Source organism: Streptomyces canus, from assembly GCF_041435015.1.
GTDB lineage: Bacteria > Actinomycetota > Actinomycetes > Streptomycetales > Streptomycetaceae > Streptomyces > Streptomyces canus_G.
Map to the genome: position 1 here is coordinate 5,420,164 of NZ_CP107989.1, position 115,343 is coordinate 5,535,506.

At 70.0% G+C, this 115,343-nt stretch carries 100 protein-coding genes, 3 rRNA genes and 1 pseudogene (2 of these 104 only partly in view); 54 read left to right on the forward strand and 50 right to left on the reverse strand.

Annotated elements, in window-relative coordinates; genetic code table 11:
• Nucleotides 1-841, forward strand: the 3' portion of a protein-coding gene (locus tag OG841_RS24745; RefSeq protein ID WP_328639485.1) for a M23 family metallopeptidase. 194 nt of this gene lie to the left of the window's left edge; the window shows 841 of its 1,035 coding nt (coding positions 195-1,035); its start codon lies off the left edge, out of view; its stop codon occupies nt 839-841.
• 64 nt (nt 842-905) lie between these two features.
• Nucleotides 906-1,859 (forward strand): aldo/keto reductase, encoded by a 954-nt coding sequence (locus tag OG841_RS24750; protein ID WP_328639484.1) that lies wholly within the window; start codon nt 906-908, stop codon nt 1,857-1,859.
• Nucleotides 1,860-1,971: 112 nt separating this feature from the next.
• Here OG841_RS24750 and OG841_RS24755 read toward each other — a convergent pair whose 3' ends face one another.
• The 4 genes from OG841_RS24755 to OG841_RS24770 all read right to left on the reverse strand — a co-directional run bounded on the left by OG841_RS24755 (nt 1,972) and on the right by OG841_RS24770 (nt 7,225).
• Nucleotides 1,972-3,315, reverse strand: coding sequence for a PrsW family intramembrane metalloprotease (locus OG841_RS24755; protein WP_328639483.1), 1,344 nt, complete (start codon nt 3,313-3,315; stop codon nt 1,972-1,974).
• Nucleotides 3,316-3,365: 50 nt separating this feature from the next.
• On the reverse strand, nt 3,366-4,247 hold the full coding sequence (gene trmB, locus OG841_RS24760; RefSeq protein WP_371566883.1) for a tRNA (guanosine(46)-N7)-methyltransferase TrmB: 882 nt from the start codon (nt 4,245-4,247) through the stop codon (nt 3,366-3,368).
• Between the two features lie 259 nt (nt 4,248-4,506).
• Entirely contained in the window at nt 4,507-5,727 is a 1,221-nt protein-coding gene (lhgO, locus tag OG841_RS24765) for an L-2-hydroxyglutarate oxidase (protein WP_328643581.1), read from the reverse strand.
• Nucleotides 5,728-5,800: 73 nt separating this feature from the next.
• Complete coding sequence (locus OG841_RS24770; RefSeq protein ID WP_371566884.1) at nt 5,801-7,225, reverse strand: MFS transporter; 1,425 nt, start codon at nt 7,223-7,225, stop codon at nt 5,801-5,803.
• A 683-nt stretch (nt 7,226-7,908) separates the two neighbouring features.
• Here OG841_RS24770 and OG841_RS24775 point away from each other — a divergent pair.
• Together OG841_RS24775 and OG841_RS24780 are read left to right on the forward strand one after the other, a co-directional pair.
• On the forward strand, nt 7,909-9,996 hold the full coding sequence (locus OG841_RS24775) for an asparagine synthase-related protein (RefSeq protein ID WP_328639480.1): 2,088 nt from the start codon (nt 7,909-7,911) through the stop codon (nt 9,994-9,996).
• 711 nt (nt 9,997-10,707) lie between these two features.
• Nucleotides 10,708-13,983, forward strand: coding sequence for a BTAD domain-containing putative transcriptional regulator (locus tag OG841_RS24780; RefSeq protein ID WP_328639479.1), 3,276 nt, complete (start codon nt 10,708-10,710; stop codon nt 13,981-13,983).
• On the opposite strand, the gene OG841_RS24785 is transcribed toward OG841_RS24780, so the two are convergent.
• Together OG841_RS24785 and OG841_RS24790 are read right to left on the reverse strand one after the other, a co-directional pair.
• Nucleotides 13,970-15,889, reverse strand: coding sequence for a sigma-70 family RNA polymerase sigma factor (locus tag OG841_RS24785; protein WP_328639478.1), 1,920 nt, complete (start codon nt 15,887-15,889; stop codon nt 13,970-13,972). The genes OG841_RS24780 and OG841_RS24785 overlap by 14 nt on opposite strands.
• Nucleotides 15,890-16,148: 259 nt before the next feature.
• Nucleotides 16,149-16,931 (reverse strand): TetR/AcrR family transcriptional regulator, encoded by a 783-nt coding sequence (locus OG841_RS24790; protein WP_328639477.1) that lies wholly within the window; start codon nt 16,929-16,931, stop codon nt 16,149-16,151.
• 374 nt (nt 16,932-17,305) lie between these two features.
• Between OG841_RS24790 and OG841_RS24795 the strand changes: the two genes are divergently transcribed.
• Nucleotides 17,306-18,685: an NAD(P)/FAD-dependent oxidoreductase gene (locus OG841_RS24795; RefSeq protein ID WP_328639476.1), complete on the forward strand. Its 1,380-nt coding sequence runs from the start codon at nt 17,306-17,308 to the stop codon at nt 18,683-18,685.
• 218 nt (nt 18,686-18,903) lie between these two features.
• Nucleotides 18,904-20,541: an ATP-binding SpoIIE family protein phosphatase gene (locus tag OG841_RS24800; protein WP_328639475.1), complete on the forward strand. Its 1,638-nt coding sequence runs from the start codon at nt 18,904-18,906 to the stop codon at nt 20,539-20,541.
• Nucleotides 20,542-20,546: 5 nt separating this feature from the next.
• Here the strand turns inward: OG841_RS24800 and OG841_RS24805 are convergent, their stop codons facing one another.
• Complete coding sequence (locus OG841_RS24805; RefSeq protein ID WP_328643580.1) at nt 20,547-21,815, reverse strand: MDR family MFS transporter; 1,269 nt, start codon at nt 21,813-21,815, stop codon at nt 20,547-20,549.
• Between the two features lie 122 nt (nt 21,816-21,937).
• Here OG841_RS24805 and OG841_RS24810 point away from each other — a divergent pair, with 122 nt between their 5' ends.
• The 6 genes from OG841_RS24810 (at nt 21,938) to OG841_RS24835 (ending at nt 29,752) form a co-directional block, all read left to right on the forward strand.
• Nucleotides 21,938-22,486, forward strand: coding sequence for a MarR family winged helix-turn-helix transcriptional regulator (locus OG841_RS24810; protein ID WP_328639474.1), 549 nt, complete (start codon nt 21,938-21,940; stop codon nt 22,484-22,486).
• Nucleotides 22,487-23,116: 630 nt separating this feature from the next.
• A 16S ribosomal RNA gene (locus OG841_RS24815) occupies nt 23,117-24,642 on the forward strand.
• A gap of 305 nt (nt 24,643-24,947) precedes the next feature.
• A 23S ribosomal RNA gene (locus OG841_RS24820) occupies nt 24,948-28,068 on the forward strand.
• A 71-nt stretch (nt 28,069-28,139) separates the two neighbouring features.
• Nucleotides 28,140-28,256, forward strand: a 5S ribosomal RNA gene (rrf, locus tag OG841_RS24825).
• The 16S, 23S and 5S rRNA genes sit together here, the layout of an rRNA operon.
• Before the next feature lie 71 nt (nt 28,257-28,327).
• A complete protein-coding gene (locus OG841_RS24830) occupies nt 28,328-28,873 on the forward strand; it encodes a GNAT family N-acetyltransferase (protein WP_328639473.1) in 546 nt (181 codons plus the stop codon).
• A 21-nt stretch (nt 28,874-28,894) separates the two neighbouring features.
• A complete protein-coding gene (locus OG841_RS24835; protein ID WP_328639472.1) occupies nt 28,895-29,752 on the forward strand; it encodes a GNAT family N-acetyltransferase in 858 nt (285 codons plus the stop codon).
• Nucleotides 29,753-29,755: 3 nt separating this feature from the next.
• Here the strand turns inward: OG841_RS24835 and OG841_RS24840 are convergent, their stop codons facing one another.
• The 9 genes from OG841_RS24840 to OG841_RS24880 all read right to left on the reverse strand — a co-directional run bounded on the left by OG841_RS24840 (nt 29,756) and on the right by OG841_RS24880 (nt 41,092).
• On the reverse strand, nt 29,756-31,282 hold the full coding sequence (locus OG841_RS24840; protein WP_371570813.1) for a type IV secretory system conjugative DNA transfer family protein: 1,527 nt from the start codon (nt 31,280-31,282) through the stop codon (nt 29,756-29,758).
• Between the two features lie 16 nt (nt 31,283-31,298).
• Complete coding sequence (locus OG841_RS24845) at nt 31,299-32,708, reverse strand: ATP-binding protein (RefSeq protein WP_328639471.1); 1,410 nt, start codon at nt 32,706-32,708, stop codon at nt 31,299-31,301.
• Between the two features lie 10 nt (nt 32,709-32,718).
• Entirely contained in the window at nt 32,719-34,278 is a 1,560-nt protein-coding gene (locus OG841_RS24850) for an SCO6880 family protein (RefSeq protein ID WP_328639470.1), read from the reverse strand.
• Nucleotides 34,275-35,606, reverse strand: coding sequence for a hypothetical protein (locus OG841_RS24855; RefSeq protein WP_365121893.1), 1,332 nt, complete (start codon nt 35,604-35,606; stop codon nt 34,275-34,277). Before OG841_RS24855 ends, OG841_RS24850 begins: the two co-directional genes overlap by 4 nt.
• Complete coding sequence (locus tag OG841_RS24860) at nt 35,596-36,429, reverse strand: hypothetical protein (RefSeq protein WP_328639468.1); 834 nt, start codon at nt 36,427-36,429, stop codon at nt 35,596-35,598. The genes OG841_RS24855 and OG841_RS24860 overlap by 11 nt, the downstream gene beginning before the upstream one ends.
• Nucleotides 36,430-36,595: 166 nt before the next feature.
• Nucleotides 36,596-36,904 (reverse strand): hypothetical protein, encoded by a 309-nt coding sequence (locus OG841_RS24865; RefSeq protein WP_007383036.1) that lies wholly within the window; start codon nt 36,902-36,904, stop codon nt 36,596-36,598.
• Nucleotides 36,905-37,241: 337 nt separating this feature from the next.
• Nucleotides 37,242-38,516, reverse strand: a complete 1,275-nt coding sequence (locus tag OG841_RS24870; protein WP_328639467.1) for a S53 family peptidase — start codon at nt 38,514-38,516, stop codon at nt 37,242-37,244.
• 350 nt (nt 38,517-38,866) lie between these two features.
• Entirely contained in the window at nt 38,867-40,210 is a 1,344-nt protein-coding gene (locus tag OG841_RS24875; RefSeq protein ID WP_328639466.1) for a S53 family peptidase, read from the reverse strand.
• 267 nt (nt 40,211-40,477) lie between these two features.
• Nucleotides 40,478-41,092: a TetR/AcrR family transcriptional regulator gene (locus tag OG841_RS24880; protein WP_328639465.1), complete on the reverse strand. Its 615-nt coding sequence runs from the start codon at nt 41,090-41,092 to the stop codon at nt 40,478-40,480.
• A 72-nt stretch (nt 41,093-41,164) separates the two neighbouring features.
• Here OG841_RS24880 and OG841_RS24885 point away from each other — a divergent pair, with 72 nt between their 5' ends.
• Nucleotides 41,165-42,079: an oxidoreductase gene (locus OG841_RS24885; RefSeq protein WP_328639464.1), complete on the forward strand. Its 915-nt coding sequence runs from the start codon at nt 41,165-41,167 to the stop codon at nt 42,077-42,079.
• Between the two features lie 27 nt (nt 42,080-42,106).
• On the opposite strand, the gene OG841_RS24890 is transcribed toward OG841_RS24885, so the two are convergent.
• Complete coding sequence (locus OG841_RS24890; protein ID WP_328639463.1) at nt 42,107-43,000, reverse strand: alpha/beta fold hydrolase; 894 nt, start codon at nt 42,998-43,000, stop codon at nt 42,107-42,109.
• An 88-nt stretch (nt 43,001-43,088) separates the two neighbouring features.
• Here OG841_RS24890 and OG841_RS24895 point away from each other — a divergent pair, with 88 nt between their 5' ends.
• The 3 genes from OG841_RS24895 (at nt 43,089) to OG841_RS24905 (ending at nt 45,802) form a co-directional block, all read left to right on the forward strand.
• Nucleotides 43,089-43,838 carry a trypsin-like serine peptidase gene (locus OG841_RS24895; RefSeq protein ID WP_371566885.1) on the forward strand — a complete coding sequence of 250 codons (750 nt, stop codon included), beginning with the start codon at nt 43,089-43,091 and terminating at the stop codon, nt 43,836-43,838.
• Nucleotides 43,839-43,926: 88 nt separating this feature from the next.
• Entirely contained in the window at nt 43,927-44,934 is a 1,008-nt protein-coding gene (locus OG841_RS24900; RefSeq protein WP_328639461.1) for a C40 family peptidase, read from the forward strand.
• Nucleotides 44,935-45,103: 169 nt separating this feature from the next.
• The gene (locus tag OG841_RS24905; protein WP_328639460.1) at nt 45,104-45,802 is read left to right on the forward strand and encodes a phosphatase PAP2 family protein; all 699 of its coding nucleotides are present in this window, start codon (nt 45,104-45,106) and stop codon (nt 45,800-45,802) included.
• 10 nt (nt 45,803-45,812) lie between these two features.
• Here the strand turns inward: OG841_RS24905 and OG841_RS24910 are convergent, their stop codons facing one another.
• The gene (locus OG841_RS24910) at nt 45,813-47,354 is read right to left on the reverse strand and encodes an FAD-binding oxidoreductase (protein ID WP_371566886.1); all 1,542 of its coding nucleotides are present in this window, start codon (nt 47,352-47,354) and stop codon (nt 45,813-45,815) included.
• Between the two features lie 297 nt (nt 47,355-47,651).
• On the opposite strand from OG841_RS24910, the gene pstS reads away from it, so the two are divergent.
• From pstS to pstB, 4 genes are all read left to right on the forward strand, one after another.
• Nucleotides 47,652-48,776 carry a phosphate ABC transporter substrate-binding protein PstS gene (gene pstS / locus OG841_RS24915; protein WP_328639458.1) on the forward strand — a complete coding sequence of 375 codons (1,125 nt, stop codon included), beginning with the start codon at nt 47,652-47,654 and terminating at the stop codon, nt 48,774-48,776.
• Nucleotides 48,777-48,892: 116 nt separating this feature from the next.
• The gene (pstC, locus tag OG841_RS24920) at nt 48,893-49,897 is read left to right on the forward strand and encodes a phosphate ABC transporter permease subunit PstC (protein ID WP_328639457.1); all 1,005 of its coding nucleotides are present in this window, start codon (nt 48,893-48,895) and stop codon (nt 49,895-49,897) included.
• Nucleotides 49,894-50,955 (forward strand): phosphate ABC transporter permease PstA, encoded by a 1,062-nt coding sequence (gene pstA, locus OG841_RS24925; protein WP_328639456.1) that lies wholly within the window; start codon nt 49,894-49,896, stop codon nt 50,953-50,955. Before pstC ends, pstA begins: the two co-directional genes overlap by 4 nt.
• A 38-nt stretch (nt 50,956-50,993) precedes the next feature.
• A complete protein-coding gene (gene pstB, locus OG841_RS24930) occupies nt 50,994-51,770 on the forward strand; it encodes a phosphate ABC transporter ATP-binding protein PstB (RefSeq protein ID WP_328639455.1) in 777 nt (258 codons plus the stop codon).
• Between the two features lie 110 nt (nt 51,771-51,880).
• Here pstB and OG841_RS24935 read toward each other — a convergent pair whose 3' ends face one another.
• A complete protein-coding gene (locus tag OG841_RS24935; protein ID WP_328639454.1) occupies nt 51,881-52,879 on the reverse strand; it encodes an inorganic phosphate transporter in 999 nt (332 codons plus the stop codon).
• An 8-nt stretch (nt 52,880-52,887) separates the two neighbouring features.
• Entirely contained in the window at nt 52,888-53,508 is a 621-nt protein-coding gene (locus tag OG841_RS24940; RefSeq protein ID WP_030043659.1) for a DUF47 domain-containing protein, read from the reverse strand.
• Nucleotides 53,509-53,708: 200 nt separating this feature from the next.
• Between OG841_RS24940 and OG841_RS24945 the strand changes: the two genes are divergently transcribed.
• The gene (locus OG841_RS24945; RefSeq protein ID WP_328639453.1) at nt 53,709-54,047 is read left to right on the forward strand and encodes a metal-sensitive transcriptional regulator; all 339 of its coding nucleotides are present in this window, start codon (nt 53,709-53,711) and stop codon (nt 54,045-54,047) included.
• 36 nt (nt 54,048-54,083) lie between these two features.
• Here OG841_RS24945 and OG841_RS24950 read toward each other — a convergent pair whose 3' ends face one another.
• The 9 genes from OG841_RS24950 to OG841_RS24990 form a co-directional block, all read right to left on the reverse strand.
• Nucleotides 54,084-54,260 (reverse strand): hypothetical protein, encoded by a 177-nt coding sequence (locus tag OG841_RS24950; protein ID WP_371566887.1) that lies wholly within the window; start codon nt 54,258-54,260, stop codon nt 54,084-54,086.
• Nucleotides 54,261-54,358: 98 nt separating this feature from the next.
• Nucleotides 54,359-55,195: a hypothetical protein gene (locus tag OG841_RS24955; protein ID WP_371566888.1), complete on the reverse strand. Its 837-nt coding sequence runs from the start codon at nt 55,193-55,195 to the stop codon at nt 54,359-54,361.
• 312 nt (nt 55,196-55,507) lie between these two features.
• Entirely contained in the window at nt 55,508-55,933 is a 426-nt protein-coding gene (locus tag OG841_RS24960; protein ID WP_328639450.1) for an NUDIX hydrolase, read from the reverse strand.
• A 17-nt stretch (nt 55,934-55,950) separates the two neighbouring features.
• On the reverse strand, nt 55,951-57,015 hold the full coding sequence (locus OG841_RS24965) for a CHAD domain-containing protein (protein ID WP_328639449.1): 1,065 nt from the start codon (nt 57,013-57,015) through the stop codon (nt 55,951-55,953).
• Nucleotides 56,996-59,230, reverse strand: coding sequence for an RNA degradosome polyphosphate kinase (locus tag OG841_RS24970; protein WP_328639448.1), 2,235 nt, complete (start codon nt 59,228-59,230; stop codon nt 56,996-56,998). Before OG841_RS24970 ends, OG841_RS24965 begins: the two co-directional genes overlap by 20 nt.
• Before the next feature lie 276 nt (nt 59,231-59,506).
• Nucleotides 59,507-60,334, reverse strand: a complete 828-nt coding sequence (locus OG841_RS24975; RefSeq protein WP_365121916.1) for a hypothetical protein — start codon at nt 60,332-60,334, stop codon at nt 59,507-59,509.
• Nucleotides 60,331-61,263 carry a hypothetical protein gene (locus tag OG841_RS24980; RefSeq protein WP_328639446.1) on the reverse strand — a complete coding sequence of 311 codons (933 nt, stop codon included), beginning with the start codon at nt 61,261-61,263 and terminating at the stop codon, nt 60,331-60,333. Before OG841_RS24980 ends, OG841_RS24975 begins: the two co-directional genes overlap by 4 nt.
• Nucleotides 61,260-62,174 (reverse strand): ABC transporter ATP-binding protein, encoded by a 915-nt coding sequence (locus OG841_RS24985; RefSeq protein ID WP_365121919.1) that lies wholly within the window; start codon nt 62,172-62,174, stop codon nt 61,260-61,262. Before OG841_RS24985 ends, OG841_RS24980 begins: the two co-directional genes overlap by 4 nt.
• A complete protein-coding gene (locus tag OG841_RS24990) occupies nt 62,171-62,557 on the reverse strand; it encodes a GntR family transcriptional regulator (protein WP_266562917.1) in 387 nt (128 codons plus the stop codon). The genes OG841_RS24985 and OG841_RS24990 overlap by 4 nt, the downstream gene beginning before the upstream one ends.
• A gap of 111 nt (nt 62,558-62,668) precedes the next feature.
• Here OG841_RS24990 and OG841_RS24995 point away from each other — a divergent pair, with 111 nt between their 5' ends.
• The 10 genes from OG841_RS24995 (at nt 62,669) to OG841_RS25040 (ending at nt 73,929) form a co-directional block, all read left to right on the forward strand.
• Complete coding sequence (locus OG841_RS24995) at nt 62,669-63,211, forward strand: RNA polymerase sigma factor (protein WP_266385236.1); 543 nt, start codon at nt 62,669-62,671, stop codon at nt 63,209-63,211.
• Nucleotides 63,212-63,710: 499 nt separating this feature from the next.
• On the forward strand, nt 63,711-64,538 hold the full coding sequence (locus tag OG841_RS25000; RefSeq protein WP_365121923.1) for a zf-HC2 domain-containing protein: 828 nt from the start codon (nt 63,711-63,713) through the stop codon (nt 64,536-64,538).
• Nucleotides 64,535-65,404, forward strand: a complete 870-nt coding sequence (locus OG841_RS25005; protein WP_328639443.1) for an ABC transporter ATP-binding protein — start codon at nt 64,535-64,537, stop codon at nt 65,402-65,404. Before OG841_RS25000 ends, OG841_RS25005 begins: the two co-directional genes overlap by 4 nt.
• Entirely contained in the window at nt 65,401-66,945 is a 1,545-nt protein-coding gene (locus OG841_RS25010) for an ABC transporter permease (protein WP_328639442.1), read from the forward strand. Before OG841_RS25005 ends, OG841_RS25010 begins: the two co-directional genes overlap by 4 nt.
• A 37-nt stretch (nt 66,946-66,982) precedes the next feature.
• Nucleotides 66,983-67,621 carry an ABC transporter gene (locus OG841_RS25015; protein ID WP_365121926.1) on the forward strand — a complete coding sequence of 213 codons (639 nt, stop codon included), beginning with the start codon at nt 66,983-66,985 and terminating at the stop codon, nt 67,619-67,621.
• Nucleotides 67,622-68,074: 453 nt separating this feature from the next.
• Nucleotides 68,075-68,638 carry a hypothetical protein gene (locus OG841_RS25020; RefSeq protein WP_328639440.1) on the forward strand — a complete coding sequence of 188 codons (564 nt, stop codon included), beginning with the start codon at nt 68,075-68,077 and terminating at the stop codon, nt 68,636-68,638.
• Nucleotides 68,635-69,243 (forward strand): hypothetical protein, encoded by a 609-nt coding sequence (locus OG841_RS25025; protein ID WP_328639439.1) that lies wholly within the window; start codon nt 68,635-68,637, stop codon nt 69,241-69,243. Before OG841_RS25020 ends, OG841_RS25025 begins: the two co-directional genes overlap by 4 nt.
• Entirely contained in the window at nt 69,243-71,009 is a 1,767-nt protein-coding gene (locus tag OG841_RS25030; RefSeq protein WP_328639438.1) for a putative T7SS-secreted protein, read from the forward strand. The genes OG841_RS25025 and OG841_RS25030 overlap by 1 nt, the downstream gene beginning before the upstream one ends.
• Entirely contained in the window at nt 71,006-71,419 is a 414-nt protein-coding gene (locus tag OG841_RS25035) for a hypothetical protein (RefSeq protein WP_328639437.1), read from the forward strand. Before OG841_RS25030 ends, OG841_RS25035 begins: the two co-directional genes overlap by 4 nt.
• On the forward strand, nt 71,416-73,929 hold the full coding sequence (locus tag OG841_RS25040; RefSeq protein WP_371566889.1) for a type VII secretion system-associated protein: 2,514 nt from the start codon (nt 71,416-71,418) through the stop codon (nt 73,927-73,929). Before OG841_RS25035 ends, OG841_RS25040 begins: the two co-directional genes overlap by 4 nt.
• 32 nt (nt 73,930-73,961) lie before the next feature.
• On the opposite strand, the gene mshD is transcribed toward OG841_RS25040, so the two are convergent.
• Nucleotides 73,962-74,888 carry a mycothiol synthase gene (gene mshD, locus OG841_RS25045; RefSeq protein WP_328639435.1) on the reverse strand — a complete coding sequence of 309 codons (927 nt, stop codon included), beginning with the start codon at nt 74,886-74,888 and terminating at the stop codon, nt 73,962-73,964.
• Nucleotides 74,889-75,062: 174 nt separating this feature from the next.
• On the opposite strand from mshD, the gene OG841_RS25050 reads away from it, so the two are divergent.
• The 3 genes from OG841_RS25050 (at nt 75,063) to OG841_RS25060 (ending at nt 80,465) form a co-directional block, all read left to right on the forward strand.
• Entirely contained in the window at nt 75,063-76,877 is a 1,815-nt protein-coding gene (locus OG841_RS25050) for a bifunctional metallophosphatase/5'-nucleotidase (RefSeq protein ID WP_371566890.1), read from the forward strand.
• A gap of 70 nt (nt 76,878-76,947) precedes the next feature.
• Complete coding sequence (locus OG841_RS25055) at nt 76,948-78,084, forward strand: LmeA family phospholipid-binding protein (RefSeq protein WP_328639433.1); 1,137 nt, start codon at nt 76,948-76,950, stop codon at nt 78,082-78,084.
• 596 nt (nt 78,085-78,680) lie between these two features.
• Complete coding sequence (locus OG841_RS25060) at nt 78,681-80,465, forward strand: ABC transporter ATP-binding protein (protein WP_328639432.1); 1,785 nt, start codon at nt 78,681-78,683, stop codon at nt 80,463-80,465.
• Between the two features lie 17 nt (nt 80,466-80,482).
• On the opposite strand, the gene OG841_RS25065 is transcribed toward OG841_RS25060, so the two are convergent.
• From OG841_RS25065 to OG841_RS25105, 9 genes are all read right to left on the reverse strand, one after another.
• Entirely contained in the window at nt 80,483-82,198 is a 1,716-nt protein-coding gene (locus tag OG841_RS25065; RefSeq protein WP_328639431.1) for an immunity 49 family protein, read from the reverse strand.
• Between the two features lie 137 nt (nt 82,199-82,335).
• The gene (locus OG841_RS25070; protein ID WP_371566891.1) at nt 82,336-84,396 is read right to left on the reverse strand and encodes a pectinesterase family protein; all 2,061 of its coding nucleotides are present in this window, start codon (nt 84,394-84,396) and stop codon (nt 82,336-82,338) included.
• Nucleotides 84,397-84,474: 78 nt separating this feature from the next.
• Nucleotides 84,475-85,332 (reverse strand): hypothetical protein, encoded by an 858-nt coding sequence (locus OG841_RS25075; RefSeq protein WP_328639429.1) that lies wholly within the window; start codon nt 85,330-85,332, stop codon nt 84,475-84,477.
• Nucleotides 85,333-85,465: 133 nt separating this feature from the next.
• Nucleotides 85,466-86,929, reverse strand: a complete 1,464-nt coding sequence (locus OG841_RS25080) for a sensor histidine kinase (RefSeq protein WP_328639428.1) — start codon at nt 86,927-86,929, stop codon at nt 85,466-85,468.
• Nucleotides 86,926-87,663 (reverse strand): response regulator transcription factor, encoded by a 738-nt coding sequence (locus OG841_RS25085; RefSeq protein WP_328639427.1) that lies wholly within the window; start codon nt 87,661-87,663, stop codon nt 86,926-86,928. The genes OG841_RS25080 and OG841_RS25085 overlap by 4 nt, the downstream gene beginning before the upstream one ends.
• A gap of 100 nt (nt 87,664-87,763) precedes the next feature.
• Nucleotides 87,764-87,946 carry a hypothetical protein gene (locus tag OG841_RS25090; RefSeq protein WP_328639426.1) on the reverse strand — a complete coding sequence of 61 codons (183 nt, stop codon included), beginning with the start codon at nt 87,944-87,946 and terminating at the stop codon, nt 87,764-87,766.
• A 29-nt stretch (nt 87,947-87,975) separates the two neighbouring features.
• Nucleotides 87,976-89,178, reverse strand: coding sequence for a S1C family serine protease (locus OG841_RS25095; protein WP_328639425.1), 1,203 nt, complete (start codon nt 89,176-89,178; stop codon nt 87,976-87,978).
• 143 nt (nt 89,179-89,321) lie between these two features.
• Nucleotides 89,322-90,344: a LacI family DNA-binding transcriptional regulator gene (locus tag OG841_RS25100; RefSeq protein ID WP_328639424.1), complete on the reverse strand. Its 1,023-nt coding sequence runs from the start codon at nt 90,342-90,344 to the stop codon at nt 89,322-89,324.
• A 117-nt stretch (nt 90,345-90,461) separates the two neighbouring features.
• Complete coding sequence (locus OG841_RS25105) at nt 90,462-91,262, reverse strand: response regulator transcription factor (RefSeq protein WP_266385180.1); 801 nt, start codon at nt 91,260-91,262, stop codon at nt 90,462-90,464.
• Nucleotides 91,263-91,380: 118 nt separating this feature from the next.
• Here OG841_RS25105 and OG841_RS25110 point away from each other — a divergent pair, with 118 nt between their 5' ends.
• From OG841_RS25110 to OG841_RS25120, 3 genes are read left to right on the forward strand one after another with little or no spacing between them, the layout of a single operon-like run.
• A complete protein-coding gene (locus OG841_RS25110; RefSeq protein WP_328639423.1) occupies nt 91,381-92,280 on the forward strand; it encodes an alpha/beta hydrolase in 900 nt (299 codons plus the stop codon).
• A 38-nt stretch (nt 92,281-92,318) separates the two neighbouring features.
• Nucleotides 92,319-92,573: a MoaD/ThiS family protein gene (locus OG841_RS25115; protein ID WP_007382997.1), complete on the forward strand. Its 255-nt coding sequence runs from the start codon at nt 92,319-92,321 to the stop codon at nt 92,571-92,573.
• A gap of 2 nt (nt 92,574-92,575) precedes the next feature.
• On the forward strand, nt 92,576-93,970 hold the full coding sequence (locus OG841_RS25120) for a hypothetical protein (protein WP_328639422.1): 1,395 nt from the start codon (nt 92,576-92,578) through the stop codon (nt 93,968-93,970).
• Here the strand turns inward: OG841_RS25120 and OG841_RS25125 are convergent.
• The 7 genes from OG841_RS25125 to OG841_RS25155 form a co-directional block, all read right to left on the reverse strand.
• Nucleotides 93,967-94,374 (reverse strand): VOC family protein, encoded by a 408-nt coding sequence (locus tag OG841_RS25125; protein WP_328639421.1) that lies wholly within the window; start codon nt 94,372-94,374, stop codon nt 93,967-93,969. The genes OG841_RS25120 and OG841_RS25125 overlap by 4 nt on opposite strands.
• A gap of 10 nt (nt 94,375-94,384) precedes the next feature.
• Entirely contained in the window at nt 94,385-94,645 is a 261-nt protein-coding gene (locus tag OG841_RS25130) for a DUF3099 domain-containing protein (protein ID WP_328639420.1), read from the reverse strand.
• A 74-nt stretch (nt 94,646-94,719) separates the two neighbouring features.
• Nucleotides 94,720-95,007, reverse strand: a complete 288-nt coding sequence (locus OG841_RS25135; protein ID WP_020122955.1) for a DUF1416 domain-containing protein — start codon at nt 95,005-95,007, stop codon at nt 94,720-94,722.
• 59 nt (nt 95,008-95,066) lie between these two features.
• Nucleotides 95,067-95,906 (reverse strand): sulfurtransferase, encoded by an 840-nt coding sequence (locus OG841_RS25140; protein ID WP_328639419.1) that lies wholly within the window; start codon nt 95,904-95,906, stop codon nt 95,067-95,069.
• 109 nt (nt 95,907-96,015) lie between these two features.
• Complete coding sequence (locus tag OG841_RS25145; RefSeq protein ID WP_365121950.1) at nt 96,016-96,120, reverse strand: Ms5788A family Cys-rich leader peptide; 105 nt, start codon at nt 96,118-96,120, stop codon at nt 96,016-96,018.
• 197 nt (nt 96,121-96,317) lie between these two features.
• Nucleotides 96,318-97,046 (reverse strand): LmeA family phospholipid-binding protein, encoded by a 729-nt coding sequence (locus OG841_RS25150; protein ID WP_328643578.1) that lies wholly within the window; start codon nt 97,044-97,046, stop codon nt 96,318-96,320.
• A gap of 135 nt (nt 97,047-97,181) precedes the next feature.
• The gene (locus tag OG841_RS25155) at nt 97,182-97,544 is read right to left on the reverse strand and encodes a DsrE family protein (RefSeq protein WP_328639418.1); all 363 of its coding nucleotides are present in this window, start codon (nt 97,542-97,544) and stop codon (nt 97,182-97,184) included.
• A gap of 267 nt (nt 97,545-97,811) precedes the next feature.
• Between OG841_RS25155 and OG841_RS25160 the strand changes: the two genes are divergently transcribed.
• The 6 genes from OG841_RS25160 (at nt 97,812) to ygfZ (ending at nt 102,392) form a co-directional block, all read left to right on the forward strand.
• On the forward strand, nt 97,812-98,471 hold the full coding sequence (locus OG841_RS25160; protein WP_371566892.1) for a hypothetical protein: 660 nt from the start codon (nt 97,812-97,814) through the stop codon (nt 98,469-98,471).
• Nucleotides 98,468-99,319, forward strand: coding sequence for a hypothetical protein (locus tag OG841_RS25165; RefSeq protein WP_328639416.1), 852 nt, complete (start codon nt 98,468-98,470; stop codon nt 99,317-99,319). The genes OG841_RS25160 and OG841_RS25165 overlap by 4 nt, the downstream gene beginning before the upstream one ends.
• Nucleotides 99,316-100,155 (forward strand): hypothetical protein, encoded by an 840-nt coding sequence (locus OG841_RS25170; protein ID WP_371566893.1) that lies wholly within the window; start codon nt 99,316-99,318, stop codon nt 100,153-100,155. The genes OG841_RS25165 and OG841_RS25170 overlap by 4 nt, the downstream gene beginning before the upstream one ends.
• A 214-nt stretch (nt 100,156-100,369) precedes the next feature.
• The gene (locus OG841_RS25175) at nt 100,370-100,945 is read left to right on the forward strand and encodes an FABP family protein (RefSeq protein ID WP_328639414.1); all 576 of its coding nucleotides are present in this window, start codon (nt 100,370-100,372) and stop codon (nt 100,943-100,945) included.
• 33 nt (nt 100,946-100,978) lie between these two features.
• Nucleotides 100,979-101,416 (forward strand): Fur family transcriptional regulator, encoded by a 438-nt coding sequence (locus tag OG841_RS25180; protein WP_057608747.1) that lies wholly within the window; start codon nt 100,979-100,981, stop codon nt 101,414-101,416.
• A 10-nt stretch (nt 101,417-101,426) separates the two neighbouring features.
• Entirely contained in the window at nt 101,427-102,392 is a 966-nt protein-coding gene (gene ygfZ, locus OG841_RS25185) for a CAF17-like 4Fe-4S cluster assembly/insertion protein YgfZ (protein WP_365121960.1), read from the forward strand.
• A gap of 15 nt (nt 102,393-102,407) precedes the next feature.
• On the opposite strand, the gene dtd is transcribed toward ygfZ, so the two are convergent.
• Nucleotides 102,408-102,833 (reverse strand): D-aminoacyl-tRNA deacylase, encoded by a 426-nt coding sequence (dtd, locus tag OG841_RS25190; RefSeq protein WP_266517358.1) that lies wholly within the window; start codon nt 102,831-102,833, stop codon nt 102,408-102,410.
• Between the two features lie 158 nt (nt 102,834-102,991).
• On the opposite strand from dtd, the gene OG841_RS25195 reads away from it, so the two are divergent.
• Together OG841_RS25195 and OG841_RS25200 are read left to right on the forward strand one after the other, a co-directional pair.
• Entirely contained in the window at nt 102,992-103,618 is a 627-nt protein-coding gene (locus OG841_RS25195) for an RsiG family protein (protein WP_328639412.1), read from the forward strand.
• A 66-nt stretch (nt 103,619-103,684) separates the two neighbouring features.
• Nucleotides 103,685-104,932, forward strand: coding sequence for a GNAT family N-acetyltransferase (locus OG841_RS25200; RefSeq protein ID WP_328639411.1), 1,248 nt, complete (start codon nt 103,685-103,687; stop codon nt 104,930-104,932).
• A gap of 212 nt (nt 104,933-105,144) precedes the next feature.
• On the opposite strand, the gene OG841_RS25205 is transcribed toward OG841_RS25200, so the two are convergent.
• The gene (locus OG841_RS25205; RefSeq protein ID WP_057608742.1) at nt 105,145-105,330 is read right to left on the reverse strand and encodes a hypothetical protein; all 186 of its coding nucleotides are present in this window, start codon (nt 105,328-105,330) and stop codon (nt 105,145-105,147) included.
• Nucleotides 105,331-105,515: 185 nt separating this feature from the next.
• Here OG841_RS25205 and OG841_RS25210 point away from each other — a divergent pair, with 185 nt between their 5' ends.
• Complete coding sequence (locus OG841_RS25210; RefSeq protein WP_328639410.1) at nt 105,516-106,433, forward strand: winged helix-turn-helix domain-containing protein; 918 nt, start codon at nt 105,516-105,518, stop codon at nt 106,431-106,433.
• Between the two features lie 35 nt (nt 106,434-106,468).
• Here OG841_RS25210 and OG841_RS25215 read toward each other — a convergent pair whose 3' ends face one another.
• The gene (locus OG841_RS25215; protein ID WP_053851924.1) at nt 106,469-106,657 is read right to left on the reverse strand and encodes a hypothetical protein; all 189 of its coding nucleotides are present in this window, start codon (nt 106,655-106,657) and stop codon (nt 106,469-106,471) included.
• A gap of 166 nt (nt 106,658-106,823) precedes the next feature.
• Here OG841_RS25215 and OG841_RS25220 point away from each other — a divergent pair, with 166 nt between their 5' ends.
• The 7 genes and pseudogenes from OG841_RS25220 (at nt 106,824) to OG841_RS25250 (ending at nt 114,100) form a co-directional block, all read left to right on the forward strand.
• Nucleotides 106,824-107,705, forward strand: a complete 882-nt coding sequence (locus OG841_RS25220) for a winged helix-turn-helix domain-containing protein (RefSeq protein WP_328639409.1) — start codon at nt 106,824-106,826, stop codon at nt 107,703-107,705.
• A gap of 29 nt (nt 107,706-107,734) precedes the next feature.
• On the forward strand, nt 107,735-108,439 hold the full coding sequence (locus tag OG841_RS25225) for an HAD family hydrolase (RefSeq protein WP_328639408.1): 705 nt from the start codon (nt 107,735-107,737) through the stop codon (nt 108,437-108,439).
• Nucleotides 108,440-108,561: 122 nt separating this feature from the next.
• Nucleotides 108,562-108,606: pseudogene (locus OG841_RS25230) on the forward strand (hypothetical protein); the annotation flags it as partial.
• A gap of 157 nt (nt 108,607-108,763) precedes the next feature.
• Nucleotides 108,764-109,231 (forward strand): hypothetical protein, encoded by a 468-nt coding sequence (locus OG841_RS25235; RefSeq protein WP_328643782.1) that lies wholly within the window; start codon nt 108,764-108,766, stop codon nt 109,229-109,231.
• Between the two features lie 244 nt (nt 109,232-109,475).
• Nucleotides 109,476-111,344: an aminoglycoside phosphotransferase family protein gene (locus OG841_RS25240; protein ID WP_328639407.1), complete on the forward strand. Its 1,869-nt coding sequence runs from the start codon at nt 109,476-109,478 to the stop codon at nt 111,342-111,344.
• A gap of 30 nt (nt 111,345-111,374) precedes the next feature.
• Nucleotides 111,375-111,983, forward strand: coding sequence for a TetR family transcriptional regulator (locus tag OG841_RS25245; protein WP_328639406.1), 609 nt, complete (start codon nt 111,375-111,377; stop codon nt 111,981-111,983).
• Between the two features lie 56 nt (nt 111,984-112,039).
• Nucleotides 112,040-114,100 (forward strand): HelD family protein, encoded by a 2,061-nt coding sequence (locus tag OG841_RS25250; RefSeq protein WP_328639405.1) that lies wholly within the window; start codon nt 112,040-112,042, stop codon nt 114,098-114,100.
• 126 nt (nt 114,101-114,226) lie between these two features.
• On the opposite strand, the gene OG841_RS25255 is transcribed toward OG841_RS25250, so the two are convergent.
• On the reverse strand, nt 114,227-115,069 hold the full coding sequence (locus OG841_RS25255) for a nitroreductase/quinone reductase family protein (RefSeq protein WP_328639404.1): 843 nt from the start codon (nt 115,067-115,069) through the stop codon (nt 114,227-114,229).
• Between the two features lie 157 nt (nt 115,070-115,226).
• Here OG841_RS25255 and OG841_RS25260 point away from each other — a divergent pair, with 157 nt between their 5' ends.
• Nucleotides 115,227-115,343 carry the beginning of an RraA family protein gene (locus OG841_RS25260; RefSeq protein ID WP_328639403.1) on the forward strand. Its footprint extends 507 nt past the window's final position, so 117 of the gene's 624 nt are visible here — the first part of the coding sequence; its start codon is at nt 115,227-115,229; the stop codon falls past the right edge of the window.

The window sequence follows — 115,343 nt, forward strand, 5'->3', positions numbered from 1 at the left end:
CACCGTTCTGGGTGTCGGTGTCATAGCCGCCGTCAGCGCGGGCGGGATGGCCAGCGCCAACACCGGCAAGCCGCCGGTCTCCATCTCCATCCCCGACCTGCCCTCCGTGGGTTCGCTCATCTCGGACGACTCCGGCTCCGCCGCGGACGACACGAGCGCCTTCAGCAGCGTCGGCGCCACCACCGCCGACACCGCCAAGGGCACCTCGGACGCCGGTGAGGCGTTGCGCTCGCGCATCCTGGCCCAGGCCGAGCGGCAGCAGGACCAGATCGACACCAAGGCCGCCCAGGCCGTCGCCGCCGCCGCCGAGAAGGAAGCCGACGCGGCCGCCGCCAAGGCGGAGAAGGACGCTCAGGAGAAGGCCGCCGCCGCGAAGAAGAAGGCGGAGGAGGAGGCCGCGAAGAAGGCCGAGGCCGCGCGCCTCGCCGAGCTCGCCAAGCAGTACACGCTGCCGACCTCGTCGTACACCATCACCGGCACCTTCGGTCAGGCCGGCTCCCTGTGGTCCTCCGGCTACCACACGGGCCTCGACTTCGCCGCGCCCACGGGCACGCTCATCAAGGCCATCCACAGCGGCACCATCACCGAGGCCGGCTGGGCCGGTTCCTACGGTTACCGCACGATCCTGACCCTCGACGACGGCACCGAGCTGTGGTTCTGCCACCAGTCCTCGATCAGCGTCAGCGTCGGCCAGAAGGTCGGCACCGGTGACGTCATCGGCCGCGTGGGCGCCACGGGCAACGTGACCGGCGCGCACCTGCACCTGGAGGTCCACCCGGGCGGCTCGGCCGACGGGATCGACCCGATGACGTGGCTGCGCGGCAAGGGTCTCAACCCCTGAGGTTTACGGTGATTTTGCGGCCGTTGCGGAAGGTCGGCCTCCGGTGCTTGCGTTGACGTAGGACATGACTACTTCTTCGCTTCGCAAGCTCGGCTCCTCCGACCTCGAGGTCTTCCCGCTCTCCCTCGGCGGCAACGTGTTCGGCTGGACGGCCGACGAGTCCCAGTCCTTCGCCGTCCTCGACGCGTACGCCGCCGCGGGCGGCAACTTCGTCGACACGGCCGACTCGTACTCGCACTGGGTCGACGGCAATTCCGGTGGCGAGTCCGAGACGGTCATCGGCAACTGGCTGGCGGCGCGGGGCAACCGCGACGACTTCGTCATCGCCACGAAGGTCAGCCAGCACCCCGACTTCCCCGGCCTGACCGCCACCAACATCAAGGCCGCCGCCGACGCCTCGCTGCAGCGCCTGGGCACCGACCACATCGACCTCTACTACACCCACTTCGACAAGACCGAAGTGCCGGTCGAGGAGATCATCGGCGCGCTGGACGAACTGGTGAAGGCGGGCAAGGTGCGGGCGATCGGCGCCTCCAACATCTCCGCCGCGCGTCTCGCGGAGTCCCTTGCCTTCTCGGACCGCGAGGGCCTGGCGCGCTATGTCGCCCTGCAGCCCCAGTACAACCTGGTCTCCCGTGACACGTACGAGGGCGAGCTACAGGCCGTGGCCGCGCGCGAGGGCCTCGCCGCCGTCCCGTACTACGCCCTCGCCTCCGGGTTCCTCACCGGCAAGTACCGTCCCGGCGCGACCGTCGACAGCCCGCGGGCCGCGGCGGGCGCCGGCAAGCACCTGGAGACCGAACGCGGCCGGAAGGTCCTCGCGGCCCTGGACGACATCGCCGAGTCCCACCGCGTCCCGGTCGCCACGGTCGCCCTCGCCTGGCTCGCGTCCCGGCCGACGGTAGCGGCCCCGATCGCTTCCGCGCGTACGGTGGCACAGCTCCCGGCGCTGCTGGGGGTGGCGGAGTTGGTACTGACGGAGGAGGAGGCGGCTCGCCTGACGGAGGCGTCGGCCTGACGCGGGCGCAGGCGCCGACCGGCGGTGCCGGGCGCTGAGCATCCGGCGTCGCGGTCCGCCCGGCGGAGTGGCCGGGGCGAGCAGGGCGCCCACGGTTCCTGCTGTGGTCGAGCTACGTCCGGTACGGGTTGTAGGCGGGGTAGGGCGCCGTCGGGTGAGCCGGCTGGACCGGGTGCGGCGGATGGCCGTACACCCCGTACACCGGCCAGGGCGGCGCGGACACCGGGACCGGCGGCGCCGTCATCCGGGCCGCATGGTCCAGCGCGGGCCGCGCGACGTCCCGCCGCCGCCACAGCTCGTGCAGCAACTCCCGCTCCCGTACGACGAAGTCGGCGTTCGCCCGCCCGAGCCGCCCTCGGTGCCGTAGGAACGCCAAGGACGTCGCGTACGCCTCGTACTGCGAGACGGCCCGTGCCGCGGCCCGCCCGCCGAACTGCCGCCGGGCGTACTCCCGCGCCACCCGTCGCGCCCGCATCGAGCCCAGTACATACGGCTCGGTCGGCGCCAGCCACCCGGCGACGGCGTACGCGGGCAGCTCCTCGCGCACGGTCTTCAGCTCCCGCTGCCGCGTCCAGATGACCAGCCAGGTCAGCAGCGCGAACGCCGGCACCATGAACATCGCGTACACCGCGAAGAACCCGTACTCCCCGAGCGTCGAGGAGCCGTTCCACATCGCGTGCATGCCCATCGCGAGCAGCAGCCCGGACAGCGGGACGAGCACGCGCCGTACGTGCTGGCGTTCCGCCGAGAGCGCGGAGACGCCGAAGCCGATACCGGTGAGGACGGTGAACAGGGGGTGCGCGAACGGCGACATCACGACGCGCACGAAGAAGGTCGCGGCGGTGACGGAGGCGATGCCGCCGTGGCCGTTGAGCTGGTCGGTGCCGAAGGCGGTGCCGAGGTAGAGGATGTTCTCGGTGAAGGCGAAGCCGGTGGCGGTGACCCCCGCTATCACCACTCCGTCGACGATCCCGGTGAAGTCCCGTCTGCGGAACAGGAAGACCAGCAGAACGGCGGCGGCCTTGGCGGACTCCTCGACGATCGGCGCTATCACGGTCGCGCCGAGGGTGTCGGCGCCGGTCGGGTCGGCGGTCGCCGTCGCTATCCATTTCGTCGCGAAGCTGTTGGCGATGATCGCTATCAGCGCCGCCGCGCAGGCACCCCAGGCGAAGGCGAACAGCAGATTGCGCCAGGGGCCCGGCTCGACCCGGTCGAGCCAGCGGAACGCGGCCATGAGCAGCGGTACGGGCAGGACGGCGAGGCCCAGTCCGACCAGGAATCCCTCGGTACCGGTCTGTTGGCGGACCAGGGCGAGGATGACGAGCCCGGACAGCGCGAGGAGCGTGATCAGGGCGCCGTAGCGCACCCACTTCCGCTGCCACCAGTGCGCATGCCGCAGCGCGGCGCCACCGGTGGGGTCACCGGGGTGCGTCGGATACGGGGGACAGGTGGCCACAGCATCGACCTTAACGAGACAGAGGCGTCGCCCGCAGGTGGGGCAGGTGATCAGGCGCCGGTGGGGGACTGGTCGGGTCGGTCGGGTCGGTCGCCGTGCTGTACGCGGCGGAACAGCAGGTCGTTCACGACATGTCCTTTCTCCAGTCCCTGCCCCTCGAAACGGGTCAGCGGCCGGAAGTCGGGACGCGACGCAAAACCGCCGTCTGCCTGTGTGTTCTCGAAGGCGGGGTGCGCGGTGAGCACGTCGAGCATCTGTTCGGCGTACGGTTCCCAGTCGGTCGCGCAGTGCACCAGCGCCCCCGGCCGCAGTCGCGTCGCGGCCAGGTCCAGGAACTCCGGCTGGATCAGCCGCCGCTTGTGGTGCCGCTTCTTGGGCCAGGGGTCCGGGAAGTAGACGCGCAGCCCGTCGAGCGAGTCCTCGGTGAGCATCTCGCGCAGCAGGATGATGGCGTCGCCGTTGCCGACCCGGACGTTGGACAGCTTCTGCTGCTCGGCGAGATGGAGGAGGTTCCCCTGACCAGGGGTGTGCACATCGACGGCGAGGATGTTGATCCCGGGCTCCGCGGCGGCCATCTGCGCGGTGGCCTCACCCATCCCGAAGCCGATCTCCAGCACGACCGGGTGGTCGGTGCCGAACATCTCACCGAGGTCGATCGTGCGCTGCCCGTCGATGTCGAGGCCCCATGTGGGCCACAGCCGCTGCAACGCGTCCGCCTGCCCTGCCGTCACCCGACTGCGGCGCGGCTGAAAACTCCGGATCCGCCGCTCGAAGTGCGATCCCGCGGGATCGGCTCGGGGCCCGTCGGGAAACCGCGGCTCCCCTTTGGCCCGGGTGCGCCGAACGGGGACACCGGGGGCGTGCAGAGCGGACTCGCCGGCGGCGGTGGGCCGGGACCGGGGGGCTTCGGAGGCGTTGAGGGAGTCAGACACAGTGAGGTCGATTTTACGGTGACCTCGGAGACGAACGCCGCACAGGGATGTTCCGGCCGTCACGTCCGGGCGGGGCGTCTGGGCCGTCACATCCGGGGCGGGGCGTCTGGGCCGTCACATCCGGGGCGGGGCGTCTGAGTCGTCACATCCGGGGCGGGGCGTCTGAGTCGTCGCGTCGGGGGTGTCAGGGACGGGTGGCGGCGTCCGGGTCCGTTGCGTCCGGGTTGTCAGGGACGGGTGGCGGCACCCCCGCAGCCCCTCACGCCGAGCGCAGCGTCTCCAGGGCCCGTCGGGCCACCTCCCGCCCGATCGGCAGGGAAGCCGTCGCCGCGGGCGAGGGTGCGTTCAGCACATGGACCGCCCGAGCTCCCTCGCGGATCAGGAAGTCGTCCACCAGCGTGCCGTCCCGCAGCACCGCCTGGGCCCGCACCCCCGCCGCCGAAGGCACCAGATCATCCGCCGTGACGGCAGGCAGCAGCCTGCGCACAGCCGCAGTGAACGCCCTCCGCGACACCGACCGCCGCAGCTCCCCCGTGCCGTATCGCCAGTGCCGCCGGGCTATCTGCCACGACCCCGGCCAGGCCAGCGTCGCCGCCAGCTCCCGAGGCCGTACGGTCCCCCAGTCGTACCCCTCCCGGGCCAGCGCCGGGACCGCGTTGGGCCCGATGTGCACGCCCCCGTCGATCCCGCGCGTGAGATGCACCCCGAGGAACGGGAACGCCGGATCCGGCACCGGATACACCAGTCCCCGCACCAGCTCGGGCCGCGCCAGCGAGTAGTACTCCCCCCGGAACGGCACGATCCGCATCCCCGGCTCGTCCCCGGTCAGCCGGGCCACCTCGTCGCAGTGCAGCCCGGCGCAGTTCACCAGCACCCGCGCCCGTACGACGTCGCCGGCGCCCGTCAGCACGGCGACCCCGAGCTCCGGCCGCCGGTCGATCCGCCGCACCTCGGCGCCGTACCGGATCTCCGCGCCCGACGCCTCGGCCAGCTGCCGCGCGACCCCGACGAAGTCGCACACACCGGTCGTCCCGACGTGTATGGCGGCGAGCCCCTCGACCTCGGGCTCGTACTCCGCGATCTGGGTGGCGCCCAGCTCACGCACCGGAATGCCGTTCTCCCGGCCGCGCTGCACCAGTCCGTGCAGCCGGGGCAGCTCGCTGCGCTCGGTGGCGACGATCAGCTTGCCGGTGACGGCGTGAGCGATGCCGTACTCCGCGCAGAACTTGACCATCTCGGCGGCGCCTCGCGCCGCGTACCGCGCCTTGAGCGAGCCGGGCCGGTAGTAGATCCCGCTGTGGATCACCCCGCTGTTGCGCCCGGTCTGATGCCGAGCGGGCCCCGCCTCCTTCTCCAGCACGACGACCCGGGTACCGGGCGCGCTGCGCGTGATCGCATACGCCGTGGACAACCCGACAATGCCCCCACCGACCACGAGCACGTCACAGTCGTAAGCGATCCCCGTCGACACCTGCACCACCTCCCACCCCCGATAGTGCACTGCACCACTGACAGTCACTTCAAACGCGGGGGGCGGTGACGGCCTCCGGGGCTCAAGCCGGAGCCATCAGCAGCGGCCGGGCCCGCTCCCGAAGCTCCACCACCTGCGGCTCATCACCGTACGGCTCCAGCCGATGGAGCAGATCCTTCACGTACTCGGTGGTACGGGCCGAGGAGATCCGCCCCGCGACCTCCACCGCCCGCACGCCCTGCTCGCACGCCGCGTCGAGATTGCCCGACTCGAGCTCGGCGACCGCCGAGACGACGAGGCGGAGCCCGTGCGACCGTACGAACTCCTCCGTCGGCTTCGACAGCGCCTGCTCCGTGAACCGTCGCACCTGACGCGGTGCCTTCAGATCCCGGTAGCACTCGGCCGCGTCGGCGGCGAACCGGTCGTAGGAGTAGAACCCGAGCCACGACGGATCGTTGTCCCCGTCCCGGGACCGCTCCAGCCACCCCTCGGCCGCCTTGAGCGCCGCTCCGGCCGCGGCGGCGTCACTCGCACGCGCGTGTGCCCGCGCCTCGACGAGCCGGAAGAAACTCATGGTGCGGGCCGTCGCCAGTCCCCGGTTGCGCTCCAGCGCGGCCTGCGCGAGATCGACGCCCTCGTCGCCGAAGCCCCGGTAGGTCGCCTGCAACGACATCGACGCCAGCACATACCCGCCGAGCGGTACGTCGGCGGCGGCCCGGGCCAGCCGCAGTGCCTGGATGTAGTACCGCTGCGCCGCCTCCTGCTGACCCGTGTCGAAGGCCATCCAGCCCGCGAGACGGGTGAGTTCGGCGGAGGCCCCGAACAGTGCCCGGCCCACCTCGTCGGAGTACGAGCCGAGCAGCAGCGGTGCCGCCTCCACCCTTAAACACTCCGGCACCATGGACGAACGCCAGTCGCCGCCTCCGTACTTGGAGTCCCAGCGCCTGGCGTCCTCGGCCGCCTCCCGCAGCTTCTGCACGTCGCTGTGGCCGACTTTGAGCGGTGCGCCGGAGTCCTCGGAGTGGTTCACCTCGCGCGCGACCGAGCTGTCGGCCGGGGTTATCAGCCACCGTGAGGCGGGCGTTGCGTATGCGCTCACTGCGAACGAACCGGCGAGGGACTGCCAGATGCCGCCCGCGCCCGACCGGCGACCGGCGAGGTCGAGACGGTAGAGCTCCGTGGCCGACCTGACGGCCTGTCCGACGTCCCTGGGGAAGGCGAGGCCCACCTCCGGTGCGGGATCCGCGTCCGCCAGGCCGATCTCGTGGAGCGGCACCGGGCGGCCGAGCTTCTGGCCGATGGCGGCGGCGATGAGGTGCGGTGCCGCACCTTGCGGCACCATTCCCTTCGACACCCAGCGCGCCACCGACGTCTTGTCGTAGCGAAGAGTCAACCCGCGTTGAGCGCCAAGATCGTTGACGCGACGCGCGAGTCCTGCGTTGCTGATTCCCGCGAGGGCGAGAACGGTGCCGAGTTTTTCGTTCGGCCCGCGTTGCTCCCTGGACATGCGCCACCCCTCGACACAGACGGCTGCCGCGCTGGCATAACCACGCGGCATTCGTAAACCCAGCGTAGTTCGCCGCATCCCAAGCGTTAAGGGGCATTGTTCCGGATGGCGGGATTGTGGTCCGTACTGAAGTACGGGTCCGATACGCGCAGTTGTGTCGTGCTCCCGTTGTGTGGCCGTGCGCCTGCCCGTGCGCTCTTCTCCGGCCAACGGGGGAGCGCTTCCATGGATGATGCGTGGGTCGGCCCGCTGTACTGGATCCAGTGGGCTGGGGGACACCGCCGCCTACATCCCCGCGGGCGGCGGACGGGCCCGGGGGGCGAAGTGGCGTCTCCCGGGCTGCGCGCCTGTCGTGCGGCGCGCGGACTGTGTACGGAGCGTGCGCGAGCCTGTCCTCGGCGCGCCGATTTGGCTGAAAATAGACCCTCGTCCCTGCGGGCGATCAGCCCTCCTACCATGGTAGTTGAGGGCGCGTTAGGCGTTTTGGGGGAGCGTATCGGGGGCGCATTCGCGTCGCACGCCCCTTGCCTCGCGGGGGTGTTCGCAGGCGTACGCGGGTGTTCACAGGGGCGCGTTCCTCGCATCTCCAGCGGCTCCACCGGCCCTCCGGCACGCTTCCTTCATGGCAGCATGGTGACCGGTTCGTACGGTGCACTGGTTGTCCACAGCCTGTGGAGGCGTCGATGCGGTGGTTGGTGGGATGGAGCAGCACCGCCGCGGGCGTTTCCGGGATCGGGGCGGCGGGGGCGACCGGAAGCGACGGTGAGACCGTGCATCCGGTGGGTTCCCACCTGTTGTGGGGTGACCCGGATCCGCTGTGGGCGGTCGGCGACTGGCGCCCCGACGAGGTGCGCGTGGTCACGGTCGACGCGCAGACCCGGATCGCGGTCCTCGGCACCTGCGGGGCCTCCGACGAACAGCTGCGGGTCGGACTGCTCGCCGCGCGCGGAGGGGCACTTCGGCATCTGACGGCCTGGTCGGGGGCGTACACGGCGGTGGTCCAGGTGGGCCGCCGGATCACCGTGGGCGGCGATCTGGCGGGCGCGCGGCCGGTGTTCTACACGCCCTGGGCCGGCGGTACGGCCTACGCGACCGCGGCCCTGCCCCTGGCCGACCTCATCGAGGCCAACCTCGACTTCGGGCACCTGGCCGCGCTGCTCGCCGCCCCCGACGTACCGGCCGCGCTCCACGACTCCACGCCCTATGAGGGTGTGCGGCGCATTCCGCCGGGTCACGCGCTGATCCTGCGCAACGGCGCGCGCGAGATCGCCGGCTACGAACCGGTCGCCTCCCTCGCGGTCGCCGCGCCCTCCGCCGACCCGGACAGCGCGGTCGACGGTGTGCGGGACGCTCTGATCGAGGCGGTGCGTGCCCGGCTCTCCGCGCCCCGGCACGTGCCCGACATCGACCCTGGTCCCGTGCCCGGCATGGGGCCCGCCGAACGCCGTGCCGCGCGCGGGATGCCGGTACCGGGGATCGGGGCCGACCTGTCCGGGGGGCCCGCGTCGGGGACGCTCGCCCTGCTGGCCGCCGGGCTGCCCGGGATGCCGGGGACGGTCCTGGGGCACGGCACCGGGGCCGGCGAGCGGCTGCTCGCGGTCACCTTCAACGACCTCGCGGTGGGCGGTCGTGAGGCCGAGCTGGAACGGGCGGGCACGCTCGCGGCGAATCCTCGGCTGCACCATGTGGTGGTGACCGGCGGCGAGGAAACGCTTCCCTACGCCGAACTGGACGGGCCGCTGACGGACGAACCCGGGCCGTGCCTGGTGACGGCCGCGCGGCACCGTGCTCGGCTGGCCGCGGGCAGCGCCGACCACTTCACGGGCTACGGGGCCCGGCAGGTGCTGGACGCACATCCGGCGCGCCTCGCGGACCTGCTGATGGACCGCAAGCGGCGCCATCTGGTCAGGCCGGTGGCCGCCCTGGCCAAGGCGGACGGTTCCGTGCTCGTCCCCGCGCGCGTGTACGGCGCCGCGCGGCGGCTGGCCCGCACGCCGTACCGGGTCGGGCTGGAGATGTTGGCCGACCGGCTCATGCACCGGCGCTTCGACGAACCCGGGGGCGCGGTGGGGGCGTCTCTCGCCGCGCTCACCTGGGCCAGACCGGGGCCTGCGGCGCGCTGGCTGACGGGCGAGGCGCTGGCTGAAGTATCGGTTCGCCTGCAGGGGGCCACGCATCGATCCGGGGTGGGTCCCGGGCAGCATCCCGGCGATTTCCGCGCGCGTGCGGCACTCGCTCGTCACGCGTCGGACCTTCGCGTCCTGGAGCAGGCCGCGGAGATCCGCTCCCAGCGGCTGCACGCGCCGTTCCTGGACAACCAGGTGGTGCGTGCCTGCCGCGCCCTTCCGGAGGCGCTGCGGGTCCGGCCGGGGGCCCGCGCGGAAATCCTCCGTACGGTCCTTGAGGGCGCCGGAGTCACCGACCTCCCGCCCGGCTGGGGCGCCCCGTCCCACGCGTCCTCGGCCGCGGCGACCCGTACGGGGCTGCGGGTGGCGGCGGACTCCCTGATGTCTCTGTTCGGCACACCGTTGCTGGCACAGGCGGGCCTGGTGGAGGCCCGGGTGGTCCGCAAGGCGCTCCGGGCGGCGGCGGAGGGCGAACCCCTGCCTCTGGACGGCCTGGCGGACCTGGTCTCGCTGGAGCTGTGGCTGGGCCGGCTGCTGGCCCGCCGAGGCACCTGCTGGACCGGAACCCCGGCACGCGCACGTGCGGTACCGGCGGGGATCCGGCCGCAGCGGGGGGCGCTGGGGGCGGGGGCCTCCGGCGGTTGAGCGGGGGTGCCTGCGGCGGCCTGCTTCGGTTGGGTGGGGGTGGGCGTTGTGCGCAGTTCCCCGCGCCCCTGGGTGCCTGCGGCGGCCCGTTTCGGCTTCGGTGGGGGCGGGTGTAGCGCGTGCGGGTGGTGTGTGGGTCGGGGCCGGGGTGGGGGGTGTCCGTCCTCGGTCCGGCGGTTGCTGTGTTTTGGGTGGTGCCGGGTATCGGACGCCGGCCGCTGCGGGCGGACACCCCCCACCCCGTCCCCTTGGCGCCGTACGCGGCGAACGGTCCGTCGTGGCGCGCGGTACGGCTACCGGTTCGCCGGGGCCGTGAGGTGGTGAACGGTCCGTTGCGGCGAGCGGTCCGTCGTGGTGGGCGGTGCGGCGAGCGGTCCGTCGTGGCGCAGGGGACTGCACCTCCCCAGGGGCGGCGCGGGGAACTGCGCGATCAGCCACAACGCGCCGGTAGCCGCCCAAGGACGGAAGCGGCACCCCCGTAGGCATCCGGCCCAAGCCCGGCGCAGCTGCCCGCGGGGAACTGCGCGATCAGCCCCCACCGGCCCCCATCGGCCCGCACCCGCCCGGCAACCCGACCCGGCACCCCCGTAGGCGCCCGGCCCAAGCACAGCGCAGCTGCCGCCCTCGCCCGACAATACGACCCGGCGCGTCCTGAGGCGGCACCCGGTGAAAAGGCGCAGCCGATGCCAGGAACCCGGTGACAATGAACCGGTGCGGTACAGAATCCTGGGCGTGACCGAGGCGGCGGACGATCACGGCACCGGCATACCCCTCGGCGGCCCGCGCGTGCGCACCCTGCTCGCCGCCCTCGCCCTCCGCCCCGGTCGTACCGCGAGCCCCGAGACCCTGATCGACGAGGTCTGGGGTCAGGAGCCGCCCCAGGACGCCCCGGGCGCCCTCCAGGCACTGGTCGGCCGGCTCCGCCGTACCGTCGGCAAGGACGCGATCGTCTCCGAACCCGGCGGGTACCGGCTGGCCGCCACCGAGGACGACGTGGACCTGTACGTCTTCGAGCGCCTCGTACGGCAGGGAACCGTCGCCCTGGCCCACAGGGACGCACGGACAGCCGCGCGGAACCTCACCGCGGCCCTCGCCCTGTGGCGCGGTGACGCCCTCGCCGACCTCCCCGACCGCACCGCCGCGACCCGCCCCGAGACACTGCGTCTGGAGGCCACCCGGGCCCGGATCGAAGCGGATCTGCTGCTCGGCCGTGCCCAGGACGTCGTACCCGAGCTGAAGGAGCTGACCGGCGCGCAGCCGTACGACGAGCCGCTGCATGTTCTGCTCATCCGCGCCCTGCGCGACACCGGCCGCGGCGCCGACGCCCTCGCCGCCTACGAGACCGCCCGCCGCGCTCTCGCCGACGGACTCGGCACCGACCCGGGCCCGGAGTTGCGAGACCTGCACGCCGAGCTGCTCACGGCCCCTCTCAGCCGCCCCCGTGCCGAACGCACCGGCAACATCCGTCCGCGCCTTACCTCTTTCGTGGGCCGGGAACCCGAACTCGACGCCATCCGTTCCGAATTGCACAGGGCCCGCCTGGTCACCCTCACCGGACCGGGCGGATCCGGAAAGACCCGCCTCGCCGAGGAAGCCGCCGCCGGGCTCCCGCATGCGTGGCTGGTCGAGCTCGCCCCGCTCGACCGGCCGGAGGCGGTGCCCGGCGCGGTGGTCAGTGCGCTCGGTCTGCGCGAGACCGTGCTCATGACCACCGAGCTGACGGCCCCGCAGGACGACCCGATCGCCCTGCTCGTCGAGTACTGCGCCCAGCGCAGCGAGCTCCTGATCCTTGACAACTGCGAACATGTCATCGAGGCGGCGGCCCGCCTCGCGGAGACCCTGCTCACCCGCTGCCCGGGGCTCACCGTCCTCGCCACCAGCCGGGAACCCCTGGGCGTGCCGGGCGAGTCGGTGCGCCCGGTCGAACCCCTCCTCCCCGACCAGGCCCACCGCCTGTTCGCCGAGCGCGCCGCCGCCGTCCGCCCCGACGCGGCCGCCGTGCTCGCCGACCAGGAGGCCGTCGCCGAGATCTGCCGGCGTCTCGACGGGCTGCCGCTCGCCATCGAACTGGCGGCGGCCCGCCTGCGCCTGCTCACCCCCCGTCAGATCGCCGACCGCCTCGACGACCGTTTCCGCCTGCTGACCTCCGGCAGCCGTACCGTCCTGCCCCGCCAGCAGACCCTGCGGGCCGTCGTCGACTGGTCCTGGGAGCTGCTCGACGAGCGGGAACGGACACTGCTGTGCGAGGCGTCCGTGTTCGCGGGCGGCTGGGACCTGGAAGCGGCGGAGGCCGTGTGCACCGGGCCGGCCGCGGAGCTTCTCGGCGCGCTCGTGGACAAGTCCCTGATCGTGGCCACCCCACACGAGCGGGACGGCTCCGACGGCATGCGCTACCGCCTGCTGGAGACCATCCACGAGTACGCAGTCGAGCGCGCCGCCGAGCGCCCCGAGCTGCGCGCCGCCGCCGAGCTCCGGCACCGCGCGTGGGTGCGCGCGCTCGTCGAGGAGGCCGAACCACAGCTGCGTTCGGCCGGACAGCTCCCGTGGATCTCCCGTCTGGAGACCGAGCTGGACAACATCCGCGCGGCCGTCGACCGCACGCTCACCGCGGGCGACGAGGCGCAGGCCGGTGCCCTGGTCCTCGCCATGGGCTGGTTCTGGTGGCTGCGCAACTACCGCCGCGAGGGAATGACCTGGGTGGACAGGGTCCTGCGCCTGGGGGTGGCCCTGGACAGGGCAGCCAAGATGGACACGCACCACCTGCGGTCCGATGGCGAAGCCGAGGACCCGATCGACGCCTATCTCACCGCCCCGCACACCGAGACGAACCACCCGGCGCACCGCCGACGCATGAACCTCCGGATGCTCCATCTCTTCCTCATGGCCGAGACAGAGCCCATGGACGGCGACCTGGACCCCCGCCAGCGCCGCTATGTGGAACTCGTCCGCAACCACTTCTCTCAGGGCGGCCCCGACTCCGCCCGCCTCCCCGGCATCGTCTGGCCCATGATCGGGCTCATGCTGAAGGACGCGGTGGACATCCGTCCCCTGATGGACACCGCCGTGGCCCACTGCCGAGCCCACGGGGACGACTGGGCCGTGGCCGTCACCCTGATGTTCCGCACCCACCTGGTGGTCGACTCCCCGGGCGGTCTGACCGGGGTGGACGACGACCTGGCGGAACTCCGCGTCATCGGCCGCCGCGTGGGCGACCGCTGGCTGCGCGCCCAGGTCAGCAGCGCGGCCGGCGAGGCCGCCATGGCCCGCGGCCGCCCGGCCGAGGCCAAGGAGGAGTACGAGGAGGCACTGCGCCTCGCCTACGAGGTGGGGGCGTACGCCGAGACGCCGTTCCTCATCGCCCGGCTCGCCGAGGTCGCGTACCGCACCGGCGACCGCTCCACCGCGCTGACCACTCTGGACGAGGCGAGCGCCGCGGGTGACCGGTACGGCGTCCCGGAGACCCGGGCGTTCGTCAGGCTGATGCGGGCCCACATCGCCCTGGAGGACAAGGACACCGCCCGTGCGCGCGAGTTGGTCGACGCGGTGCGCGAGCAGATCGGTCAGTCGCCCCCGCCTCCCCAGTTCACGGTGATGTTGAACTCGGTCGCCGCGATGGTGACGGCCGCCGAGTCGGGCCCGGAGCACGGACTGCCCCTGGTGGCGGACACCGTCCGCGAGGCGATCGAGAAGCGGTGTTCCGACACGGTCGTGGCGACGCTCCTGGACGGAGCGGCGGCCCTGCTCTGCGACCTCGGTGACCTCCCGCGCGCGGTCCGGCTGCTCGGCGCCGCGGAGCGCTGGCGCTGCGGCGACCCGCGTCCGCACCCCGAACGCGTGCAGGTGGAGCGAGCGGAGGCCACCGCCCGGACCGGCCTGGGCCCCGTGCGGTACGCGGCGGAACACGCCCGGGGCGCGGCCCTCATCCCGGACGAGGCCCTCGCCGAACTCGACGAGGCGGCGCGGGCGCGGCGCGTTACGAACACCTGAACTTCGCCTCCGCCCAGTCCGCGAGCATGAGGTCGTCGAAGGGGCTGTGCGGCTCGACCACCAGGCGTACGGTCCTGTGCCCGGCGAGGTTCACATGCACGGGCACGGCCCGGTCGCCGCCCTCGACCAGCCCGGACCTCCACAGCCGCATCCCGTCGGCGTAGACGGAGAAGTACACCTTGCCGAGGCCCAGCGTCATGTCGTCGACGCCGACCATCGCGTCGTAGGAGGAGCAGGTGCGGTTGAGGTCGATCGTGACGGAGGAGCGGCCGTGCACGGTCACGCCGTGGGCGTACTTCTGGTCGGCGACCGAGACGCCGTAGCGCTGCCACACCCAGCTGCTCTCGCCGATCCGCATCTCGGGCCCGCTGCCGTCGCCGGAGACGTCATAGGCCAGCTCGCTCCACTGGTAGACGGCCGGAGGGGGCGGCGGAGTCGGCCTAGGGGTGGGCCTCTGGGGCGGTGTCGGTTCCGGGGTGGGGGTCGGCGTGGGAGTGGGGGTGGGCTTCGGAGTCGGTGTGGGGGTGGGCCTCTGGGGCGGTGTCGGCTTCGGGGAGGGTGCGGCCGCGACGGGGATCACGGGAGGCATCGGCTCGGGTTTCTTCGGGGAAGGCGTGGGCGCGGGGTCGGCCGGCTCGACCACCGGCGCGGACGCGGGCGGCTTGGCGTCCTGCTTCCTGGCCGGACTGTCGTCGCCGATCAGCGCGAGCGCCACCGCGGCGGCGGCCACGGCGACCACACCGGCCGCGATACCGGCCTTCACCGGCGCTCCCAGCCCCTCCGAGGCCGCTGCGCCGCCGGCCCCCGCCCCGCCCGAGGAGCCCCCGCTCGCCGCGGCGGCCGCGCCCGCGGCACCGGCCGCTCCTGCCCCGGCGCCGCCCGCGACGAGCCCGATGACCTTGGCGTACCCGGCTGCGCCGAACCAGCCGATGACCGCGATCGGTACGACGGCCGGGATACCGCCGGCGACTTCCTTGATCTGGCCCGCGGCCAGCCGGCACTTGGCGCACTCCTCCAGGTGCTTGCGCAGGCCCCGTTCGGCACGGGTGCGCAGCCCGCCGCGGGCGTAGGCGCCCAGCCGGTCGGCGTAGCGGGCGCACTCCTCGTCGGCGGCGAGAGTGGCGCTGACGTGGGCCTGGAGGTACGCCTGCTTGAGGCCCTCGCGGGCGCGGCTGGCCAGCACACGCGTGCCGTTGGCGTCGAGTCCGAAGATGGTGGCGACCTCGCTCGGCGACTCGTCCTCGACCTCGGTGTGCCACAGGACGGCCTGCCAGCGCTCGGGCAGCGACCGGAAGGCCTGCATGGCCATGGACTGCTCGGCGACGTGCATCGCGCGCACGTCGGCGCCCAGGTCCAAGGTGTCGTCGTCGGAGGCGTCGGACGAACGGGTGGCCTGCGCGGCGAACACCGCGAAGTCGTCGACGAGCTGCTCCCGCTTCGCCGACTTCGTCCAGCCGGCGGCGACGCGGCGGATGCTGGTGAGCAGATAGGGGCGCACGGCGTGTTCGGGGCCGTGGCCGCCGCGCACGGCCTGCAGCATGCGGGCGAAGACCTCGGCGGTGAGGTCGTCCGCCGTGTGGCCGTCGCGGCAACAGGTGCGGGCGTAACGGCGCACCGCCCCCGCATGGCGCCGGTAGAGCTCTGCGTAGGCCGTGTCCTCGCCGGCGCGCATCCGATCGATCAGGTCGGCGTCGGACGTCGGCATCTCCCTGGGCGGCGGCAGGAGACCGCCGTCCTGTCGCCGGTCGCGCTGCGCCGGGACGCTGCCCTCGACGGGTTCGCCGGCCTGGGCCGGGATGCCGCCCTGCGGGATGCCGGCGCGACCGCCCTGGCCCGGCACCTGTGGGGTGCCCCCGGGTTCCCCGTCGCCCTCGCCAAGGGGTTCGTTCCGCCCGTCAACGCTCATCGCGGAATGCCCCCGCCGCCGGCCCAACCAGTCCCGAACACCGGGTCAGCGTGCCATATTGGCTTTTGGTCAGTGCCCTGCCGTACGGAGCGTCCACTCGTCCGTGGGGACTTCCCGCACGGCAGCACTGAGGATCACCCGTCCGGGGAAGACTCAACTGTCGCGGCTGGTGCAGGAGTTGGTTCGCCCATCCGGAAAGCGCCGGAATGTTCCGGGGTGCGGACGTCAGACGACCGCACCCCGCTGTCACCCTTTCGAGTCACGCCGGCCGGGACCGCAACCCCTCCAGCAGGATGTCCAGCAGTCGCGCCGAGGCGGCGGCCTGCTGCGCCGCGTCCGGCAGCGAGGGCGCCGCGGTCGCGATCACCAGCAGGACGTCCGACACCGACACGTCGGTCCGCAGCTCGCCGGCCGCACGCGCGCGGTCCACGAGCCGACCCACGACCTCCAGCAGCTCCGCCGCCCCGGCGTCGTCGTCGGCGGAGACCATCGGGGCCTCCTCCGGCACCAGCCGCAGCTCGCCGGAGCCCGGAGTCGTCCGCTGCTGCGGCACCCGCGCCCCGTCGTAGCCGTCGGTGTCCTCGTCGGCGACCCCGACCCGCAGCACCTGTGGCGGCAGCAGCCGCCCGGCACCGGACGCGACCGAGGTGCGCAGGAAACGCGACAGCGCCGACCACGGCTCGTCCTCCTGGCCGAGCGCCGCCCGCGCCTGGTCGGTCAGTCGGGAGGTCTCCTCCTCGGCTATCCGCCGGACCAGGACGTCCTTGCTCGGGAAGCGCCGGTACACCGTGCCGACACCGACCCGGGCGCGCCGCGCCACGTCCTCCATCGGCGCGCCGTAGCCCAGCTCGCCGAAGACCTCGCGCGCCGCGCGCAGTACGTGTTCCAGGTTGCGCTGTGCGTCCACGCGCAGGGGGGCCGAACGCGATCCGTCACGTCCGTTGCCCGCCGCGCTCATCGCCGAACCCATCGCGCCTCCCATCGCCCCGCCACCGGGTGCGATGGCCGACGCGGTAGACCAATGAGAGTCCTGAATGTGCATAAATGATCCCCCGGTAATGACGTCTCCCCCCGGAGACTCTCCCCGCCATCGAAAGCCGGAGCGTGCGGAACAAGCCCGTTTCGCGAGTCCGCCCGTCGCGGACCCGGAGCGCATCCCCCTACACCCCGTCGACACACGAACATAGTTGAGTGGGGGTCAATTCAGAAGGGGCAGGTTCCGCACGGAGCGCCCCCCGATCGGAGTACGGGTGGCAAACGCCCCGATTGCACCCCCTCCGCCCGCCCGGCGCAGCCCCATTGACCTGCGCACCTTCCGCGCACTCCGCAGATCCGGCCAACCCGGCGCGCCGATGAACTCCGGTCACACAATTTGTCGAGGCTGTGGACAAACTCAAGCGACGGGTGCGTCATGGGATGGTGAAGGAACGTGCGCGCATTCTGGTTGTCGGCGGCGGCTACGTCGGGATGTACACGGCTCTGCGTCTGCAGCGGAAGCTGAAACGGGAACTCGATCGGGGCGAGGTCGAGATCACGATCGTCACGCCCGACGCGTACATGACCTATCAGCCGTTCCTGCCCGAAGCGGCCGCCGGAAACATCTCCCCGCGCCATGTCGTCGTACCACTGCGCCGCGTCCTCGACCGCTGCCGGGTCGTCGTCGGCGAGGCCACCGCGATCGACCACGCCAAGCGCACGGCCTCCGTCACCACCCTCGCCACCGAGGAGGAGCGGACGGGCGGTGAGCAGCTGTCGTACGACGAACTCGTCCTCGCCCCCGGTTCGGTCGCGCGCACGCTCCCGATCCCCGGACTCGCCGACCACGGCATCGGGTTCAAGACGGTCGAGGAGGCCATCGGTCTGCGCAACCACGTCATCGAGCAGATGGACATCGCCTCCTCCACCCGCGACCCCGCGATCCGCGACGCGGCCCTCACCTTCGTGTTCGTCGGCGGCGGCTACGCGGGCGTGGAAGCGCTCGGCGAGCTGGAGGACATGGCCCGCTACACCGCGCGCTACTACCACAACGTCCTTCCCGAGGACATGAAGTGGATCCTCGTCGAGGCCTCCGACCGCATCCTTCCCGAGGTCGGCGAGGAGATGGGCCGCTACACGATCAGCCAACTGCGCCGTCGCAACATCGACGTACGCCTGAACACCCGCCTGGAGTCCTGCGTCGACCGCGTCGCCGTCCTCAGTGACGGCAACCGCTTTCCCACCCGTACGGTCGTGTGGACGGCCGGCGTCAAACCCAGCCCGCTCCTGGCCGCCACCGACCTCCCCCTGAATGAGCGCGGGCGGCTGAAATGCACTCCCCAGCTCACCGTCGACGGCACCACGCACGCGTGGGCGGCCGGAGACGCGGCAGCCGTCCCCGACGTCACCGCCGCGGAACCCGGCAAGGAGACGGCCCCCAACGCCCAGCACGCCGTCCGCCAGGCCAGGCTCCTCGGTGACAACATCGCGCACGCGCTGCGGGGCGAGCCCCTGGAGACGTACTCCCACAAGTACGTCGGCTCGGTGGCCTCGCTGGGCCTCCACAAAGGTGTCGCGTACGTCTACGGGCGCAAGCTGAAGGGCTACCCTGCCTGGTTCATGCACCGCGTCTACCACCTCAGCAGGGTCCCCACCTTCAACCGCAAGGCCCGCGTCCTGGCCGAATGGACCCTGTCGGGGCTCTTCAAGAGGGAGATCGTCTCCCTCGGTTCACTCGAACATCCCCGAGCGGAGTTCGAACTCGCGGCCGGTGGAAAGCATCCTCACGACCCGACGAACGACCCGAAGGGGTCGTCCTGACCGGACCGAGGAACTCCACGGACCGCCCCGGCGTCTGACGAATGTCGACCCGGTCGGTCACCCTGCCAGACTGGTGCCCGACTTCGGACGGGCAGCCGCCCGCCCCTCGAACCAAGAGGTTTCCCCGTGCTGCACCCCCGGGCTGCCGTCCCCAGCCCACCGGCCGGGCCCGGAGCCGGCCCGAAGACGCCGAAGACGACGACACGAGGCAAGGATTCGTGAACTTCACGCGCTGGAGCGCCCGCCTCCCCGGAACGCAGCGCCGCGCCGCAGCGCGGACCGACGATTTGGTCACCGAGGACCGCCTGAGCGAGGGCGCCGTCCCCGCGGCCCGCGCCGAACAACTGACGGCCCCGGTCCCCGCCGTCGACGAGCTCCCCGTACGCGAGGTCCTCGACCGTGTCCCCGCCCTCGTCGCCCTCGTCCACGGCCCCGACCACCGCCTCGCCTACGTCAACGACGCCTATGTGGTCGCCTTCGGCCTGCGCCCCACCGGCGAGCCGGCCCGCCGAGCCCTCCCGGAGCTCGACGAGATCGGCCTCCTCCCGCTTCTCGACCAGGTCCTGCGCAGCGGCAAGCCCCGCACCGTCAAGTCCCGCAAGGCCCCCGACGGCCGCTCCTACACCTTCACCTGCACCCCGGTGACGGAAGGACACGGTGGTGATGGCGGTGTCCTCGTCTTCGCGACCGACGTCACCGACCACGCCGAGGCCGCCGAGCGCCTCCGGGCCAGCGAACGCCGCCAGCGCGAGACCGCCGTGACTCTCCAGCGCAGCCTGCTCCCCCAGGAACTCGAGGAACCGGACGACCTGCGCATCGCCGCCACCTACCTGCCCGGCGGCACGGAGGCCGCGGTCGGCGGCGACTGGTACGACGTCATCACCCTCGGCGGCGGCCGCACGGCCCTGGTCATCGGCGACGTCATGGGCCGAGGGGTCCGCGCGGCGGCGGTCATGGGCCAGCTCCGCACCGCCGTCAGGGCGTACGCCCGCCTTGACCTGCCCCCGCACGAGATCCTCCAGCTCCTGGACGGCCTCGCCATGGAGATCGACGCCAACCAGATCGCCACGTGCGCGTACGCCATCCACGACCCGAACGAGGGCAAGCTGGTCTACGCCTCGGCCGGTCATCTGCCCATCCTGGTCCGCGACGAGAGCGGCGTCGTCCTGCGCGCCGACGAACCCACCGGCCCGCCGCTGGGCACCGGCGGCTGGATGCACGCCTCGGGCTCCATCCCGCTCGGCCCCGGTTCCACCGCGGTGCTCTACACGGACGGCCTGGTCGAACGCCGTGACGAGGACCTGGACGAGGGCATCGCCGCGTTGGAGCGCGCCCTGGCCGGCGCGACCGGCACCCCCCAGGTGATCTGCGACCGCCTGGTCCGCTCGGCCGGCGTCACCGCGGAACACGACGACGACGTGGCCGTCATGGTCCTTCAGCACCCGGCCCACACGGGCCCCGACGGCGATCTCTTCCGCAACGCCGCGTTGGAACTGCTGGGCGGAGTCGAGGCGGCTCCACGCGCGCGTGCGTTCGCCTCCGGCGTGCTGACGAGCTGGCGGTTCCCGGTGGAGCTGCATGATCTGGGCGTGCTGGCGGTGAGCGAGCTGGTCGCCAACTCCCTGCAGCACGGGATCCCGCCCATGCGGTTGCGGCTCCGCCGTACCGACCGGCGACTGATCGTCGAGGTGACGGACGGGGACGACCATCTGCCCCGGCGTCGGCGGGCGGAACCCGGTGACGAGTCCGGCCGGGGGATCGCCATCGTGGCGACCATCGCGTCGAACTGGGGGTCTCGGAGGACGCCGGGGGGCGGGAAGGCGGTCTGGTGCGAGTTTGTGTTGCCGAAGGGGTAGCGCCCTCAGGCGGTGACGGATTCCGGCTGCTTTCCGCCCTGGGCCACCACACGGCTCCTGCTCAGTGACGGCTGGTTCTGTGCCGGGGTCAGCTGCCTGCCCAGTCGGACGGCCAGGTAGGTGATCCCCAGCGAGAACAGCAGGAACGTCACGATGTACGGCGCATGCAGGGACGCACCCATCGGGCCGCCGACCGCCGGGCCCACCGCCAGGGCGAGCTGCTTCACCAGGGCGAAGGCGGAGTTGTACTGGCCCGCCATTCCCTCCGGCGCCAGATCGGCGACCAGGGGGGCCACCGTCGGCGACAGCATCGCCTCACCCAGTCCGAACAAGGCGTACGTCGAGACGAAGGCGGCCGTGGCCATCTCCCGGCTGCCGTGCCCGAGGCCCGCATAGCCGGCCACGATCCACGCCACGGACCAGATGATCCCGACAGCGGCGATCACCCGTGACCGCCTCCGCCGCTCCACGAACTTCAGCACGGCGAACTGCGCCACCACGATCATCGCGGTGTTGGCGGCCAGAGCCGTCCCCAGCGCGGAGGTGGAGATGCCGGCGGCCTCGACGCCGTAGGCGCTCAGTCCTGACTCGAACTGTCCGTAGCAGGCGAAGAACAACACGAATCCCAGCACGCACAGCTGCACCATGGCGCGGTTGCCGAGCAGCTGCTTCCAGCCGCCCTTGGCGGACTGGGTCGGCGCGCCCTCGACGCGGGGCGCGTGCGGCAGCCGCAGCGTCGCCATCACGAGCACCAGCAGCAGGAACACCGCCGCCTCGATCGAGAACAGCACGGTGAAGGACGTGGCGCTCGAGGCGTCGACGAGATGCCCGCCGATGAGACCGCCGACGCCGAGTCCGAGGTTCTGCAGGAAGAACTGCGTCGCGAAGGCCCGGGACCGCGTCTCCGAGGTGGAGCAGTCCACGATCATCGTCGCCAGCGCGGGCTGCATGACGGCCTGACCGGCCCCCAGTGCGGCCGCCGACAGCAGGACGGTCGTCGCCTGGCCCGCGAGTCCGAGACTCAGCGCGCCGAGCGCGGCCGTGATCAGGGCGACGAGCAGCACCGGCAGCGGGCCCCGCCGGACGATGGCCCGCCCGGCGAACGGCAGCACGATCAGTGCCGCCACGGCGAAGACGGTGAGGACCAGCCCTGCCGTCATGGCCCCCAGCCCACGCACCTGCGCCACATAGACGTACAGGTAGGGGACGGTGAAACCGAGCCCGAACGCGCTGAGTGCGTTGCCCACGTGGATCCGGCGCATCGCTGCGCCCATCGCCCTGGTCACGTTCACCTCTCTCACTAGTTAGGAGTGAAGACTTCAAAGCTAAAGTTCGAAGCTAAAGAGTACATAGTGAAGGACTTCAAGGCAAAGGAGGTGCGTGCCATACTGCGGCCATGGCCGAGACCCCTGGCGTCCCCGAGCCGACGCTCGAAGAGCAGATCGCCGCCTACCAGCGCGAGTTCCAGGACCTCGACCCCCAGGTCGAGCAGATCGTCTCGGCGCTCTCCCGCCTGAACCGCCGTATGAACGTCGCTTACGGCCGTCAGACCGCGGATCTCGGCATCAGCAACGCGGAGTGGGAGGTCCTCAAGGCCCTCGTGCTCTCCGGTGCCCCCTATCGGATGGGTCCCAGCGATCTCGCCAAGCGCCTCGGCCTCACGCCGGCCGCGATGACGCACCGCATCGACCGCATGCTTGCCGAGGGGCTGGTGACCCGGGAGCGGGACGAGACCAACCGCGTCCGCGTGATCGTGGAGCTGACCGCCGAAGGCCGTGAGAAGTGGCTGGAGGCGATGCGACGCGCCACGGTCTTCGAGGAGGACCTGCTCCAGGACCTGTCCGCCGAGGAGCGCAACACCCTCGGGGACGTCCTCACCCGGCTTCTGCGTAGGGTGGAGCACGCACAGCCGGACGCCGGTGGGCGGCTCAGCGACCTCGACTAAAAGATCTTGACAGAGGGTGCTTGACAGCCACTTGCCGGATCCGTAAAGTTCTTCGGGTTGCCACGGAGCCGTAACAGTTCTGTGGTGGCGCCTCCGCCGCGTAAGCGGCCACTCAAACCATCAGAACGATCTCCCAGCCGGGATGAATTCGGTGTGCCCGAATTCAATTCGATTGGGGTGCGGTCCTCGATTTGGGACCGCAGCGAGAGTCCGCTAAGGTTTGAGACGTCGGAACGGCCCAAGGGCCGGGAAGGCAAGCCCCGCTGACTGGGAATCAGGCCCGAAAGGATCTGATAGAGTCGGAACCGCCGGAAAGGGAAACGCGAGAGCGGGAACCTGGAAAGCACCGAGGAAATCGGAACCGGAAACGGTCTGATAGAGTCGGAAACGCAAGACCGAAGGGAAAAAGCCCGGAGGAAAGCCCGAGAGGGTGAGTACAAAGGAAGCGTCCGTTCCTTGAGAACTCAACAGCGTGCCAAAAATCAACGCCAGATATGTTGATACCCCGTCTCCAGCATCTGCTGGGGCGAGGTTCCTTTGAAGAAAACACAGCGAGGACGCTGTGAGCGACCGCCTTATTCCGGTGGTCGCTCCGCTCTCGTGATGTGTGCACCCGATTACGGGTAAACATTCACGGAGAGTTTGATCCTGGCTCAGGACGAACGCTGGCGGCGTGCTTAACACATGCAAGTCGAACGATGAACCACTTCGGTGGGGATTAGTGGCGAACGGGTGAGTAACACGTGGGCAATCTGCCCTTCACTCTGGGACAAGCCCTGGAAACGGGGTCTAATACCGGATACCACTACCGCAGGCATCTGTGGTGGTTGAAAGCTCCGGCGGTGAAGGATGAGCCCGCGGCCTATCAGCTTGTTGGTGAGGTAATGGCTCACCAAGGCGACGACGGGTAGCCGGCCTGAGAGGGCGACCGGCCACACTGGGACTGAGACACGGCCCAGACTCCTACGGGAGGCAGCAGTGGGGAATATTGCACAATGGGCGAAAGCCTGATGCAGCGACGCCGCGTGAGGGATGACGGCCTTCGGGTTGTAAACCTCTTTCAGCAGGGAAGAAGCGAAAGTGACGGTACCTGCAGAAGAAGCGCCGGCTAACTACGTGCCAGCAGCCGCGGTAATACGTAGGGCGCAAGCGTTGTCCGGAATTATTGGGCGTAAAGAGCTCGTAGGCGGCTTGTCACGTCGGGTGTGAAAGCCCGGGGCTTAACCCCGGGTCTGCATTCGATACGGGCTAGCTAGAGTGTGGTAGGGGAGATCGGAATTCCTGGTGTAGCGGTGAAATGCGCAGATATCAGGAGGAACACCGGTGGCGAAGGCGGATCTCTGGGCCATTACTGACGCTGAGGAGCGAAAGCGTGGGGAGCGAACAGGATTAGATACCCTGGTAGTCCACGCCGTAAACGGTGGGAACTAGGTGTTGGCGACATTCCACGTCGTCGGTGCCGCAGCTAACGCATTAAGTTCCCCGCCTGGGGAGTACGGCCGCAAGGCTAAAACTCAAAGGAATTGACGGGGGCCCGCACAAGCAGCGGAGCATGTGGCTTAATTCGACGCAACGCGAAGAACCTTACCAAGGCTTGACATACGCCGGAAAGCATCAGAGATGGTGCCCCCCTTGTGGTCGGTGTACAGGTGGTGCATGGCTGTCGTCAGCTCGTGTCGTGAGATGTTGGGTTAAGTCCCGCAACGAGCGCAACCCTTGTTCTGTGTTGCCAGCATGCCCTTCGGGGTGATGGGGACTCACAGGAGACCGCCGGGGTCAACTCGGAGGAAGGTGGGGACGACGTCAAGTCATCATGCCCCTTATGTCTTGGGCTGCACACGTGCTACAATGGCAGGTACAATGAGCTGCGATACCGTGAGGTGGAGCGAATCTCAAAAAGCCTGTCTCAGTTCGGATTGGGGTCTGCAACTCGACCCCATGAAGTCGGAGTTGCTAGTAATCGCAGATCAGCATTGCTGCGGTGAATACGTTCCCGGGCCTTGTACACACCGCCCGTCACGTCACGAAAGTCGGTAACACCCGAAGCCGGTGGCCCAACCCCTTGTGGGAGGGAGCTGTCGAAGGTGGGACTGGCGATTGGGACGAAGTCGTAACAAGGTAGCCGTACCGGAAGGTGCGGCTGGATCACCTCCTTTCTAAGGAGCATCTAGGCTGCCGGGCTTGCCCGGTGGTCCAGGGCCATTACGTCGGCACACGTTCGACGGTGGTTGCTCATGGGTGGAACGTTGATTATTCGGCACTTTCAGTCATCTCGGGCTGCCAGTACTGCTCTTCGGAGCGTGGAAAGCTGATCATGAGTGGCGAGGGTGTCGGGCACGCTGTTGGGTGTCTGAGGGAATGAACCCCCTCGATGCCGGCCCCAGTGAACTCGGAGTGAAGCTCCGGGGTGATGGGTGGCTGGTCGTTGTTTGAGAACTGCACAGTGGACGCGAGCATCTGTGGCCAAGTTTTTAAGGGCGCACGGTGGATGCCTTGGCACCAGGAACCGATGAAGGACGTGGGAGGCCACGATAGTCCCCGGGGAGTCGTCAACCAGGCTTTGATCCGGGGGTTTCCGAATGGGGAAACCCGGCAGTCGTCATGGGCTGTCACCCATACCTGAACACATAGGGTATGTGGAGGGAACGCGGGGAAGTGAAACATCTCAGTACCCGCAGGAAGAGAAAACAACCGTGATTCCGGGAGTAGTGGCGAGCGAAACCGGATGAGGCCAAACCGTATGCGTGTGAGACCCGGCAGGGGTTGCGCATTCGGGGTTGTGGGATCTCTCTTCTGTCGTCTGCCGGCGACAGGACGAGTCAGAAACCGTTGATGTAGGCGAAGGACATGCGAAAGGTCCGGCGTAGAGGGTAAGACCCCCGTAGTCGAAACATCAGCGGCTCGTTTGAGAGACACCCAAGTAGCACGGGGCCCGAGAAATCCCGTGTGAATCTGGCGGGACCACCCGCTAAGCCTAAATATTCCCTGGTGACCGATAGCGGATAGTACCGTGAGGGAATGGTGAAAAGTACCGCGGGAGCGGAGTGAAATAGTACCTGAAACCGTGTGCCTACAAGCCGTGGGAGCGTCGGACATCAAGCTTGCTTGGTGTCTCGTGACTGCGTGCCTTTTGAAGAATGAGCCTGCGAGTTTGCGGTGTGTTGCGAGGTTAACCCGGGTGGGGTAGCCGTAGCGAAAGCGAGTCCTAATAGGGCGTTTGAGTAGCACGCTCAAGACCCGAAGCGGAGTGATCTAGCCATGGGCAGGTTGAAGCGGAGGTAAGACTTCGTGGAGGACCGAACCCACCAGGGTTGAAAACCTGGGGGATGACCTGTGGTTAGGGGTGAAAGGCCAATCAAACTCCGTGATAGCTGGTTCTCCCCGAAATGCATTTAGGTGCAGCGTCGTGTGTTTCTTGCCGGAGGTAGAGCACTGGATAGGCGATGGGCCCTACCGGGTTACTGACCTTAGCCAAACTCCGAATGCCGGTAAGTGAGAGCACGGCAGTGAGACTGTGGGGGATAAGCTCCATGGTCGAGAGGGAAACAGCCCAGAGCATCGACTAAGGCCCCTAAGCGTACGCTAAGTGGGAAAGGATGTGGAGTCGCAGAGACAACCAGGAGGTTGGCTTAGAAGCAGCCACCCTTGAAAGAGTGCGTAATAGCTCACTGGTCTAGTGATTCCGCGCCGACAATGTAGCGGGGCTCAAGCGTACCGCCGAAGTCGTGTCATTCATACAATAGGGCCAACGCCTGTATGGATGGGTAGGGGAGCGTCGTGTGCCGGGTGAAGCCGCGCCGGAAGGCAGTGGTGGACGGTTCACGAGTGAGAATGCAGGCATGAGTAGCGATACACACGTGGGAAACGTGTGCGCCGATTGACTAAGGGTTCCTGGGTCAAGCTGATCTGCCCAGGGTAAGTCGGGACCTAAGGCGAGGCCGACAGGCGTAGTCGATGGATAACCGGTTGATATTCCGGTACCCGCTGTGAAGCGTCAAACACCGAACCTATTGATGCTAAGGCCGTGAAGCCGTTCCGGACCCTTCGGGGAATGGAAAGTGGTGGAGCCGCCGAACCAAGGTGGTAGTAGGTGAGTGATGGGGTGACGCAGGAAGGTAGTCCAGCCCGGGCGGTGGTTGTCCCGGGGTAAGGGTGTAGGACGTCAGGTAGGTAAATCCGCCTGGCAATAGTCTGAGACCTGATGCCGAGCCGATTGTGGTGAAGTGGATGATCCTATGCTGTCGAGAAAAGCCTCTAGCGAGTTTCATGGCGGCCCGTACCCTAAACCGACTCAGGTGGTCAGGTAGAGAATACCGAGGCGTTCGGGTGAACTATGGTTAAGGAACTCGGCAAAATGCCCCCGTAACTTCGGGAGAAGGGGGCCATCACTGGTGAGAGGACTTGCTCCTCGAGCTGGGGGTGGCCGCAGAGACCAGCGAGAAGCGACTGTTTACTAAAAACACAGGTCCGTGCGAAGCCGTAAGGCGATGTATACGGACTGACGCCTGCCCGGTGCTGGAACGTTAAGGGGACCGGTTAGTCACATTTCGGTGTGGCGAAGCTGAGAACTTAAGCGCCAGTAAACGGCGGTGGTAACTATAACCATCCTAAGGTAGCGAAATTCCTTGTCGGGTAAGTTCCGACCTGCACGAATGGCGTAACGACTTCTCGACTGTCTCAACCATAGGCCCGGTGAAATTGCACTACGAGTAAAGATGCTCGTTTCGCGCAGCAGGACGGAAAGACCCCGGGACCTTTACTACAGTTTGATATTGGTGTTCGGTTCGGCTTGTGTAGGATAGCTGGGAGACTGTGAAGCTTGGACGCCAGTTCAGGTGGAGTCGTCGTTGAAATACCAGTCTGGTCGTGCTGGATGTCTAACCTGGGTCCGTGATCCGGATCAGGGACAGTGTCTGATGGGTAGTTTAACTGGGGCGGTTGCCTCCTAAAGAGTAACGGAGGCGCCCAAAGGTTCCCTCAGCCTGGTTGGCAATCAGGTGTTGAGTGTAAGTGCACAAGGGAGCTTGACTGTGAGACCGACGGGTCGAGCAGGGACGAAAGTCGGGACTAGTGATCCGGCGGTGGCTTGTGGAAGCGCCGTCGCTCAACGGATAAAAGGTACCCCGGGGATAACAGGCTGATCTTCCCCAAGAGTCCATATCGACGGGATGGTTTGGCACCTCGATGTCGGCTCGTCGCATCCTGGGGCTGGAGTCGGTCCCAAGGGTTGGGCTGTTCGCCCATTAAAGCGGTACGCGAGCTGGGTTTAGAACGTCGTGAGACAGTTCGGTCCCTATCCGCTGCGCGCGCAGGAATATTGAGAAGGGCTGTCCCTAGTACGAGAGGACCGGGACGGACGAACCTCTGGTGTGCCAGTTGTTCTGCCAAGGGCATGGCTGGTTGGCTACGTTCGGGAGGGATAACCGCTGAAAGCATCTAAGCGGGAAGCCTGCTTCGAGATGAGTATTCCCACCCCCTTGAGGGGTTAAGGCTCCCAGTAGACGACTGGGTTGATAGGCCGGATCTGGAAGCCCAGTAATGGGTGGAGGTGACCGGTACTAATAGGCCGAGGGCTTGTCCATATTTGCTCGCGTCCACTGTGTTAGTTCTGAGGCAACGACCGTGTCGTTTTTCCGGTCTAACTTCATAGTGTTTCGGTGGTCATAGCGTGAGGGAAACGCCCGGTTACATTCCGAACCCGGAAGCTAAGCCTTACAGCGCCGATGGTACTGCAGGGGGGACCCTGTGGGAGAGTAGGACACCGCCGAACTCCTTTTAGATAGAAAGGCCCACACCTTATGGTGTGGGCCTTTCTGCATTTCTGGCACTACTCTGGCCGGCATGAGTTATGCGATCCGGCCCATACGCGCCGATGAGTGGCCCGCGGTGAAGGAGCTCAGACTCGACTCGCTGCGGGATCCGGTGGCGCACCTGGCCTTTCTGGAGACATACGAAGAGGCCGTCGCCCTGCCCGACGCCTTCTGGGAGGACAGGGCGGCCGGCGCCGCCGAAGGGGAGACCGGAGCGCAGCACTTCGTCGCCGAGGGGTCGGACGGGCGGTGGCTCGGCCAGTTGGTCGTACTGCTGGAGGAGGCAGGGACCACGGACTGGGCCGGGTTCCCGGTCGAACGGCGGCAGGGGCACATCGTCGGGGTGTACGTACGGCCCGAGGAGCGTGGCGGCGAGCTGACCAAGGCGCTCTTCGCGGCCGGCCTCGAGTGGGCTTGGGGGGCCGGGGCCGAGCGGGTGCGGCTCATCGTGCACGAGGACAACGGGCGGGCGCAGGGCTTCTACCGCAAGGTGGGGTTCGTGCCGAGCGGGGTGCGGGTCCCGTTGCCGCAGGCTCAGGGGGAGTCCGAGCTGGAGTTGGTGCTGGAGCGCGACTGAGTCCATCAGGGATCATGAAGCATGCGCCCGGACGACTGGCACCTCACCGAAGACATCGACGACTTTCTCGCTCACGCCGGGGGGTTTCTGCGCTCACGTCCTGTCCCGCACATCATGCCGCTCACGTGGATCGGGAGACTGCGTGCGCGCGGGGCGGCCGCGTACGGTGCCGAAGCCGCCGTCTTCGGTTTCCTGGAGCGGGAGGGTGAGGTGCGCGGCGCCTTCTACCGCCTGTCGCCCAGTCGTGGTCTGAGCCTCACTCCTCTCACCGCGGAGCAGGCCGACGTCCTTGCCGCCCGTCTGGTCGCCCTCGGGCACTGCGTTCCGTCCGTCAGCGCCGACGACGCCACCGCCACCGCTTTCGCCGAGGCCTGGCAGCGGCACACCGGGGCGACGCCGCGCGTGCGCGTCCGGCTCTGTCTGCATCGCCTTGACAGGCTCGTCCCGCCGGAGCCCTTCCCGGCGGGTCGGGGCCGGACCGCGGGAGAGCGGGACCTTGAGCAACTCATGGGCCTGTGCCGTGAGTTCGCCGAGGAGGTGGGGGAAGCCGTCACCATCGGCGCCGACTCCTGGGCCGACACCCGTTTCGCGGACAAGCAGTACACGTTGTGGGAGGCCCCGGACGGTACGCCCGTCTCGATGGCGGGCGCGAACCCCATGGTCGCCGGGGTGGTCCAGGTGGACCCGGTCTACACCCCGGCCGCTCTGCGCGGTCGGGGATACGCGGGTGCGGTGACGGCGGAGGTGAGCCGGGCCGCGCTGGCCGCGTGCGCCGAGGATGTCGTGCTGTTCACGGACGCGGCCAACCCCACCAGCAACGCCCTCTATCGGCGCCTCGGGTATGTTCCGGTCGTCGACTGGGCTGCGTACGACTTCTGAGGTCTACGCCGGGAGGTCCGCGTCCGGCCAGCGGGTACGGGCCTGTTCGCGGGATCGGAGCAGGGCCAGGGTCGGTAGCCCCCGGTCCGCTCCGGCGGCCAGCAGCTCCGGGAGCTGGGGAAGCGGAGCCACGGCTGCGACGTCGTCCAGGACGAGCGTCAGTGGTGGGTCGAGGCGACCGGAGGATGACCGTTCGGCCATGCGCCGGCCACGCTCGACCACGCTTGAGGTGAGGGCCGTCAGAAGGGGCATGGCGCCCGGATGGGTCCTGGGGTCCTCGATGGATTCACCCACCACATAAAGCGTGCCCCCTTCGTCGACGAAGGAATCCAAGGCGAGGGCATCATTTCGGTTGGGAGTGCATGCCTCGCGGATGTTGACCGTGAAGAGGGCGGAGAGGGCCCGGCTGGTCAGCTCCTGGGCGATGTCGCGGCGTTCGGGATGCGCGGTGAGAGCGGCTTCGAGTTCGCCCGCGGAGCCGGGGGCCGCCTTGGGGTGGGTGCGGAGGGTTCTCACGGCGTCCTGGATCTGGGCGCCCTGGCACCAGCGGTGGACGTGGCGGATGGTGCGGGCTTCTATCGCCGCGGCGTGGAGGTAGCTGCGCAGGAGCGTTTCGGCCACGTCGGCCACGGCCTGGTCGATCTTCGCAGTGGGGCGGACGGGGGCGAGGAGGGCCTGTGCCCTTGCCTTCGCCGTCTCCTTGGTCTCGCAGCCGGTGGTGGGGGACCAGTGGAGGCGGGCCGGGGTGTCGCAGAGGTGGGTGGGGTCGTAGACGTGGACCGGGCCCAGTTTGGCTCGGGCGTCTTTGGTGTCCAGCCAGATCGCGGGGTTCGAGGTGACGATGAGGATGGGGCCCTCCGCGTCCCTGATGGCCTGGGTCGCGGTGGGGTGGCGGGATTCTCTCGGGGCGTAGAGCACCGCGCCTGCGGGGCGAGGTGTCTCCCACCCGGCCCCTTGTCCACCCTTGGACAGGGAAGGGGGCAGCTTCGCAGCCGTCGGCGTCGGCGTCGCGAGAAGTGGCTCGGTGGGCTGCGGGGAGCTGGGGAGGGGAGCCGTGGCCGGTTGCGGTTGCGGCTCTGGCGTCGGCCTCGGGATCGGTACCTCGTGGACCGGTTCCGGTTGCGACCGTCGTTCCCGTGCCGCCAGTTTCTCCGCTCTCGTCCTTGCCCGTACCGCCCTCCAGCGGGCCAGTGTGCCCATCACGAAGATCGTCAGGACGACCAGGATCAGCAGCTGGCCGATGAACAGGCCCCAGACCAGGCCGTAGCCGGAGAGTTGGCCGACGGGAGTGTCGGGCCAGGCTCCGGAGATGTCCTCGGGGTGGCCGATGAGATGGCGCATGGCCTGGGGGGTGCGGGTGAAGGTGACGTCCTTGGGCCAGTCGCCGTGGGCGAACAGGCTCGCGAGGCCCGTCGCCGTCCAGACCAGCAGGGTCATGCCGAGGAGGAAGGCGAGTATGCCGACCAACAGCCCGTCCGGGACGCCTCCCTGGCCTCCCTGACCGCCCTGGTGGCGGTCGTCCGGTCTCACCACTTGCCCGCCCCTCCTACGCCACCGTCGACTCGGAGTCGCCCAGATGCTGCTCCACGAAGGCCGCCGCCCGCTCCTCCGCCTCCAACTCCGCGGCGCGCAGGGCGTCGTCGGTCAGGTCCCTGGAGGACTCCGTCATCGCTCGGTCGGTGAAGACCAGGGGGCGTTCGGTCTCGGTGACCAGGTGTTTGACCACCTGGACATTGCCGTTGACGTCCCAGACGGCGATGCCGGGGGTGAGGGAGGGGATGATCTCGACGGCCCAACGGGGCAGGCCCAGGACGCGGCCCGTCGCACGTGCCTCGTCCGCCTTCTGGGCGTAGATCGTCCTCGTCGACGCCATCTTCAGGATCGCCGCGGCCTCCTTGGCCGCCGCTCCGTCCACGACGTCGGACAGGTGGTGGACGACCGCGACGAAGGACAGGCCGAGCCGTCGGCCGAACTTCAGCAGCCGCTGGAAGAGCTGGGCCACGAAGGGGCTGGCGATGATGTGCCAGGCCTCCTCGACCAGGAAGATGCGCTTCTTCCGGTCGGGGCGGATCCAGGTGTGTTCCAGCCAAACTCCGACGATCGCCATGAGGATGGGCATGGCGATGGAGTTGCGGTCGATGTGGGACAAATCGAAGACGATCAGCGGCGCGTCCAGGTCGATGCCGACCGTGGTCGGGCCGTCGAACATGCCTCGCAGGTCACCGTCGACCAAGCGGTCGATGACCAGGGCGACATCGAGCCCCCACGCGCGGACGTCCTCTATGTCGACGTTCATCGCCTCGGCCGACTCGGGCTCGGGGTGCCGTAGTTGCTCCACGATGTCCGTGAGGATCGGCTGGCGGTCGACGATCGTCTCGTTGACGTAGGCGTGCGCGACCTTCAGCGCGAAGCCGGAGCGCTCGTCGAGGCCGTGACCCATCGCGACCTCGATGATGGTCCGGAGCAGGGCGAGCTGGCCGGTCGTCGTGATCGCGGGGTCGAGCGGGTTGAGGCGGATGCCCATGTCCAGGGCGGCCATCGGGTCCAGGCGGATGGGAGTTATCCCCAACTCCTGCGCGATCAGGTTCCATTCACCGACGCCGTCCTCGCCCTGGGCGTCCAGGACGACGACCTGGCGGTCGCGGAAGCGCAGCTGCCGTAGGACATACGTCTTCTCGAGCGCCGACTTGCCGTTGCCGGACTCGCCCAGGACCAGCCAGTGCGGTGCCGGGAGCTGCTGGCCGTAGAGCTGGAAGGGGTCGTAGATGTAGCCCTTGCCGGAGTAGACCTCGCGGCCGATGATCACCCCCGAGTCACCGAGGCCCGGCGCCGCGGTCGGGAGGTAGACCGCCTGCGCCTGGCCGGTGGAGGTGCGGACCGGCAGACGGGTCGTCTCGACCTTTCCGAAGAGGAAGGACGTGAAGGCCTCGGTGAGGATGGACATCGGATCCCGCATGCGGCAGCCCCTACCTTCGAATGCCGGTGGCGAACGGAAGGGTGTTCACGAAGGCGCGATGGTGCTCGCGGTCGCACCACTCCAGTTTCAGGTACGACTTTCCGGCCGAGGCCCGGATGGTCCGCTTGTCGCGGGCCAGGGCCTCGGGGTTACGGGAGGAGACGGTGATGTAGCCGACCAGGTTGACTCCGGCCGCGCCGCTCGCGAGGTCCTCGCCGCGCTGGTCGAGCCGGTTGTGGGCGGCGATGTCGCGCGGGTCCACGGTCCGGTTCATCTTGGCGGCGCGGGAGGCCTCCGCCTCGTCGTTCGTCTTCTCGGTCAGCATGCGTTCGATGGCGATCTCGGTGGGTTCGAGGTCCATCGTGACGGCGACCGTGCGGATGACGTCCGGGGTGTGGACGAGCAGGGGTGCCAGGAAGTTGACGCCCACCGGGGTCATCGGCCACTCCTTCACCCAGGCCGTGGCGTGGCACCAGGGCGCGCGGGTGCTGGACTCCCGGGTCTTCGCCTGGAGGAACGTCGGTTCCATGGCGTCGAGTTCGGCCGGCCAGGCGTTGCGCTTGGTCATCGCCTGGATGTGGTCGATGGGGTGGTCGGGGTCGTACATGGAGTGGATCAGTGAGGCCAGCCGGCCCTGGCCGAGGGGCTGGCGGACCCGGATGTCGGCCTCCTGGAGGCGGGAGCAGATGTCGGTCAGCTCCCGCGCCATGACGACGGCGAGCCCCGCGTCCCGGTCGAGCCTGCGGCCGGACTGGGGGCGGGCCGCGCGGGCCATCGCCTGGGCCTCGGCGGCGAGTTCGCGGTTGAAGTGCATGCAGGCGACGAGGTACGCGCGGTGCTGCTCGCTGCTGGTGGACACCATCGACTGGAGTTGGTCGTACGACGTCTGCAGCCAGGGCAGCGCCTTCTCTTCCCCGCGCATCGCGACGTCCTTGGCGTGGGCGTCGGGGTCGGCGGGGAGGGTGCGGGCGAGCATCTGGATGCGGGTGACGAAGCCGTCGCCGTTGGCCACGTGCTTGAGGAGGGTGCCGAAGCGGTCGACGAGGGCTTCCTGGTCCTCGGAGTCGCGCAGGCCGACGCCGGGGCCCTCGATCTCGATCGCGGCCGTCACCGTGCGGCGGTCCGCATGGAGCAGTACGGCGATCTCGTCGGGGCCGAACGGGGCGGCGAGCCAGTTGATCCGGCCGATGCCGGGGGGCGGGCCGATCTCGACCTCGCGGCCGTCGACGTGGGTGCCGGCCTCCATCACGGAGGAGCGGTAGGTCGTGCCCTGGCGCAGGGTCCGCTTGTAACTGCGGTTGATCTCGAACCACTTGTAGAACGTGCGGCGCTTGTACGGCACGTAGACCGCGGCGAGCGCGACGAGCGGGAAGCCCATCAGCAGCACGATGCGCAGGGAGAGCACCGGGACGAGGAGCCCGCACATCATGCCGAGGAACGCGCCCACGATGATGAGCGCGATCTCGCCCGTCTCGCGATTGCGGCCGACGATCGCGTTCGGCCGGGCGCGGCCGATCAGATATGTACGGCGGGGCGTGACCGTATGCGACACGTGGGACTCGGTCGTCAACGCCCGTCACCTCCTGTGCTGTTGCTGCCTGTGTTGCGGTTGCCGGCGTGCGGGGTGTTCACCGAGTTGCCCGCGCGGGGAGCGGGAGCGGCGGAGGGGACAGATCCGCCGCCTCCGTTCGGGGTGCGCGAGCTGTGGGCGGCGACTCCGCCGGACGCCGGGTTGCTCGGGCGGGCGCCCGATCCTCCGGAGGCCTGACCGTTGTTGTCGGCCCGGGAGCTGTGGGTCTTGATGCCCTGGGCGACCAGGGTGGCCGGGGAGCTGATCACCGCGGCGGCCTTGCCCTCGGCGTTCTGCATGATGCGGTTGTTGCGGGAGCCGGCGATCTCGTCGCCGAAGCCGGGGACGAAACGATAGATCATCGCGCTGGCGAAGATGGCGAGCAGGATGATGGCGAGGCCGGAGACGACGGCGGAGAAGGCGTCGGGGCCGTCGTCGGAGGAGAGTGCGCCGGCGAGGCCGAGGACGATGACGATCACCGGTTTGACCAGGATGACGGCGATCATGATGCCGGCCCAGCGGCGGACGTGGACCCAGAGGTTCTTGTCGACGAGGCCGGCGTAGACGACGGTGCCGAGGAGGGCGCCGACGTAGAGGAGGGCGGCTCGGATGACGAGCTCCAGCCACAGGACGCCGGCGGCGAGGATGCTGACGAGGGAGACGACGATCAGCATGATGGGGCCGCCGCCGATGTCGTTGCCCTTCTCCAGGGCGCCGGAGAAGGTGCCGAAGAACGTGTCGGTCTGGTCGCCGGTGGCCTTCGCGAGGACCTCTGAGACGCCGTCGGTGGCGGAGACGACGGTGTAGAGGATGAGGGGGGTGAAGGCGGACGCGAGGACGGTCAGCCACAGGAACCCGATCGCCTCGCTGATGGCGGTGGAGAGGGGGACGCCTCGCACCGCGCGCTTGGCTACGGCCAGCAGCCACAGGAGAAGGGTGAGGATGGTCGATGCCGCGAAGACGACCGCGTACTGCTGGAGGAACTTCTGGTTGGTGAAGTCGACGTTCGCGGTGTTCTTGACGGCGTCGCTGAGCTTGTCGATGGTCCAGGCGGCGGCCTTTGCACAGCTCTTGGCCAGGGAGGACATGGGGTCGAGGGTGGAGGTGGGGCTCAGGGAGGGGGATCCGCCTGAGGATCCGCCCGAGGAGTCACCTTCGCAGATCTGCTTGGCCTGGCCCGACAGGAGGCTGCAGTTGTCGGCGGTCTCGGTGGGGGTCGGCGTGGGTGTAGGTGCGGCTGCGGCGCGGGCGGCGAGCAGCACGACGGCGGTCTGTACGGTGGCGACTGTGGTGGCGACCTTGATTGCGAGGCGCTGGCTACCGGGCATAAGTGAAGCCTCCGTACTCCTGGACGGCCTGTGCCATTTCGTCAGCGCTCGACGCCTTGTCGTCCCCAGGAACGGGAGCGGGACCGTCCTTCTGGGAGAAGCTGTCGACCTTCCAGTCGCTGTCAGCCCAGCGCATTTGGAGGGTCATGGTGAACCAGTCGCTTGTCACCGGGTCGGTCGAGTCGGCGCCCGCCGTGCCGTACAAGCCGGTGCACCAGACCTCGATGGCCGCTGAGGTGTCCGATGCGCTCGTGACCTTGGTGCCGATCGGGACAGTGCGGGAGACGTAGGTGTGACCTGCGGCCGCGTCACCGTTCTGGTCGAGGCCGAGCTTGTTCAGGAAGTCCGCGGAGTATGCCTTGTTGAACTTGGCGGTCAGGGCGGCCTGCTTGTCCGTCACGAAGACCTGCTGGACGAGCTCGGCTCGGCGGGCCGGCTTCAGGATATCGGCGGAGACCAAGACCGTCGCATAGTTCGCCGCGGCGCTCTGCGCCCCCTGTGCGTCATGCGCGTACCCCGTCGGGATGACGCCCGGGGTGGACTTCACCGGCTTGGTGCCGCTGGGGGCTGTTGATGTGGCGTCCGGCCGGCTGCCCGCCCCTGTCGCCGAGGATGAGGAATCGTCGCCCCCACGGTTCGCGAAGGCGATCGCGGCGATCAGGAGGACGACGACGCCTACCACGGTGACCAGGCTTCGGGAGGACGAGCGGCCTCCCCGGCGGGCGCCGCCGTAGACGTCGCTGCTGCCCTCCGGGTACCGGGTGCGGGTCTGGCCGGTGCCGCCGTAACCGCCGGAGCCCTCTTGGTCGTCTCCGAGACTCATGCCGCTCACGTCCCCTCGACGTCGTACGAAAACGCGTAGGAGTACGACGGTAGCCGCGCTGGTTTCCGCGCGGGTGCGGTGTGGTGACTCGACATCAGGGAACGCAACCTCAGCCGGTGGGCACTGCGGACGGGGTGGGTTGGAGGGGCTGTACCGGACGCGGCGGCTATACGGCCATGCCGTACACGATGGTGAAGAGCGTGCCCAGGGAGCCGATGATGAAGACTCCCGTCAGCCCCGCGATGATGAGGCCCTTGCCCTGTTCCGCGCTGAAGGTGTCCCGCAGTGCGGTGGCTCCGATGCGCTGTTTGGCGGCGCCCCAGATGGCGATGCCGAGGCAGAGCAGGATGGCGACCGCCATGACAACCTGGATCATCGTCTTCGCCTCGGTCCCCAGCGCCCCGAAGGGGCCCCAGTCCGGAGCGATCCCGCCGATGATGGTGTTGATGTCTCCCTTGTCGGCCGCAAAGAGCATGTAAGTCACCGCCCCTGGTGGGTAGTTCCGTTTCCCCTGCCTGTGTGCAGAGGTCAGGCCTCATTGTCGCCGACAATTCTGCCGTCGTATGTCGACTTGGCGGCATTGGTTGGCGGGTTTCGTACGAATGACTGTCTGGTCACTCTGTGTATCACGGTAGGTAACGCCGGGCAATGAGGCCTGAGCGGAACCTGTCGTGTGGCTCCGTCGTTGACCCCTCTTACGACCTGCGGCGCTTCTGGCACCGATGTTCTGCGGGTGAAGGCTAACCCGGAGGGCCCCCGGCATGGCGAACGGGCCGCGGTGGGGAGACCGCGGCCCGTTCGTTGACGGAGAGTCAGCCGGTGAAGGCGCTCACTCCCTTGGGGGTGCCCCAGCCGGTCGGCCCGTCGTAGCCCGAGGTGGCGGTGCAGAAGTAGCTCGTCGAGCAGCTGCCGTTGTTGCCCGAGGTCACGTCGTTGAGGGAGGACGTGTGCTGGTAGGGGTACTGGGCCGGGTAGTCGCTGCTGCCGGGCGTACCGGCGAGTGCGTAGACGGCCGCGATGATCGGGGACGAGGCGCTGGTGCCGCCGAACGTGTACCAGCCGGCGGTGACGCCGTAGGAGTCGTAGACGGAGACGCCGGTGGCCGGGTCGGCCACGGCGGAGACGTCGGCGATCATGCGCTTGGTGCAGCCGGTGTCGGTCTGCCAGCTCGGCTTGGCGTCATAGGACGAGCAGCCGGAGCCCGTGCCCTCGGTGCTGCTGGTGTTCCAGACGGTCTCGGTCCAGCCGCGGGTGGTGGAGGACTTCGAGAGCGCGGTGCCGCCCACCGACGTCACGTACTTGGAGGCGGCGGGGTACTCGGCGCCGTACCCCTCGTCACCGGCGGAGACGGTGATGGCGACGCCGGGGTGGTTGAAGTACGAGGAGTCGTAGGAGGTGTCCGAGGAGGACTCGGAGCCGCCGTAGGAGTTGGAGACGAACTTGGCGCCCAGGGTGACGGCCTCGTTCACCGCCTTGCCCAGGTTGGCCATGGTGGCCGACTTGGCCTCGACGAGGAGGATCTTGGCGTTCGGGGCGATGGCGGAGACCATGTCGAGGTCGAGGGAGATCTCCTCGGACCAGCCGGCGTCGCTGGAGGGCAGGGAGGTCGTGGAGCCGGTCTGGGAGACCTTCTTGAAGCAGCCGCTCGCGCTGGTGCAGGCCGGCAGGCCGTAGTACGAGCGGTACTTGGCGAGGTCCGCCTCGGCGTTCGGGTCGTTGTAGGCGTCGACGATGGCGATGGTCTCGCCGGAGCCGTTGGCGGCGGCCGCGGCGGTCAGGCCGTACGCCGACTGGAGGTCGCTCGGGCCGTAGCCGGAGGGGGTGGCGGCGTCGGCGGCCTTGGGGGTGATGCCCCGGGCTTTCTGGAAGGCTGTGGTGCCACCCGTCACGCGGAGGGAGTTGCAGGCGAGTTCGCCGGTCTTCTTGGGGGTGGCGCAGGGGGTCGCGGCCCAGGTGACCTTGGCGGAGGTCGTCGCGTCCGCGTGGACCGCGGTGCCGAAGCCGGCGAGGACGAGGGCGGCGGTGACGGCCGTGGCGGAGCCGACGCGGTGCCATCTCAGGCGTATGTGGGGGAAGTTGGTACGCAAGGTGCAGCCTCCTGGTGGTGAGGGGACAGGGGCGGTGCGGGTGCGTGCCGTCGGTGCGGTTCCCGGCGGTGGGCGGCGGCCTGTGAGGACGCTCCACCTTGTTCAGTACGCGACAACAGAGAATGGCTGGAATTCTGACCTCCGCCATACCGAAAGTTGTCCCGGGCTTACTCGTGCATGGCCGCTGGATGGACTGCGGGCGGTGGTGACTTGACTCGCGTGGACACGGCGAACGGGCCGCGACCGGATGTCGCGACCCGTTGCCGTTGTGCCGCCCTTGAGAGGGGACCCCACGTCCCCCTCTCAAGGGCGGCGCCCCGTGACCCGACGGGGACACTCATGGAGGGGGATCAGCCGGTGAAGGCGCCCAGGCCTTGCGGGGTACCCAGGCCGGTGGGTCCGTCGTAGCCCGAGGTGGCGGTGCAGAAGTAGCTCGTGGAGCAGGAGCCGTTGTTGCCCGAGGTCACGTCGTTGAGGGCGGAGGTGTCCTCGTAGGGGTACTGGGCCGGGTAGTCGCTGCTGCCCGGGGTGCCCGCGAGGGCGTACACCGACGCGATGATGGGGGCGGAGGCGCTGGTGCCGCCGTAGGTGTTCCAGCCCGTGCCGTCCGAGCCGTAGGAGTCGTAGACGGAGACGCCGGTGGCCGGGTCGGCCACGGCGGAGACGTCGGCGATCATGCGCTTGGTGCAGCCGGTGTCGGTCTGCCAGGAGGGCTTGGCGTCGTACGAGGAGCAGCCCGACCCCGTGCCCTCGGTGGAGCTGGTCTTCCAGACGCTCTCGGTCCAGCCGCGGGAGGTGGAGGACGTGGACAGCTTGGTGCCGCCGACCGCGGTGACGTACTTGGAGGCGGCCGGGTATTCGGCGCCGTAGCCCTCGTCGCCCGCGGAGACGGTGATGGCGACGCCGGGGTGGTTGAAGTACGAGGAGTCGTAGGAGGTGTCCGAGGAGGACTCGGAGCCGCCGTAGGAGTTGGAGACGAACTTGGCGCCCAGGGTGACGGCCTCGTTCACCGCCTTGCCCAGGTTGGCCATGCTCGACGAACTCGCCTCGACCAGCAGGATCTTGGCGTTCGGGGCGATGGCGGAGACCATGTCGAGGTCGAGGGAGATCTCGCCGGCCCAGCCGCTGTCGGCGGTGGGGAGGGAGGTCGTGGAGCCGGTCTGGGAGACCTTCTTGAAGCAGCCGTTGGCGGTCGTGCAGGCCGGCAGGCCGTAGTAGCTGCGGTAGGTGGCCAGGTCCGCCACGGCGTTGGGGTCGTCGTAGGCGTCGACGATGGCGATGGTCTCGCCCGAGCCGTTGGAGGCGGCCGCGTCGGTCAGGCCGTACGCCGACTGGAGGTCGCTCGGGCCGTAGCCGGTCGGGGTGGCGGAGGAGGCGTTCGGCTTGAGCGTCTTGGCGGTCATGCCCTTCAGCGCGGCCTGCTTCTCCATGAACGCGGTGGTGCCGGCCGTGACGCGCAGGGCGTTGCAGGCGGCGTAGCCCTTCTTGGGGGTGGCGTCACACGCGCTCTCGTACTGCACATGGGCGTTGGCGACGGCGGTGGCGACGGCCTTGGCGCTCACGTGGTCGGGCGTGGCCGCGGTCGCGTGGACGGCGGTGCCGAGTCCGGCGAGGACAAGGGCGGAGGTGGCCACGGCGGTGGAGCCGGCCCGACGCCATCTGCCGGATCTGTGGGGGGAACGGGAAGTACGCAACGTACAGCCTCCTGGGAGTGGTTGCAGAGGCCTGCGGTGGGGGACCACCGGTGAGGTTCCCGGTGGGGGCGGCGACCCGCGTAGACCCTCGCCTTGTTGAGTACGTGACAACAAGGCAGGCGGTGGAATCCTGACTTCCGCCATACCCAAGGGCGTTGGGGGATTGCTGATCAATGGCGGGCGGATGGGCGGGGGATGGTCACGGCTTGACCATCTACACGCGTCGCACACAATTCCCGGGTGCGGGGCGGCGGGCGCGACTCCGGGTCAGCGGGGCTTGAGGCCGTACATCAGGTGATGGACCAGTCCCGACACGGCGGCCATGGCGGCCTCGGTGGTGAACTTGCCGGTGACGGCGAAGGACGCCAGGCCGTGGAGGGCGGTGCCCACGACGAGGGTGAGCTGCTCGGGGTCGCCGTCGACGATCTCGCCGCGCTGCTGGGCGGCTGCGACGGCCCGCTCCAGGGCGCCCACCGTGCGGTCGATCGCGGCGGTCATCTGCTCGGCGGCGCCGGGCTCGTGCTTGCGGGCGTACATCAGCTCCAGGAGCTCGGCATTGTCGATGGCGAAGCCCAGGTAGGTCCGGGCCAGGACGGTGAGGCGGTCCTGGAGGGGGAGCCCCGGTTCGTCGGCGGCATCGAGGGCCTCGGCCATGCGGTCGTATCCGACCAGGGCGAGGGCGTTGAGCAGGGCCTGCTTGTCCTTGAAGTGCCGGCCGGGGGCGGCGTGGCTGACGCCGAGGTCGCGGGCGAGTTCCCGCAGGGAGAGGGAGGCGCTGCCCTTGTCGCGGAGGGTGCGCTCGGCGGCGGCGAGGAGGGCGGAGCGCAGGTCTCCGTGGTGGTAGGGGCGGGTCTCGGGCTTCTCGGCTGGCATGGGTGCCATCGTATCCGGATGTAGTCGATGCCAGCATTGTTGTCATTGACAGCATTGTTGGCGGCGTCTACATTCGAGCGTATGGCTACCGACAAGCAGCAGAAGTGGAACGCGACCCGCCTCCCCGACCAGACCGGCCGCACGGCGGTGGTCACGGGGGCGAACAGCGGTATCGGACTCCGGGCCGCGCAGGCCCTGGCCGGAGCGGGCGCGCACGTCGTGTTCGCCGTACGGGACCCGGAGCGCGGTGAGGCCGCGGCGAGGACCGTGAACGGCAGCACGGAGGTCCGGCGGCTGGATCTGGCGGACCTGTCCTCGGTGCGGGAGTTCGCGGCGGGGTGGGACCGCCCGCTGGATCTGCTGATCAACAACGCGGGCGTGATGATGGTCCCGCAGCAGCGGACGGCGGACGGCTTCGAGATGCAGTTCGGCACGAACCATCTGGGTCACTTCGCGTTGACGAACCTGCTGTTGCCGTACGTCACCGACCGGGTCGTGACGGTGTCCTCGGGTGCGCACCGCTGGGGCGACCAGCGGATCCGCTTCGACGACCTGAACAGGACGTCGGACTACGACCCGAGGGGCGTCTACGGCCAGTCGAAGCTGGCGAACCTGCTGTTCGTGCTGGAACTCCAGCGGCGGCTGACGGAGTCGGGCTCCCGGGTCCGTGCCCTGGCGGCCCACCCCGGCTACTCGGCCACCAACCTCCAGAGCCACGCGGCCAGTTCGGCGGCCCGGGTGTTCATGAAGTTCGGCAACAGGTTCCTGGCGCAGGACGACCGCGCGGGCGCACTGCCCACGCTGTACGCGGCGACGCAGGAGCTGCCGGGGGCGAGCTATGTCGGGCCGGACGGGCTCGGCGAGATGCGGGGTGCGCCGACTCTGGTGGGCCGGAGCGCGGCCGCGAGCGACCCCGACGTCGCCCGCCGCCTGTGGACGGCGTCGGAGGAGCTGACGGGGACGCGTTATCCACAGGGTGTGGGCACGCGGGGCTGAGCCGTTGGCCCTGGCGCCCCGCCGGCCTCAAGGCGATCCGGTCAGGTGCCCGGCGTTCGCCCAGAACGCGCGCAGCGCGCCGGCGAGTTCCTCCGGCGCCTCCTCGGCCATGTGGTGCCCGGAGTCGATCGGACCGCCCTCCAGCCGGTCGCCCGCCCAGTCGCGCCAGACGTCCAGGACGTCGCCGTAGAGGTCCCTCATGTCGTCGCGGGTGGCCCACAGGACCTGGAGCGGGCTGTCGATGCGCCGGCCGGCCCGGCGGTCGGCGTCGTCGTGCTCCCGGTCGACACCGAGGCCGGCCCGGTAGTCCTCGCACATGGCGTGCACGGTGGCCGGGTCGTGGATCGCGTGCCGGTAGTCCTCGTACGCCTCGGCGCCCATCTGCTCGGCGGTGGCCGTGTACCAGGCGTCGGGGTCGGCGTTGATGACGCGTTCGGCGGGCTTGTCCGTCTGGCCGAGGAAGAACCAGTGCCACCAGTTCGCCGCGAAGCCGGCGTCGCAGCGGCGCAGGGCCTCCCCGAGGGGGACGGCGTCCAGCACGCCGACGGCGGACACGGCCGTGGGATGGTCGAGGGCGAGCCGGGTGGCCACGTACGCGCCCCGGTCGTGCCCGACGACCGTGAACCGCTCGTGTCCGAGGCGGCGCATGACCGCGAGGCAGTCGCCGGCCATGGCGCGCTTGGAGTACGGACGGTGTTCCGGATCGGTCGCGGGCTTGTCGGACCGGCCGTAGCCGCGCAGATCGGGGCAGACGACGGTGTGACCGGCCGCGGCCAGCAGCGGGGCGACGCGATGCCAGGTGGCGTGCGTACGGGGATGTCCGTGCAGGAGCAGCACGGCCGGGCCGCTGCCGCCGTGCCGCACCCGCAGCCGGACCCCGTCGTCGCCCTCGCACCGCGTCAGCTCGAAACCGTCGAACACACCGGCCTCCCGGGCTCGCCGTAACGGCTCTGTTGCCCCGGGGCACGGGATTCACACCGTCGCACAGGGTGCGTGAAACCGCCACTTGATGCGTTTCTCACTTTCGTGCGGAATGCTTTCTTCCGTGAAGCGCACGCCACGTCTCGCTCTCCACGCCGCAGCCGTCCTGCTCACCGTCACCTCGGCCTCCGAGGCGGCCGCCGACGACGGGGCGGGGCCCTTCGGGGTGACGACAGTCGCCGTGGCGACCTCACAGAACGCCCGTGTGGGAGCCCTCTTCGCAGGAAAGAAGCACTTCTGCACCGCCTCCGTCGTCCGCAGCCCGCACCGGGACCTCCTCGTCACCGCCGCGCACTGTCTCGACGACGGCGACGACGGCCTCGTGTTCGTGCCCGGTTACCGGGACGGCACAGCGCCGTACGGGAAGTGGAAGGTGCGCGAGCGGTACATGCCCGAGGGGTGGTCCAAGGGGCAGGACGAGGACAGTGATGTCGCCTTCGCCACGGTCGAGGGGGACATCCAGGACGCCGTCGGGGGGAACCGGTTCGTGACCGGCACCGCCACCGGGGCCACCGCCGTCACCGTCATCGGGTATCCCGCCTCCCGTGACCTGCCGATCAGCTGCACCAACAAGCCGACCGCGCACAGCCGTACGCAACAGCGCATCGACTGCCCCGCGTTCACCGGCGGGACCAGCGGCAGTCCCTGGGTGAACGGGAACGGGCAGGTCGTGGGGATACTCGGCGGGCACGAGCAGGGTGGGTCGACGCCCGACGTGTCGTACAGCGTGGTCCTCGGGGCGGAGGCCGCCGCGCTCTACCGGGACGTGGTCGGCTGATCTTCGCGCCGACCCCGCCGAGTACCCCGGTTTCCCGCGGGGAAGCTCCTAGACTGACGCGGGCGGACTCCCAGTGGGCGAGGGGCGGTTGACGGTGCGTAAGGCGTGGCTCGTGGCGGGCGCCGTTTTCGGGGCGGGGCTCAGCTTCGTGATGCTGCTCGTCGTGGGGGTCTACGTCGTCGCCGGCAACCTCGCCGGCGGGGTGGGCGGAGCCACCAGGGCCCTGGCCAAAGGCGCTGTTCCGGCCGCCTACCAGAACCTCGTGCAGAAGTGGGGCAATCTCTGCCCCGCCATCAACCCGGCGCTGCTCGCCGCCCAGCTCTACCAGGAGAGCGGATTCAACCCGAAGGCCCAGAGCGCCGCGGCGGCGCAGGGAATAGCGCAGTTCATTCCGGGGACCTGGGCCACGCACGGGGTCGACGGGGACGGCGACGGCGACAAGGACGTATGGGACCCCAATGACGCGATTCCCTCGGCGGCTTCCTACGACTGCTCGCTCGCGTCCTATGTGAAGGACGTCCCGGGGAACATCACCGAGAACATGCTCGCCTCCTACAACGCGGGCGCCTACGCGGTCATCAAGTACGGGGGCGTACCGCCGTACAAGGAAACCCAGAACTACGTGAAGACCATCACGACCTTGGAGGAGAGCTTCGCGGCGCCGGTGAGCCGGGTCGATCCCTCCAAGCAGGCCGCCGGGGCCATCTACTACGCGCAGAAGAAGCTCGGAACGCCCTATCTGTGGGGCGGGACCGGTACCGCCGAGCAGGGCGGGCGCTTCGACTGTTCGGGGCTGACGCAGGCCTCGTACGAGAGCGTGGGCATCACGCTGCCGCGCGTCGCGAACGATCAGTACAACGCCGGCCCGCATCCGGCCAGAAGTGAACTGTTGCCGGGGGACCTGGTGTTCTTCTCCACGGACCCCACCAACTCGCGCGCCATCCACCATGTGGGGATTTATGTGGGCGGCGGGTACATGATCGACGCACCGAGAACTGGTGCTGTGATCCGGTTCGACCCGATCGACACTTCTGAGTACTTCGGCGCCACCCGGGTCACCGAAGATGGCGCGAAAGCATTGCCCACGACGGTGTGACCGAGCGTGAAACTCACCCCCTGAGCTGCGGCGATGTGTCTCTCTTCGATAACGTCTGCGTGATCATTCAGTGGAGTGTGGAACGTATTAACGGGAGCCATGCGTTCCTGTGGGCGTAGCCGAGCGCACATGGGTACGCCGGGAAAGACGACGAAGGGGCCGCAGCACCATGGCTGTTCTCGCCGAATCCGGGTCGAACCCCGACGTCGACCTGCTCTACGACATCAACGGCCTGGCCAAGGACGCCCCGCACTGGTTCGACCGGGTCATGGAGTACGTCGGGGAGTACGGCATCCTGCTCGGGATGGTGCTGCTCATCCTGTGGTGCTGGTGGGCGGGCCGCCGGCGTGGGGGTGAGGACGCGGCGTCCTCCGTGGCCGCGTTGGTGTGGGCGCCGCTCGCCGCCGCGCTGGCCGTGCTGGTGAACGTGCCCATAAGGGGATTCGTCGAGCGGCCCCGGCCGTTCCGGACCCATGAGGGGCTCGAGGTCCTGGTTTCCGGGAAGACCGACTACTCCTTCGTGAGCGACCACGCGACGATCACCATGGCGATGGCTGCCGGGCTGTTCGTGGTCAACCGGAAGTTCGGGCTCGTCGGCATCGCGCTCGCGCTGCTCGAAGGGTTCTGCCGGGTGTACATGGGTGTGCACTATCCGACGGACGTCATCGGCGGGTTCGCGCTCGGGACGGCGGTGGCCCTGTTGTTGTCGCCGCTCGCGATGGCTCTTCTCACGCCGGTGATGAAGGCGGTCGAGAGGTCGTCGAAGGGGGCGTGGATCGTCCGCGCGCGAGGGGTCGAGCAGGGAACCTCGGTGATTCCCGGGGCCCGGCAGGAGGCCGCGGCCTCCGAGAGGGATCTCGCCGCGTAGTGCATGACGGCTACAGCGACTGCGGGTAGGTGAAGAACCCCTGCGGGTCGTACTGCTTCTTCACCTTGCCCAGCTTGGTCGCCGCGTCGCCGTAGTACGCCTTCCGCCAGTCCTTCAGCGTCGGGTCCGTGTAGTTCTGGTAGGCCGCGCCCGAGGCGTACGGCTTCATCGCGTCGTGCGCTCCCGTCAGCCAGGACTGGGCCGTCGTGCCCGTCGATCCCGCCTTCCAGGACGCGAGGTACTGGGCCAGCATGCGGGAGCGGCGGTGGACGAAGGCCGTCGCGGTGGGGGAGACGCGGTTGACCGCGCCGCCCAGCGCGGTCAGGGCGATGCTGCCCGAGCCGCCCCGGACCGAGGCGATCTGCCTCAGGAGGGTCTGGATGCCGGCCGCCGAGAGCGAGCGGTCGAAGAAGTCCGAGTGGGCCGCGTAGGTCTCGCGCCCCAGGGCGCCCTGGGCTGAGCGGCCCGGGGTGGAGCCGGGCAGGTGGCACCTGGCGTCCGTGGAGAAGGACGAGCAGCCCGCGTACGCCTCCATCGCGCTCTCGTAGGAGTGCCGCCTGAGCGTCACGCTGCGGGCCGGTGAGCCGATCCTGTCGGCCAGGCGGTCGAGCGCGTTCTGGAGCTCGCCGTAGGTGCCCAGGGAGAACGCCGCGACCGCCACGGAGGGCGAGCCGCCGTTCTCCAGGTGGCAGGAGGACCAGATCTCGTCGGGCTGGGTGGGGCCCCACTCCTGCCATGCCTTCACCACGGCGGCCGCCCTGGACCACGGCCAGGTCGCGTACGCGGTCACGCCCTGCGGGGCGGGGTGGGTCCTGAAGTGCAGTTCGGTCACCACGCCGAAATTGCCGTTGCCGGCGCCGCGCAGCGCCCAGAAGAGGTCCTTGTTCGTGGACGCGTCGGCGGTCAGCTCCTTGCCGTCGGCCGTGATCAGCGTCGCCCGGGTGAGGCTGTCGCAGGTCAGTCCGTAGGCCCGGGAGGCCACGCCGTGACCGCCGCCCAGGGTGAGACCGGAGACGCCGACCGTCGGGCACGAGCCCCCCGGGATGGTCACGCCCTTGGCGGTGAGGGCCCGGTAGACGTCGATCAGCTTGGCGCCGGCGCCTATGACCGCGGTGCCGCCCGAGGCGCGGACGCGGTTCAGCTGGGAGACATCGACGATCAGCCTGTTGTTCCCCGAGGACCAGCCGGCGTAGGAGTGGCCGCCGTTGCGGATCGCCACCCGGGTGCCGTGAGTGCGGGCATAGGCGACAATGGTTCGGATATCGTCCGCGTTCGCCACGTACGCGACGGCCGCGGGCTTCAGCGAGTCGAAGCGGGTGTTGTAGAGCTGCCGGGCCGTCGTCCAGTCGGCGTCGCCGGGGCGGACCAGGGGGCCGTCCAGGTCGCGGGCGAGGGCCGACCAGTTCGCGGCGGCCGCGGCGGGCGTACGGGAGGAGAGGGACTGGCCGATGGTGCTCTGCGCGGCGCCGGCGCTTTTCCTGCCGTCGCACGCGGCCGTGGCCACCGCCGTGATCGCGGCCGCGCCGCCCCCGATGAACGTACGCCGTTCCATGTGTCCGTGCCTTTCGTCGGCCTCGTCGGCTTCCGTGGTACGAGACGGGACTGCGGGGGTGAGGGTTCCCTGGAGGGTTCCGGAATCACACTGTGCCCTCGACGTAAGCGTTCCGTGACCTCACCGCACCTTCTGCAGGGGTTCACCCGCAGTTCACTTCCGGCCATCAACGCCTTCACCTGATCTGCCTAATTTCGGCCTTACGCGATGCGTGGTGCGTCTCGAATGCGCATCCGTATCACCCAGACTTCGCGCACGCCGCCGGATTCAGGACGGCGGCTCCCGGAAGGAACTCAAGTGAAGCTTCAGCGCAAGAACCGGCGGGCCCTCGCCTTCGGTGCTCTCGCCGTCTCCGGCGCCCTGGCCCTCACGGCGTGCGGCTCGGACGACACCAGCGACGGCGGTGGCAGCAGCGCGTCCTCGACCGCCAACGCCAGCACCATCAAGTGCGACGACGCCAAGGGCCAGCTGCTCGCCGACGGCTCCTCCGCGCAGAAGAACGCGATCGACGCCTGGGTCAAGCAGTTCACGCAGGCCTGTGGCGTGCAGATCAACTACAAGGGCGGCGGCTCCGGCGCCGGTGTGACCGCGTTCAACAACGGCCAGGTCGCCTTCGCCGGCTCCGACTCCGCGCTGAAGCCCGAAGAGGTCACGGCCTCCAAGAAGGTCTGCTCCGGCGGCCAGGGCATCGACCTGCCGATGGTCGGCGGCCCGATCGCCCTCGGCATCAACATCTCCGGTGTCGACAAGCTCACGCTGGACGCGCCCACCATCGCCAAGATCTTCAACGCCAAGATCACCAGCTGGAACGACCCGGCGATCGCCAAGCTGAACCCGGGCGTGAAGCTCCCCAGCCTGAAGATCCAGGCGTTCCACCGCTCGGACGACTCCGGTACGACGGACAACTTCACCAAGTACCTGATCGCCACCGCCAAGAGCGACTGGCCCTACGACGGCGGCAAGACCTGGCAGGCCAAGGGCGGCCAGTCCGCCGCGCAGTCCTCCGGTGTGGCCCAGCAGGTGAAGCAGACCAACGGTGCCATCGGCTACTTCGAGCTCTCCTACGCCAAGGACGGCATCACGCCGGTCAGCATCGACACCGGCGCCTCCGCCCCGGTCGAGCCCACCACCGAGAACGCCTCCAAGGCCATCGCGGACGCCAAGGTCGTCGGCACCGGCTCGGACCTGGCGCTCCAGCTGAACTACGCGACCAAGGCCGACGGCGCCTACCCGATGGTCCTCGTCACGTACGAGATCGTCTGCGACAAGGGCAACAAGTCCGACACCCTGGCCGCCACCAAGGCGTTCCTGCGCTACACCGCCTCCGAGGACGGCCAGAAGGTCCTCGCGGACAACGACTACGCGCCGATCCCCGACGACATCATCGCCAAGGTCCGCACCACCATCGAGGGCCTGAGCTGACCTGAGCGTGTGGTCGGTTCGGGGCCCGCTTCGAGGGACCCGGGCCGGCCACACCGTCCGGTGCACCGCCGCCAAGAGCCGTACGACACGTGCGGCTCAGCAGACCGGAGAACCCGATGGACACCACACAGATAACAGACGCACCTCCCCCCACCCCCCAGCCCACCGAGGCCGAGCAGAAGCGCGCGGCCCGTGGCGCCACCCGACCCGGCGACCGGATCTTCCTCGGTCTCTCCCGCGGGTCGGGCATCCTGCTGCTGGTGATCATGGCCGCCATCGCCGGCTTCCTCACCTACCGCGCCTCGATCGCGATCAGCAAGGACGACGCCAACTTCTTCACCGCCTTTGAGTGGAACACCCAGCTCATTCCGCCGAAGTTCGGCATCGCCGTCCTCGTCTTCGGCACGGTTGTCTCCTCGATCATCGCCATGGCCATCGCGGTCCCGGTCGCGGTCGCCATCGCGCTGTTCCTCACGCACTACGCCCCGCGCAGACTGCGCGGCCCGATCTCCTACGTGATCGATCTGCTCGCCGCGGTGCCGTCCATCGTGTACGGCCTGTGGGGCGCCCTGATCCTCGTGCCGCACATGAACGGCCTCTACGGCTGGCTCGACGACTACCTCGGCTGGACCGGCATCTTCAAGTGGCAGGGCGGCGCGCCCCGCTCGATGCTCACCGTCGGCATCCTGCTCGCGATCATGATCCTGCCGATCATCACCAACGTGAGCCGCGAGGTCTTCCGCCAGGCCCCGCAGATGATCGAAGAGGCGGCCCTCGCCCTCGGCGCCACCCGCTGGGAGGTCATCCGCATGGCGGTGATCCCCTTCGGCCGCTCCGGCGTGATCTCCGCCTCGATGCTCGGTCTCGGCCGCGCGCTCGGCGAGACGATGGCCGTGGCCACCGTGCTCTCGCCGACCTTCGACATCCAGGCCAGCCTGCTCGACCCGGGCGGCGGCACCTTCGCCCAGAACATCGCCAGCAAGTTCGGTGAGGCCAGCGAAACGGGCCGGGATGCGCTGATCGCCTCCGGCCTGGTGCTGTTCGTCATCACCCTGCTGGTCAACGGCGCGGCTCGCATGATCATCGCCCGCCGCAAGGAGTACTCGGGGGCCAACGCATGAGCAACGCCGTCATCGCCGACAAGCCCCGCAGCACCCTGCGCGGCGCCAGCCTCCCCAAGTGGTCCCCGTACGCCATCGCCGCCGGCTCCGTCGCCCTCGGTCTCGGCATCAGCGCGGCCGCCGGCCTGGACAGCAGTATCCAGTGGGCGCTGATCGCCGGGCTCCTGTTCGTTCTCGGCACGTACGTCATCGCCGCCCGCGTGGAGGGCCGCCGTCAGGCCAAGGACCGGGTCGCGACCGCGCTGGTCTGGGTCGCCTTCCTGCTCGCCGTCGTCCCGTTGGTCTCCCTGGTGTGGTCGACGGTCTCGCGCGGACTGAAGGTCCTCGACATCTTCTTCCTGACCCACTCGATGGGTCTGGTCGCCGACTCCGAGCCGGGCGGCGGTATCTACCACGCCATCCTCGGCAGCCTGGAACAGGTCGCTCTCGCCACCGTGATCGCGGCGCCGATCGGTGTGCTCACCGCGATCTATCTGGTCGAGTACGGGCGCGGAAAGCTTGCCAAGGCCGTCACGTTCTTCGTCGATGTCATGACGGGCATCCCGTCGATCGTCGCGGGTCTGTTCATCCTCTCGATCATGCTGATGTTCGACATGCAGCCCTTCGGGTTCGCCGGCTCGCTCGCCCTGGCCATCCTGATGATGCCGGTCGTGGTCCGCTCCACGGAGGAGATGCTCAAGCTCGTCCCGAACGAGCTGCGCGAGGCGTCCCTGGCGCTCGGCATCCCGAAGTGGCGCACGATCCTGAAGGTGGTCATCCCGACCTCCATCGGCGGCATCACCACCGGCATCATGCTGGCGGTCGCCCGTATCGCGGGCGAGACCGCGCCGGTGCTGCTGCTGGTCTGGGGCAACTCGCTCATCAACTCCAACCCCTTCGAGGGTGCGCAGCAGTCGTTGCCGCTGTACATCTATCAGCAGTACGCGAACAGCGCGGGAGCCGGTGCGGCCTACGACCGTGCGTGGGCGGCGTCTCTGACGCTGATCGCCTTCGTGATGATCCTCAACCTGGTGGCTCGCGGCATCGCCCGCTGGAAGGCCCCGAAGACCGGTCGCTGACGCGACCCCCCAGCGACTGATCTGGAAGTGAAGTAGTCATGGCCAAGCGAATCGACGTGAGCGGGCTCACCGCCTACTACGGCTCCCACAAGGCGATCGAGGACATCTCGATGACGGTCGAGCCGCGCTCGGTGACGGCCTTCATCGGCCCCTCCGGCTGCGGCAAGTCGACCTTCCTGCGCACGCTCAACCGGATGCACGAGGTCACCTCGGGCGGCCGGGTCGAGGGCAAGGTGCTCCTCGACGACGAGGACCTGTACGGCCACGGCATCGACCCCGTGTCAGTCCGCCGTGAGGTGGGCATGGTCTTCCAGCGCCCGAACCCGTTCCCCACGATGTCGATCTTCGACAACGTGGCGGCGGGCCTGCGCCTGAACGGCTCGTTCAAGAAGAGCGAGCTGTCGGAGGTCGTCGAGAAGTCCCTCAAGGGCGCGAACCTCTGGAACGAGGTCAAGGACCGTCTGAACAAGCCGGGTTCGGGTCTCTCCGGTGGTCAGCAGCAGCGCCTGTGCATCGCGCGCGCGATCGCGGTGGAGCCCAAGGTCCTCCTCATGGACGAGCCGTGCTCGGCCCTGGACCCGATCTCCACCCTCGCCATCGAGGACCTGATCGGTGAGCTGAAGGAGCGCTTCACGATCGTCATCGTGACGCACAACATGCAGCAGGCGGCGCGTGTCTCCGACCGTACGGCCTTCTTCAACCTGGCCGCCGTCGGCCAGCCCGGCAGGCTGATCGAGATCGACGAGACGGAGCGGATCTTCTCCAACCCGTCCGTCCAGGCCACGGAGGACTACATCTCCGGCCGCTTCGGCTGAGCCGACACCGACCCCTCGCGGTGCTGCATGGCGGTGCCACCGCGAGGACACAGAGGGCCCGCCCCCGGATTCCCGGGGGCGGGCCCGTTTACGTGCACGGTTCCTGGTTCCTACAGGAACACCAGGTTCACGATCCAGAAGGCGCAGGCGGCCACGATCGCCGCCGCCGGCATGGTGATGAACCAGCCGAGGACGATGTTCTTGGCCACGCCCCAGCGGACCGCGTTGACGCGCTTGGTGGCGCCGACGCCCATGATCGCCGAGGTGATGACGTGGGTCGTCGAGACCGGCGCCTTGAACAGGTAGGCGGTGGTGAACATGATCGCCGCACCGGTCGTCTCCGCGGCGAAACCCTGCGGCGGATCGAGCTCGATGATCTTCCGGCCCAGGGTGCGCATGATGCGCCAGCCGCCCGCGTACGTGCCCAGGGACAGCATCACCGCACAGGCGATCTTCACCCAGACCGGGATCGGGTCGCCGTACGTCTCGTGTCCGGAGATGACCAGGGCCATCACCACGACACCCATCGTCTTCTGGGCGTCCTGGAGACCGTGACCGAGGGCCATGCCGGCCGCGGACACGGTCTGCGCTATCCGGAAACCCCGCTTCGCCTTGTGCGGATTGGCCCGCCGGAAGATCCACATGATCGCGGCCATCACCAGGTAACCGACGACCAGACCGACGACCGGTGAGAGGAACATCGGAATGACGACCTTGTCGAGCACACCGTTCCAGATCACTTCGGTGCCGCCCGCCAGCGCGGCCCCCACCATGCCCCCGAACAGCGCGTGCGAGGACGAGGAGGGGAGCCCGAAGTACCAGGTGACGAGGTTCCACACGATCGCGCCGACCAGTGCCGCGAAGAGGATCGCCATCCCCTTCGAGCCCTGCGGCGTCTCGATCAGGCCCTCACTGACGGTCTTGGCGACCCCGGAGCCCAGAAAGGCTCCTGCCAGGTTCATGACCGCCGCCATGGCCAGCGCGGCCCGGGGGGTCAGCGCGCGCGTCGACACCGAGGTCGCGATCGCGTTCGCGGAGTCGTGAAAGCCGTTGGTGTACGTGAAGAAGAGCGCGACCAGGATGGTCACGACCAGAGCGAAGGTGTCCATGGAAGAGGTCAGGACTCCTTGACGGCGATGGTCTCCACCGTGTTCGCCACATGCTCGAACGCGTCCGCGGCCTCTTCGAGGACGTCCACGATCTGCTTGAGCTTGAGGACCTCGATGGCCTCGTACTTGCCGTTGAAGAGCATGGCGAGCAGCTTGCGGTGGATCTGGTCCGCCTGGTTCTCCAGCCGGTTGACCTCGATCCAGTACTCGGTGAGGTTGTCCATGGTCCGCAGGTTCGGCATGGCCTCGGCCGTGAGCTCGGCCGCCCGCGCGAGCACCTCGATCTGCTGCTCGACGCCCTTGGGGAGCTCCTCGACGTTGTAGAGGACGACCAGGTCGACGGCCTCCTCCATGAAGTCCATGATGTCGTCGAGGGAGGACGCCAGGTTGTAGATGTCCTCGCGGTCGAACGGCGTGATGAAGGAGGAGTTCAACTGGTGGAAGATCGCGTGAGTGGCGTCGTCACCGGCGTGTTCAGCGGCCCGCATACGCTCTGCGATCTCGGCCCGGCCGGCGGTGTCCGCGCCGAGCAGTTCCATCAGGAGCTTCGAGCCCGTGACGATGTTGTCCGCGGAGGCGGCGAACATGTCGTAGAAGCTCGTCTCCCTGGGGGTCAGACGAAAGCGCACAAGGGGTCCTCGGGGTGCATCGGTTTCGGTCAGGCTGATGCTAGGTGCATCATCCGGCCACGGCTAATGGGCCGTCCCCCAGTGTCGCCCATCGGGCACAGTGGTTGGCACCGGGGCCGTCCGCAGGCCGTATACCCGGGAAACTTCGGTACGATATACCCAGGAGGGGTATAGGAATGCCCCTTGTTGTGGAGGACGCGATGACGACCACCGACACCGGCGCCACGGCGCCCTCCGAGCCAGTGGCCGAAAACGTCACGCACGGCTACCACAAGCAGAAGGACGAACACCTCAAGCGCCTGCGCCGGATCGAGGGCCAGATCCGGGGCCTGCAGCGGATGGTCGACGAGGACGTCTACTGCATCGACATACTCACGCAGGTGTCGGCCTCCACCAAGGCCCTGCAGTCCTTCGCCCTGCAGCTCCTGGAGGAACACCTGCGGCACTGCGTCGCGGACGCTGCCGTCAAGGGCGGCGACGAGATCGACGCGAAGGTCGAGGAGGCGACGAAGGCCATCGGCCGGCTGCTGCGGACCTGATCGGGCCTTCCCCGCGACGGGACGGGCGCCCCCGGCTCACGTGCCGGGGGCGCTCGCGCGTTCTTCGGTCACTTTCAGCACCTCGTCGATGCTCTCCAGGCTGAGCCGGTCGTCCGCGGCCGACGCCGCGATGATCAGCTCTCCGCACAGTTCGATCTCGGCGAGGGCCACGTGGTCCTGCACCGCCGTACCGCCGACCGGAGCCACGCGCATCACCTCTTCTCTGCCGTTACCGACTTCCTAGAGTAGGGAGCGGCACACACACCGCGCATGGCACGGACGGGCTAGTTCTTGACGCCCGTCATGGCCGCTCACTCCTCGGCGATCTTGCCGGCGTAGATGTCCCGGGCGGCCGGCAGACGTACGTCCGTGGCGATCCCGAAGTCGTACAGGAGGGTCGTCGAGGCGACCGCGACCGTGCCCTGCCGCTGTCCGTTGACGAAGCTGAAGCGGTGGCGGATCTTGCGGATGCGGCCCTGGTCGTCGAGGTAGACGTCGAAGGGCACCGCGGCCGTGGCGAACCCTTTCGCCGCCGCTGCCAGGACATCCTTGTTGGCGCCTGAGGCGCTCTTCGCCGCGGCGGCGAGGTCCGCCGTACCCCGGTAGTGCCGCACCTCGGTCCCCGCGAGCTCGGTCGTGCCGACGTACGTCGCCGTCCTGGTCCCGCGCAGCACCTCGGCGGCGGCGAACGGATCGGTGGCCCCGCCGGTGACGAGATTGCCGTCGGAGAGGGTCGCGGTGTCGACGCGCACCCACTTGTCGGCGGGCACCCCTGCGCCCCGGTTCTTCATGAACAGGGCACCGGGGGCGAGGAGTTCGGTGATCGGCCGGTGCTCGCTGGTGCCGGCCGGGTCCTGCGGCAGCATCACCTTGAGCCGGCCGAGCCGCTCGCGGTAGTCGTACACGCCCTCGCCGCGGATGGTGACCCGGGTGCCGCCGGTGGCCATCTCCATCGACGTGCTCGCCTTCGAACTGCCCGCGTCCTCCAGGGCGTCGGCGGCCCGGCGCAGGGTCCCGACCGGGTCGGGCGCGCGCGCGTCGTCGAGCGTGGCGCCGCTGCCCGAGCAACTGGTGGCGCCGGCGCAGGCGATGAGCACCGCCGCGACGACGACCGACCCGCCGGCCTGCCTCTGCTGTCGCTCCGCCATCGCCGCCTACCCCCAGCCGTCCGTCAAGGACCCCCTGTCGATTCGCCTAACGACGGGCAGGAGGGGGTCGTCACGCGCATACCGGGCCTTTACCCGCGGTGGGTAACGTTGTCGGCGTGGCGCAGCAGGACAGGATCCCCCCACCTCCCTCCGACCCACCGGCCCACCACACGCAGATGGTCGAACAAGGCCGCTTCTGCCTGGCCCGGTGCACCTGCGGCTGGCGCGGGCCGGCGCGCAGAGCCCGCAGCCAGGCGCGGGCGGACGCGGAGGGGCACGCACCGGTCTGAGAGCCGCCCCCGTCCAAGGGTGCTACGTGTGTTCGAGCACCCGCACCAGGAGCTCGTCGACGAGTGTCCTGTCCCGGGGCTGGGTCAGCCGGTTCCTCGCGGCCGTCGGGGAGAGCCAGAGGATGCGGTCGACCTCGTCGTTCGGGGTGAAGGCGCCGGTGGTGGCCTCGGCCGCCCAGTAACGGACCTGCTTGGGGCGACCGTTGGCGTAGTACTGCGCGGCGGAGAGCGGGACGCCGGGTGCGGCCCGGTACCCGGTCTCCTCCTCCACCTCGCGCAGCGCGCCGGTGAGGGCGTCCTCGCCGCGCTTCAGCTTGCCCTTGGGGTGCGACCAGTCGTCGTATTTCGGCCTGTGGACCAGGCAGACCTCCAGCTCGCCGTCGATCGGGGAGCGGCGCCACAGCACGCAGCCTGCCGCCTGTACGGGAGTGTGCGGGGTGTCGGTCACTGGAGTCGCTGCCTCCTTCAGGTGCTGACGGCCTGTTTCTGCCAGCACTGCTGGAACGCGAACCGGGCCGCCTCCACCTCGTGGCGCTGGTCGGCGTGCAGAACGCCGAGGGCGTAGGCGGTGGCCGGGGCGATGCGGGGGGTGCGGGCCGCCGCCGCGGCGGCGGCCGCGGCCTCAGAGGCGTCCCGGTGGCGGTCCAGGGCCTCACCTGCCGTCAGGAGCCGTAGCTCCACCGGGGGGTTGGTGCCGCAGAGGACCTCCCGCGCGTATCGGTGCAGGCGAAGGAGGAGGCGGACCTGGTGCCAGGGGGCGTCCTGGGGGTGGGGGGAGGGGTCCGGGGAGAGACCGTGGATGAGGGCCTCGGCGTTGTACGGATGGCCCGCGGTGATCAGGGGGAGGGCGGTCACCGCGTCCTGGAGGCGTTCCTGTGCCGCGGTGGCCATGGGGTGGAGGTCGGTGGTGACGGCCGTTTTCGTCAGGGGGACTTCGCTCGCCAGTACGGCGATGTTGTCGGCGACCGCGTGGAAGCGGGAGGAGCCGAGGGCCTGGAGGGCGGTGCTGTGGGCTCGGGTGCGGGCGAGGGTGAGCTGGCGGTCGAGGAGGGCGCCCGCTTTCGCGGCGCCCACGGTCAGGTTGCCGCGGTCCGGGGCGGGCACCGGGTGGGTGGGGGAGCCGGCGGTGCCCACCGCCGCACTCGCCGGCTGCGCCGGGAACACCGCGCCCGACAGCCTGTGCAGGGCCAGCAGCAGGCGTTCCAGACGGGACTCGTACGCGTGCTCCATGCCCAAGGTCCCTGACAGCCAGGCCAGTTCGGGGCGGAGGGCCTCCGACCAGTCGGGGTCCAGGAGCGGGCGGAAGGTGTGGAGGCTGGAGCTGATGCGGCGGACCGAGCGGCGCAGGGCCCGGGCTGCGTCGACGGGGTCCTCCGCGCCCGCCGCCGAGGCACCGCCGGACTCCCGGTGCTGGCGCAGGGCGCGGAGGAATTCCGTGGCCTGGGACCGCAGGTAGCCCGCGAGGGCGTCCCCGGTGGTCCCGACGTGCCCGGCCAGGGGATCCGTCGGTTCAAGGTGTTGCTGTGCCACGCCGGCGCCTCCGGGCGTCTATGAGCATCTCCTGGACGTTGCGCAGGGGCTGGCCGTCCGCATCCGTGGCGTGCCGGGTCCACTCGCCGTCCGGGCCGAGATGCCAGGACGCGGTGGTGTCGGACATGCCGGTCTCCAGCAGCCGGTTGAGGGCCGCCCGGTGGGCCGGGTCGGTGACCCGGACCAGGGCCTCTATCCGGCGGTCGAGGTTGCGGTGCATCATGTCGGCGCTGCCGATCCACACCTCGGGCTCGCCGCCGTTGCCGAAGCCGAAGACCCGGGAGTGTTCGAGGAACCGGCCGAGGATCGAGCGGACCCGGATGTTCTCGGACATGCCGGCGACGCCGGGGCGGATCGCGCAGATGCCGCGCACCCAGACGTCGACCGGCACACCCGCCTGGGACGCGCGGTAGAGCGAGTCGATGAGCGCCTCGTCCACCATGGAGTTGACCTTGATGCGGATGAAGGCGGGACGCCCTGCGCGGTGGTGCTGGACTTCCTTGTTCACGCGGGAAATGAGGCCGTCGCGAAGGGACTTGGGCGCCACGAGGAGGCGGCGGTAGGTCTCGCGACGGGAGTAGCCGGACAGCCGGTTGAAGAGGTCGGAGAGGTCCGCGCCCACCTGCGGGTCGGCGGTGAGCAGGCCCAGGTCCTCGTAGAGGCGCGCGGTCTTCGGGTGGTAGTTGCCGGTGCCGACGTGGCTGTACCGCCGTAGCGTGTCGCCCTCCTGACGGACCACCAGGGACAGCTTGCAGTGGGTCTTCAGGCCGACCAGGCCGTAGACGACATGGCAGCCCGCCTCCTCCAGCTTGCGCGCCCACTTGATGTTGGCGTGCTCGTCGAAGCGGGCCTTGATCTCGACCAGGACGAGGACCTGCTTGCCGGCCTCGGCGGCGTCGATGAGGGCGTCGACGATCGGGGAGTCGCCAGAAGTGCGGTACAGGGTCTGCTTGATGGCGAGGACGTCCGGGTCGTCGGCCGCCTGCTGGAGGAAGGCCTGCACCGAGGTCGAGAAGGAGTCGTAGGGGTGGTGCAGCAGGACGTCGCGGGCGCGCAGGGACGCGAAGATGTCGGGCGCGGACGCCGACTCGACCTCCGCCAGGTCGCGGTGGACACCGGCGACGAACTTGCGGTACTTCAGCTCGGGGCGGTCGAGGCCCGCGATGCGGAAGAGGCCGGTGAGGTCGAGAGGGCCGGGGAGCGGGTAGACCTCCGCCTCGGAGATCTTCAGCTCGCGCACCAGCAGGTCGAGGACCTCGCGGTCGATGGACTCCTCGACCTCCAGACGCACCGGCGGGCCGAAGCGGCGCCGCATGAGTTCCCTCTCCAGGGCCTGGAGAAGGTTCTCGGCGTCGTCCTCCTCGACCTCCAGGTCCTCGTTGCGGGTGACCCGGAAGGTGTGGTGCTCCAGCACCTCCATGCCCGGGAACAGCTCCTCCAGGTGGGCCGCGATGACGTCCTCGATGGGGACGTAGCGGCCGGGGGAGGACTCCAGGAAGCGGGACAGCAGCGGCGGGACCTTGACCCGGGCGAAGTGGCGCTTGCCGTTGACCGGGTTGCGCACGATCACGGCCAGGTTCAGCGACAGGCCGGAGATGTACGGGAAGGGGTGCGCCGGGTCGACCGCGAGGGGGGTCAGGACCGGGAAGATCTGGTGGCGGAACAGGGTGAAGAGGCGGGCCTGCTCCTTCTCCTGGAGTTCGCTCCAGCGGACCAGGTGGATGCCCTCCTCGGCCAGGGCGGGAGCGACGTCCTCGTGGTAGCAGGCGGCGTGCCGGGCCATCAGCTCGCGGGAGCGGGCCCAGATCATCTCCAGGACCTCGCGCGGCTGGAGGCCGGAGGCGGAGCGGGTGGCGACGCCGGTGGCGATACGGCGCTTCAGTCCGGCCACCCGGACCATGAAGAACTCGTCCAGGTTGCTGGCGAAGATCGCGAGGAAGTTCGCGCGCTCCAGCATGGGGGTGTTCGGGTCCTCGGCGAGTTCCAGGACACGTTCGTTGAACGCGAGCCAGCTGCGCTCCCGGTCGAGGAAACGACCCTGCGGGAGCTGGGCGGCCCCGTCGACCGGGACCTCCTCGTACGCGTCGAGATCGGCGTCGAGGTCTGGCTCCAGATCGGAAACGGTGGCCGACACGGTGTGCGGGCGGTGCGCGGCTATGGAGCCCACGGAGGGCTGCACGTGCTGGACCTCTGCCTGGGTGTTCGACTGGCTCATGACCCCATTCTTCCGCGCCGGACGCGAAACGGGCGCGTCGGAGGCGGCGAGCGGGAGCACGACGGCGACCGGGGCGTCCCCGTTCCCCGCGGATCCCTCGGGTGGCGGCGAAGGCTCTGGCACGGCGGGCTTCATTCGGTGAGGGTCGCAAGCCCGTCTGAACCAATGGTTACGGCGACATGGCGTTCGGGATATCGGAGGACGGCTCCCGAGCGTCCGCACACCTGAACCGCACGTCCTTCCCGCTGCCGGGGGACATGCGGTTCAGGGGCGTTCTCAGGCGGTACGGCGGCGCAGTACCCGGAAGGCGGCGGTGGTCGCCAGCGCGGTGACGGTGAGGACGATGCCGGTCTCGACGAGGTGCAGGGGCCAGAAATGGGACGCGGGGTGGTAGCCACCGCTCCGGGTCTGCCACAGGGCGGGGGACGCCTTGCCGCTGCCCGCCGTCGGCCAGAAGTCCTCGCGGTACCGCTCGGCACACCGGTTGAGCACGATCATCACCGTGACCGCGACCGCGAGGGCGGGCAGGGAGCGTCGTAGCAGCAGCGCGGCGAGCGTGCCGACCGCCAGCGCGCACAGGCCGTACGCCACCACGACCGGGCCGCGTGCGGCGAACACGTCGGGGAAGGACCAGTCGTCGCCCATCAGGTCCCGGTGCGCCGACCAGGCCCAGCGGTAGACGGGGACGAACACGGCGCCGGCGAGGACGATCAGAACGGCGGGTACGGCGAGCTTGACGGCCAGCCAGCGGGTGGGCGTGCAGGACTGCGTCCATGCCAGTCGCGCGGTGCCCGATTCCAGTTCACGGCCGATCAGCGCGCCGCCCGCCCAGGCGGCCACGGCCCAGAAGCTGTAGTACATGAACGTACTGGTCCAGCCCATGGGCTCGGTGTAGTCGCGCCAGGCCCCGATACCGCACAGGCCCGGTCGGTCGTCGCGGCAGGCGGCCAGGGTCGCGTGGACCGAGTCGGCGGTGACCTCGGTCAGCCAGACCAGGTAGCCGACGCAGGCGAGGACGAAGACGCCCCACACCACCAGGGCCGTGCGGTGCAGCCGCAGCACGGTCCGGGTGAGCCCCTGCCGGTGGAGGGTCGGGGTGCTCATCCGATGGCTGCCCGCCTGCGCAGGAGGCCGAACGCGACGGCGACGGCCACGGCGGTGAGGGCGAGCAGGACGCCGGTCTCCAGGAGCTGGCGGGGCCAGTAGTCGGAGGACGGCAGGTACTCGCGGGTGAACCGGACGACGTCGTGCTTCGCGAGGCAGGCCTTGTCGTCGTAGCAGCCCGGGTCGCGGATCTCGGTGCCGGCGGAGGTGAACGCCCGGCTGCGCGAGCTGAGCTCGGGCTGCTGGTAGCGGCCCTGGAAGGGCCAGTGGTTGCCGCGGAAGGCGTAGACCAGGAAGTACGCGAACCCGCTGAAGGCGAGGGCGGGAAGGGTGCGGCGGGCGGTGAGGCCGATCAGGGCGCCGAGGGTGAGACCGAGCAGGGGGGCGGCGACGGTGGCCGGGCCGAGGGAGAAGTAGAGGGAGCGGGGGCCGATGCCGGCGATGAGCAGCTCGCTGTGGGCGGACCACAGCTGGTGGTACAGGACGGTCAGCAGGGTGGTGCCGAGGACGATGAAGGCCGCGGGGACGGCGAGCGCGGTGGCGAGCCAGCGTGCCGGGGAGACCGACTGGGTCCAGGCGAGCTGTGCGGTGCCGCTCTCCAGTTCGCGGGCGATCAGCGGGCCGCCGGCGAACAGGGCGACGGCGAAGGAGGCCATGGTGAGCAGAGTGTCGGGGTAGTAGAAGAGGTCGTTGTACTCGGTCGCGGGGCTGTCGGGCATGATCAGCCCGGAGTACCCGTAGACGGCGAGTTTCCGCTGTGCGGCCTCGGCACCGGGGCCGAGGAGCCAGAGCAGGAAGCCCGCGGTGGCGGTCACGAAGGCGAGCCAGATCCACAGGGCGCCGCGGTGCAGGCGCAGGACGGTGCGGATCAGGCCGCGTGGTGGGCGCGCCGAAGAAGTGGGCGCTTCGAGGACGGCGGCGGCGCTCATGCGGACACCGCCTCGGGTGCCGTGGTGCCCGGGGTGAGCAGGGCCGGGGCGTCGGGCGCGCGGAGATGGGCGAGCAACAGTCCCTCCAGCGAGGGCTCCTCGGTCGCCCAGCCCTCCCCGACCGGGCCGTCGCGGCGGATCAGGGCGGTCAGACCGCGGCCGGCGGTACGGGACTCGATCACGGTGTGCGGGGCCAGGTCGGCGGGTGTGCCGCGGCCGGTGACCTGGGTGTGGGCGGCGAGCAGGTCGTCGATGCCGCCGCCGAGCCGGACCCGGCCGCCGCCCAGGAGCAGCAGGTGGTCGCAGGCGTCGGCGAGCTCGGCGACGATGTGCGAGGACATCAGCACGCTGGTGCCGCGCTCGGCGGCGTCCGCCATCAGGGTGCCCATCAGCTCGTGCCGGGCGAGCGGGTCGAGGTCGGCCATCGGCTCGTCGAGGAGCATCAGCTCGGGCCGCTTGCCGAGGGCGAGGGCGAGCGCGACCCGGGTGCGCTGGCCGCCGGAGAGCCCGCGGATCCGGGACTTCGGGTCCAGGTCGCCCTGTTCGACGATGCGGGCGGCGCGGGCGGCGTCCCAGCGGGCCGGGTTGAGCTCGGCGCCCATGCGCAGGGTCTCGGCGATGGTCAGCTGGGGGTAGAGCGGCTTGTTCTGGGCGAGGTAGGCGATCCGGTCGCGGGTCTCGCCGGGCGCCCCGCCGAGGACGGTGAGCGTGCCGGAGGTGCGGCGCAGCAGGCCGGCGGCTATCGCGAGGAGGGTGGACTTTCCGGCGCCGTTGGGGCCGACCAGTGCGCTGATGCGGCCGGTGGGCAGCCGGAAGGAGCAGCCGTCGAGGGCGGCGGCCCGCCTGCCGTACCGCTTGCCCAGGCCGGACGCCTCCAGGGCGAAGGCCGGGGTGGTGCTGGTGGAACTCACTGGTCCCCCTTCGGGAAGTGCTCATCGAGTACGGCGGTGAAGAACGCGTCGACGTCCTCGCGGCCGAGGCCCGCGGACCGGGCGCGCTTCGCCCAGTCGTCGAGTTCGGTGCGCAGGGGTGTGTCGGCCGTGTGGGCGCCGAGGGTCCTGCGGACGAAGGTGCCGAGGCCGCGGCGGGCCTCGACCAGGCCCTCGCGCTCGAGTTCGCGGTATGCCTTGAGCACGGTGTTCGGATTGATGGCGGTGGCCTCCACGACCTCGCGGGCGGTGGGGAGCCTGTCGCCGGGTTCGAGGAGGCCCAGTCGTAGGGCCTGCTTGGTCTGCTGGACGATCTGCACGTAGGTGGCGACGCCGGAGCGCCGGTCGATGCGGTACTCGACCACGCGGACAACCACCCTTTCACTAATTGAGTAGTGAAAGGGTGGTGGAAGGTGGTCGTGAAAGTCAAGCGTGCGGGTGTGAACCGGTCGGCGGGGGTCGTCCGATGAAGGGGCGTGAGGGAAACGGAAAGCGACGGGGATCTGCTGCGGGCCATCGCGGCGGACGGGGACCGGCGTGCCTTCGAGGAGCTGTACCGGCGGTACGCGCCCTGGCTGCTCGCGCGGCTGCGGGGGCGGTGTGCGGACGCGGCCCTGGTCGACGACGTCGTGCAGGAGACGTTCCTCGCGGTGTGGCGGGGGACCGCGCGCTACCGCGAGGAAGGCGATGTGGCCGGGTGGCTGTGGCGGATCGGCTCCCGCCGGCTGATCGACGCGCTGCGCGGTGACGGGGCGCGGGGGCGGCTCAGGCAGGCCCTGTCCCGCCTGCGGCACCGGGACGAGGCGTCCGCGGAGGAGCGCGTGCTCGCGGGGGTGGAGCACGGGGACCTCGCGGGTGCCCTCGTCCGGCTGTCACCGGAGCTGCGGGCGGTCCTGCAGGCGACGGTCATCGACGGCCTGACCACCCGCGAGGCCGCCGTCCTGCTGGGCATCCCGCCCGGCACGGTCAAGACCCGGGCGATGCGGGCCCGCAAGCAGCTGAGGGAGGCACTGACGTGAACACGAACAAACGACTGCGGGCCGCTGCGCGGGGCCTGGGACCACGGAGGGTGTCTGGCGCCGGAGTGCGGGTTCCGGTACGGCGGAGGGTGGCTGGGGCCGCTGTGCAGGGCCTGGGACCGCGGACGATGGCGCGGGCCGCTGCGCGGGTCCCGGGACGGCAGACGGCTGGGGTCGGAGTGCGGGTTCCGGTACGGCGGAGGGTGGCTGGGGCCGCTGTGCAGGGCCTGGGACCGCGGACGATGGCGCGGGCCGCTGCGCGGGTCCCGGGACGGCAGACGGCTGGGGCCGGAGTGTGGGGCCCGAGACGGCGGAGGGTGCCTGGGGTCGGAGCGTCGCAGAGTTCGGGACGGCAGGCGACGCCTGGGGTCGTTGTGCAGGGCCCGGGCCCGGGCCCGGGGGCGGTGGCTGGGGCCGAGACGTGGGGCCCGGTACCGCGGACGATGACCGGGTCCGGAGTGCACGGCTCCGCGCCGGTGCGAGTGAAGGAGGTGGCGGCATGAGTTGGCATGTGGCCGAAGGTGATCTGCGGGCTTATGCCCAGGGCGAGTTGGCCGCCCCCCTGCTCTGGTCCGCCGACACCCACCTGGCGGCCTGCGCCGAGTGCCGGGGGCTGCTCGCCGACGTGAGCGACCCGGTCGCCCTGGACGCCGGGTGGGAGCGGCTGGACGCCGAGCTGGACGCGCCCCGGCCGGGATGGCTCGAGTCGCTGCTGACCCGGGCCGGGATCGCCGACCACACCGCGCGGCTGCTCGCGGCCACGCCGGTGCTCAGGCGCTCCTGGCTGGCGGCCGTCGTGTTCCTGCTGCTGACGACCGTCGGCGCGGTGCACACGACCGAGTCGCCGACCCTGTTCCTCGCCCTCGCCCCGCTGCTTCCGCTGGCCGGTGTGGCCCTGTCCTACGGTCCCGCGCTCGACCCGACCTACGAGATGACGGTCGTTGCGCCCACCCACGGCTTCCGGCTGCTGATGATCCGCACGCTCGCCGTGCTGGTCGCGGGCCTCGGCCTCAACGGGCTCGCCACCCTCGCCCTGCCCGGCTACGGCCTGCGCGCCCTCGCCTGGCTGTTGCCCGCGCTCGCGCTCACCGCGACCGGCCTCGCGCTCACCCCGCGGCTCGGCCCGGTGCTGGCCCCGTCCCTGGTGGGCGGCGCCTGGGTCGCCGTACTCCTGGCAGCGCAGGCCGCGCAGCAGACGGCCGCCGATCCGCTGGCGCCCTTCACCGCGGCCGGGCAGGGCGTGGCCGGGACCGTCGCCGCGCTCGCCGCCGGGCTGCTCTTCCTCCTCCGTGACCGCTTCGACCTCTTCAACGGGAGCGCCGAATGACCACCGCCGTCTCCGCCTCCGGGCTCCATCTCCGCTACGGCGGCACCCGCGCCCTCGATGACGTGTCGCTGCGGCTGACACCGGGCGTGACCGGGCTGCTAGGGCCCAACGGGGCCGGAAAGACCACCCTGTTGCGGGTGCTCGCCACCGCCGTGCCCGCCGACCGGGGCTCCTTCACCGTCCTCGGCCACGACCCCGGCACCTCGCGCGGCCGTCAGCAGGTCCGCCGCTCGCTCGGCTATCTGCCACAGACCCCGGGTTTCCACCCGGACTTCAGCGCCTTCGAGTTCGTCGACTACGTGGCGATCCTCAAGGAACTCACCGACCGCACCGCACGCCACCGCGAGGTGCGGCGCGTGCTGGAGGAGGTCGACCTCGGGGACGTACGCGCGAAGCGCATCAAGAAGCTGTCCGGCGGGATGCGCCAGCGGGTCGCACTGGCCGCCGCCCTCGTCGGCGACCCCGGCTTCCTCGTCCTCGACGAGCCGACCGTCGGACTCGACCCCGAACAGCGCATGCGGTTCCGGGAGTTGATCGCCCAGGCCGGAGAGGGCCGGACCGTCCTCCTGTCCACCCACCAGACCGAGGACGTGGCGATGCTCTGCCACCGCGTCCTCGTCATGGCCCGCGGCCGCATCCTCTTCGAGGGCACCCCCGCCGACCTGACCGCCCGCGCCGCCGGCCGGGTGTGGAGCAGCACGGAACGCGCCCCGGACGCGAAGGCGGGCTGGCGCACCGGCACCGGCTCCTTCCGCAACGTAGGCGATCCGCCCGCCGGCGCCGACCTCGTCGAACCCACCCTGGAGGACGGCTACCTGCTCACCCTGGACGACGCGGGCACGGACCCGGAGGTGGCGGCCGCATGAGCCTGGCGACCGAGACGGCGGCCGAGTCCGCCGCCGTGCACGAGGACGATCCGCGGCACTCCTGGGCGGCCGTGTTCGCCCTCGCCCGCTTCGAGGCACGCGACCTGCTGTGGTACGTCCCGGTGGTGGCGACGCTCCTGCTGTACGTCGGCTACACCGCCTGGACGCTGTTCGACGAGAAGGAGGGCATGGACGCCTTCCCGGCCCTCCAGGACGCCGACCGCGCCACCCAGACCGGGCCCCTGCTGTTCGGGATCGCCCTGTTCGTGTGCGTCAACCGGTGCACACTGCGCTCCCGCAGGCGCGGTACCGACCGGCAGTTCGACGTGCTGGTCATGGAACCGTGGCGGCGAACGGTCGCGCATGTGCTGTCGGTGGTGCCCTTCGCCGCCGTCACCGCGCTGATCGTGCTCGGCGAGTTCACCCGGCAGGCCCTCAGGCCGGGCGCGGTGGGCCACGGCTCACTCGCCGAACTGGCCGTCGGCCCCCTGTACGTGCTGCTGTGCGGCGCGCTCGGAGTGCTGCTCGCGCGGCTGGTCCCCTCCACGTTCGCGGTGCCGGTCGGCGTGGTCGGACTCTTCGTCTTCAGCGTGTTCATCTCCGCGGGCACCGGCGGCGCGGAGTGGTCGCGCTGGCTGTCCCCGATCGTGGGCGAGAACGGCGGCAACACGGTCCTGCCTTCGGACCTCATCGGCCGTCCCGCGGCCTGGCACGCCCTGTATCTGACCGGGCTGGTCCTGGTCCTGGCCTTCTGCGCGGTCCTGGCGAGCGGCGGGCGCACGGTGTATCTGAAGGCGGGCGCGGCGGGCGCGCTCGCGCTGACGCTGGCCGGCGCGGTGGGCCAGTCCGGGGGCGTGTCGGCGGAATTGGCCGCCGCCCGCGATCAGGCCACGGTGTCCCCGCAGCGGGACCAGACGTGCGTGAAGCGCGGAGGCTCGACTTACTGCGCCTTCCCCGAGTGGACCGGCCGCGCGGGCACCTGGGCGGGGGTCGTGGACCGCGTCCAGTCGCTGGCCGGCGGCACGGCCGCCCGGCAGCCCCTTGTCGTACGGCAGCGGGTCGAGGCCCGTTACGGACTGACCGGCGACGGGGCGATCGATCCGCTCACCGCGCCGGGCCAGGTGACGGTCGGCACGCGCTGGGGCGGCAACCGGGTCCCCGAGTTCGCGGTCGCCGTCGCCTCCGTGCTGGTCGCCGGTGACGAGTCGAAGGGCGGCGAGCTGTGCGACGGGCGGGTGGTCACGACGATGTGGCTCGCGGTGGGCGGAGCCTCCCACCCGATGACCGACCTCGCGAACGTCCGCCTCGACGACAGTGTCACCGGGTCGGCGTACGTCCTCGCCCCGACCAGCGGGCTGTCCATGACGGCCGGACAGACCGATGTCCTGCGGGAGTTGCTGGAACGCCCGCGCGGCGAGGTGACGGCTTCCGTGAGGCGGCACTGGACCGAGCTGACCGCGGCCGGGGTCTCGACGGCCCGGGTGGCAAAGGCGCTGGGGACCGAGGTGCCGAAGGGGGCGAAGGACTGTGCGGACGAGTGACGAGGGTGTCGGGCCGGGGAGAAAGACCCCGCGAGGTGTGAACTCGGCGCTGGTGGTGGCCGTGGCGCGGACCCTGCCGTGGCGGGCGGTCGGTACCGGCGCGGTCGTGGGGCTGCTGGTGGCCGCTCTGCCGCGGCTGCTGTCCGGGACGCTCGACGCGTGGCTCGCTCTCGCCCTCCTCCGGGCGTCCGCGCTCGTCTTCGCCCTGGGTCTGACCTTCCTCCTGGACGATCCGGCCCGGGAGCTCACCACCCCCGTCCCCACCCGGCGTTGGGTCCGGACGGGACTGCGGGTCGCGCTGGTGGTGCCGGTCGCCGCGCTGTGGTGGACGGCCGCACTGAGCCTCCTGCCGGCACATGTCCGACCCCCCGTCGGCGCGGTCACCCTGGAGGCCGCGGCGACGGCCGCCGTCGCCCTGGCCGCCGCGGCGGTCGCCGTCCGCTTCACCGACGAGCCCCGGCCCGGCCCGTCGGTGGCGGCGGGCCTGCTGACCCTCGCCCTCCTGGCCCCCCACCTGCTCCCGACCCGCTGGGACCTGTTCGTCCTGGTGGGGGACCCCGGCTGGGCGGCGGCACATGTGCGGTGGGCCGTGGTGCTGGTGGGCGGGGTTTTGCTGGGAGCGGCCTGCGCGGTGGAGCCGTTGCGGGGTCTCAGGTCCCGGCTGGCGTCGTCCTGACCCTGCGGTGTCGCCGTACGCTCCCACGGGGGAGGACCACGGCGGCTGGGGCCGGTTCGTCCTGGTGGGGGACCCCGGCTGGGATGTGGCACACCCGCGGTGGCCGGGGGCGCGGTCCTGTTGGGAGCGGCCTGCGCGGTGGAGCCGTCGCGCGGGCTCAGGTCACGCCTGCATGCGTGCTGACCTGGCGGTGTCGCCGTAGCGCCCCACCGGGCAGGACCACGGCCCGCCTGCCGGGTCCGTCCAGACCGCGACCCCGTCCACCCCGTCCGCCCGGGCGGGGCGCCAGGTGCCTCGCCAGGCTCAGCGGTCTACGCTTCTGCTCCGAAGAGGCGAGGATTTCACGACATCCGGTTCGACTCACGGCATCCGGTTCAAGGTGTCGCCGGCTGGAAGGCGGGTGAGGTCCCCCTTCACTGGTGCCGCAGTTGCCGGGCTAGGCTTTTCCTGCTCATGCCGTGGGGCTGCTGTCATGCCGAGGCCTGGTGTGCGCTGAAGTCGCGACAGGTCGAGGCGAACGGGGTGCGCAGCCGGATGGGCGGAGGCGGGAAGCCGTCGACAGGGACGGCCGAACTTCGGGCGCAGATGGGCGCGTTCCTGCGCGGTGAAGGGGATTCGCGGGCCCTGGTCGAGGCGGTGCGGGGCGCGGAGCTTCTGCTTCCCCTGCTCGGTGAGGGTGCCGTGTGGACTGCGGATTCGGGTGACATCCGCTGGTTGTTCGCGTTCACCGGCACCCGCGAGATGCACACCTTCCTGCAGCAGAAGTGGGAGGCCGCGGAGCCCGGCGAGCTGCCCGCCGAACTGGCCCGGTACGCACGCTACGTCGCCGTGAACGGTGAGGAGCTGCTGCACGAGCTGCTTCCCGCCTGGGTGGGGCGGGACCGGGTCCCGATGGGGGTCGTGGTGGATGTGTCCTCCGCATCGCGCGCCTTCCTGCCACCGGTGTCCGGGATCGTGCCGGACGGGATCGCGCTCGACAAGCAGTCCGTCACCGATGGGGAGGTTGTCGCGCGGTGAGTGGTGGTGGTTACGGGGTCGACCCGCAGATCCTGAAGCAGGTGTCCAAAGGCATCAACGATGCGCTGGACGAGCTGAAGAAGATCACGGACGCGACGGGGGCGACCACGGGTCAGGGCTTCTCCGATCTGTCCGTGTCCCCGAACGCGATGGGCCACTCCGCCGCCTCCCAGAGGCTGGACGACTTCGCCGAGCGCTGGGGCTGGGAGGTCCAGGCGCTCCTGGACGAGGGCAACGAGGTGGCCGGGACGCTGGATCTGAACGCCGGCTACTACCACGAGGCGGAGGAGTACGGCATGGGCGTCCTCAAGGACGTTGCGCTGTCCGCGACCGCCGACCCGGCGCTGACCTCGCAGGACGCGGAGAAGATGTCCTGGAGCCAGGTGGGGGACAAGGCCGGGGACACCTACCGCCCCGACTACTCCATGGCCAGTTTCGAGGACGCTTCCGAGGAGAGCCGGAAGAACCTCTCCGCCACCTGGACCGACGTCACCCGGACCGGCTATGCCGGAAGCGAGATCGGGGTGGTGAAGGCCGCCGGTTCCATGGCCTTCGGCGGTGACGACGACGGGCAGGACTCCGGCGTCGCGGCGAAGGGGAAGTGATGGGCTTCCTCGACGATCTGGACGGCGCCACCCAGGGCCTGCGCGACACCTTCGCCGACGGGGTGCAGACCGTCACCCACGGCACGTCGGAGCTGCTCGACGCGGCCGGCGCACACGGCTGGGCGGACAAGGCCGACGGAGCCGGCTCCTGGGTGGCCGACCAACTGGGAGCCCGCACCCGCGAGCTGGAGCTGGACGAGACCGACGACCCGGCCCTGCTGGTGCACGGGGACGCGAGCGCAATCCGTGAGTCGGCGGCGCAGTTGAGGAAGTTGGGCGCTGCCTTTGAACGGACCGGCCTGGCGCTGCGGAAGATGGACCCCGCGGACTGGCACGGACAGGCCGCCGACCGCTTTCGCGAGAAGGTGCAGACCCATCCCAGGCGCTGGCTGAAGGCCGCCGACGCGTTCGAGGACGCGGCCACCGCGATGGACCAGTACGCCCACGCCGTCGAGTGGGCGCGCAAGCAGGCCCGCGAGGCGGTCGAGCAGTGGAAGCAGGCCCGGCAGCGGACCGAGGCCGCCTCGGAGCAGTACCGGCGCGAGGTCGACGACTACACCCAGCGGGCCCTCGCGTTCCAGGTGGCGGGCCTGTCCGGCACCGAGGACGGGCAGCGACCTCCGCAGGAGCCGGGGCCGTTCCAGGACCCCGGGGCCGAGGGACGCAAGTCGGCGGAACACCTGCTCAAGACGGCCCGCGGCGAGCGCGACAGTTCGGGCGCCCAGCTGGCCGAGAAGCTCGCCCGCGGCACCGACCGGGCCCCCGCCGAGCCTGAGGGCCTGGACCGCCTCAAGCGCGAACTCGGTAACACGCTGAAGAACCAGCTGGTCGGAGCCGAGCACCAGCTGGGCGGCGCCCTCAAGACCGGCACCTCGATGCTGCGCCTGGCCCGCACGGTCAACCCCCTGGACCCCTACAACCTGACCCATCCGGCCGACTACACCACCAACCTCACCGGCGTCGCCCGCGGCCTGGTGCACACCGCCAACCACCCCACCGAGCTGGTCAAGGGTCTTGTCGGCGAAGGCTGGAGCACCGACCGCAACCAGGCCATGGGCGCCTTCGCGACCAACTTCATCGGCGGCGGAGGCGCCGCGGGCAAGATCGGCGCCAGGTCGGTCGCCCACAGCGCGGAGGGCGCGGTCGCCAAGGACACGGCCAAGACCGTCGGCCAGAGCCTCACCGAGGACGCCGCCGGAGCCGTCAAGCACGTCGACGACGCCACCGAGGCGGTCGGGAAGCTGGACCCGGACGATCCGCGCAGCCTTCCCGCGGCCGTCGACAAGAACATCGACATCGACGGCATGAGCGACAAGCCGGTGTGGCGCGAGGACCACGAACCGCTGTACCGCAACGACAACCGTCATCCCGACGAGATCTTCGATCAGGGATTCCATCCACGGAACTCGTCCAACACAGACCTGTTCGGTTACGTGGAGGGCAACCACGCGTCGGCCTTCGTGGGCACCACCAGGGACGCGGATGCCAACTGGGTGGCCAAATACCGGTACGAGGTCGACGCCCCCGGCGGCATCGACGTCAACCAGACCCTGCCGAACAACAAGTACCAAGGTGAGCAGGAGATCGCCTTCGCCGGGGGCATCGACCGCAAGCACATCAAGGGAGCCTGGGAGATCCTCCCCGACGGGGCCAAGGGAGAATGGATGCCGAACCCCCACTACGAGCCGCACGTCCCCCGAACTCCCGCCGCTCCCAGCCCAGAATCACCGCCCGCCGGCCAACTGCCCCAAGGATGGACCCGATGAGTCGTCTCATTCCTGACCGCTTCGAGGTCCTCGCCTTCAACGGTGACCGGCAAGCCGACGCCGTCCTGCGCTGGGAGGGCGACGACCGCGACCACGACTACACCGTGACCGCCGAGGGCCCTTGGGGGCAGGTCTCCGGCAGAGCGGGTGACTGCTTCGAGGCGCTCATGCGTGTCCGCGAGCAGCTCGAACCCCAGGGATGGCTCCTGGGCGTCAACGGCTCCCGACGCGACACCTGGGCTTCCGGGATGTGCCGTGGCATGGGCGGTTTCCAGGTGTACCGCCTCACTCCGTTCACGCAACTCACCAACGCCGATCGCATCCTGACCTTCGATCCCGCCCCCCGTGAGGCGCTGGCCACCATCGCCGAGCAGATCGCCTTCGAGAAGGAGTGGACTCCGTCCCCGTGACCGCTTCGACCGGCTCCGCGCCCGCCGTCCCTCCGGTCACCCCGGCCCTGCGCGCCCAGGCCGCCCGGCAGCGCGGCGGCTACGTGTACGCGATCGACCCGTACTTCGACCCCGCCGGTGCGGTTCCCCCGTACGGCATCGTCGGCGGGTGGTCCGTCGACCACTCCGGGCAGCTCGTCTCCTTCACGCACAACCCGAAGTACCGCCCGTCGCCGGTCGCGCTGGAGTTCCCCGCTCCGCTCACCGCCCTGGACGCCGCCGTGCAGCGAGCCGTCACCGGCTACGGCAGTGAGGCGGAACTACTCGCGGCCTTCCGCGACGCCACGCTCATCCTGTTCGCCCAGGACGGGCAGGACGGGCTCTACACGGTGGCCGACGACGACGGCAGCCGCTACATCCCGGCCTTCACCTACCCCGACCACACCCCCGACGCCTGGCAGCAGTGGCGGCAGGCCACCGGCCACTTCGTCGCGGCAGCCGGCCTCCCGGTCAAACTCAACCCCGGACACCGCATCAGCCTGACCATCCCGGCCGAGGCCGGGAACGGAGCCGGTGCGCAGAACGCAGGCCCCGGCTCGTCGTCTCCCACACCGTCGTCCTCCACCTCGTCCCCCGGCCTCGCCCAGGCCCCCGTGGGTGCGCCGCTGCTCGCCGCCGGTCTGCTCGCGGCGCTCGGCCGCCGACGCCGTACGGCCCTGTGGGAGTCCGCGATGAGCGCCGAGGGCCACCGCACCCCGGAGCCTGCCCAGCCGACGGGTGCCGCCGCCGATACCCAGGATGCGCTGCTCGTCGACGCCGACCCGCAGGCCGTACGCGATCTCGACCGTGCCCTGCGGGGACTGACGGCCGCTCTGACCGCGGAATCCCGCAGCCTGCCGACCGTCCACGCCGCCTGGCTCACCGACAGCGAGCTCAACCTCCAGCTCGCTCAGCCGGCGCAGCAGCCCCCGGCGCCGTGGCAGCCCGGCCAGAACGACACGTTCTGGCGAATCCACCTGGCCGACGTCCCGGCGCACGAAACGGACACCGGCGCTGCCGCCCCCTACCCCGGCCTGGTCAGCCTCGGCACCCGCGGCCGTGCGCGGCTGCTGCTGAACCTCGAAGCCCTGCCCGGACTCGTCTCGCTGACCGGCGCTCAGGCGGACCGGACGGCAGTCCTCGCCTCGGTCGCCGCGGAACTCGCCACCAGCGGCTGGGCGGACCGGATGACCCTCACCCTCGTGGGCCACGGCGCGGAACTCGCCGAGCTGGCCCCCACCCGGGTCCGCCAGGTCGACGACATCGACGAACTGCTGGAAGACATGGCGGCCGAGACCGGCCGGCGACGCGATGCCCTCGCCATGGCAGGGCACGACTCGGTACTCACCGGGCGCACCGGCCTGTCCCGGGACACCTCATGGGCACCCCACCTGGTTCTGCTCGCCGCCCGGCCGAGCAAGGACCAGACGGCGAAACTCGCCGAACTCGCCGCGGACTCCGGCCGACTGGGCATCGGATACCTGGCCGCCACCGGCGACAAGGGCCTGCCGGGCACCTCCTGGGAACTCGAAGCCACCTCCGACGGACGCCTCCTCGCCCCACCGCTCGGTCTGGACCTCCAGGCACAGCTCCTGCCCCAGGACCAGTACGAGGCCGTGGTCCGGCTCTTCGCCGACGCCGTGTCCGACGCCGACCGCGCCCCGGACCCCGGCCCCCCGCCGTTCCGGGTCGACCTCACCCCCAGCGGCCAACCCGCCGTGTACGCACGGCTGGTCGGCACCTACGAGATCATCGGCCTCGACACACCCGACACCGAGCACGGCCCGCTGCTCCACGAGGCCCTGGCCATGCTCCTGCTCCACCGCGAGGGAGTGCACCCGCCGGTTCTGGCCTCCGGTCTGTGGCCCCGTGGCGTGACCGATGACGTCCGTGACGCCTTCATCGCACGCCTGCGAACCTGGCTGGGAACCGATTCCGACGGAAGCCCACGGCTCGGCATCGGCACCACCGGGCGGCTGACCCTCGCGTCCTCCGTCGTCTGCGACCTCGACGTGCTGCGCACGCTCCACCACGAGGCCACCGCGGGCAGCGGATCGGGCAACGCCCGGATACGGGAGCGCCTGCTCGACGACGCCCTGGCACTGGCCCGCGGCCCCCTGCTGGCCGACCGTCCGCAGGGCCGCTACACCTGGCTCTCCCACGAGGTCGTGGAGACTCAGCTGCCCCTGCTGGTGGCAGACGTGGCACTGGCCCTGTCGGGCCACCACCTGGAGGCCGGCAACCCGGCACCGGCGCTCGACGCCCTCGACACGGTCTTGACCAACGCACCGGCGGACGAGCGACTCTGGAACGAACTCCTACGCGCCGTGCACGCCACGGGCGACACGGCCCGGCTCGAATCGACGGCAGCAGCGCTCGTCGCCCGCCATCACGAGCTCAGTGGCGGCGCTCGCGGCCTCCCTCCCCGCACCGAGGCGCTCCTCGACAAGCTCCTGCCGGCCTGGCGTGAGGCCCAAAGCGCTGCCGGCTGACTCCCCGTGCCATCAGCCGCAGGTCCGACTCGTCACGTCTCCGTGCGGTACATCAGGTCGGTCTCGTACGTCGTGAAGCCGAGCCGTTCGTAGACCGACACCGCCGCCTTGTTGTCGGCGTCGACGTACAGCATCGCCGTCGGCAGACCCTGGGCGGCGAGGTGGCTCAGGCCGATCGTGGTGAGGGCCTTGCCGAGGCCGCCGCCCTGGGTGCCGGGGCGGACGCCCAGGACGTAGACCTCGCCGAGCTGTTCGGCCGCGTGCACCTTGGTCCAGTGGAAGCCGACCAGTTCGCCGTCGCGGAAGGCCAGGAAGAAGCCCTCGGGGTCGAACCAGGACTGGGCCTTGCGGTCGTCGAGGTCGCGCTGGGTCAGGGAGCCCTGTTCGGGGTGGTGGGCGAAGGCGGCCGCGTTCACCGCGAGCCAGGCGGCGTCGTCCTCACCGGGGATGAAGGCACGGACCGTCACATCCGCCGGGAGCACCGGGTCGGGCAGCTCCAGGCCGGTCAGGGGACGCCGCATCTGCCGTAGCTCACGGAACAGCGTGAGGCCGAGGACCTGGGCGAGATGGCGGGCGGCGCTGTGGCCGCCGTGCGCCCACACCCGCAGCCGCTTGCCGGAGGCGGCCAGCAAAGCCGAGCCCAGGGCACGGCCGTGGCCGTGGCCGCGATGCGCCGGATGGACGACCAGCTCCGCGGCCGGGGCCTCCACCGGGTCGGTGTCCTCCAGCTGGGCGTAGCCGACCAGTTCGTCACCGACCTGGAGCAGCAGATGGGACACGCCCTCGCGGGCGCCGCCGCGCAGCTGCAACCTGCCCTGTTCGGACACCGCCTGCTGGCCGTCGTCGTGCGCGGCCTCGGCGAGGAGCCCGAGGACCGCCTCGGTCTGTTCCGGCGAGAGCGCCGAAAGGGTCTCGATGGAACGGGAGATGCCGGGGCGTCCGATGTCGTCGCTGGTCATGGCTACGAGGGTAAGGGGAGGTACGGGCAAAGCGGCGGCAAAGAAGCAACCAGGATGTAACCACGAAACCTCTGTCGCGCTACGCGCGTTGACCCTAGGCTGCGCCGGGACGGGGGCACTTCCTCATCCGGAATCACCGGAACCACCGGATTCAGCAGAAGCTCAGGGGGGCGTATGCCAGCCATATCCCAGCCGCACCAGTCGGACGCCGGTCGTCGCAGACGTCGTACGTACCGTCTGGTCGCCGCAGCCGCCGGTCTCGCCACCGTCGGCGCCCTCGCCGCCGCGCTGCCCGCGGGCGCGCACGACAACAAGCACGGCAAGCCGCTGCCGAGCCGCTACCAGGACGTCCAGCTGCTGTCCTTCAACGACCTGCACGGCAACCTGGAGCCGCCGTCCGGCTCCTCCGGCCGGGTCACCGAGCTCCAGGCGGACGGGACCACCAAGACGATCGACGCCGGTGGTGTCGAGTACCTCGCCACCCATCTGCGCGAGGCGCGCAAGGGGAACGCGTACTCCGTCACCGCCGCCGGTGGTGACATGGTCGGCGCGTCTCCGCTGATCTCGGGTCTCTTCCACGACGAGCCCACCATCGAGGCGCTGAACAAGCTCGACCTGGACGTCACGTCCGTCGGCAACCACGAGTTCGACGAGGGTGCCAAGGAACTGGCCCGTCTCCAGAACGGCGGCTGTCACCCCACCGCCGGCTGCTACACCGACAAGAAGTTCAAGGGCGCCGACTTCCCCTACCTCGCCGCGAACGTCCTGGACGAGAAGACCGGCAAGCCGATCCTCAAGCCGTACTGGGTGTGGAAGAAGAAGGACGTCAAGGTCGGCTTCATCGGCGTCACCCTGGAGGACACCCCCGGTGTCGTCTCCGCCGAGGGCGTCAAGGGCCTGAAGTTCAAGGACGAGGTCGAGACGATCAACAAGTACGCCAAGGTGCTGCAGAAGCAGGGCGTCAAGTCGATCGTGGCCCTCATCCACGAGGGCGGGCAGCCGGCCTCGGGCTCGTACAACTACAACTGTGACTCCCCGGGCGCCGGTGACGGCATCTCCGGCCCGATCGTCGACATCGCCAAGAACATCTCGCCCTCGGTGGACGCCCTGGTCACCGGCCACACGCACGCCGCGTACGTGTGCACGATCCCCGACCCGTCGGGCAAGCCCCGTATGGTCACCTCGGCCGCCTCCTTCGGCCGGCTCTACACGGACACGACGCTGACGTACGACCGGTTCACCGGTGACATCGCCCGTACGGCCGTGAAGTCGGCGAACCACGTGGTCACCCGGACCGTCGCCAAGGCGCCCGACATGACCCAGCTGATCGGCAAGTGGAACACCCTCGCGGCGCCCATCGGCAACCGCGCGGTCGGCTACATCTCGGCCGACATCCCGAGCACCGGCACCGAGTCGCCGATGGGTGACCTGATCGCCGACGCGCAACTCGCGTACGGCAAGGAGCTCGACCCCGGGACCGACCTCGCGCTGATGAACCCGGGCGGTGTCCGGGCGGGTCTGACCTACGCGGCCAAGGGGACCGAGGGCGACGGAGTGGTGACGTACGCCGAGGGCTTCACCGTGCAGCCCTTCTCCAACACCGTGAACCTCCAGGACTTCACCGGGGCCCAGCTGATCAAGGTGCTTCAGGAGCAGGTGAGCGGCGGCAACGCGGCCTCGCCCAAGGTCCTGCTGCCGTCGGCGAACCTCACCTACACGCTCGACCTGACGAAGAGCGGCGCGGACCGGATCGTCGTCGACTCCGTGAGGCTGAACGGCACGGCCATCGACCCGGCGGCCACCTACCGCGTCGCGACCAACAGCTTCCTCGCGGGCGGCGGCGACGGCTTCACCACGCTGGGCCAGGGCACGAACGACCTCGTCGGCGGCGACGACCTCGCCGCTCTCGTGGAGTACCTGACGGCCAACTCGTCGGCGAGCAGCCCGATCGCGCCGCCGGCCGCGAACCGGATCACGGTCGTGCAGTAGATCGTGAGCTGAGTCGCACAGGCCCGGAGCGGGTTGCGGGTGGGGGGCGTACGCATGATCGGATGGATCGATGCGTTCCCCCCACCCCATACCCACGCACCCCCACCCGTATGACGTCCCGTACGAAGAACCCCCGGCCCCGCCGACCACCCACCGCCGCACCGGGCGGAGGCGTCGGCGGGGCCGTTTCACAGGCCTGCCCTTCGCGTTGAAGACGGTCGCCTCGCTGCTGGTGCTGGCCGCCTTCCTCACCGTCGCCGACCGCTGGGCCGTCCTGTACGCCGAGCACAGGGCCGCGGACACCCTCAAGGACCGGCTGCGGCTGACCGCGGCACCCGAGGTGGAGATCGACGGCTTCCCCTTCCTGCCGCAACTCGTGGGCAGGCGCCTGGAGTCGGTCAAGGTGACCGTCCCGGACGTGGCGGCCGACCGGGTCACGCTGGCCGCGGTGTCGGCGACGGCCCATGACATACGGCTCGACGGCGACGGGCCGACCTCCGTGCGCGGGGCGCGCGTTCCCCGGCTCGACGGTGACGTCCTGCTCTCCTTCGCCGACATGAACCGTGAACTCGGCGCGTCCCAGGTGACGTTCACGGGGGCGGACCGGGACCGGGTCGCCGTGCGCGGCACTCTTCCGGTCGCCGGACACGACCTGCGGCTACGGGCCGACGTGCGCGTGGCGCGTGACGGGGAGCGGGGCGTCGACACCCGGATCGGCGGGATGCGCCTGGACATCGGGGAGCTGGCGACCTACCGGCCGGGCACGCGCGCCTCGCAGGGCCTGCATCTGACCCGTGCGTCCGCGGCGGCCCTGGCCCGGGAGACACGCAAGGCCCGTGCCCTGCTGGCGGTCCCGTCCGTGGTGCGCGCGCTGGGCGTGCCCGACGCCACCGTGCGTGAGGCGCAGCGCTCCGACACCGCGCTGTCCCGTCTGACCGGACGCCCGGAGTTCGTACGGCAGGCCATGCGCCTGAACCTCCTCGACCTGGCCCTGGCCCACCCCGAGCTCCTGGACCGCCTGGGCCTGGACCCGGCGCTGCTCGACGCCCTCTCCCGGCTGACCCGCCCGGTCCTCGCCGACCGCCTCTCCCTCGGCTTCCGGCTGCCCGAGCCGCCGAGCGGTGACCTGCGCCTGCGGGACGTACGCGTGGCCAAGGACGGAATCCGGGTGCGCATCGAGGGCTCCGGACTGGCGGTCGGTCCGTAGATGTCCGCCCTTAAATTCTGTGTCAGCCTTTCGATTCTCAGGCGATGCACATTTAGTCTTATTGAGGTCTAAGGCGGAATGGCCTTTTCGGCCGCAGGAGTGCCGTAGTGTTTTCCATGTCGCGAGCGAACGACGCAAACGCAAAGGAGAACATGATGAGCTTCCACAAGATCGCCCCGGTGAAGAAGGCCCGCAAGCCCGCTCCGGCCCCCAAGGAGGCCCAGCCGAAGAAGCGCGCGCCGAAGTGCCGCCCGGTCGCCCCCAAGGGCTGACACAGAATTCACTGAAGTAAAGCAAATTCATTCATAAGTAATTGCAGCAGATCAGTAGAGGAACTGTTGCAGAATCATGACGGAGAAGGATGCAGACATGAGCTTCCACAAGATCGCCCCGGTGAAGAAGACCCGCAAGCCCGCTCCGGCCCCCAAGAAGGCCCAGCCGAAGAAGCACGCGCCGAAGCGTCGCCCCATCGCCCACAAGGGCTGAGGGAGCACGCCGCGAGGCGGGGCCACCGGTCGGCGAGTGCGTCTCGCGCCGGGGGCCCCGCCTCGGCCGTCTCCGCCACCCGCGACCGCCGCACACGAAAGGGAGTCGTCATGAGGGAAGTCCGCGAGGCCTTCCGCCGTTTCTGGCCGCTGACCCGCGGGGACCGCAAGTGGCTGGCGGCGATCGTCGCGTGCGTGGTGGTCTCCGCGCTCGCCGAGACCGCCGCGATCCTGCTGTTCGCGGAGCTCACCGACACCGCCCTGAAGGCTGGTTCGCTCTCCGCCTTCTGGGGCCCGGCCGGCGCCTGGCTCGGTGTCGCAGCGCTCGGCGCGCTCGTCGGCTACCTCGGCAACTCGCTCGCGACCTGGACCGCGGAGAGATTCGTGCTGCGCCTGCGCGCGAAGGTCTTCCGGCACATCCAGGACCTGCCCCCGCACTTCTTCCAGAAGCACCGCCAGGGCGACCTGGTCGAGCGCCTCACCGGCGACGTCGAGGCCATCGAGCAGATGGTCGTGTCCGGCGTGGTCGGCACCGTCGCCGCCGCCTTCTCGGCCGTCTTCTACTCGGCGGCCGCCCTGTACCTGCGCTGGGACCTCGCCCTGGCCACCTTCGTCCTCGCGCCCCTGTTCCTGTGCGCCGCCCGCCGCTTCTCCGGCCGCATCAAGGAGGCCTCGCAGGACGAGCGGGTCGCGGACGGCGCGATCACCTCCGTGGTGGAGGAGTCGCTCGGCAACGTGGTCCTCACACAGGCCTACAACCGCCGCCGCGACGAGGAGAGGCGCCTCGACCGCGAGGCCCGCGCCTGGATGAAGGCCTCCGTGCGCGGGGCCCGGCTGAGCGAGATGTACGAGCAGTTCGTCGAGGTCGTCGAGACGCTGTGTGTGCTGGCCGTGATCGGTCTGGGCGTCTGGGAGATCTCGGCCGGCCGCATGACCCTCGGTCAGCTCCTCGCCTTCGCCGCCTTCATCGGCTACCTGTATCCGCCGGTCCGCAACCTCGGCCAGCTGGGTCTGACCCTCACCGCCGCCACCGCGGGCGCCCAGCGCCTGAACGAGATCCTGGACGCGAAACCGTCGGTCGGCGACCCGGCCGACCCCGTCCCCGTCTGGCCCGTCCGCGGCTGGGTGGGCTTTCACGGCGTGCACTTCCGCTACCCCACCGCCCGCCGCGACTCCCTCACCGACGTGTCCTTCTCGGCCGCGCCCGGCGAACTGGTGATCATCACGGGCCCGAGCGGCGCCGGCAAGTCCACCCTGTCCAAGCTCCTCACCCGTTTCTACGACCCCTCCGCGGGCGTGATCACCCTGGACGGCGTCCCGCTCACCCACATGGGCCTGGAGTTCCTGCGGGAGCAGGTCGCCCTGCTCCCGCAGGAGACTCTGATCCTCAACGGCACGATCCGCGAGAACATCGGGACGGGCCGGCCGGGCGCGAGCGACGAGGAGATCGAGGAGGCGGCCCGGTCGGCGGCGGCCCACGACTTCATCTCCTTGCTCCCCGAGGGCTACGACACCGAGATCGCCCCCGGCACGGCGGCCCTGTCCGGCGGCCAGCTCAAGCGGATCACCATCGCCCGCGCGATGCTCCGGGCCGCGCCCGTCCTGATCCTCGACGAGCCCACCGCCGGCCTCGACTCGGTCGCCGCGCGCCAGGTCGTACACCCCCTGCGCCGGCTGATGTCCGGCCGGACGACCATCATGATCACCCACGATCTGAGCCTGGCTCCCGACGCGGACCGGATCCTGGTGGTGGACGGCGGACGCCTGGTGGAGACGGGCACACACGCCGAACTGGTGGCCCGCCGAGGCTCCTACGCCCGTCTCCTGGGCCCGCTCCCGGAGGACACGATGATCCTCAGGAAGGTGCCGGACGACACGATGATCCTCAGGCGCTGACGTGCAGGCCGTACACGTCAGAACGGCTTTGCCGCCGCCACGATCCGGGCCGGCAGATACGGCGACCGCACTCTGATCTCCCGGCCCCGCCGCCGGGCGTGGCAGACGAGGGCCAGGATGTCGAGGCTCAGCGCGGCGTCGGGGTCGGTGGGGCGGTCGGCGACGGCGTAGTGGTCGCGGTGGGCCGTGAGCGCGTCCAGGAGGGCCAGGTTGAAGCTCTCCTCGTCGCCCTCGACGAGCTGGGAGAAGAGCACCGCGGGCGGCGGCAGGACACCCTGGTCGCGGGCCTTCCCGGCGTCCCGCAGGGCCAGTTCCGTGGCGGGCTCGGGGTCATCGCCGCGCAGATAGGCGTGCAGGGCCCGCCGGTAGGAGGCCGGCACCGAACGGTCGGGGCCGACGCGCTCAGGGCCCGCCAGGACCAGCGGCGCCAGATGCTCTCGCCGACCCGTGACCAGCGCGAGGTGCACCGCCCGGTGCCAGGCTCCCGGCCCGGCGTCCTCGTCCCGGCAGGCGGGGTAGGTCACGGTCCTTCCGTCGATCGTCACCGGCACGTCGGTACCGGGCTCCGCCAGCGTCGTACGGAACAACGCTGCCCCCAGTTCCGCCGCCAGCCGCAGGTTCTCCAGCTGGGCGTCGCTCGCGTCGGGCGTGTGCGAGGCACGGGTCCGGAAGAGGAGCTCCTGGTAGGTGACGGCGTAGGCCAGCTCGAAGGTGGTGAGCGACTTGCCGGGCATCGGGGTGATGGCGTCCTGGGTGTACCGCTCGAACTGCTCCTCACTGTCCGGGTCCAGGGGACGCGGCTCCAGGGCCCGCCCGAACTCCACCATCCCCGCGGCGAGTTCGGCCACCGCGTCCGGGCGGCGGTCCCGGCCGTAGGGCCCCACGCGCGGCGGCGTGGCCTTGAAGCCGGTGACCAGCGCGTCCGGCAGATAGTCGCTGTCGACGGCCGGTGGCCAGCCTTCCTCGCGGTGGGCCAGTGCCGTCAGGGCGATCGGGAGGAGAGGGAGAAGACTGCCCGGACGCGCGCCGGGCCCGGGAGTGCCGGTCAGCGGCCTCAGCAGTCGTACGACCGCCTCGTCGAACCCCTCCCGGTCCCCCGCGGTCAGCGCGCGCAGCGCCCGCAGCCCGATGCCGTACGGCTGGTCGGCGAGGTGCTCGCCGGTCTCCGTCTCCCGTGCCCGGACCCGGTCGAGCGCCGCGTCGAGCGCGGTGAGCTTCTGCTCGCGGGAGGGTGGGTGGGTGACGTCGTCGTCGCCGGTGTCGCCGATGACGCAGGCCATGAAGCCGTTGATCAGTTCGGCGTCCGGATGGCCGGAGCGGCCCTGCTGGGGGGCCTCGCGCGCGAAGTGGAAGGCCTCGCCGTGCCCTTGGGTCTTCTCGGCGAGGATCGCCAGGCAGAAGGCGTCCAGCCACTTGGCGGCCGTGACGGGCTCGGGGGTGCCGCCGGGCTCGCGGTCGTAGACCAGGCCCCAGTTCGGGTAGGTGAGGAAGACCTCGAAGTGGTCGCGGGGGAAGTACGCCGCGTATGCCACCGCGCCGGCGGCCGCCTCGGCGGCGTCCTCCAGGACCGCCTTCGCCTCGGGGGAGTGCAGATCGGGATTCTCCACCGAGAGCGCGCCGAGATACTCGACGAACTCCCGGGCGATCAGCCACCACTCCCACGCCGTCACCGGGCCGGCCTTGGACAGGGAGTGGACCTGCGAACCGATCCTGTTCGCGAAGTCCTTCCGCACCGCCGAAACGGCCGCCTCGCCTACCCGATGCCTTTCGATACGTACCACTTTCCGCTCCCCCGTCCGACATCTTGATCTACGGAACCAGCCTAGATCGAGGGTCTGACAGTGGAGCGGGAAGCGGGTGAAACGCCAGGTCAGGAGCTGCTCGGCGTCCAGTCGCCCAGCCAGTCCGCGACCTCCTGGCCGGTGGCCTGCGCATCGGTCAGCTGCGGCCGGTCGCTGCTCGCCGCACCCGAGCCCGCGCCCGTGTTCCTGTACTCCGCGAACCGGTCGTCCCTCCAGGAGAAGCCGCTCATGTCGATCCACGGCGTGGACTTGATCGCGGCGCTCAACGACGTGTTCCGGACCGTCGTCTGCGGGTCGAGGCTCGCGTCACCGCCGGCGTGCCAGGGGCGGCCCAGGTAGAAGCTCGCGGAGGAGACGTCCCCGTTCACCGTCGAGTTGGCGATGAGGATGCCCTTGCGGCCCGCGGCGGTGCTGGGCGCGGTGACATAACCGGCCGAGGTGCCGTTCCAGCGCTTCTTCAGCGTGATGACGGACTTGTCGATCACCGCGGTCGCCCGCCCGAAGATGAAGTCGACGTTGCCGATGACGTAGGAGTTGGTCATGTAGACCCGGCCCAGCTTCTCCTTGGCCGCGGTGTCCACGAGGAGCGTGTCCTGGTCGCCGCTGACGATGACCCCGTCGAGGAACACCTTGTCGGCGGCGGTGCGCAGGGCGACCGCCTGGTTGGCTATGTCCTGGTGACTGGCCTCGTCGAAGTCGTTGGAGATCGTCAGGTTGCGGGCCTGGAAGTCGTCGGCCTCGACGGCGACCGTGGCGCTGCCGCCGGTGCCGTAGGTGCCCGAGCCGTCGGGCTTGGGGGTGCCGGACGCGTTGTTGTAGACGATCACCGTATCGTTGCGGCTGCCGCCCGACCCCTGGATGGTGACGTGCGGCTTGTTGGACGGCACCTTGACCAGCTCGCGGTAGGTCCCCGGCTTCACCGAGATCACCACGCGGGAGGGGTTGTTCGCCGGTACGGCGTTCACCGCGGCCTGCACGGTCGCGTACTGCCCGCTGCCGTCCTTGGCGACGGTGAGCGTGGTCGCGGCGGCGGCCTTCGTCGAGGCCGTCGCCGTCGTACCGATCGAACTCCGCGGTCCCGCACCGGACTTGAGAAGCGCCGGTACGTCGGCCGTCTTGTCGAGCGTGTAGGCATAGTACGTCTTCGGGTCGAAGGCCGTGCCCCCGCTCTCGTTGCGCCCGCTCGTCCCCACGAAGGTGTTGCCCTTCTGGACGATGCTCGCGGTGCTGTCCTTGATGACGGGGTTCTTGAAGCCCTGGAAGTAGGAGTTCTCCAGGACCATCCTGGTCGCGCCGCGCGAGTAGTTGCCATAGGAGGAGTTGATGTCCGTCCCGGCCACGTCCTCCAGGAAGTTGTTGTAGAGGTGCGCGTGGGCCGCGTTGTCCGTGGACGGGTTGCGCTGCTCGGTCTCGCGGATCCAGTTGTGGTGGATGGTGATGTCGGTGACGACGTTCTCCGTCCAGCCGATGCCGAACGCCTTGTTGTCCTGGCTGAGTTTGTTCCAGGAGACCGTCACACAGGTGCTGTCCTTGCGGACGTCGATGAGTCCGTCGGCCATGTGCCGCAGGTCGTTGTGGTCGATCCACACGTGGTGGGCGCCGTCCATCTGGATGGCGTCGAAGTCGTGTTCCTTGTCGTTCCAGACACCTTGGTAGGCGTCCCGGATGGTGAGGTTCCGGATGATCACGTTGTGCACGCCGGTGCCGAGGAAGAAGCCGCCGCCGACGATCTGCCCGGATGTCCCGGACCCGACGATGGTCTTGTTGCTCTGGACCTTGATCTCTTTCCCGACCGGGTCCATGGTGATGGTCGCGGCGACGACGATGACGTACGGCTCGCTCGCCGTCGCGTACTTCTCCAGGTCGGCGAGCGTCTTCACGGTGACGATCTGACCGTCCCGGCCGCCGTACGTCCCGTTCTGGCCGAGGGCGTTGACGGAGGCGAAGCCGTCCGCGGTGGCGGTGGCCCAGGCGGGAGCGGCGGCGGTGGTGGCGGCGGACGCCCTGCTCTGGGCGCCGGGCAGGGCGCCGTAGCCCATGACTCCGGCGGCGCTCAGCGCCAGGGGGAGACCGACCGCCAGGGCCGTCCTCCTTCTGCGGTGGCGGGCCTTGCTGCGTGTCTCACTCATCTGCGGTTCCGTTCCGTGCGGGGGATGGACCGCAGTGCAGTCGCCGCCCCCGCACGGAAGGTTGCCGCTCGAATGCGCCTACTGGGCGCAGGACTTCGGGTCGAGGTTCTCCTGCCACTTGTCCTCACGGCCGTCGGGCTGACCGTTGGGCAGGAGCTTGTCGGAGATGCCGTCGATGTAGTAGCCGTACGAGTAGATCGTCTTCCAGCTGGCGTCCCGGCCGCGCCATGTGTGCGCGGTGACGTCGCCGTCGCCCTTGTTCCACTGGTAGTCCTCGACGTAGAACACCGGGTTCACGCGGACCACCCGCTGGTACGGCGTCCAGGTGGTCGCGACCTGGGTGCACGGCGGTATGGACTTCTCGCTGCGCCGCTCGAAGGACGAGGTCTTCTCCCAGCCCCACTCGTAGCCGGCGCTGCCGCCCACGGTGCCGGAGAAGATGCTCTTGGCCAGGGAGAGGCTGATGTTGGCGCCGACGCTCTTCTTGGCGAAGGTCTTGGTGCTGTACCCGCTGACGAAGGTCACCTTGTCCTCGGTCGTGCCGTGGTTGCCGGTCCACTCGGAGGTGCGGACGGGCTCGCCCTTCACGGACCAGGTCGAGGACTGCGCGTACCCGCACCAGCCGCGGAACAGCTCCCACGGCCCGGCGGGCGCCCACAGCCCGAACACGTCCCGCAGGTACTCGTCCTGCGTCTTGAACTCGCCGGTGTCGACGTTGAGCGCGCCGTAGACCCCGGTCAGGCTGGTCTCCTGGCCGCACAGCCGGTCCAGCATGACGTCGGTGTTCCCGGGGTCCACGCCCCGGACGTTCTGGGCCCCGCCGGGACCGGCCGCCTGAGCGGTCCCCGAGCCGGCCAGCAGCCCGGTGACGGCGAGGGCCGCGGACGCGGCGGCGAGGGCGCTCTTCTTCAGAGTCGATGCACGAAACAAACGCATGGGGGGTTCTTCACTCCTGAGTGCTGAGGACAGATGCGTGGGGCACCTGTTCGACAACTCAGGAAGCTGGCAGAGAACCCGTGAGTAGGGTCGAGAACGCGTGAGGGTTGACAGGACATCGACAGCTTGACGTTCACTGCACGGCGGCGGGAGCCTCCGGTGGCGGAGTCGGCGCCCCCGGCAGTCGTACGGTCGCGATCGTGCCGCCGCCATCGGCGTGGCCGAGGGTGACCTCGCCGCCGGACTGCTGGACCGTGCGGGCCACGATGGAGAGGCCGAGACCGGAGCCGGGCAGGGCGCGGGCCGACGGGGAGCGCCAGAACCGGTCGAAGACGTACGGGAGTTCCTCGGCGGGGATGCCGGGGCCGTGGTCGCGGACGGTGAGGACTCCCTCGTTCAGCCGGACCTCGATCGTGCCGCCCTCGGGGCTGAACTTCACCGCGTTGTCGAGGATGTTGACCACGGCGCGTTCCAGCGCGGCGGGTTCGGCCCGGGTGTACCAGGACTCCAGCGAGGCGTCGATGGTCAGCTCCGGGCCCCGCAGCCGTGCCCTGCGCAGCGCCGACTCGACGGTGTCCTCCAGCGAGACGACCTGTACCCGCTCACCGCGCTGGCCCTCCGAGCGGGACAGCTCCTGCAAGTCACCTATCAGAGACGCCAGTTCGGTCATCTGCGCCTTCACGGACGCGAGCAGCGCCTTGCGGTCGGCCTCGGGTAGGGGGCGGCCGGTCTCCTCGCTGCGGGTGAGGAGTTCGATGTTGGTGCGCAGGGAGGTGAGCGGGGTACGCAGCTCGTGACCCGCGTCGGCGATGAGCTGCTGCTGGAGCTCGCGGGAGCTGGCGAGGGAACTCGTCATCGAGTTGAAGGAGCGGGACAGCCGGGCGACCTCGTCCTCGGCGTCCTCCTCGACGGGGATACGGATGTTCAGGTCCTCGGTGCGGGCCACCTGCTCGACGGCCTCGGTGAGCTTGTCCACGGGGCGAAGACCGGCGCGGGCGACGAAGAGTCCTGCGGCACCGGCGCCGAGGACTCCGATGCCGGAGACGAGGAGGAGGATGAGGGCGAGGTCGTTGAGGGTCTTCTCGGTGCTGTTCAGCGGGAGGGCGATGAGAATGGCCGCCTTGGAGGTGGCCCCCGTGGTCTGGTCCGTGACCGTGTATCCCGGCAGCGCGAGGACACGTACGTTGTTGCCGTCCGCATCGGTGCTGTCGTGGAAGACACCTCGACCGACCTGCCCGTTCTTGATCAGGTCCTCGTCGGTCCCGGTGACCTTGACCGCGCCGAGGGAGTACGGGAAGACACAGGTCTTGCCGCTCTCCGTGACCACCTGGAAGTAGGTGTTGCGAGGGCCGTCGGTGTTCTGCGAGGAGGTCTGTGTGGTGCAGTCGGCGACCGCGGCCTTGGCCTGACCTTCGAGCGTCGGCCCCCGCAGCGACCTCTGGAGGTCGCCGTCCACCTGGTCGTACAACTTCCCCTGCACGATGAACCAGCAGGTCACCGACACCGCCGCCACCGCGAACGCCACCGCCGCCGCCACGAGCAGCGCCAGCCGTGACCGGATCGGAAGGGACCGATAACGCCGAACGACCCTCTTCACTCCGCGCCACCCTGCCGCAGCACATACCCCACGCCGCGAACCGTGTGCACGAGCCGCGGCTCACCGCCCGCCTCCGTCTTGCGGCGCAGGTACATCACGTACACGTCCAGCGAGTTGGACGACGGCTCGAAGTCGAAGCCCCACACCGCCTTCAGGATCTGTTCCCTGGTCAGCACCTGGCGCGGGTGGGCCATGAACATCTCGAGCAGGGTGAACTCGGTACGGGTCAGCTCCACCGGCCGCCCCGCACGCGTGACCTCACGGGTCGCGAGATCCATCCGCAGGTCGGCGAAGGTGAGCGCCTCGTCGTCGTCGACGGACCCCGCACCGGCCGCCGCCGCGTACGAGCTGCGCCGCAGCAGCGCACGGACCCGGGCGAACAGCTCGTCGAGCTCGAACGGCTTGACCAGATAGTCGTCGGCGCCCGCGTCGAGCCCGGTGACCCGGTCACCGACCGTGTCGCGGGCCGTCAGCATCAGGATGGGGGTCGTGTCGCCCGCGCCGCGGATGCGCCGGGCGGCGGTGAGTCCGTCCATGCGGGGCATCTGGATGTCGAGGACGACCAGGTCGGGCCGGTACGCGGTCGCCTTGTCGAGCGCGTCCGCGCCGTCCACGGCCACCTCCGTGTCGTAGCCCTCGAAGGCGAGGCTGCGCTGGAGGGCTTCGCGCACCGCCGGCTCGTCGTCGACGATCAGGATGCGCTGGGGGTCACGGTCGCCTTCGGCGGAGCTCATGGCTGGGGCTTCCTCGGGTGCGGTGGGACGGCAGGGGGCTGAAAACAGTGAACGCTTTCAGCCTCGCACGGTTCCCGGTCGGTGCGTTATGGGCAGGGGTTCAGCCGCGTGCGGGGCTGCGACGGCGGCTGCGGGCGGCGCTCACCCCACGGCGGGCCACCGCCACGGACGCCACCTCGGGCGCCCGCGTCACCGGCGGGTGCAGCTCGTACGCCACCTCAAGGGCCAGGGTGAATCCGGCCGGGTCGGTGCCGGCCGCCGGGTGCGAAACCTGCTGGATCATGACGTACTCCTCGCGAAGGTCAGCGGGTGTCAGTTGTCGGCGCCGCCGGCCCGCAGTGTGGCCAGGTCGGACTTGACGGTGTTGATCGGGATGGAGAAGCCGAGGCCCGCGCTGCCGGCCGTCGAGGAGTCCGAAGTGGCGGAGTACATCGCGGAGTTGATGCCGATGATGTTGCCGTTCATGTCGATGAGCGCGCCGCCGGAGTTGCCGGGGTTCAAGGACGCGTCCGTCTGGATGGCCTTGTACGTCGTCGTGGACGAACCGGTGTCGCCGTTGAACTGCCGGCCGCCGAACTCGAACGGCCACTGACCGCTGCCGCCGCCCTGTCCCTGGCCCTGTCCCTGGCCCTGGCTCTCGTCCGTCGAGACGGTGACGTCCCGGTTGAGGGCGGAGACGATGCCGCTGGTGACGGTGCCGGTGAGGCCCTCGGGGGAGCCGATCGCCACGACCTGGTCGCCGACCTGGACGCCGTCGGAGTTGCCGAGGGTGGCCACGGAAAGGCCGGAGGCGTTCTCGAGCTTGATGAGGGCGAGGTCCTTCTTGCTGTCGGTGCCGACGACCTTCGCGGTGTAGGTCTTGCCGTCGCTGGTGCTCACCTTGATGGAGGTGGCGCCGGAGATGACGTGGTTGTTGGTGATGATCTCGCCGTCGCTGGTGATGATCACGCCGGATCCGGTGGACTCCCCGGCGTTCGAGGTGGCGTTGATCTCGACGATGCTCGGGCTGACCGCCTTGGCGACCCCGGAGACCGTGCCCTTGGCGGAGGACGGCACCACGCTGGTGCTGGTGCTGCTGCCGGCGGCGACCGTGTCGTTGCCGGTCAGCTCCTGGATGCCGTAGGCGGTGCCGCCTCCTATCGCCGCGGCGACGATCGCGACGGCGGCGAGGAGGGCGAGGGGGCCGCGGGTGCGCTTCTTGGGGGCGGGGGCCGCGGGCTCGGCCGGGGGCGCGGCGAGGAGAGCGGTCCCGCCGCCGTTGCCGTCACCGCCGTACGAACCGGCGCCCCCGGAGGCGAAGGCGGCGGGCTGGGCCTGCTGCCCGCCCGGCCACACGGTCGTCGGCTCGACCTCCGGCTGCTGAACCGGCGCCACGGGCTGTGCGGGCGTCACGGGCGGCTGGGCCGGCGGGGGCGGCCACTCGGGGTTCACGGGCGAGGAAGCGTGCTGCTGGGCGCCCTGGTAGGGGGTCTCGTACTGCTCGTACTCGCCGTCGCGGCGGAAGCTCTCGGTCATGACAAAAAGCTTGTCGCGCCACCATGAGAGCTCCCTGAGTGCTCCCTGAGAAGCCCGGCAGAACCTCGTATGCCCGATATAAAGCCGCTGCTGGCCTCCGGCCAGGCGTTCTCAGACGCTCTTAAGAAAGGTGACCCGACAGGTCACTCGCACCCGCAGGACCGCCGCACGACCAGCTTCGACGGGAACACCTTCAGCCGCTCCCGGCGGGACCCCGCGACCCGGAGTCCGTCGTCCAGCACCAGGTCCACCGCGGCCCGGGCCATCGCCGAACGGTCCGACGCGATCGTCGTCATCGGCGGATCCGCGAGCGCGGCTTCCTTGATGTCGTCGAACCCGATGACCCCCAGCTCGCCCGGCACGTCGATGCGCAGCTCGCGCGCGGCCCGCAGCAGGCCGATCGCCTGGTCGTCGGTGGAGCAGAAGATCGCCGGCGGACGGTCGGGCCCCGCGAGCACCCCGAGCGCCACCTGATACGCGTCGTAGCGGTTGTACGGCGCCTCGAAGAGCCGTCCCTCGGTGGGGAGCCCGGCCTCGTCCATGGCCCGTCGCCAGCCCTCGACGTGATCGGAGACCGGGTCGCCCACGGCGGGAGTGTCGGCGGTACCGCCCATACAGGCGACGTAGGGGTATCCGTGGCCCAGCAGATGCTCGACGGCGGTCTTCGCGCCGGAGAGGTCGTCGAGGACGACGGCGACGTCGTCGATCGCCTCCGGCCGCTCGTGCAGCAGCACGACCCGGGCGTCCCACGCCTCGATCTCGGCGGCGGCGTTGTCGTTCAGCGCGTGGGAGACCAGGATCAGCCCGGACACCCGCATCCCGAGGAACGCCCGCAGGTAGTGGACCTCGCGCTCGCCGATGTAGTCGGAGTTCCCGACGAGCACCATCTTCCCGCGCTCGGACGCGGCCTGTTCGACCGCGTGCGCCATCTCCGCGAAGAACGGCTGGCGCGCGTCCGGCACGATCAGGCCTATGAGATCCGTACGCCGGGACGCCATCGCCTGGGCGACCCGGTCGGGCCGGTACCCCAGTTCCTTGATCGCGGCGAGGACACGCTCGCGCGTGGCCGGGGCAACCGGCCGGGGTCCGTTGTTGATGACATAACTGACTACGGCGGTGGACGTTCCCGCCAGTCGCGCCACATCATCCCTGGTTACCTTGGCCACGCGCGGAGTCTACGCGGATGGACCCACTCTGGGCAGGGCGTGAAGGAGGCACTGTGCCCCCGCAAAGGCCTACCGGGAGGTAGCCGGTGCGGGAGCCATGCCCAGGCGGAGAACCCGCTATGCCTCGGCCGGTACCTCGGAGGCGTCCAGGGCGGCGCTCTCGTCCGCATCCTCCGCGTTTGCCTGGCCGGAAGCACCGGTCACGGCGCCCTTGGCCTTGGCGTCGTCGCTCGCGCCGACACTGCCCTTCTCCGGCGTAACGAATCGATAACCGACGTTCCGGACGGTCCCGATCAGCGACTCGTGCTCGGGTCCGAGCTTCGCGCGCAGCCTTCGTACGTGGACGTCGACCGTCCGGGTGCCGCCGAAGTAATCGTAGCCCCAGACCTCCTGCAGCAGCTGCGCGCGCGTGAAGACGCGGCCGGGGTGCTGGGCGAGGTACTTGAGGAGCTCGAACTCCTTGAAGGTGAGGTCGAGGACCCGGCCCTTGAGCTTCGCGGAGTAGGTCGCCTCGTCGACCGAGAGGTCGCCGTTGCGGATCTCCATGGGGGAGTCGTCGTTGACGATCTGCTGGCGGCCCATGGCCAGCCGCAGACGCGCCTCGACCTCCGCCGGTCCCGCGGTGTCGAGCAGGACGTCGTCGATGCCCCAGTCGGCGGTGACGGCGGCGAGGCCGCCCTCGGTCACGACGAGGATGAGCGGACAGCCGGGCCCGGTGGAGCGCAGCAGCTGGCACAGGCTGCGGACCTGCGGCAGATCACGGCGCCCGTCGATCAGGATGACGTCGGCACCCGGGGTGTCGACGAGGGCGGGGCCTTCCGCCGGCGCCACACGCACGTTGTGCAGGAGCAGGCCGAGGGCAGGCAGCACCTCCGTCGATGGCTGGAGGGCATTGGTCAGGAGCAGCAGAGAACTCATATGTCTGGTTCCTCCTCGGTCCCGCGAGGTCATGGCCTTCGTATACAGGGGTATCCGAAAGCACAAAAGGACCCGGGGGCTGCGTTGCCCGAGTCCTCTTCCGACGAGAATAGCCCACATGAGCATTGATCCGGCAGGTCGTGTGGCGCGTTCCACGGGTAGTCCGCACTCTGAGACGCGCAGACATGCACCTATACGGACGTTTCTGCACACCGACGACGGTGTGACGATCGATTCCGTATACGACCCGCCTTCCTTCGTATACGACGCCTCCCGGCCACCTGCTCGCGACCTGGTGTTCGTGATCGCGCACGGCTTCACCGGCGATGTGGATCGTCCTCATGTTCGCCGGGTGGTGAACGTGTTCACGCGGTACGGCGCCGTGGTCACCTTCTCCTTCCGCGGCCACGGAGCCTCCGGCGGGCGTTCGACGGTCGGCGACCGCGAGGTGCTGGATCTGGCCGCCGCGGTGGCGTGGGCCCGCGGACTCGGCCACGCGCGCGTGGCGACCGTGGGCTTCTCGATGGGCGGCTCGGTGGCGCTGCGGCACGCGGCGCTGTACCGGCCCGACGGCGGTCCGGGCGGGCCGGTGAACGAGGGGCGCACGGGGCGCGATGGGCGCATGGACGCGTACCCGGACGCGGTGGTCTCGGTGAGTGCGCCGGCCCGCTGGTACTACCGCGGCACGGCGCCCATGCGAAGGCTCCACTGGCTGGTGACCCGGCCCGAGGGCCGTCTGGTGAGCCGCTACGGATTCCGTACGAGGATCCATCACCGGGAGTGGGACCCCGTCCCCCTCTCCCCGGTGGAGGCGGTTCCGGAGATCGCCCCCACCCCGCTCCTGATCGTCCACGGCGACCGCGACGGCTACTTCCCCCTCGACCACCCGCGGATGCTCGCGGAGGCCGCGGGCGACCACGGCGAGCTGTGGATCGAGCCCATGGGCCACGCCGAGCACGCGGCCGACGACGAGCTGCTGGGCCGTATCGGGGACTGGGCTGTCACAGCGGGCGGCTAGCCTGGCCCCTGTACACCACCGATCGATTGAGGAAGCGGATGCCAAAGGTCACGGTGCGCTACTGGGCCGCCGCGAAGGCCGCGGCCGGGATCGCCGAGGAGCCCTTCGACGCGGCCACGCTCGCCGAGGCGCTGGACGCGGCGCGCGAGCGACACCCCGGTGAACTGGTGCGCGTCCTGCGGCGATGCTCGTTCCTCGTCGACGGTGACCCCGTGGGCACCCGCGGACATGAGACGGTACGGCTGGCCGACGGCGGCACGGTCGAGGTGCTCCCGCCGTTCGCAGGAGGGTGACGATGACGAACCAGCCGTACGACGACTACGAGCAGTATCCGCAGCAGGGCTGGCCGGCCCAGCAGGGATACGACGACGCCCAGGCGGCCCAGCAGCACACCCAGCAGTGGCAGGGCCAGACCTGGGACACCCAGGTGCACCGACCGGTCCAGTCCGCGCCGGAGACGGCGTATCTGCCGCAGCAGGACTACGAGGGCGGGCCCCAGGGGTACGGCCCCGGCTACGGGCCCGCGCAGGCGACTCCGGGGGCCGGCGCGTACGGCTCCGCAGCGGCTCCCGACCCGGCGTACGGCCCATCGGCGGCGTACGGCTCCGCGCCGACTCCTCCTGACCGTGCCGGTCATGGTCATGCTTCGACGGGTCCCGGTCCTGGCGGGTATGGCTCGGCGCCGACTTCTTCCGACCGCGCGGGTCATGGTCATGCCTCGGCGGCCCCCGGCCCCGCCGGTCACGGGTCAGGCCAGACGGCCCCCGGCCCGGCCGGTCACGGACCTGCGCCGATGGCCCCCGGCCACGCCCACGCCCCGGCGAGCGGGGGCCCCGTTCACGGGGCCGCCCAGGCACATCCCGGCGCCGCCGGGCACGGGTCCGCGCCCGACCCGTCCGGCTACGGCCCCGCCACCCTCGCCGGCAACCCCCGCGTCACCGACGCCCAGCGTGCCCGTCTCGAGGGCCGCTCCCCGATCATCGAGCCCGGCATCCAGCCCGCCGCCCTCACCGCGCTGCTCGGCCTGCTGCTCTCCGGAACGGCCGCCGTCGGGTCGTACGCCCTCCTCGTGCCCCTCGTCGTCCTCCAGGCGGTCACAGCGGCCGGCTGGTTCCGGCTGAACGGCATGTGGCCCGCCCGGCAGGGCATCGCGCTGGCGTTCCTCGGGGCGCTGGTGGCGGACGCGGCGCTCCTGGCGGCCGGCCGGGAGAACGCGCCCGCCGCGATCCTCGGCACCCTCGGCGTCTGGGTCCTGCTCAGCCTGGTGATGCAGCTCCGCTCGCACGCCGACCCCGACGAGCGGATGTACGGCCTGATGGCGACCGTCGCCTCGGCGGCACTGGCGATCGTGGCGACCGGCCACCTCGCGGCGGACCCGGACGCGGTGACGGTCGGCGCGGCCGCCGTGGCCGTCGCGGTCCTGGCCCGCGCGCTGCCCCTGCCGACCGCGGCCTCGGTGGTCGTCTCCCTGCTCGCCGCGGCGGGCGCGGGCATCGCGGTCGGCGGGATGACGGGGCTCGGCGCGAAGGGCGCCTTCCTCGGCGCGGGCGCCGCGGTGTGCGCGCTGATCGGCCACCGGGTCGCGAGCTACGACTACCCGTCCCGCTTCGTGCACTTCACGGCGGGCGTGGCCCTGCCCCTGGCCGCGGCGGCTCCGGCGGTGTACGTGCTGGGCCGGGCGATCGGCTAGGTCGGCCCGGGCGTCTCGGTCCACAGGCAGAAGGGGTGCCCGGACGGGTCGAAGAGGACCCGGACGTCGTCCTGCGGCTGGTACTCGGCGAGCCGCGCCCCTTCCGCCACCGCTCGCGCGGTCTCGGCCGCCAAGGCGTCGGGGCCGCCGTCGACCTCGATGTCCAGGTGCAGCATCATCTGCTGGTCGCCCGGCTTGCGGGTGGGCCACACGGGCGGCACGTACTCGGCTTCGGTCTGGAAGGCGAGGGAGGTGCCGCCGGTGCCGGGCGGCGGTCCGATGAGGACCCAGTGCGACTCCTCGGCGCGCACCACGTACCCGAGGAGGCGTTGGTAGAAGGCGGCGAGCTCGTGCGCGTCGTGCGTGTCGAGGACGACGGTGGACAGCCTCACGGAAGAAGACATGGGGGCCTTCCTACTGCCGCTTCCTCTTCCCGTCCAGCTCGTCCCACCACTCGTCGGACTTCGCGTCGCCGGAGGGGTCGTCCCACCAGCGGTCGTCGGGCCCGCGCCGGTTCGCGACGATCGCGGCGAGCGGCGGGATCAGCATGGCGACCACACACATCCCCACGGCCACCGGTATCGACCAGAGCCGCACCACTCCCCAGGCCAGGACGAACAGCCCGATGCACGTGCCCATCATGCCGAAGTAGACATGCCGCCGTCGCGCCAACATACGTCCAGGGTAGGCCCGGAAAGGCCGGAGGGCCGTACCCCAGGGGTACGGCCCTCCGGTGTCGGTCAGCTGCCTCAGACCGCGATCGCGACCTCGGCCAGGCCGCCCTGCTGGGCGACGACCGTGCGGTCGGCGGTGGCGCCGGGGACCAGGGCGCGGACGGTCCAGGTGCCCTCGGCCGCGTAGAAGCGGAACTGGCCCGTCGCGGAGGTCGGGACCTCCGCCGTGAACTCGCCGGTCGAGTCCAGGAGGCGGACGTAACCCACCACAGGCTCGCCGTCACGCGTCACCTGACCCTGGATCGTGGTCTCACCGGGCTTGATCGTCGAGGCGTCCGGGCCGCCGGCCTTCGCTCCACACATGTCGTTCTCCAAAGAGGGGTCTGACCGGAAGGAAGGCCGGTCGGGTTGGACGGGGTGTCTTACTTGTTGGCGCCGAGCTCGATCGGAACGCCGACCAGGGAGCCGTACTCGGTCCAGGAGCCGTCGTAGTTCTTGACGTTCTCGACACCCAGCAGCTCGTGCAGCACGAACCAGGTCAGGGCCGAGCGCTCACCGATACGGCAGTACGCGATGGTGTCCTTGGCGAGGTCGACCTGCTCCTCGGCGTAGAGCTCCTTGAGCTCCTCGTCCGACTTGAAGGTGCCGTCGTCGTTGGCGTTCTTCGACCACGGGATGTTGCGCGCGGACGGGACGTGGCCCGGACGCTGCGACTGCTCCTGCGGCAGGTGGGCCGGGGCGAGGAGCTTGCCGGAGAACTCGTCGGGGGAACGGACGTCGACCAGGTTCTGCGAACCGATGGCCGCCACCACGTCGTCGCGGAAGGCGCGGATGGCCTTGTTCTGCGGCTTCGCCGTGTAGGTCGTCTCGGTCCGCTCCGGGACCTCCTCGACGAGCTCGCGGGCGTCCAGCTCCCACTTCTTGCGGCCGCCGTCGAGAAGCTTGACGTTGTCGTGGCCGTACAGCTTGAAGTACCAGTAGGCGTAGGACGCGAACCAGTTGTTGTTGCCGCCGTACAGGATCACCAGGGTGTCGTTGGCGATGCCCTTCGCCGACAGAAGCTTCTCGAAGCCCTCCTGGTCGACGAAGTCGCGGCGGACCGGGTCCTGAAGGTCCTTGGTCCAGTCGATGCGGATCGCGTTGCGGATGTGGTTCTTCTCGTAGGCGGACGTGTCCTCGTCCACCTCCACGATCGCGATGTTCGGGTTGTCGAGGTTGGCCTCGACCCAGTCGGCATCGACCAGGACGTCGCTGCGGCTCATGCTCTTTCTCCTCCGGGGCAGTTGCGGCGGGGCGTGCGAAAGGGTGTGCGGGACGCACGGATGCCCTGGGGCGCCAGGGCAAGGGGATGCGGAGGTCGATGCCGTCCGCTCAGAAGGGGCGACAGAGCATGGCGGCGACGCGGCACAGGTCTACTGCCCGCCGCTTCGTGAGATCCGCCTGTCGCTTCATGCTGTCGATCGTAGGGACGGACATACCGGCATGTCACCGGTGTGTCGTATGCTGAGATGCGATCGTCCGGAATGTGGGACCAGAAAGCCGCCCGGGTCGTGGTCCCACGGTTCCCGGGCGGCTGTAGTCGTCATCACATCTACGGTACGGACGGCACCGTCTCGCCTGTCGGACGCGCGGTGTCCGGCGCGCCGGGTACCCCGTACGGCCCGACGCTCGTCCTACCCGGCGAGCTTGACGTCCGAACCCTTCACCGCGATCTCCACACCGTCCGCACCCGCTTCGACCTTGTCGAGCTTGATACCGCCCGGCAGACCCTCGATCTTCTGGTCGAAGTCGGCGATCGAACGGACGTCGGAGTCGGCGAGGGTGATGTTGCCGAAGCTCGGGATCGAGTCGGCGTGCACCCGCACGGTGTCGCCGTCGACGACGCTGACGGTGCTGAGCACGGAGACGGGCTTCTCCAGGGCGCTGATCTTGATGTCGACCTTGATCTTGCCGTTCCCGCCGTCGGAAAGGCCGACGACCTTGGCGGTGACACCCAGCGGAAGCCGGGCCTCCTCGGACCCCGCGGCCTTCAGCAGCTGGTCGTAGGCGATCGTCGCCGAGCCGGCGGCGGTGGAGGCGGTGGCGGAGCTGTAGTCGCCGGAGAACGCGACGCCCTTCATGGCGGCGTTCAGGTCGTCGATGCGGATCGTGCCCCCGCTGGTCCCGGTGTCCGCGTCGTAGTCCTTCATGCCGACCTCGACGTCGTCGAGCTCACCGCCGGCCACCTGGGTCAGGAACGGGAAGCCCTTGATGTCCACGCTCGGCGTCGTGGTCAGCCCCTCCTGCGTCTTCAGCCGGTCCGCGACCTCGCCCTCCGCGAAGTGGACCGCCAGACGATCGGCGGCGACGAACAGCCCGCCGAGAATCACGGCGATGATCAGAAGTATTCGCAGGGCGCGCATGCGGTGGGTCCCCCCGGGGGTGGCGGTCTTGTCGACGGACGGGTGGCCGTCGAGCGTGAGACTAGTCCTGCCGGGTAAGGCGCCCGGCAGATTGTCGATCACCTGTGACAGGCCGCGGACCCGCTCGGTGTCCGCTCAGTAGACGAGCGCCTGCGTCGCCTCGGCGAGCGCCTCCTGGACGAACACCTGCGCCCCCGCGATCCGTACGCCCTCGATGACGTCCTTCTCCGTGATGTCCCGGCGGGCCGCGCACTGCGTGCACAGGGTGAGCCGTCCGCCCGCGAGGATCGAGTCCAGCAGGTCGGGCAGCGGGGCCGCGTGCGGCAGCTCGAACTCGGCGGCCCGCCCCGGCAGCGCGAACCACGCCGACTCCCCGGTCAGCCACAGCGAGACGTCCACCCCACTGGCCACGGCCACCGCCGCCACGGTGAACGCCTGCGAACAGCGCTCGGGGGCATCGGCCCCGGCGGTCACCTTGATCACGAGCTTCTTCGCCATGTCCAAATCGTAACCAGGGTGTCTGCAACTCCGGCCGCTGACCATGAGTCACCTGTGCGCGTGTATATGGCATGCGCGCATCAGGTTCGGTAGGTGAGGGATGTCTTGCAAGTGCCCGAAGTAGCAGAAGAAACAGGGGAAGCGGTTCGGGCTGAGGGTGAGGGTGAGCCGGTCGAGCCGGCTGCCCCGGTCGCGGAGGCCCCCTCGGCCGGGAGCCGGTCGCCGCGCCGTCGTGGACGTACCACGACACTGATCGCCGGTGCCGCCGTGCTCGGTGTCGTCGCCGGTGCCTGCACCGGATACCTGATCCAGGCCGACCGCGCCCCGACTCCGCTGCCGCCGCTGTCCCAGCCGGTGCTGGCGCAGGCGAAGGGGGACGGCCCCGAGCCGCTGTCGGCCGCGCAGGACCGCCGGGTGAAGACCGAGGGCGATCTGCGGAAGCTGCTGCTGAAGAAGCCGACGGGGGCACGGAACGCCGCGTGGACGGCCGGGGACGGCTGGCTGGACATCGCCGAGTACGCGAACGACTTCACCGATCCGGCCGAGAAGTTCACCGATCTCGTCGGCGACGACTTCCGCAGGGCGGCCGTCGTCGGCTGGAAGGTCGGCAGCTCGTACAGCGTGGAGATCCGGCTCGTCCAGTTCCGGCAGGAGGACTCCATGGCGGCCCTCGATTCCAGCCTCAACCACCAGGGCTGGGCCGAGGAGGAGAGCGGTACCGACAGCTGGGCGATCCCGGGCACCGGGGACGGCATGGCGTATGTGCACACCCGGCCGGACACCGAGCCGGGGTATCTGCCGCAGTACGGGGCCGAGGCGCACGCGTGGCGCGGGGACGTCTCGATGGAGATCTGGGTGTACGGGGCCAAGCCGATCACAAAGAAGACGATCATGGACCTGGCCGAACGGCAGATGGAGCGGCTGTGACGGGACACGAGACACAGGAGACGGAACCGGCGGAGGAATCGTCGACCGGACCGTCAACTGCACCGGTCGCACCGGTCGCACCGGTCGCACCGGTCCGCGGACCCGTGCGACGGGGCCGCATCGCGGCCGTCGCCGGTTCGGTGCTGCTCGTCGCGGCGCTGGTGGCCGGGGTGGGTGGCACGGTGGTGACCGTGCGCGACGCCGACCGTGACGCGGGGGCTCCGACCTGGAAGTTCCCCAGGGTCACGGTCGAGGAGAAGAAGGCGGTGGCCCGGCGCGGGCTCGCCGGCATGCTCGTGCCGTACGGCACCGATGGCTGGGTCCGGGGTCCCGACGTGGCGGACTTCGGCTCCGACGCGCAACTCAGCGGTGCCCAGGCCACGGCCCTGCGGAAGGAGGCCCTCAGAGGTCTGCCCCGAAGCCAGCGCAAGCAGCTGGAGCGTCAGATCGACCGGCAGCGCCTCTCGGGCATGGCGATGCGCAGCTACTTCAGCGGTGAGTCCTACGCCTTCTCCCAGAACAGCGGCATCTACTCGGTGAACGTCGTGCTCGCCCAGATGGCAAACAGGACGGCGGTCCGGAACAGTTCCGAGGCGCAGAACGAGTTCCTCGCTGCCCTGGACCTCTTCAAGGAGGGCCCGAAGATCAAGGGCCACGACGACGCCCGGTGCTTCCGACTGCCCGGGAGTACCGACGAGGACCTCGACATGATGCTCTGCTCCGCCCATGTGGGGGACGTCCTGGTCTCCGTCACGGCGTACGGAGCCCGGCCACTCGACACCAAGGGGGTCGCGATGCTCCTGCGTACCCAGCTCGACCGCATCGCCGAGCCGGGGGAGGCGGTATGACCGAGCCACAGCAGGTCGCCGTACCGCCCCTGCCCGACGTGCCGCCGCGGCCCGTACCGGCCGAGGTGAGGAAGGACCGCCGGGACCTGCGAGCCGTCCTGCGCTGGACCGCTGCCGCGGTCGTTCTCGCCGCGGCCGGGACGGCGACGGCGTACGGGATCTCAGGGATGGAGCGCACGGACGTACCGGGGCTGGCCACCCGTTCCGACGGGCGCTGGGACTTCCCCCGGCTCACGAAGCCGCCATTGCCCTCCGGCAGTCCCGGTCCCTTCGCCGCGGGCAACGCGGCCGAGGCCCACTATGCTGATCTGCGTGCCCTCCTCCTGCCCGCGCCCGAGGGAGCGAAGGAGGACAAGGCGTTGCGCGGCTCGGACGGCTGGCTGGCGACGAAGGACTTCCTGGCGGAGTACGAGCTGAAGGAGGACCGGGAGGAGCTCGGGCACAAACTCGTCGACAGCGGCCTGCGCCACATCGCGGCCCGCGGCTGGACCACGCCTGACGGCACGCGGACCCGGGTCTACCTGCTCCAGTTCGGTACGGCGAACGTCGTGGAGTCCAAGCTGCAGAGCGACGTCCAGGCGTACACCAGCCCGACCTACCGGGTGCGCGGTGCCGCCGAGGCCGTCTACGACGAGGCCTTCCCGGAGCCGGCAGCCGTCGCGGGAATCTCCCGGACCGCCTTCACCGAGCCGAGGCCGTACGGCGCCGAGCAGGTTCGGCAGGGCTACCTCTCGGCGGGGGACGTCTTCGCGGTGATCCTTCAGTCCCGCAAGGGCGCCGCGAACCCCGTCCCCTTCCAGCAGACCGTGACCCTGCAGGCCCAGCTCCTCGGCTGAGGACACCCCTACGGCCCCCCGGGCCCCGGCCGCGTAAGCTGGGGCCCGGCCCGTGTACATGCACCGCACCACGCTCATCCGAGGAGCACCCCGTGGAGATCTTCTTCGAAGCCCTGCTGGTCCTGGTCTGCGTCGGCGTTCTCGCCTTCGCCGGGCTGACCGTGAAGAAGCTGTACCAGGGCCAGCGCTGACCCCCCTCTAGGAACCGCCACTCATGATCGAGATCCCGTCCGACCTCCACAAGGACCTCGTCCCGCTCGCCTTCCTGCTCGGCAACTGGGCGGGCGCGGGCGTGCACGACTTCCCCGGCTCGGAGAAGTGCAACTTCGGCCAGGAGGTGACCTTCGGCCATGACGGCCGGGACTTCCTGGAGTACGCGTCCCACACCTGGGTGCTGGACAACGACGGCAACAAGGTCCGCCCGCTGGAGTCCGAGCACGGCTTCTGGCGCATCGACGCCGACCGCAAGGTCGAGGTGACGATGGTCCGTGACGACGGTGTCGTCGAGATCTGGTACGGCGAGATGGCCGCCCAGAAGCCGCAGATCGACCTGGTGACCGATGCCGTCGCGCGTACGGCCGCCTCCGGCCCGTACAGCGGTGGCAAGCGCCTGTACGGCTACGTCAAGAGCGACCTCATGTGGGTCGGCGAGAAGCAGACTCCCGAGGTCGAGCTGCGCCCCTACATGTCGGCCCACCTGAAGAAGGTCGTCACCCCGGAGGAGGTCGAGCGCTGGGCCAAGGCCCTGCCCGACGACCTTCCGGACGACGGGATCGCCTTCTTCAAGTAAGCCTTCCGCCGAGTGGGTCCTAGACTTTCCGGTGTGGTGAGCACCGATTGGAAGAGCGACCTCAGGCAGCGCGGCTACCGGCTGACCCCGCAGCGCCAGCTTGTCCTCGAAGCTGTGGACACCCTGGAGCACGCGACCCCCGACGACATCCTCACGGAAGTGAAGAAGACGGCGTCGGGGGTCAACATTTCCACGGTCTACCGGACCCTGGAGCTCCTGGAGGAGCTCGGCCTGGTCAGCCACGCCCATCTCGGGCACGGGGCGCCGACGTATCACCTCGCCGACCGCCACCACCACATCCACCTGGTCTGCCGCGACTGTCAGAACGTCATCGAGGCGGACATCAAGGTGGCCGCCGACTTCACCGCGAAGCTCCGGCAGGAGTTCGGCTTCGAGACCGACATGAAGCACTTCGCGATCTTCGGTCGCTGCAAGGACTGTTCTCTCAAGGCTTCAACTACCGAGTCGTAGGCTTAGTCATATGAAGAGCCCTCTGCTGTCCCTGCCCGGTGCCGTCCCCGCCGAGGGTGTGGACGAAGGCGTCGCCGCGCACTACGGCGACCTGTTCCGCGAGCAGCGTGCCCTCGCCGAAGGCACCGGATTCGTCGACCTCTCGCACCGCGGGGTCGTGTCCGTCACCGGCGACGACCGCCTCAGCTGGCTGCACCTGCTGCTCACCCAGCACGTCAGCGACCTCCCGACGGGCCAGGCCACCGAGGCGCTCATCCTCTCCGCGCACGGACACATCGAGCACGCCCTGTACCTCGTCGACGACGGCACGACTACCTGGGCGCACGTCGAACCCGGCACCCAGGGGGCGCTGGTCGCCTACCTGGAGTCGATGAAGTTCTTCAACCGGGTCGAGGTCGCCGACCGCACGGACGAGTTCGCCGTCGTCCACCTTCCCGCCGGTTCCATCGCCGAGGTGCCGGAGGGGGTCGTCGTACGCGAGACGCCGTACGGCCGCGATCTCTTCCTGCCGCGCGCCGACCTGGAGTCGTACGCCGAGAAGTCCGGGCCCGCGGTCGGCCTGCTCGCCTACGAGGCGCTGCGGGTCGAGCAACACCGCCCGCGCCTCGGTTTCGAGACCGACCACCGCACGATCCCGCACGAGCTCGGCTGGATCGGCACCGCGGTGCACCTCCAGAAGGGCTGCTACCGGGGGCAGGAGACCGTCGCCCGGGTGCAGAACCTGGGCAAGCCCCCGCGGCGCCTGGTCTTCCTGCACCTGGACGGCAGCGAGGTGCACCTGCCGCCCGCCGGGACCGAGATCCGGCTCGCGGACGAGGGGCCCGACGGCCGCAAGATCGGTTTCGTGACCACGTCCGTACGGCATCACGAGCTCGGCCCGGTGGCGCTCGCCCTGGTCAAGCGGAACGTCCCCCTGGACGCGCGCCTCGTCGCCGACACCACGGCCGCGGCCCAGGAAGTCGTCGTGGAGCCGTAGGACTACCGCGAAGGGTCACATCTCCAGCAGGACCGTGAACGGGCCGTCGTTCGTCAGGGACACCCGCATCCGCGCACCGAAGCGGCCGGTGGCCACCGTCGCTCCCAGGGAGCGGAGCTGGGCGACGACCTCGTCGACGAGCGGCTCGGCGATGTCGCCGGGGGCGGCGGCGTTCCAGGTGGGGCGGCGGCCCTTGCGGGCGTCGCCGTACAGGGTGAACTGGCTGATCACGAGCAGCGGGGCGTCGATGTCGCTGCACGACTTCTCGTCGTGCAGCATGCGCACCGACCAGAGTTTGCGGGCGAGTTGGGCCGCCTTCTCCTTGGTGTCCTCGTGGGTGACCCCGACCAGGACGCACAGTCCCTCGCCGCTGATCTCCCCGACCGTCTCACCGTCGACGACGACGCTCGCGCCGTCCACCCTCTGCACCACTGCACGCATGTGCCCATCATGCCGGTCGCGCAGGAAGTACCCGTGTTCGGGTTTATTTTTGATCCTTAACCCCCCATCTGGGGCCGTTCGGGGGCACTCGGTCACATAGCGGCCACTTGGGATGGCACGATGCTTCCACACGCCGGTCGAGGGGACGGTAGAGGCGCATGAGCACACCGAGTACCGGGCAGCCGGGGCCCGTCCGCGTTGCCCACAGGGCGGAGCCGGAGACACCCCGGCCGCCCGCGCAGCGTACGGACAGCCACCTGCTGCCCCCAGATCCGACCGAACATGATCTCGCCACGCTGAGCCTGCCCGAGCTGCGCACTCTGCGCCGGGACGCCCAGCGGGACGAGGCCGACCTCAGCTATGTCCGACGGCTGCTGCAGGGCCGTATCGACATCCTCCGCGCGGAACTGCTGCGCCGGTCCCCGACGGGCGCGGGCTCGGTGCCCGAACGCCTCCCCGAGGCCTCGGTGGTGGACCGGCTCCCGGAGATCCTCACCGACGCCCCGGCCCGCCACCGCTCCTCGGCCCGCCACGTCACGCTGGGCACCCCGCACAGCGAGGAGTACCGCCTGCTGGCCGCCGAGACGCTGGCCGAGGTCGAACTGTCGGACCTCTCCGCGCGGACCGACCTGGAACTGAGCACCGCGATGGGCCGGCTCGTGCGCTACGAGCAGCAGGTGTCCGGGCGACGCCAAGGGTTGCAGCACACGGCGGACGAGTGCAGCGGCGAGATCGCGCGGCGGTACCGGGAGGGCGAGGCGCAGGTGGCGGATCTGCTGACCTAGGGAACTTCGCGGCGGGCCTGGGAAAATCCACGCGACACCTCACCCCCGCCCGCCTACCGTGGCCCCATGAGCGCCCCAGCCGACATAGACGTCCGTCCGGTCACCGAGGCCGAGTATCCCGAATGGCTGCGTGCCGTGCATGTCGGGTTTCTGCGGGAGCCGGTGGTGTCGAAGTCGGAACTGGAGGCCCGCAGAGCCCAGTTCGAGCCCGGGCGGCTGCTCGGGGCCTTCGACGGGGACCGTTGCGTGGCGACCTTCCGGTCCTTCGCGCAGGAGGTGACGGCGGTCGGTGGGGAGTTCGTGGCCGCCGACGCGATCTCCGCCGTCACCGTGACCGCCACCCACCGCCGGCGCGGCCTCCTGACCCGCATGATGAGCCAGGACCTCGCCGCCGCGAAGGAGCGCGGAGACGTCCTGGCGACGCTGATCGCCGCCGAGTACCCGATCTACGGCCGCTATGGCTTCGGCCCCGCCACCTCGGCCGCCGAGTGGACGATCGACGTCCCGCGCACCGGACTCGCCCCCCGTGGCCCGGATCTGGACGGCGGCCGTATCGACCTGGTGGAGCCCGGCGACGTACGCAAGCTCGGGCCGGAACTGCACGACCGGATGCGCCGTGCGATGCCGGGGGCGATCAGCCGGGACGACTGGTTCTGGCAGCTCAAGACGGGGGCCGTACGCACCGCCCCGTGGACCGAGCCGTTCTTCGCCGTGTACCGGGCGGCGGACGGCACGGTCGAGGGGCTGATGGCGTACGAGGTGGACGACAAGTGGGCGGACACCATGCAGCCGTTGAACACGGCGAGTGTGCGGAGCCTGATCGCCTCGACCCCGGCCGCCGAGCGTGCCCTGTGGCACTACCTGTGCTCGATCGACTGGGTCATGCAGGTCAAGAGCGGCTGGCGGGCCCCCGACGACCTGCTCCCGCACCTTCTGCCCAACCCTCCGGCGGCCAGGATCACCATGCAGGCGGACTTTCTGTGGGTGCGGATCCTGGATGTCGTACGGGCACTGGAGGCGCGGACGTACGAGGGGGAGGGCGCGCTGGTGCTGGAGGTCGTGGACGCCTCCGGCATGGCCGGCGGCCGGTACCTTCTGGAGGCCTCGCCCGCCGGGGCCAGCTGTACGACGACGACTCGGAGCGCCGATCTCACGCTGGACGTGCGGGAGTTGGCGACGCTCTGGCTCGGTGACGAGTCGGTGGCACGGCTCGTGGCGCTCGGGCGAGTGCGGGAAGAACAAGCGGGCGCCGGCCGGGGGGCCGACGCCCTGCTGCATACATCCAGGCGTCCTTGGTGCCCGGACATGTTCTGACGTTCCCTTCTGGCGGGGACGGGTGGGCTGTTGCCTCGCATCCGTAGCGAGCTGTTCAGTTGTGGCTGTGCGGTTGTGGCTGTGCGGTGTGTGCAGCTTTCGCTGCTGTTCAGTTGTCGGTGTTCAGTTGTGACTGTGCAGACCGACCGGGCTCCCGGCTCCCCTCCGGAAGGGAGCCCGATCAGCCGGATCCTGGGCCCGGCGGGCGGGCGTCATCCGGACTGGGCGAGCAGCATCACGAGGATGACCGCTCCGATGCCGCCGATCGCGACGTTCTTGGACTTGACGCCGATGGTCAGCGCGACGAACGCGACGATGCCCATCGCACCCCACTTCCACTGCACGAGTGCCTCGAAGCCGACGGCGAGGGCGGCGATGGCGACTGCGATGAACGGCATGACGGTCCCCCCTTCGGGACGGTGGCCCCTGTCGGCCGCCGAGTTGGCCAACCCTGTGAAGCTTTGACCATGTTTCTCAAGGTTGCTCAAGTTGGCGACCAACTTCACTGTACTTATCTCCGCTTGGATGCGGCTCATAACCACCTTCCGGTGAACTGCCCAAAGATGGCGGGAAGTTGTAGTGTTTGGTCGTGGACCCGAAACACGCCTCCGTCAATGGACGGAAGAGGTCACAGCGGCCACACACGTCACCTCGCGAGGTGGCCGACGAGCTCCGCGCCCGGATCCGGTCCGGCACGCTGCGGGCAGGTCAGCGCATGCCCACCCAGGCGCGGCTGGCCGACGAGTTCGGCGTCGAGCGCGGGGTCGTACGGCAGGCGCTGTACCTGCTGCAGACGGAACACCTGCTCACCAACGTCTCCAAGGGAAGCCCGGCGACCGTCGCCCCCGACCTGGGGCTCAACAGGGCGCTCACCGGCCCCGGAGCGGCGCCGCAGCCCACGATGGTCGCCCTCGGCCCCCGGATCGCCACCGCCTTCGCGGCCCCGCACGTCGAGATAGACGCCCTGTGCCTGACGTCGGTGTCCCTCAACCTCGCCATCGGCGAGGGGCTGCGCCAGATCCACGCCGGACGGCTGAATCCGGCCAAGATCGACGTCCGCGTCCTGCTGCCGGGCCGGGACATCGACCTCGCCTTCCCGGTGTCGGTCGAGGACCGCGGCGACGACGACCCGGTCCAAGAACGCTGGCTGGCCCAGCGCAACGCACAGGGGCAGGTCCTCCGGCACAACCTCCTGGCCCTGCGTGCCACGCACGGCATCGACGTCAACGTCTCCTTCCGTGCCCTGCCCTTCACACCACCGGTGAAGCTCTACCTCCTCAACGGCACGGAGGCGCTGTTCGCGTACTACACGCTGACGCGCCGCAAGGAGGAGATCGACCACGAGCACCTGGAGCTGTACGACTCCGAGGGCACCCAGTCGATGCTGTTCGCCTTCGAACAGGGCGCCGGCCTGCGGGACACGACCTTCGTCGAGCAGTCCCACCTGTGGTTCAACGCACTGTGGGAGACGATCAGTTCGGAGCTGGCGCTCACGAGCTGACGTCTCCCACAGTGGCGGATCCGGGCACGTTCGGGTCAGAGGGCGGGTCCCGCGACCAGCAGGGCGAGCACCACGGCCCCGGTCGAACTGATCGCGGGGTTCTTGGCCTTGATGCCGATGGTGAGCAGAAGCATCCCGATGATGCCGCTGGCGCCGTACTTCCACTGCAGGGTCTGCTCGACGCCGACTACGAAGACGGCGGAGAGGAGGGCGAGGGCCGGCATGTTGGTTCCCCCTTCGGACTTACGGGCGGGCGAGGCGGGCGAGGAGGTAAAACTTCCGCCAACTCATCCAAGTTGGCAACCAACTCTGCCTATGTTGTCCCCACTTGGTGGGGGTTGATAAACAACTTCCAGACAACTCCCCATAGATGGATTGGAGTTGTAACGTTTGGTCGTGACCCAGGAGAACGTGGCAGTGAACGGCAGCAGAAGGCTCTCGCCCCAGGAAATCGCCGACACCCTGCGGGAACGCATCCGCGTGGGCGACCTCAGGGCCGGCGACCGCCTCCCCACCCAGGCCGAACTCGCGGAGGAGTTCGGCGTGGAACGGGGCGCGGTCCGCCAAGCGCTGCGCGCACTGCAGGAGGACGGGTTGCTCAGCAATGTGAGCAAGGGGAGCCCGCCGCGGATCGCGGAGCGGGTGCCCGGGCTGTCGGGGGAGCCGCAGCCGACGATGGTCGGCCTGGCCCCCCGCCTCACGGAGGCCTTCTCCAGCCCGCACGTCCGCATCGACGCGGCCTGCCTGACCTCGGAGACCCTGATGGTGGCCCTGAGCGAGCCGGTCCGCCTCATTCACGAGGGACGGATCCACCCCGAGTCCATCGACGTCCGCATCCTGCTGCCCTCCCGCGACATCAACCTGGCCTTCCCGGTGCCGGTGGAGGCGCCCGACGACGACAACCCGGTCCACCAGCGCTGGCTGGAGATGCGTAACGCCCAGGGTCACGTCCTGCGACACAATCTCCGTTCCCTGCGCTCCTCCCACGGGATCGACGTCAAGGTCAGGTTCCGCGCCCTGCCGTTCACCCCGCCGGTGAAGCTGTACCTGCTCAACCACTCGGAGGCGTTGATCGCGTACTACATGGTCGCGCGCCGGGAGGAGGCCACGGATGCCGGAATGCTCGACATGTACGACGTCCTCGGCACGGAGTCGCTCCTCTTCTCCTTCGAGAAGAACGCCGGCGAGCGTGACGCCGCGTTCGTCGTGCAATCGCAGAAGTGGTTCGACGCCCTCTGGGAAACCATCACGACGGACCTGACACTCTCCTAGTGACTCTTGAGAAGACGCACACTGAACCGGTGACAGCAGAGACAGCACGACTCGCATCACTGGTCTCCTCCGCTCGGTACGTGCTCTGGGATCTGGACGGGCCGATCTGCCGGTTGTTCGCGGGGTATCCGGCACATCAGATAGCCGGTGAACTCGTGGGGAAGATCGACCAGTTGGGCATGGGCGCCCTGCTGACCGAGCAGGAACGATCCAGCAATGACCCCCAGGAAGCCCTGCGTGGCGTTCATGAACGACACCGGGGAAGTGACCTGGTCCTTGAGTTGGAGGAGTGGCTGACCCGGCGCGAACTGGCGGCTGTTCCCAAGGCGCGGCCCACCCCGTACGCCGACCCGCTGATCAGGACGTGGTCGTCGTATGGCGTCAGGTTCGCGATCACCACGAACAACGCCGCCCTCGCGGCGGCGGCGTACATAGAGACCCGTGGGCTGGCGGTCTGCTTCCCCCATGTCTACGGCCGCACGCCGAACCTCGATCTGATGAAGCCGAACCCGCACTGCCTGGAAGAGGCGATCAAGGCAATGGGAGCCGTTCCGTCGGGCACGCTGATGATCGGCGACGCCGCGACGGACCTCGCGGCCGCGCGCCGGGCGGGTGTCGCGTTCCTGGGCTACGCGCGTAATGCGGACAAGGAGGGGCTCCTGAGGGACGCGGGAGCCGAGGTCGTCGTCCGCTCTCTGGAGCAAGTCCTGGACGTCCTGCGCAGCCCGTCCTGAGGCCGGTACGGTCGCGGGGCGAGCGAAGAGCGGGGCAAGGGAGCCACCATCCTGGCGACGTTGCGGTCCCGTATCTCCGGCGGCGAGTACCGGCCGGTCACCACCTGCCCCCGCAGCGCGCTCTGGCCGCGGAGTTCGACGTCTCGCGCGACACGATCCAGCGTGTGCTGGAGGAGCTGAAGACCGAGGGCTGGATCGCATCGCGCCAGGGCAGCGGCTCCAGGGTCCGAGCGGCGCTCCCCATTTCCCTGACGACGCAGGCGAAGGCTGCCCCGGCCGCATTGCACCGGGACCTTCGTCGCCCGCGCCTTCGCTCAACCGGTCGTGGAACTGGACGTCTTCACGTTCACCTCGGAGAGCCTCGACACCGCGCTCCGGATACTGCTGCCGTCCGACACGATCGAGCTGCCGTATCCACGGGCCAGGTCGGCGCAGGAATCCGCCACCGCGGATGTGCAGGAGTTGGACCGGATCCTCCAGGTCCGGACCCGGGAGATCATTCGGCGGCACACCTCGTCCGTGCGTAACGCCCTGCGCAACCTCAGGACGGACGGGCTGGTGGCGGACGTCTCGGTGAAAGTCCGCGAGGTGCCGCTCGTTCCGACGCGCAAGCTGTATCTGCGGCGCGGTGTCGAGGGGTTTCTGGGCCCGTACAAGATCGTGGAGCGCGCGATCCTGATGGACGACGACACCGAGATGAATGCTTGGGACGTCCTGGGCCCGGGCTCGACCTTGATACGCCTCGACGTGGCGACTGCCGGCGACGTAACGAAGTGGGCACGGGGGCGTTAAAAGCTCCGGCAAGGCCCAGACATGTCCGACACGTGTCGCTCCAAAGGGCGCATTAAGGCCTTGTGAACGGGCGCGGGCCGCTATCGTGTGCCTCAATTTTCTTGGATGCGCAGCACTTTGGATGTTTAGAACTAGCGTGGCAGGAGCATGAGTGGCGATCGGGGCTTGGCCTGACCGCGGGGGCGAAGTCCGGGATGCCGTTCTTACGGCATTTCGCAGGAATGGGTACATCGGTGAGATCTCCGTGCGAACGCCGGCGGTCTCCTCCGGGCCAGGGGCCGAGGTGCTGGCCAAAACCTGCCCGCCCGACAAGCCCATCGACTCCTTGGTCGTCGGCCTCCTGACCCGGTTCCTCACACGTCTGGGCCTCGTGCGCAAGGACGCACTGCCCCCGCTGCCGGCCGAGTGGTCGCGCAACGAAAGGGACAGCCGGGCCTATCTGGACACGCTCGTGCGGCATGCGAAGGAGCGGATGTTCGCTCCCGACTGGACTGCGATTGGCGGGCTGTTCGCCGTGCTCGGCGTACCGGGCGACGCGCTGGCCCGGTACGCCGAGCAGGTTCCCGCATTGTCCCGCCGCCCCTACGGCCTCCTGCTCACCAACCTCACCCGGGACAACGTGATCGTCCTGGAGGATCCCAAGCTCTCGGTGGCCCGTCTCGACTGGACCTCGGCGTCGTACGGAGACCCACTGCACGGTCTCGCCAGCTACGTGGTGCGGATGCGCTACCCCGAGTACCAAGTGGACGAGGTCGTCCAGGAGTGGGCGTCCGAGATGCGGCGCACCAGGCCCCTCGCCGTCAGCGGTCTCGGCCGGGACTTCCGGTACTACGTCGACTTCGAGCGCATCCACGCCGCGTACGACGACGTGATCCGCGCGGCGAAGTCCCTCGGCGACTCGGTCGAGGACCGTCGCCTGCTGTCGGCGGCCGCCGACATCGGTACGGCCCTGGAGCGTGCGACCGGCCTGCTCGGCATGTCCGAGGTACCGCCCGAGAAGGAGATCGCGGACGCCCTCTTCCGCTGGCAGGCCGCGCGCCTCGCGCAGGGGGGCGCGAAGGTGCCGGACGCGCTGTTCCGGTGGCGGCGCGATGACCGTGTCCCCGAGCGGGACGACTTCCCGTCGGACCTGGTGCGCCGTGCGCTGGCGGTGGAGGGCGTCGCCCCGGCCGACCGGGTCTTCCGCGGGACGGCTCACCTCAACACCGTCGTCGACCTGGAGGAGGCTCCGGGACCCGTGGTGGTTCGTCGCGAAACCGCGGCGGCTCCTCGCCGTGAGCAAGGACTCCTCCCGGAACACGCCGTGCTGCAGGTGATCGAGCGGTCCGGCGCGCAGATCCGGGCACCGCGAATCCTGGCGCTCGGGTATGACGATCGCGGGCGCCACTTCGCGATCCACACGTTCGAGGGCCCCAAGGGCCTGGCTCCTCAGCATCCCGTGGACGGTTTGCTGCCCGCCGAGGCGGACGAACTCGTCGACGAACTCGCCGCGCTCGCGAAGGTGGACCACTCGTCCTTGCCGTCCGACGAGCCGAAGGGGGGCTTCTACCGCTGGCTGGCCGAACGGCTCGCCGGCTTCGTCGACGACCTCCCCACCGAGACCTTGCAGGCCGCCGACCGACGGGGGTTGCCGGACGGCCAAGTGCTCCGGCGGATCCTCGGCCGTTACGAGGTGACCGAGCGCACCCCGGTTCTGCTGCACGGCGACCTCAACCCCTGGAATCTGGTGCGTGCCGGTCGCCGGGGAGGGCTGACGATCATCGACTGGGAGATGGGGATGATCGGCGACCCCCTGTACGACCTCGTACGCCATCTGCATCTGACGCCGACGCGCACGGAGATGCGGATGCGTATGTTCGAGCGCTGGAGCAGGAAGCTTCCTTCCGACTGTGTCGAGGGGTGGGAGCGTGACTGGCGCGTCTACCGCTGGATCGAACAGATTCGCTCGGCCTACGTCGACCTGGACCGGATGACGACAGGGGCCGCGCTGAGCACCCCGAACGTACGGCGGGCCGTCGACGCGTACGAGATGACCCTGTCCGCCGCGACCGGCTCGCTCGGGCTGCGCAGGCGGGTCGTGCCGAAGGCACCCGCCTCGCTCAGGGCGTCCTGACTCCCGGTCCCGGTGCGTAGGCTCACGGCCATGAATGACCTCGGCCTGCGCCAGCGCAAGAAGCAGCGGATGTACGAGAACCTGTCGGAGATCGCCATCCGTCTCTTCCTGGAGAAGGGTTTCGACGCCGTCTCCGTGGCCGAGATCGCCGCCGCCGCCGAGATCTCCAAGCCCACCCTCTTCCGGTACTTCCCGGCCAAGGAGGACCTCGTCCTCCACCGGATCGCCGATCACGAGGACGAGGCGGCGCGGGTGGTGGTCGAATCCGACGAGCCGCCCCTTGCCGCCCTCCGGCAGCATTTCCTCGACGGGCTGGAGCGGGACGATCCCGTCACCGGGCTCAACGATCACCCCGGCGTCCTCGCCTTCCACTCGCTGCTCTACGGCACCCCCGCCCTGGTCGCCCGTGCCCACGGGCACCTGGAGCGGCAGGAGGCCGCGCTCGCCGACGTGCTCGGGGGCGATCTCGACGCGCGGCTGGCGGCGGGGCAGATCATCGCCGTGCGGCGGATTCTCGCCATGGAGAACTGGCGGCGGATCGCCAAGGGGGAGACGGTCGAGGACGTGCGCGGGGATGCCGTGGCCGCGGCCGAGCGGGCCTTCCGGGGGCTGGCGGACGGTCTGCCGTGGCTCAGCTGAATAAGAGCGGGTAAAAGATTTAACCCGGTTTCATTTTCTCGCGTACGCTCGTCCCCATGACGTCAGCCGACCCCGCCAACCGGGCCCACCCGCCCCATCCCGCCCTGAAAGAGGCCCTCCACCGCGAGCGCATCCACCACGACCGTTGCCGTACCGCCCTCGCCGCCATGATCGACGGCGCCCAGGAGCAGGTCGTCGTCGGCGAGGACGTCTCCGCTTCCGGGGCGGACGCCGAGGTGCTCGGGTATCAGCTGCGCAGTCAGGCCAAGGAGATGCGGGAGCTGCCCGAAGGGCCCCTGTTCTTCGGGAAGCTGGACTTCGACCGCGGCGACCATGCCGGGCAGGCGTATCACCTGGGCCGGCTGCGGATCACCGAACATCCCGCCGCCCCGCCCCTCGTCGTCGACTGGCGTGCCCCCGTCTCCCGCGCCTTCTACCAGGCGAGCGCCCGCGATCCGCAGGGTGTCGCGGTGCGGCGCCGGTTCGGGTGGGCGCCGGGGAGCAAGGGGGCGTCCGCCGATCTCACCGGGCTGGAGGACGAACACCTCCGGGACGGCGGGCCGCCGCAGGTCAGCGACATCGTCGCCCGGGAGATCGAACGGCCCCGGGTCGGGCCCATGCGGGACATCGCGGCCACCATCCAGCCCGAGCAGGACGATCTCGTACGAGGGGACCTCGCCGTTTCGGTGTGTGTGCAGGGGGCTCCGGGCACCGGCAAGACCGCCGTCGGGCTGCACCGGGCCGCCTATCTCCTCTACACCCACCCGCAGCGGATGCGGCGCGGTGGGCTCCTCGTCCTCGGGCCCAACCGGACCTTCCTCTCCTACATCGCGCAGGTGCTGCCCGCGCTCGGCGAGACCGGCGTACGGCAGTCCACGCTCCAGGACGAGATCGCCCGCCACCCGGTCACCGCCACCGACGCCCACCCCACCGCCGTCCTCAAGCACGACCCCCGGATGGCGGAGGTGCTGCGCCGGGCGCTGTACGCGCGGGTGTCGACCGCGCAGGTCGACTCGCTGGAGATCAAGGACGGTTCGTACCAGTGGCGGGTCGGGGCCGGTGGACTCGCGCGGATCGTGGCGGACGTACGGGAGGAGGAACCGCCGTACTCGACCGGACGGGAGCGGGTGCGCAGCCGGGTGGTGCGGAGTGTGCAGCTGCAGGCCGAGCGGCGGGCCGGGCCGCAGAACGGTGCGTGGGTGCAGCGGGTCTCGCGGTCCCGGGTGCTCGGGGCGTTCCTCGACACCGTGTGGCCCAAGGCGCGGCCCGAGGAAGTAGTGACCGAACTGCTCACTGACCGCGAGGAGTTGGCGGCCGCCGCCGACGGGATCCTCGACTCCGAGGAGCAGAAGAACCTGCTGTGGACCAAGCCGCCGCGGTCGTGGAAGTCGGCGCGCTGGTCGGCCGCCGATCTGGTGCTGCTCGACGAGGTCGCCGGGCTCGTGGAGCATCCTGAGGGATACGGCCATCTCGTCGTGGACGAGGCGCAGGACCTGTCGCCCATGGAGTGCCGGGCGATCGCCCGCCGGGCCCGTTTCGGGTCGGTCACCGTGCTCGGTGACCTGGCGCAGGCGACCACGCCCTGGGCGGCCAGCTCGTGGCACACCGTCCTGCGCCATCTCGGCAAACCGGACGCGGCCGTCGTACCGCTGACCATCGGGTTCCGTGTCCCGCAGGCCGTCGTCCAGCTCGCCAACCGGCTCCTCGCGCAGCTGGACGTGGCGGTGCCGGAGGGGCGGTCCCTGCGCGGGGACGGGGAGTTGAGCATGCGCCCCACATCCCTGGACGCCTTGCCGGGAGCGGTCGTGGACGCCGTACGGGAATCGCTCGCGCACGAGGGCTCGGTGGGGGTCGTCGCCGCCGACGCCGATGTGGAACGCGTACGGCAGGCCCTCGACGCGGCCGGCATCGCCACCGCCGGACCGGACGAGCTCGGTGCGCGGGTGAGTGTCGTACCGGCCGGTGTGGTCAAGGGACTCGAGTACGACCATGTCGTGGCCGTCGAGCCGGCCGTGATCGCGGAAGCGGAGGAGCGCGGGCTGCACCGGCTGTATGTCGTGCTGACCCGGGCGGTGTCACGGCTGGTGGTGGTGCACGGGCGGCCACTGCCGTTCTAGCGCGGTGGCGGCCGACCGTGGGTGGCCGGGTGACGGGCCACCCGTGGAGAGCCCCGTGACGGCGGCCACCGCGCCAAAACGGCGGCGGCCGCCTGTCGTGGGTCAGGCGCGGTGGCCCGCCGCGGGTCAGGCGCGGTCGAGGAGGGGGATCAACTGCTCTTCCTCGTAGGTCAGATGGGCCTCCAGCTCGGTCGTCAGGCGGTCGACCTCGGGGCGGACCGCGTCGAGGTCCGTGCCGGAGAGCGTCTGCCGCAACTCCTCGATCAGGGCCGCGATGTGCTCGTGCTCGGTGCGCAGGCGGTCGATGGCCGGAGCCGACTCCGGGTGGCGGTCGGCCAGGAACGGGAACATCGCCACGTCCTCGCCGGTGTGGTGGTTGTGCAGTCCCTGGCAGAACGTCAGGCAGTTGACCCGGAGCTGCGCGCCGAGGCTGCCGGCCCCGGAGGACAACTCCTTTCGGATCAGGGCGAGTTCGCGGCGGAAGGCGTCGTGGACGAGCCTGATGGCCTCGCCGGGGGACGACGCGTTGATGTTCGGCGGGCCCGGGCGGACGATCTCGTGCAGGGCGACCACGGGGAGGACGCGGTCGGTCTTCTCCTGGTACGCGGCCCAGCCGCGGTCCGACTCCACGGCCCGTGCGAAGGCCCGGTCCCGCTCCTCGCCCGCCAGCACGACTGCCTTCGCCTCGTAGGTGAACACCCCGCTCTCGACGGTGACTTGAGGGTGCGCGACGAGATTGCGGTACCAGTCGGGGTGGCGGGGCGAGCCGCCCGCCGAGGCGATCACGAGGATGCGGTCGCCGCCGTCGGGAAGGTAGCCGACCGGGGTGGTGTGCGGGGTGCCGGTGCGGGCCCCGGTGGTGGTGAGGAGGATCAGGCGGCCGCCCTCGAAGGGGCCGCCGACCCGGCCGTGATGGGCGCGGAACTCGTCGATGATCCGCTGGTTGAAGTCCTGGAATGGGTTGGTCACTCTCTCTGCTTTCTCTGGTCTCCGGTCATTTCCTGGACGACTCAGAGAAAGCGGCGGACTCCTCGCCCGCGCCGGCCTCACTCAGAGGCCGGGCACCCAACTCGCTCACGGCACAAGGCCGACCCGGCAGTCATGCACGCACGGTAACGTCCGGGGCATGATCGAGACCACCGAGTTTGCGGACATTCCCACGACCACCTTGGCCGATCTGCTCGGTCGGGACCAGGTCATGGACATCGGGATCCGGCCTCTGTGGGGGCCGGTGCCGAGGGTG

Excerpts from the sequence above, each read along its gene's own strand:
- OG841_RS24750 (WP_328639484.1), top strand. The coding sequence starts at position 906 with ATGACTACTTCTTCGCTTCGCAAGCTCGGCTCCTCCGACCTCGAGGTC.
- OG841_RS24770 (WP_371566884.1), bottom strand. The coding sequence starts at position 7,225 with ATGTCCAGGGAGCAACGCGGGCCGAACGAAAAACTCGGCACCGTTCTC.
- OG841_RS24775 (WP_328639480.1), top strand. The coding sequence starts at position 7,909 with ATGCGGTGGTTGGTGGGATGGAGCAGCACCGCCGCGGGCGTTTCCGGG.
- OG841_RS24785 (WP_328639478.1), bottom strand. The coding sequence starts at position 15,889 with ATGAGCGTTGACGGGCGGAACGAACCCCTTGGCGAGGGCGACGGGGAA.
- OG841_RS24790 (WP_328639477.1), bottom strand. The coding sequence starts at position 16,931 with ATGCACATTCAGGACTCTCATTGGTCTACCGCGTCGGCCATCGCACCC.
- OG841_RS24795 (WP_328639476.1), top strand. The coding sequence starts at position 17,306 with ATGGTGAAGGAACGTGCGCGCATTCTGGTTGTCGGCGGCGGCTACGTC.
- OG841_RS24805 (WP_328643580.1), bottom strand. The coding sequence starts at position 21,815 with ATGGGCGCAGCGATGCGCCGGATCCACGTGGGCAACGCACTCAGCGCG.
- OG841_RS24810 (WP_328639474.1), top strand. The coding sequence starts at position 21,938 with ATGGCCGAGACCCCTGGCGTCCCCGAGCCGACGCTCGAAGAGCAGATC.
- OG841_RS24830 (WP_328639473.1), top strand. The coding sequence starts at position 28,328 with ATGAGTTATGCGATCCGGCCCATACGCGCCGATGAGTGGCCCGCGGTG.
- OG841_RS24835 (WP_328639472.1), top strand. The coding sequence starts at position 28,895 with ATGCGCCCGGACGACTGGCACCTCACCGAAGACATCGACGACTTTCTC.
- OG841_RS24845 (WP_328639471.1), bottom strand. The coding sequence starts at position 32,708 with ATGCGGGATCCGATGTCCATCCTCACCGAGGCCTTCACGTCCTTCCTC.
- OG841_RS24855 (WP_365121893.1), bottom strand. The coding sequence starts at position 35,606 with ATGCCCGGTAGCCAGCGCCTCGCAATCAAGGTCGCCACCACAGTCGCC.
- OG841_RS24860 (WP_328639468.1), bottom strand. The coding sequence starts at position 36,429 with ATGAGTCTCGGAGACGACCAAGAGGGCTCCGGCGGTTACGGCGGCACC.
- OG841_RS24865 (WP_007383036.1), bottom strand. The coding sequence starts at position 36,904 with ATGCTCTTTGCGGCCGACAAGGGAGACATCAACACCATCATCGGCGGG.
- OG841_RS24880 (WP_328639465.1), bottom strand. The coding sequence starts at position 41,092 with ATGGCACCCATGCCAGCCGAGAAGCCCGAGACCCGCCCCTACCACCAC.
- OG841_RS24885 (WP_328639464.1), top strand. The coding sequence starts at position 41,165 with ATGGCTACCGACAAGCAGCAGAAGTGGAACGCGACCCGCCTCCCCGAC.
- OG841_RS24895 (WP_371566885.1), top strand. The coding sequence starts at position 43,089 with ATGCGTTTCTCACTTTCGTGCGGAATGCTTTCTTCCGTGAAGCGCACG.
- OG841_RS24905 (WP_328639460.1), top strand. The coding sequence starts at position 45,104 with ATGGCTGTTCTCGCCGAATCCGGGTCGAACCCCGACGTCGACCTGCTC.
- OG841_RS24910 (WP_371566886.1), bottom strand. The coding sequence starts at position 47,354 with ATGGAACGGCGTACGTTCATCGGGGGCGGCGCGGCCGCGATCACGGCG.
- pstC (WP_328639457.1), top strand. The coding sequence starts at position 48,893 with ATGGACACCACACAGATAACAGACGCACCTCCCCCCACCCCCCAGCCC.
- pstA (WP_328639456.1), top strand. The coding sequence starts at position 49,894 with ATGAGCAACGCCGTCATCGCCGACAAGCCCCGCAGCACCCTGCGCGGC.
- pstB (WP_328639455.1), top strand. The coding sequence starts at position 50,994 with ATGGCCAAGCGAATCGACGTGAGCGGGCTCACCGCCTACTACGGCTCC.
- OG841_RS24935 (WP_328639454.1), bottom strand. The coding sequence starts at position 52,879 with ATGGACACCTTCGCTCTGGTCGTGACCATCCTGGTCGCGCTCTTCTTC.
- OG841_RS24945 (WP_328639453.1), top strand. The coding sequence starts at position 53,709 with ATGACGACCACCGACACCGGCGCCACGGCGCCCTCCGAGCCAGTGGCC.
- OG841_RS24950 (WP_371566887.1), bottom strand. The coding sequence starts at position 54,260 with ATGCGCGTGGCTCCGGTCGGCGGTACGGCGGTGCAGGACCACGTGGCC.
- OG841_RS24955 (WP_371566888.1), bottom strand. The coding sequence starts at position 55,195 with ATGGCGGAGCGACAGCAGAGGCAGGCCGGCGGGTCGGTCGTCGTCGCG.
- OG841_RS24970 (WP_328639448.1), bottom strand. The coding sequence starts at position 59,230 with ATGAGCCAGTCGAACACCCAGGCAGAGGTCCAGCACGTGCAGCCCTCC.
- OG841_RS24975 (WP_365121916.1), bottom strand. The coding sequence starts at position 60,334 with ATGAGCACCCCGACCCTCCACCGGCAGGGGCTCACCCGGACCGTGCTG.
- OG841_RS24980 (WP_328639446.1), bottom strand. The coding sequence starts at position 61,263 with ATGAGCGCCGCCGCCGTCCTCGAAGCGCCCACTTCTTCGGCGCGCCCA.
- OG841_RS25000 (WP_365121923.1), top strand. The coding sequence starts at position 63,711 with ATGAGTTGGCATGTGGCCGAAGGTGATCTGCGGGCTTATGCCCAGGGC.
- OG841_RS25005 (WP_328639443.1), top strand. The coding sequence starts at position 64,535 with ATGACCACCGCCGTCTCCGCCTCCGGGCTCCATCTCCGCTACGGCGGC.
- OG841_RS25010 (WP_328639442.1), top strand. The coding sequence starts at position 65,401 with ATGAGCCTGGCGACCGAGACGGCGGCCGAGTCCGCCGCCGTGCACGAG.
- OG841_RS25020 (WP_328639440.1), top strand. The coding sequence starts at position 68,075 with ATGCCGTGGGGCTGCTGTCATGCCGAGGCCTGGTGTGCGCTGAAGTCG.
- OG841_RS25030 (WP_328639438.1), top strand. The coding sequence starts at position 69,243 with ATGGGCTTCCTCGACGATCTGGACGGCGCCACCCAGGGCCTGCGCGAC.
- OG841_RS25035 (WP_328639437.1), top strand. The coding sequence starts at position 71,006 with ATGAGTCGTCTCATTCCTGACCGCTTCGAGGTCCTCGCCTTCAACGGT.
- mshD (WP_328639435.1), bottom strand. The coding sequence starts at position 74,888 with ATGACCAGCGACGACATCGGACGCCCCGGCATCTCCCGTTCCATCGAG.
- OG841_RS25050 (WP_371566890.1), top strand. The coding sequence starts at position 75,063 with ATGCCAGCCATATCCCAGCCGCACCAGTCGGACGCCGGTCGTCGCAGA.
- OG841_RS25055 (WP_328639433.1), top strand. The coding sequence starts at position 76,948 with ATGCGTTCCCCCCACCCCATACCCACGCACCCCCACCCGTATGACGTC.
- OG841_RS25060 (WP_328639432.1), top strand. The coding sequence starts at position 78,681 with ATGAGGGAAGTCCGCGAGGCCTTCCGCCGTTTCTGGCCGCTGACCCGC.
- OG841_RS25070 (WP_371566891.1), bottom strand. The coding sequence starts at position 84,396 with ATGAGTGAGACACGCAGCAAGGCCCGCCACCGCAGAAGGAGGACGGCC.
- OG841_RS25075 (WP_328639429.1), bottom strand. The coding sequence starts at position 85,332 with ATGCGTTTGTTTCGTGCATCGACTCTGAAGAAGAGCGCCCTCGCCGCC.
- OG841_RS25085 (WP_328639427.1), bottom strand. The coding sequence starts at position 87,663 with ATGAGCTCCGCCGAAGGCGACCGTGACCCCCAGCGCATCCTGATCGTC.
- OG841_RS25090 (WP_328639426.1), bottom strand. The coding sequence starts at position 87,946 with ATGATCCAGCAGGTTTCGCACCCGGCGGCCGGCACCGACCCGGCCGGA.
- OG841_RS25095 (WP_328639425.1), bottom strand. The coding sequence starts at position 89,178 with ATGACCGAGAGCTTCCGCCGCGACGGCGAGTACGAGCAGTACGAGACC.
- OG841_RS25105 (WP_266385180.1), bottom strand. The coding sequence starts at position 91,262 with ATGAGTTCTCTGCTGCTCCTGACCAATGCCCTCCAGCCATCGACGGAG.
- OG841_RS25110 (WP_328639423.1), top strand. The coding sequence starts at position 91,381 with ATGAGCATTGATCCGGCAGGTCGTGTGGCGCGTTCCACGGGTAGTCCG.
- OG841_RS25115 (WP_007382997.1), top strand. The coding sequence starts at position 92,319 with ATGCCAAAGGTCACGGTGCGCTACTGGGCCGCCGCGAAGGCCGCGGCC.
- OG841_RS25120 (WP_328639422.1), top strand. The coding sequence starts at position 92,576 with ATGACGAACCAGCCGTACGACGACTACGAGCAGTATCCGCAGCAGGGC.
- OG841_RS25125 (WP_328639421.1), bottom strand. The coding sequence starts at position 94,374 with ATGTCTTCTTCCGTGAGGCTGTCCACCGTCGTCCTCGACACGCACGAC.
- OG841_RS25130 (WP_328639420.1), bottom strand. The coding sequence starts at position 94,645 with ATGTTGGCGCGACGGCGGCATGTCTACTTCGGCATGATGGGCACGTGC.
- OG841_RS25135 (WP_020122955.1), bottom strand. The coding sequence starts at position 95,007 with ATGTGTGGAGCGAAGGCCGGCGGCCCGGACGCCTCGACGATCAAGCCC.
- OG841_RS25140 (WP_328639419.1), bottom strand. The coding sequence starts at position 95,906 with ATGAGCCGCAGCGACGTCCTGGTCGATGCCGACTGGGTCGAGGCCAAC.
- OG841_RS25145 (WP_365121950.1), bottom strand. The coding sequence starts at position 96,120 with ATGTCCGTCCCTACGATCGACAGCATGAAGCGACAGGCGGATCTCACG.
- OG841_RS25150 (WP_328643578.1), bottom strand. The coding sequence starts at position 97,046 with ATGCGCGCCCTGCGAATACTTCTGATCATCGCCGTGATTCTCGGCGGG.
- OG841_RS25155 (WP_328639418.1), bottom strand. The coding sequence starts at position 97,544 with ATGGCGAAGAAGCTCGTGATCAAGGTGACCGCCGGGGCCGATGCCCCC.
- OG841_RS25170 (WP_371566893.1), top strand. The coding sequence starts at position 99,316 with ATGACCGAGCCACAGCAGGTCGCCGTACCGCCCCTGCCCGACGTGCCG.
- OG841_RS25175 (WP_328639414.1), top strand. The coding sequence starts at position 100,370 with ATGATCGAGATCCCGTCCGACCTCCACAAGGACCTCGTCCCGCTCGCC.
- ygfZ (WP_365121960.1), top strand. The coding sequence starts at position 101,427 with ATGAAGAGCCCTCTGCTGTCCCTGCCCGGTGCCGTCCCCGCCGAGGGT.
- dtd (WP_266517358.1), bottom strand. The coding sequence starts at position 102,833 with ATGCGTGCAGTGGTGCAGAGGGTGGACGGCGCGAGCGTCGTCGTCGAC.
- OG841_RS25195 (WP_328639412.1), top strand. The coding sequence starts at position 102,992 with ATGAGCACACCGAGTACCGGGCAGCCGGGGCCCGTCCGCGTTGCCCAC.
- OG841_RS25200 (WP_328639411.1), top strand. The coding sequence starts at position 103,685 with ATGAGCGCCCCAGCCGACATAGACGTCCGTCCGGTCACCGAGGCCGAG.
- OG841_RS25205 (WP_057608742.1), bottom strand. The coding sequence starts at position 105,330 with ATGCCGTTCATCGCAGTCGCCATCGCCGCCCTCGCCGTCGGCTTCGAG.
- OG841_RS25215 (WP_053851924.1), bottom strand. The coding sequence starts at position 106,657 with ATGCCGGCCCTCGCCCTCCTCTCCGCCGTCTTCGTAGTCGGCGTCGAG.
- OG841_RS25245 (WP_328639406.1), top strand. The coding sequence starts at position 111,375 with ATGAATGACCTCGGCCTGCGCCAGCGCAAGAAGCAGCGGATGTACGAG.
- OG841_RS25250 (WP_328639405.1), top strand. The coding sequence starts at position 112,040 with ATGACGTCAGCCGACCCCGCCAACCGGGCCCACCCGCCCCATCCCGCC.